Origin of the sequence: Methylobacterium gnaphalii (assembly GCF_007992215.1) — a bacterium.
Classification (GTDB): domain Bacteria; phylum Pseudomonadota; class Alphaproteobacteria; order Rhizobiales; family Beijerinckiaceae; genus Methylobacterium; species Methylobacterium gnaphalii.
Genome location: NZ_BJZV01000001.1, coordinates 280,680 through 394,427, shown reverse-complemented (window position 1 = coordinate 394,427; position 113,748 = coordinate 280,680). Strand labels below are relative to the sequence as shown.

General features: G+C 67.1%; 103 protein-coding genes, 1 tRNA gene and 2 pseudogenes (2 of these 106 running past the window's edge). 44 read left to right on the top strand and 62 right to left on the bottom strand.

Features of this window, described 5'->3' with window-relative positions:
* From mdh to lpdA, 7 genes are all read left to right on the top strand, one after another.
* Positions 1-623: the 3' portion of a malate dehydrogenase gene (gene mdh / locus MGN01_RS01820; RefSeq protein ID WP_147044846.1), read on the top strand. Its footprint begins 340 nt before the window's first position; the window shows 623 of its 963 coding nt (coding positions 341-963); its start codon lies off the left edge, out of view; its stop codon occupies positions 621-623.
* Positions 624-688: 65 nt separating this feature from the next.
* Positions 689-1,885: an ADP-forming succinate--CoA ligase subunit beta gene (gene sucC, locus MGN01_RS01815; RefSeq protein ID WP_147044845.1), complete on the top strand. Its 1,197-nt coding sequence runs from the start codon at positions 689-691 to the stop codon at positions 1,883-1,885.
* 9 nt (positions 1,886-1,894) lie between these two features.
* A complete protein-coding gene (gene sucD, locus MGN01_RS01810) occupies positions 1,895-2,779 on the top strand; it encodes a succinate--CoA ligase subunit alpha (protein WP_147044844.1) in 885 nt (294 codons plus the stop codon).
* Positions 2,780-2,909: 130 nt separating this feature from the next.
* Positions 2,910-5,900 (top strand): 2-oxoglutarate dehydrogenase E1 component, encoded by a 2,991-nt coding sequence (locus MGN01_RS01805; protein WP_147044843.1) that lies wholly within the window; start codon positions 2,910-2,912, stop codon positions 5,898-5,900.
* Between the two features lie 60 nt (positions 5,901-5,960).
* Positions 5,961-7,250, top strand: coding sequence for a 2-oxoglutarate dehydrogenase complex dihydrolipoyllysine-residue succinyltransferase (gene odhB, locus MGN01_RS01800; protein ID WP_147044842.1), 1,290 nt, complete (start codon positions 5,961-5,963; stop codon positions 7,248-7,250).
* A gap of 10 nt (positions 7,251-7,260) precedes the next feature.
* A complete protein-coding gene (locus tag MGN01_RS01795; RefSeq protein WP_147044841.1) occupies positions 7,261-8,016 on the top strand; it encodes an SDR family oxidoreductase in 756 nt (251 codons plus the stop codon).
* Positions 8,017-8,119: 103 nt separating this feature from the next.
* Positions 8,120-9,526, top strand: coding sequence for a dihydrolipoyl dehydrogenase (lpdA, locus tag MGN01_RS01790; protein WP_147044840.1), 1,407 nt, complete (start codon positions 8,120-8,122; stop codon positions 9,524-9,526).
* Between the two features lie 160 nt (positions 9,527-9,686).
* Here the strand turns inward: lpdA and zapE are convergent, their stop codons facing one another.
* A complete protein-coding gene (zapE, locus tag MGN01_RS01785; RefSeq protein ID WP_147044839.1) occupies positions 9,687-10,916 on the bottom strand; it encodes a cell division protein ZapE in 1,230 nt (409 codons plus the stop codon).
* A 144-nt stretch (positions 10,917-11,060) separates the two neighbouring features.
* Complete coding sequence (locus MGN01_RS01780) at positions 11,061-11,525, bottom strand: YcgN family cysteine cluster protein (RefSeq protein ID WP_147044899.1); 465 nt, start codon at positions 11,523-11,525, stop codon at positions 11,061-11,063.
* Positions 11,526-11,798: 273 nt separating this feature from the next.
* Between MGN01_RS01780 and MGN01_RS01775 the strand changes: the two genes are divergently transcribed.
* From MGN01_RS01775 to MGN01_RS01765, 3 genes are read left to right on the top strand one after another with little or no spacing between them, the layout of a single operon-like run.
* Positions 11,799-14,054 (top strand): transglycosylase domain-containing protein, encoded by a 2,256-nt coding sequence (locus tag MGN01_RS01775; RefSeq protein WP_147044838.1) that lies wholly within the window; start codon positions 11,799-11,801, stop codon positions 14,052-14,054.
* Between the two features lie 32 nt (positions 14,055-14,086).
* Positions 14,087-14,779: a DUF1214 domain-containing protein gene (locus MGN01_RS01770; protein ID WP_147044897.1), complete on the top strand. Its 693-nt coding sequence runs from the start codon at positions 14,087-14,089 to the stop codon at positions 14,777-14,779.
* Positions 14,779-15,390: a DUF1254 domain-containing protein gene (locus tag MGN01_RS01765; RefSeq protein WP_147044898.1), complete on the top strand. Its 612-nt coding sequence runs from the start codon at positions 14,779-14,781 to the stop codon at positions 15,388-15,390. Before MGN01_RS01770 ends, MGN01_RS01765 begins: the two co-directional genes overlap by 1 nt.
* A gap of 3 nt (positions 15,391-15,393) precedes the next feature.
* Here MGN01_RS01765 and MGN01_RS01760 read toward each other — a convergent pair whose 3' ends face one another.
* From MGN01_RS01760 to MGN01_RS01745, 4 genes are read right to left on the bottom strand one after another with little or no spacing between them, the layout of a single operon-like run.
* Positions 15,394-15,951 carry a DNA-3-methyladenine glycosylase gene (locus MGN01_RS01760; protein ID WP_147044837.1) on the bottom strand — a complete coding sequence of 186 codons (558 nt, stop codon included), beginning with the start codon at positions 15,949-15,951 and terminating at the stop codon, positions 15,394-15,396.
* Between the two features lie 8 nt (positions 15,952-15,959).
* Positions 15,960-16,643: a ribonuclease HI gene (rnhA, locus tag MGN01_RS01755; protein WP_147044836.1), complete on the bottom strand. Its 684-nt coding sequence runs from the start codon at positions 16,641-16,643 to the stop codon at positions 15,960-15,962.
* 39 nt (positions 16,644-16,682) lie between these two features.
* The gene (locus MGN01_RS01750; protein ID WP_238258498.1) at positions 16,683-17,483 is read right to left on the bottom strand and encodes a hypothetical protein; all 801 of its coding nucleotides are present in this window, start codon (positions 17,481-17,483) and stop codon (positions 16,683-16,685) included.
* Positions 17,480-17,695 (bottom strand): hypothetical protein, encoded by a 216-nt coding sequence (locus tag MGN01_RS01745; RefSeq protein ID WP_147044835.1) that lies wholly within the window; start codon positions 17,693-17,695, stop codon positions 17,480-17,482. The genes MGN01_RS01750 and MGN01_RS01745 overlap by 4 nt, the downstream gene beginning before the upstream one ends.
* 506 nt (positions 17,696-18,201) lie before the next feature.
* Here MGN01_RS01745 and MGN01_RS01740 point away from each other — a divergent pair.
* Both MGN01_RS01740 and gshB read left to right on the top strand, forming a co-directional pair.
* Complete coding sequence (locus MGN01_RS01740) at positions 18,202-18,498, top strand: hypothetical protein (RefSeq protein ID WP_147044834.1); 297 nt, start codon at positions 18,202-18,204, stop codon at positions 18,496-18,498.
* Positions 18,499-18,658: 160 nt separating this feature from the next.
* Entirely contained in the window at positions 18,659-19,606 is a 948-nt protein-coding gene (gshB, locus tag MGN01_RS01735) for a glutathione synthase (protein ID WP_147044833.1), read from the top strand.
* Between the two features lie 195 nt (positions 19,607-19,801).
* On the opposite strand, the gene MGN01_RS01730 is transcribed toward gshB, so the two are convergent.
* The 4 genes from MGN01_RS01730 to MGN01_RS01715 all read right to left on the bottom strand — a co-directional run bounded on the left by MGN01_RS01730 (position 19,802) and on the right by MGN01_RS01715 (position 23,248).
* Positions 19,802-21,424 carry a cation:proton antiporter gene (locus MGN01_RS01730; RefSeq protein WP_147044832.1) on the bottom strand — a complete coding sequence of 541 codons (1,623 nt, stop codon included), beginning with the start codon at positions 21,422-21,424 and terminating at the stop codon, positions 19,802-19,804.
* A gap of 78 nt (positions 21,425-21,502) precedes the next feature.
* Entirely contained in the window at positions 21,503-21,931 is a 429-nt protein-coding gene (locus MGN01_RS01725) for a hypothetical protein (protein ID WP_147044831.1), read from the bottom strand.
* Between the two features lie 133 nt (positions 21,932-22,064).
* A complete protein-coding gene (locus MGN01_RS01720; protein WP_147044830.1) occupies positions 22,065-22,484 on the bottom strand; it encodes a DUF2147 domain-containing protein in 420 nt (139 codons plus the stop codon).
* A gap of 116 nt (positions 22,485-22,600) precedes the next feature.
* On the bottom strand, positions 22,601-23,248 hold the full coding sequence (locus MGN01_RS01715; RefSeq protein ID WP_238258497.1) for a hypothetical protein: 648 nt from the start codon (positions 23,246-23,248) through the stop codon (positions 22,601-22,603).
* A gap of 203 nt (positions 23,249-23,451) precedes the next feature.
* Here MGN01_RS01715 and lexA point away from each other — a divergent pair, with 203 nt between their 5' ends.
* Complete coding sequence (gene lexA, locus MGN01_RS01710; RefSeq protein WP_147044829.1) at positions 23,452-24,180, top strand: transcriptional repressor LexA; 729 nt, start codon at positions 23,452-23,454, stop codon at positions 24,178-24,180.
* Here the strand turns inward: lexA and MGN01_RS01705 are convergent.
* Positions 24,174-26,459 (bottom strand): annotated as a pseudogene (locus MGN01_RS01705) (ComEC/Rec2 family competence protein). The gene lexA and the pseudogene MGN01_RS01705 sit on opposite strands and share 7 nt — an antisense overlap.
* Positions 26,460-26,626: 167 nt before the next feature.
* Here MGN01_RS01705 and gltX point away from each other — a divergent pair.
* The 4 genes from gltX to MGN01_RS01685 all read left to right on the top strand — a co-directional run bounded on the left by gltX (position 26,627) and on the right by MGN01_RS01685 (position 30,648).
* Positions 26,627-28,024 (top strand): glutamate--tRNA ligase, encoded by a 1,398-nt coding sequence (gene gltX, locus MGN01_RS01700; protein ID WP_147044828.1) that lies wholly within the window; start codon positions 26,627-26,629, stop codon positions 28,022-28,024.
* 200 nt (positions 28,025-28,224) lie between these two features.
* Complete coding sequence (locus MGN01_RS01695) at positions 28,225-29,514, top strand: citrate synthase (RefSeq protein WP_147044827.1); 1,290 nt, start codon at positions 28,225-28,227, stop codon at positions 29,512-29,514.
* Positions 29,515-29,693: 179 nt separating this feature from the next.
* Complete coding sequence (locus MGN01_RS01690) at positions 29,694-30,107, top strand: hypothetical protein (protein WP_147044826.1); 414 nt, start codon at positions 29,694-29,696, stop codon at positions 30,105-30,107.
* Positions 30,108-30,243: 136 nt separating this feature from the next.
* The gene (locus MGN01_RS01685; RefSeq protein ID WP_147044825.1) at positions 30,244-30,648 is read left to right on the top strand and encodes a VOC family protein; all 405 of its coding nucleotides are present in this window, start codon (positions 30,244-30,246) and stop codon (positions 30,646-30,648) included.
* A 66-nt stretch (positions 30,649-30,714) separates the two neighbouring features.
* Here the strand turns inward: MGN01_RS01685 and dnaE are convergent, their stop codons facing one another.
* Positions 30,715-34,236 (bottom strand): DNA polymerase III subunit alpha, encoded by a 3,522-nt coding sequence (dnaE, locus tag MGN01_RS01680; protein ID WP_147044824.1) that lies wholly within the window; start codon positions 34,234-34,236, stop codon positions 30,715-30,717.
* A 589-nt stretch (positions 34,237-34,825) separates the two neighbouring features.
* Between dnaE and MGN01_RS01675 the strand changes: the two genes are divergently transcribed.
* Positions 34,826-35,419 carry a PAS domain-containing protein gene (locus MGN01_RS01675; protein ID WP_147044823.1) on the top strand — a complete coding sequence of 198 codons (594 nt, stop codon included), beginning with the start codon at positions 34,826-34,828 and terminating at the stop codon, positions 35,417-35,419.
* Positions 35,420-35,740: 321 nt separating this feature from the next.
* Positions 35,741-35,980 (top strand): hypothetical protein, encoded by a 240-nt coding sequence (locus MGN01_RS01670; RefSeq protein WP_147044822.1) that lies wholly within the window; start codon positions 35,741-35,743, stop codon positions 35,978-35,980.
* 56 nt (positions 35,981-36,036) lie between these two features.
* Here the strand turns inward: MGN01_RS01670 and MGN01_RS01665 are convergent, their stop codons facing one another.
* From MGN01_RS01665 to MGN01_RS01560, 22 genes are all read right to left on the bottom strand, one after another.
* Complete coding sequence (locus MGN01_RS01665; protein WP_147044821.1) at positions 36,037-36,747, bottom strand: ABC transporter ATP-binding protein; 711 nt, start codon at positions 36,745-36,747, stop codon at positions 36,037-36,039.
* 16 nt (positions 36,748-36,763) lie between these two features.
* On the bottom strand, positions 36,764-38,068 hold the full coding sequence (locus MGN01_RS01660; protein ID WP_147044894.1) for a lipoprotein-releasing ABC transporter permease subunit: 1,305 nt from the start codon (positions 38,066-38,068) through the stop codon (positions 36,764-36,766).
* A 274-nt stretch (positions 38,069-38,342) separates the two neighbouring features.
* On the bottom strand, positions 38,343-39,668 hold the full coding sequence (gene proS, locus MGN01_RS01655; protein ID WP_147044820.1) for a proline--tRNA ligase: 1,326 nt from the start codon (positions 39,666-39,668) through the stop codon (positions 38,343-38,345).
* Between the two features lie 651 nt (positions 39,669-40,319).
* Positions 40,320-41,489: a glycosyltransferase 61 family protein gene (locus tag MGN01_RS01650; RefSeq protein WP_147044819.1), complete on the bottom strand. Its 1,170-nt coding sequence runs from the start codon at positions 41,487-41,489 to the stop codon at positions 40,320-40,322.
* A gap of 1 nt (position 41,490) precedes the next feature.
* Positions 41,491-41,790 carry a DUF1467 family protein gene (locus MGN01_RS01645; protein WP_373319174.1) on the bottom strand — a complete coding sequence of 100 codons (300 nt, stop codon included), beginning with the start codon at positions 41,788-41,790 and terminating at the stop codon, positions 41,491-41,493.
* Positions 41,791-41,830: 40 nt separating this feature from the next.
* Positions 41,831-42,235 carry a methylmalonyl-CoA epimerase gene (gene mce, locus MGN01_RS01640; protein ID WP_147044818.1) on the bottom strand — a complete coding sequence of 135 codons (405 nt, stop codon included), beginning with the start codon at positions 42,233-42,235 and terminating at the stop codon, positions 41,831-41,833.
* A gap of 149 nt (positions 42,236-42,384) precedes the next feature.
* Positions 42,385-44,058, bottom strand: coding sequence for a ribonuclease J (locus MGN01_RS01635; protein WP_147044817.1), 1,674 nt, complete (start codon positions 44,056-44,058; stop codon positions 42,385-42,387).
* 18 nt (positions 44,059-44,076) lie between these two features.
* Entirely contained in the window at positions 44,077-44,880 is an 804-nt protein-coding gene (locus MGN01_RS01630; RefSeq protein WP_147044816.1) for a biotin--[acetyl-CoA-carboxylase] ligase, read from the bottom strand.
* A 157-nt stretch (positions 44,881-45,037) separates the two neighbouring features.
* Positions 45,038-46,480 (bottom strand): NADH-quinone oxidoreductase subunit NuoN, encoded by a 1,443-nt coding sequence (gene nuoN, locus MGN01_RS01625; protein WP_147044815.1) that lies wholly within the window; start codon positions 46,478-46,480, stop codon positions 45,038-45,040.
* Positions 46,477-48,012 carry an NADH-quinone oxidoreductase subunit M gene (locus tag MGN01_RS01620; RefSeq protein WP_147044814.1) on the bottom strand — a complete coding sequence of 512 codons (1,536 nt, stop codon included), beginning with the start codon at positions 48,010-48,012 and terminating at the stop codon, positions 46,477-46,479. The genes nuoN and MGN01_RS01620 overlap by 4 nt, the downstream gene beginning before the upstream one ends.
* On the bottom strand, positions 48,012-50,126 hold the full coding sequence (gene nuoL / locus MGN01_RS01615) for an NADH-quinone oxidoreductase subunit L (protein WP_147044813.1): 2,115 nt from the start codon (positions 50,124-50,126) through the stop codon (positions 48,012-48,014). Before nuoL ends, MGN01_RS01620 begins: the two co-directional genes overlap by 1 nt.
* Before the next feature lie 49 nt (positions 50,127-50,175).
* Positions 50,176-50,481, bottom strand: coding sequence for an NADH-quinone oxidoreductase subunit NuoK (gene nuoK, locus MGN01_RS01610; RefSeq protein WP_147044812.1), 306 nt, complete (start codon positions 50,479-50,481; stop codon positions 50,176-50,178).
* A 5-nt stretch (positions 50,482-50,486) separates the two neighbouring features.
* The gene (locus MGN01_RS01605) at positions 50,487-51,107 is read right to left on the bottom strand and encodes an NADH-quinone oxidoreductase subunit J (RefSeq protein ID WP_147044811.1); all 621 of its coding nucleotides are present in this window, start codon (positions 51,105-51,107) and stop codon (positions 50,487-50,489) included.
* A gap of 120 nt (positions 51,108-51,227) precedes the next feature.
* Positions 51,228-51,716, bottom strand: coding sequence for an NADH-quinone oxidoreductase subunit NuoI (gene nuoI, locus MGN01_RS01600; protein ID WP_147044810.1), 489 nt, complete (start codon positions 51,714-51,716; stop codon positions 51,228-51,230).
* A gap of 25 nt (positions 51,717-51,741) precedes the next feature.
* Entirely contained in the window at positions 51,742-52,764 is a 1,023-nt protein-coding gene (nuoH, locus tag MGN01_RS01595; RefSeq protein ID WP_147044809.1) for an NADH-quinone oxidoreductase subunit NuoH, read from the bottom strand.
* Positions 52,765-52,771: 7 nt separating this feature from the next.
* Positions 52,772-54,853, bottom strand: a complete 2,082-nt coding sequence (nuoG, locus tag MGN01_RS01590; RefSeq protein WP_147044808.1) for an NADH-quinone oxidoreductase subunit NuoG — start codon at positions 54,851-54,853, stop codon at positions 52,772-52,774.
* Between the two features lie 34 nt (positions 54,854-54,887).
* Positions 54,888-56,189, bottom strand: coding sequence for an NADH-quinone oxidoreductase subunit NuoF (gene nuoF / locus MGN01_RS01585; protein WP_147044807.1), 1,302 nt, complete (start codon positions 56,187-56,189; stop codon positions 54,888-54,890).
* Positions 56,190-56,193: 4 nt separating this feature from the next.
* On the bottom strand, positions 56,194-57,501 hold the full coding sequence (gene nuoE / locus MGN01_RS01580; protein WP_147044806.1) for an NADH-quinone oxidoreductase subunit NuoE: 1,308 nt from the start codon (positions 57,499-57,501) through the stop codon (positions 56,194-56,196).
* 18 nt (positions 57,502-57,519) lie between these two features.
* Entirely contained in the window at positions 57,520-58,710 is a 1,191-nt protein-coding gene (locus MGN01_RS01575; protein WP_147044805.1) for an NADH-quinone oxidoreductase subunit D, read from the bottom strand.
* A 9-nt stretch (positions 58,711-58,719) separates the two neighbouring features.
* On the bottom strand, positions 58,720-59,382 hold the full coding sequence (locus tag MGN01_RS01570; RefSeq protein WP_147044892.1) for an NADH-quinone oxidoreductase subunit C: 663 nt from the start codon (positions 59,380-59,382) through the stop codon (positions 58,720-58,722).
* A gap of 5 nt (positions 59,383-59,387) precedes the next feature.
* On the bottom strand, positions 59,388-59,975 hold the full coding sequence (locus tag MGN01_RS01565) for a NuoB/complex I 20 kDa subunit family protein (RefSeq protein ID WP_147044804.1): 588 nt from the start codon (positions 59,973-59,975) through the stop codon (positions 59,388-59,390).
* A gap of 37 nt (positions 59,976-60,012) precedes the next feature.
* Positions 60,013-60,378 (bottom strand): NADH-quinone oxidoreductase subunit A, encoded by a 366-nt coding sequence (locus MGN01_RS01560; protein WP_147044803.1) that lies wholly within the window; start codon positions 60,376-60,378, stop codon positions 60,013-60,015.
* A gap of 370 nt (positions 60,379-60,748) precedes the next feature.
* On the opposite strand from MGN01_RS01560, the gene MGN01_RS01555 reads away from it, so the two are divergent.
* Positions 60,749-60,825: transfer RNA gene (locus tag MGN01_RS01555), tRNA-Asp, on the top strand.
* Between the two features lie 229 nt (positions 60,826-61,054).
* A complete protein-coding gene (locus MGN01_RS01550) occupies positions 61,055-61,558 on the top strand; it encodes a CAP domain-containing protein (RefSeq protein WP_147044891.1) in 504 nt (167 codons plus the stop codon).
* A gap of 79 nt (positions 61,559-61,637) precedes the next feature.
* On the opposite strand, the gene MGN01_RS01545 is transcribed toward MGN01_RS01550, so the two are convergent.
* From MGN01_RS01545 to MGN01_RS01510, 7 genes are all read right to left on the bottom strand, one after another.
* Entirely contained in the window at positions 61,638-62,282 is a 645-nt protein-coding gene (locus MGN01_RS01545; RefSeq protein WP_147044802.1) for a DedA family protein, read from the bottom strand.
* A 71-nt stretch (positions 62,283-62,353) separates the two neighbouring features.
* Positions 62,354-62,665 (bottom strand): hypothetical protein, encoded by a 312-nt coding sequence (locus MGN01_RS01540; protein ID WP_147044801.1) that lies wholly within the window; start codon positions 62,663-62,665, stop codon positions 62,354-62,356.
* A gap of 196 nt (positions 62,666-62,861) precedes the next feature.
* Complete coding sequence (locus tag MGN01_RS01535) at positions 62,862-63,662, bottom strand: ATP12 family chaperone protein (protein WP_147044890.1); 801 nt, start codon at positions 63,660-63,662, stop codon at positions 62,862-62,864.
* 40 nt (positions 63,663-63,702) lie between these two features.
* The gene (locus MGN01_RS01530; RefSeq protein WP_147044800.1) at positions 63,703-64,401 is read right to left on the bottom strand and encodes an HAD-IA family hydrolase; all 699 of its coding nucleotides are present in this window, start codon (positions 64,399-64,401) and stop codon (positions 63,703-63,705) included.
* A gap of 639 nt (positions 64,402-65,040) precedes the next feature.
* Positions 65,041-66,420: an RluA family pseudouridine synthase gene (locus MGN01_RS01520; protein ID WP_147044799.1), complete on the bottom strand. Its 1,380-nt coding sequence runs from the start codon at positions 66,418-66,420 to the stop codon at positions 65,041-65,043.
* A gap of 149 nt (positions 66,421-66,569) precedes the next feature.
* The gene (locus MGN01_RS01515) at positions 66,570-67,844 is read right to left on the bottom strand and encodes an Hsp70 family protein (protein WP_147044798.1); all 1,275 of its coding nucleotides are present in this window, start codon (positions 67,842-67,844) and stop codon (positions 66,570-66,572) included.
* Between the two features lie 90 nt (positions 67,845-67,934).
* The gene (locus tag MGN01_RS01510; protein ID WP_147044797.1) at positions 67,935-69,440 is read right to left on the bottom strand and encodes a carboxypeptidase M32; all 1,506 of its coding nucleotides are present in this window, start codon (positions 69,438-69,440) and stop codon (positions 67,935-67,937) included.
* Positions 69,441-69,608: 168 nt separating this feature from the next.
* On the opposite strand from MGN01_RS01510, the gene MGN01_RS01505 reads away from it, so the two are divergent.
* Complete coding sequence (locus tag MGN01_RS01505) at positions 69,609-70,082, top strand: nuclear transport factor 2 family protein (protein ID WP_147044796.1); 474 nt, start codon at positions 69,609-69,611, stop codon at positions 70,080-70,082.
* A gap of 11 nt (positions 70,083-70,093) precedes the next feature.
* Positions 70,094-70,663, top strand: a complete 570-nt coding sequence (locus MGN01_RS01500) for a TetR/AcrR family transcriptional regulator (RefSeq protein ID WP_147044795.1) — start codon at positions 70,094-70,096, stop codon at positions 70,661-70,663.
* Positions 70,664-70,668: 5 nt separating this feature from the next.
* On the opposite strand, the gene MGN01_RS01495 is transcribed toward MGN01_RS01500, so the two are convergent.
* From MGN01_RS01495 to MGN01_RS01470, 6 genes are all read right to left on the bottom strand, one after another.
* On the bottom strand, positions 70,669-71,547 hold the full coding sequence (locus MGN01_RS01495; protein WP_147044794.1) for an aldo/keto reductase family oxidoreductase: 879 nt from the start codon (positions 71,545-71,547) through the stop codon (positions 70,669-70,671).
* Positions 71,548-71,658: 111 nt separating this feature from the next.
* Positions 71,659-72,972 carry a replication-associated recombination protein A gene (locus tag MGN01_RS01490; RefSeq protein WP_147044793.1) on the bottom strand — a complete coding sequence of 438 codons (1,314 nt, stop codon included), beginning with the start codon at positions 72,970-72,972 and terminating at the stop codon, positions 71,659-71,661.
* A 61-nt stretch (positions 72,973-73,033) separates the two neighbouring features.
* Positions 73,034-74,497 carry a DegQ family serine endoprotease gene (locus MGN01_RS01485; protein WP_147044792.1) on the bottom strand — a complete coding sequence of 488 codons (1,464 nt, stop codon included), beginning with the start codon at positions 74,495-74,497 and terminating at the stop codon, positions 73,034-73,036.
* Between the two features lie 82 nt (positions 74,498-74,579).
* Complete coding sequence (locus MGN01_RS01480; protein ID WP_147044791.1) at positions 74,580-75,425, bottom strand: phasin family protein; 846 nt, start codon at positions 75,423-75,425, stop codon at positions 74,580-74,582.
* Positions 75,426-75,559: 134 nt separating this feature from the next.
* A complete protein-coding gene (locus MGN01_RS01475; protein ID WP_147044790.1) occupies positions 75,560-75,913 on the bottom strand; it encodes a phasin in 354 nt (117 codons plus the stop codon).
* Between the two features lie 266 nt (positions 75,914-76,179).
* Positions 76,180-77,445, bottom strand: a complete 1,266-nt coding sequence (locus tag MGN01_RS01470) for a glycosyltransferase (protein ID WP_147044789.1) — start codon at positions 77,443-77,445, stop codon at positions 76,180-76,182.
* Between the two features lie 115 nt (positions 77,446-77,560).
* Here MGN01_RS01470 and MGN01_RS01465 point away from each other — a divergent pair, with 115 nt between their 5' ends.
* Positions 77,561-78,862, top strand: coding sequence for a glycosyltransferase family 4 protein (locus MGN01_RS01465; RefSeq protein ID WP_147044788.1), 1,302 nt, complete (start codon positions 77,561-77,563; stop codon positions 78,860-78,862).
* 54 nt (positions 78,863-78,916) lie between these two features.
* Entirely contained in the window at positions 78,917-79,108 is a 192-nt protein-coding gene (locus tag MGN01_RS01460) for a hypothetical protein (protein WP_147044787.1), read from the top strand.
* Positions 79,109-79,191: 83 nt separating this feature from the next.
* Here the strand turns inward: MGN01_RS01460 and MGN01_RS01455 are convergent, their stop codons facing one another.
* Both MGN01_RS01455 and MGN01_RS01450 read right to left on the bottom strand, forming a co-directional pair.
* A complete protein-coding gene (locus tag MGN01_RS01455) occupies positions 79,192-80,877 on the bottom strand; it encodes an acyl-CoA dehydrogenase family protein (protein WP_147044786.1) in 1,686 nt (561 codons plus the stop codon).
* 228 nt (positions 80,878-81,105) lie between these two features.
* On the bottom strand, positions 81,106-81,987 hold the full coding sequence (locus MGN01_RS01450) for a DMT family transporter (RefSeq protein WP_147044785.1): 882 nt from the start codon (positions 81,985-81,987) through the stop codon (positions 81,106-81,108).
* Between the two features lie 167 nt (positions 81,988-82,154).
* Here MGN01_RS01450 and MGN01_RS01445 point away from each other — a divergent pair, with 167 nt between their 5' ends.
* Positions 82,155-83,069: a YihY/virulence factor BrkB family protein gene (locus MGN01_RS01445; protein WP_238257894.1), complete on the top strand. Its 915-nt coding sequence runs from the start codon at positions 82,155-82,157 to the stop codon at positions 83,067-83,069.
* Between the two features lie 272 nt (positions 83,070-83,341).
* Here the strand turns inward: MGN01_RS01445 and MGN01_RS01440 are convergent, their stop codons facing one another.
* The gene (locus MGN01_RS01440) at positions 83,342-85,120 is read right to left on the bottom strand and encodes a glucan ABC transporter ATP-binding protein/ permease (RefSeq protein WP_147044783.1); all 1,779 of its coding nucleotides are present in this window, start codon (positions 85,118-85,120) and stop codon (positions 83,342-83,344) included.
* Positions 85,121-85,379: 259 nt separating this feature from the next.
* Here MGN01_RS01440 and MGN01_RS01435 point away from each other — a divergent pair, with 259 nt between their 5' ends.
* Entirely contained in the window at positions 85,380-86,153 is a 774-nt protein-coding gene (locus MGN01_RS01435; RefSeq protein ID WP_147044782.1) for a motility protein A, read from the top strand.
* Between the two features lie 115 nt (positions 86,154-86,268).
* Complete coding sequence (locus MGN01_RS01430) at positions 86,269-87,102, top strand: OmpA/MotB family protein (protein ID WP_147044889.1); 834 nt, start codon at positions 86,269-86,271, stop codon at positions 87,100-87,102.
* 12 nt (positions 87,103-87,114) lie between these two features.
* Here the strand turns inward: MGN01_RS01430 and MGN01_RS01425 are convergent, their stop codons facing one another.
* The 5 genes from MGN01_RS01425 to MGN01_RS01405 form a co-directional block, all read right to left on the bottom strand.
* Complete coding sequence (locus tag MGN01_RS01425) at positions 87,115-88,371, bottom strand: NAD(P)/FAD-dependent oxidoreductase (RefSeq protein ID WP_238257896.1); 1,257 nt, start codon at positions 88,369-88,371, stop codon at positions 87,115-87,117.
* Complete coding sequence (locus tag MGN01_RS01420; protein ID WP_147044781.1) at positions 88,368-88,670, bottom strand: c-type cytochrome; 303 nt, start codon at positions 88,668-88,670, stop codon at positions 88,368-88,370. Before MGN01_RS01420 ends, MGN01_RS01425 begins: the two co-directional genes overlap by 4 nt.
* 90 nt (positions 88,671-88,760) lie before the next feature.
* On the bottom strand, positions 88,761-89,234 hold the full coding sequence (locus MGN01_RS01415) for a CAP domain-containing protein (RefSeq protein WP_147044886.1): 474 nt from the start codon (positions 89,232-89,234) through the stop codon (positions 88,761-88,763).
* A 129-nt stretch (positions 89,235-89,363) separates the two neighbouring features.
* Positions 89,364-90,326 (bottom strand): ornithine carbamoyltransferase, encoded by a 963-nt coding sequence (argF, locus tag MGN01_RS01410; RefSeq protein WP_147044780.1) that lies wholly within the window; start codon positions 90,324-90,326, stop codon positions 89,364-89,366.
* A 142-nt stretch (positions 90,327-90,468) separates the two neighbouring features.
* The gene (locus MGN01_RS01405; RefSeq protein ID WP_147044779.1) at positions 90,469-91,707 is read right to left on the bottom strand and encodes an aspartate aminotransferase family protein; all 1,239 of its coding nucleotides are present in this window, start codon (positions 91,705-91,707) and stop codon (positions 90,469-90,471) included.
* Positions 91,708-91,862: 155 nt separating this feature from the next.
* Here MGN01_RS01405 and MGN01_RS01400 point away from each other — a divergent pair, with 155 nt between their 5' ends.
* Both MGN01_RS01400 and MGN01_RS01395 read left to right on the top strand, forming a co-directional pair.
* On the top strand, positions 91,863-92,336 hold the full coding sequence (locus MGN01_RS01400; RefSeq protein WP_147044778.1) for a RidA family protein: 474 nt from the start codon (positions 91,863-91,865) through the stop codon (positions 92,334-92,336).
* Between the two features lie 2 nt (positions 92,337-92,338).
* The gene (locus MGN01_RS01395; protein ID WP_147044777.1) at positions 92,339-93,088 is read left to right on the top strand and encodes a glycerophosphodiester phosphodiesterase family protein; all 750 of its coding nucleotides are present in this window, start codon (positions 92,339-92,341) and stop codon (positions 93,086-93,088) included.
* A 166-nt stretch (positions 93,089-93,254) separates the two neighbouring features.
* Here the strand turns inward: MGN01_RS01395 and MGN01_RS01390 are convergent, their stop codons facing one another.
* Positions 93,255-93,665 carry a CsbD family protein gene (locus MGN01_RS01390; protein WP_147044776.1) on the bottom strand — a complete coding sequence of 137 codons (411 nt, stop codon included), beginning with the start codon at positions 93,663-93,665 and terminating at the stop codon, positions 93,255-93,257.
* Between the two features lie 375 nt (positions 93,666-94,040).
* Between MGN01_RS01390 and MGN01_RS01385 the strand changes: the two genes are divergently transcribed.
* The 6 genes from MGN01_RS01385 to tolB all read left to right on the top strand — a co-directional run bounded on the left by MGN01_RS01385 (position 94,041) and on the right by tolB (position 99,324).
* Positions 94,041-94,481: a phospholipase A2 family protein gene (locus tag MGN01_RS01385; RefSeq protein ID WP_147044775.1), complete on the top strand. Its 441-nt coding sequence runs from the start codon at positions 94,041-94,043 to the stop codon at positions 94,479-94,481.
* A gap of 136 nt (positions 94,482-94,617) precedes the next feature.
* Positions 94,618-95,064: a tol-pal system-associated acyl-CoA thioesterase gene (ybgC, locus tag MGN01_RS01380; protein WP_238257898.1), complete on the top strand. Its 447-nt coding sequence runs from the start codon at positions 94,618-94,620 to the stop codon at positions 95,062-95,064.
* 378 nt (positions 95,065-95,442) lie between these two features.
* A complete protein-coding gene (tolQ, locus tag MGN01_RS01375; RefSeq protein WP_147044773.1) occupies positions 95,443-96,168 on the top strand; it encodes a protein TolQ in 726 nt (241 codons plus the stop codon).
* Between the two features lie 28 nt (positions 96,169-96,196).
* Entirely contained in the window at positions 96,197-96,640 is a 444-nt protein-coding gene (locus tag MGN01_RS01370; protein ID WP_147044772.1) for an ExbD/TolR family protein, read from the top strand.
* A gap of 7 nt (positions 96,641-96,647) precedes the next feature.
* Positions 96,648-97,922 (top strand): cell envelope integrity protein TolA, encoded by a 1,275-nt coding sequence (gene tolA / locus MGN01_RS01365; RefSeq protein WP_147044771.1) that lies wholly within the window; start codon positions 96,648-96,650, stop codon positions 97,920-97,922.
* A gap of 76 nt (positions 97,923-97,998) precedes the next feature.
* Positions 97,999-99,324: a Tol-Pal system beta propeller repeat protein TolB gene (gene tolB / locus MGN01_RS01360; protein ID WP_147044770.1), complete on the top strand. Its 1,326-nt coding sequence runs from the start codon at positions 97,999-98,001 to the stop codon at positions 99,322-99,324.
* Positions 99,325-99,517: 193 nt separating this feature from the next.
* Here the strand turns inward: tolB and MGN01_RS01355 are convergent.
* Positions 99,518-100,755: pseudogene (locus tag MGN01_RS01355) on the bottom strand (MFS transporter).
* 326 nt (positions 100,756-101,081) lie between these two features.
* Here MGN01_RS01355 and MGN01_RS01350 point away from each other — a divergent pair.
* Positions 101,082-101,285 carry a hypothetical protein gene (locus MGN01_RS01350; RefSeq protein ID WP_147044769.1) on the top strand — a complete coding sequence of 68 codons (204 nt, stop codon included), beginning with the start codon at positions 101,082-101,084 and terminating at the stop codon, positions 101,283-101,285.
* 227 nt (positions 101,286-101,512) lie between these two features.
* Here the strand turns inward: MGN01_RS01350 and MGN01_RS01345 are convergent, their stop codons facing one another.
* Entirely contained in the window at positions 101,513-104,956 is a 3,444-nt protein-coding gene (locus tag MGN01_RS01345) for an SbcC/MukB-like Walker B domain-containing protein (RefSeq protein WP_147044768.1), read from the bottom strand.
* Positions 104,957-105,196: 240 nt separating this feature from the next.
* Between MGN01_RS01345 and MGN01_RS01340 the strand changes: the two genes are divergently transcribed.
* Positions 105,197-105,631 carry a hypothetical protein gene (locus tag MGN01_RS01340; RefSeq protein ID WP_147044767.1) on the top strand — a complete coding sequence of 145 codons (435 nt, stop codon included), beginning with the start codon at positions 105,197-105,199 and terminating at the stop codon, positions 105,629-105,631.
* Positions 105,632-105,646: 15 nt separating this feature from the next.
* Here MGN01_RS01340 and MGN01_RS01335 read toward each other — a convergent pair whose 3' ends face one another.
* The gene (locus tag MGN01_RS01335; RefSeq protein WP_147044766.1) at positions 105,647-105,880 is read right to left on the bottom strand and encodes a hypothetical protein; all 234 of its coding nucleotides are present in this window, start codon (positions 105,878-105,880) and stop codon (positions 105,647-105,649) included.
* 176 nt (positions 105,881-106,056) lie between these two features.
* Between MGN01_RS01335 and fae the strand changes: the two genes are divergently transcribed.
* Positions 106,057-106,596, top strand: a complete 540-nt coding sequence (gene fae, locus MGN01_RS01330; protein WP_147044884.1) for a formaldehyde-activating enzyme — start codon at positions 106,057-106,059, stop codon at positions 106,594-106,596.
* On the opposite strand, the gene MGN01_RS01325 is transcribed toward fae, so the two are convergent.
* A complete protein-coding gene (locus MGN01_RS01325; RefSeq protein ID WP_147044765.1) occupies positions 106,590-107,813 on the bottom strand; it encodes an adenylate/guanylate cyclase domain-containing protein in 1,224 nt (407 codons plus the stop codon). The genes fae and MGN01_RS01325 overlap by 7 nt on opposite strands.
* Before the next feature lie 74 nt (positions 107,814-107,887).
* Entirely contained in the window at positions 107,888-109,789 is a 1,902-nt protein-coding gene (locus MGN01_RS01320; RefSeq protein ID WP_147044764.1) for an ABC transporter ATP-binding protein, read from the bottom strand.
* Positions 109,790-109,968: 179 nt separating this feature from the next.
* Between MGN01_RS01320 and MGN01_RS01315 the strand changes: the two genes are divergently transcribed.
* The 3 genes from MGN01_RS01315 to MGN01_RS01305 are packed head-to-tail and all read left to right on the top strand — an operon-like array spanning position 109,969 to position 111,649.
* Complete coding sequence (locus tag MGN01_RS01315) at positions 109,969-110,865, top strand: DnaJ C-terminal domain-containing protein (RefSeq protein WP_147044763.1); 897 nt, start codon at positions 109,969-109,971, stop codon at positions 110,863-110,865.
* A gap of 2 nt (positions 110,866-110,867) precedes the next feature.
* Positions 110,868-111,146, top strand: coding sequence for a chaperone modulator CbpM (locus MGN01_RS01310; RefSeq protein WP_147044762.1), 279 nt, complete (start codon positions 110,868-110,870; stop codon positions 111,144-111,146).
* A gap of 50 nt (positions 111,147-111,196) precedes the next feature.
* Positions 111,197-111,649, top strand: a complete 453-nt coding sequence (locus tag MGN01_RS01305; protein ID WP_147044761.1) for a tRNA (cytidine(34)-2'-O)-methyltransferase — start codon at positions 111,197-111,199, stop codon at positions 111,647-111,649.
* Here the strand turns inward: MGN01_RS01305 and MGN01_RS01300 are convergent.
* Positions 111,637-113,028 (bottom strand): M20/M25/M40 family metallo-hydrolase, encoded by a 1,392-nt coding sequence (locus tag MGN01_RS01300; protein ID WP_147044760.1) that lies wholly within the window; start codon positions 113,026-113,028, stop codon positions 111,637-111,639. The genes MGN01_RS01305 and MGN01_RS01300 overlap by 13 nt on opposite strands.
* Positions 113,029-113,179: 151 nt before the next feature.
* Between MGN01_RS01300 and MGN01_RS01295 the strand changes: the two genes are divergently transcribed.
* Positions 113,180-113,704, top strand: coding sequence for a (2Fe-2S)-binding protein (locus MGN01_RS01295; protein ID WP_147044759.1), 525 nt, complete (start codon positions 113,180-113,182; stop codon positions 113,702-113,704).
* On the top strand, positions 113,701-113,748 hold the beginning of the coding sequence (locus MGN01_RS01290) for an FAD binding domain-containing protein (RefSeq protein WP_147044758.1). 966 nt of this gene lie beyond the right edge of the window; 48 of the gene's 1,014 nt are visible here — the first part of the coding sequence; the start codon lies at positions 113,701-113,703; its stop codon lies beyond the right edge, outside the window. The genes MGN01_RS01295 and MGN01_RS01290 overlap by 4 nt, the downstream gene beginning before the upstream one ends.

The window sequence follows — 113,748 nt, the reverse complement described above, 5'->3', positions numbered from 1 at the left end:
CCTTTGTGATCTGCATCACCAATCCGCTCGATGCGATGGTGTGGGCTCTGCAGAAGTTCTCTGGCCTTCCGACCAACAAGGTCGTGGGCATGGCCGGCGTGCTCGACTCTGCCCGCTTCCGCCACTTCCTCGCCGAGGAGTTCAAGGTATCGGTCGAGGATGTGACGGCCTTCGTGCTCGGTGGTCACGGCGACGACATGGTGCCGCTGACCCGCTACTCGACGGTGGCCGGCGTGCCGCTGACCGATCTGGTCAAGCTCGGCTGGACCACTCAAGAGAAGCTTGACGCCATGGTCGAGCGTACCCGCAAGGGCGGCGGCGAGATCGTCAATCTGCTCAAGACCGGTTCGGCGTTCTACGCGCCTGCCGCCTCTGCCATCGCAATGGCCGAAAGCTACCTGCGCGACAAGAAGCGCGTCCTGCCCTGCGCTGCCTATCTCGACGGCCAGTACGGCGTAAACGGGATGTATGTCGGCGTGCCGGTGGTCATCGGCGAGAATGGCGTCGAGCGCGTCCTCGAAGTGACCTTCGACGAGGCCGAAAAGGCCATGTTCGAGAAGTCGGTTGGCGCCGTGAATACGCTGATCGCCGCCTGCAAGGACATCAACAAGTCCCTGGCTTGAGAACCGGAGCGAGCGTCGGCACCGGCGCTCGTCAGCCCGCCCCGTCGTCCGTCTGAGAGAATGCGATGAACATCCACGAATACCAGGCCAAGGCGGTCCTCAGGGAGTTCGGCCTGCCGGTCTCCCGGGGCGTAGCGATCTTCAAGCCCGAGGAAGCTGAGGCGGCTGCCAAGGAACTCGGCGGCCCGGTTTGGGTGGTGAAGTCGCAGATCCATGCGGGTGGCCGCGGCAAGGGCACCTTCAAGGGCGCGCCAGAAGGCGCCAAGGGCGGCGTGCGCGTCACCAAGTCGATCGACGAGGTGAAGCAGTATGCCGGCGAGATGCTCGGCCAGACGCTGGTGACGATCCAGACCGGCCCGGCCGGCAAGCAGGTGAACCGCCTCTACATCGAGGAAGGCGCGCAGATCGCCGCCGAATTCTACCTGTCAATGCTGGTTGATCGCGAGACCGGACAGGTCGCCTTCGTCGTCTCCACGGAAGGCGGCATGGATATCGAGACAGTGGCCCACGACACTCCTGAGAAGATCGTCACCTTCTCGGTCGATCCGGCCACCGGCATCATGCCCCACCATGGCCGCGCCGTCGCCAAGGCGCTTGGCCTCACCGGCCCGCAGGCGAAGGAAGCCGGCGAACTCACCACCAAGCTCTATACGGCCTTCACGGCCAAGGACATGAGCATGCTGGAGATCAACCCATTGGTGCTGACCGGCGACGGCCATCTCAAATGCCTCGACGCCAAGATCTCCTTTGATTCCAACGCTCTCTACCGTCACCCGGACATCGTCGCGCTGCGCGACGAGACCGAGGAAGACGCCAAGGAGATCGAGGCCTCCAAGTACGACCTCGCCTACATCGCGCTGGACGGAACGATCGGCTGCATGGTCAACGGAGCCGGCCTGGCCATGGCGACCCTCGACATCATCAAGCTCTACGGCGAGGAGCCAGCGAACTTCCTCGATGTCGGCGGAGGCGCCAGCGAGGAAAAGGTCACTGCAGCCTTCAAGATCATCACTGCGGATCCGCAGGTGAAGGGCATTCTCGTCAACATCTTCGGCGGGATCATGAAGTGCGATGTCATCGCACGCGGTGTGATCGCTGCGGTGAAGGCGGTCGGCCTCGAAGTACCGCTGGTGGTGCGCCTCGAGGGTACCAATGTCGAGCAGGGCAAGGAGATCATCCGCACCTCGGGTCTCAACGTGATCCCAGCGGACGATCTTGACGACGCCGCTCAGAAAATCGTCGCCGCCGTGAAGAAGGGCTGAGCCGAAACCATGTCCATTCTGATCGACGCGAACACCCGGGTCATCTGCCAGGGCTTTACCGGCAAGAACGGCACGTTCCATTCGGAGCAAGCCATTGCCTACGGCACCAAGATGGTCGGCGGCACCTCGCCGGGTAAGGGTGGTTCGAGCCATCTCGGCCTGCCGGTCTTCGATACGGTGGCGGAGGCCCGCGAGGCCACCGGCGCCGATGCCTCCGTCGTCTATGTGCCGCCACCCGGCGCCGCCGACGCGATCTGCGAGGCCATCGCTGCCGAGATCCCGCTGATCGTCTGCATCACGGAGGGCATCCCGGTGCTCGACATGGTGCGCGTCAAACGCGCCCTCGAAGGCTCCAAGTCGCGCCTGATCGGCCCCAACTGCCCGGGCGTCGTCACGGCGGGCGAGTCGAAGATCGGCATCATGCCGGCCAACATCTTCAAGCCGGGCTCGGTCGGCATCGTCTCGCGCTCCGGCACGCTGACCTACGAGGCCGTATTCCAGACCACCACCGCAGGCCTCGGCCAGACCACGGCCGTCGGCATCGGCGGCGATCCCGTGAAGGGCACCGAGTTCATCTCGATGCTGGAGCTGTTCCTGGCCGATCCAAAGACCGAGTCGATCGTGATGATCGGCGAAATCGGCGGCTCAGCCGAGGAAGACGCCGCGCAGTTCCTCGCCGACGAGGCGAAGAAGTGTCGCAAGAAGCCCATGGTCGGCTTCATCGCCGGCCGCACGGCGCCTCCGGGCCGCCGCATGGGCCACGCTGGCGCGATCATCTCGGGCGGCAAGGGCGGCGCCGAGGACAAGATCGCGGCGATGGAACGGGCCGGCATCCGGGTCTCGCCCTCACCGGCGCGGCTCGGCTCGACGCTGGTCGAGGTCTTGAAGGGCTGAGCTGGCGACGTGCCTGCGCTGCAGCACATGCGGCGGCGACATGCCCATCTAGGAGATCGGGGCTGATGGCATCCCCGGTCTGAAAGAAAGAGGCGGCCGCGCCGGCGGTCGAGTTTGAGGACACCAAGCGATGGCACGCCAGGACGCGAACGACGCCTTCCTCGAAACCTCCTTCCTTTACGGCGGCAACGCCGCCTACATCGAGGAGCTTCAGGCCGCCTACGCCCGCGATCCCAATTCGGTTGATCCTGAGTGGCAGCGCTTTTTCAGAGAACTCGGCGAGGAGAACGCCCTCGTCGAGAAGAGCGCGGCCGGCGCCTCCTGGGAGAAGCCGCATTGGCCGGTCCCGGCGAACGGCGAGCTCGTTTCGGCGCTGGACGGCGACTGGAGCAGTATCGAGAAGGCCGTCGGCGAGAAGATCCAGGCCAAGGCCGGCAAGCCGGTCGATGGAGCCGGCAAGGGCGCCGACATTGTCGGCAAGACCGGCGTCTCCGTCGAGCAGGCCACGAAGGATTCCGTGCGCGCGATCATGTTGATCCGCGCCTACCGCATGCGCGGCCATCTCCACGCCAAGCTCGACCCGCTCGGCCTGACCAAGCGCGGCGATCACGAGGAGCTGCATCCGCAGCATTACGGCTTCAAGGAAGAGTCGGACTGGGACCGCCCGATCTTCCTCGACAATGTGCTCGGCATGGAGTTCTCGACGATCCGCGAGATCGTCGCGATCCTGGAGCGCACCTACTGCCAGACGCTCGGCGTCGAGTTCATGCATATCTCCGATCCAGAGGAGAAGGCTTGGATCCAGGAGCGAATCGAGGGCAAGGACAAGGAGATTTCCTTCACCCCCGAGGGCCGACGCGCGATCCTGAACAAGCTGATTGAGGCCGAGGGCTTCGAGAAGTTCTTGGACACCAAGTACACCGGCACCAAGCGCTTCGGCCTCGACGGCGGCGAGTCGATGGTCCCGGCACTAGAGCAGATCATCAAGCGCGGCGGCGCGCTCGGCGTCGAGGAGATCGTGCTGGGCATGGCCCATCGCGGCCGTCTCAACGTGCTCACCAACGTGATGGCCAAACCCTTCCGTGCGGTGTTCAATGAGTTCAAGGGCGGCTCGGCCAATCCGGCCGAAGTCGAGGGCTCCGGCGACGTGAAGTACCATCTCGGCGCCTCGTCTGATCGCGCCTTCGACGACAACCATGTCCACCTGTCGCTGACTGCCAACCCCTCGCACCTCGAGATCGTCGATCCCGTGGTGTTGGGGAAGGTGCGCGCCAAACAGGACCAACTCGCCAAGCCGAATGTCGAGCGCCGCAAGGTGCTGCCGCTCCTGATCCACGGCGACGCCGCTTTCGCCGGCCAGGGCGTGGTGGCCGAATGCCTCGGCCTGTCGGGCCTGAAGGGTCACCGCACCGGCGGCTCGATCCACTTCATCATCAACAACCAGATCGGCTTCACCACCGACCCGCGTTTTTCGCGGTCTTCGCCCTACCCATCCGACGTGGCGAAAATGGTCGAGGCACCGATATTTCACTGCAACGGCGACGATCCGGAGGCAGTGACCTTCGCCGCAAAGGTCGCCGCAGAGTATCGCCAGAAATTTGGCAAACCGGTCGTCGTCGACATGCTGTGCTACCGTCGCTTCGGCCACAACGAGGGCGATGAACCGGCCTTCACGCAGCCGAAGATGTACCAGCTCATCCGCAAGCACCCGACGGTCCTGGAGACCTACGGCAAGAAGCTCGTCGCACAAGGCGACCTGACCCAGGAGCAGCTCGACGCCCGCAAGGCCGAGTTCCGTCAGATGCTCGATGACGAACTCGAGGCAGCCGGAAGCTACAAGGCCAACAAGGCGGATTGGCTCGACGGACGCTGGTCCGGCTTCAAGGCGGTGCGCGAGGAGATGGATGATCCCCGCCGCGGCCAGACTGGTGTGCCGGAAGCGACGCTCCGCGAAATCGCGCAGAAGATCACAACGCCGCCTCCCGGCTTCCACCTGCACCGCACGATCCAGCGCTTCTTCGACAACCGCGCCAAGGCGGTCGAAACCGGAATTGGTATCGACTGGGCGACCGCCGAGGCTCTGGCCTTCGGGTCGCTGCTCGTCGAAGGCCATCGGGTCCGACTCTCGGGCCAGGACGTCGAGCGCGGCACCTTCTCGCAGCGCCACGCCGTGGTCATCGATCAGGAGAACGAGCAGCGCTACACGCCGCTGAACTCCGTGAAGGAGGGCCAGGCCCGCATCGAGGTCATCAACTCGATGCTGTCCGAGGAGGCCGTGCTCGGCTTCGAATACGGCTACTCCGCCGCCGAGCCGAACGCCCTTGTTCTGTGGGAGGCGCAGTTCGGCGACTTCGCCAACGGCGCTCAGGTCGTCATCGACCAGTTCATCTCGTCCGGCGAGCGCAAGTGGCTGCGCATGTCCGGCCTCGTGATGCTGCTGCCGCACGGCTACGAGGGCCAGGGCCCGGAGCACTCCTCCGCCCGCCTGGAGCGCTATCTGCAGATGTGCGCCGAGGACAACATGCAGGTCGCCAACTGCACGACGCCCTCGAACTACTTCCACATCCTTCGCCGACAGCTGAAGCGCGATTTCCGCAAGCCGCTCGTGCTGATGACGCCGAAGTCGCTGCTGCGCCATAAGCGAGCCGTCTCGCGCCTCTCAGAAATATCCGAGGATTCGACCTTCCACCGCGTGCTTTGGGACGATGCCGAGCAGGACGAGCAAGGCATCAAACTGGTGAAGGACGACAAGATCCGGCGTGTCGTGCTCTGCTCGGGCAAGGTCTATTACGACCTCTACGAGGAGCGCGAGAAGCGCGGCATCAACGACGTCTACATCATGCGCGTCGAGCAGCTCTATCCGTTCCCACTCAAAGCACTGGCGAACGAGATGAGCCGGTTCCGCAACGCCGAGGTGGTGTGGTGCCAGGAGGAACCCAAGAACATGGGCGCCTGGGCTTTCGTCGACGACTATCTGGAATGGGTGCTCGGCCAAGCCGGCTCCTCAGTGAAGCGCGCACGCTATGTCGGCCGCCCGGCCTCGGCCTCGACCGCGGTCGGCCTAATGTCGAAGCACGTCGCGCAGCTCCAGGCCTTCCTCAACGAAGCCCTCACGGTCTGACCCTTTCCAGGGGCCGGCCCTCCCCGGACCCGCCGACACGAACGCTGGAAGACGAACGACATGGCCACCGACATCCTCGTCCCGACGCTCGGCGAATCCGTGAGCGAAGCCACGATCGGCCGCTGGTTCAAGAAGCCCGGCGACACCGTCGCCGCCGACGAGCCGCTGGTGGAGCTTGAGACCGACAAGGTCACCCTCGAGGTCAATGCTCCAGCGGCCGGTGAACTCGGCGAGATCCTCGTCAAGGACGGAGAGACCGTAGAGCCAGGCGCGCTGCTCGGCTCGATTGTTGAGGCTGGCGAGGGCGGCGGCGCTAAGAAGCCGGCGGCTGCAAAGAGCGCCGAGAAGCCGGAGAAAGCCCAGCAGGCGACGGAAGCGAGCGCTCCGAAGGAAACCTCCGCCTCCTACGGCAGCCACGGTGATGCTCCGCCCACGGCCGGACGCTCTGCCGACGAGAGCGGCCCGGCCGTCGCCAAGTTCGCCCGCGAGACCGGCATCGATCCTTCAACGCTGAACGGCTCCGGCAAGGATGGCCGCGTCACCAAGGGCGACATGCTGGCCGCCAAGGAGGGCCGGCCCGCTCCCGCCGCTCCGGCGCAGGAGGCCCGCACGCCCGCACCGCCGCGCGCGCCTTCGGCTCCGGACGATGCCGCGCGCGAAGAGCGCGTGAAGATGACGAAGCTTCGTCAAACGATCGCGAAGCGCCTCAAGAGCGCACAGGACACGGCCGCGATGCTCACCACGTTCAACGACGTGGACATGAGCGCCGTGATGGCGATGCGCGCGCAGTACAAGGACATTTTCGAGAAGAAGCACGGCACGAAGCTCGGCTTCATGGGCTTCTTCACCAAGGCGGTGATCGGCGCTCTCAAGGACGTGCCGGCGGTCAATGCCGAGATCGACGGCACCGACCTCGTCTATAAGAACTACTATCACATCGGCATCGCCGTCGGGACCGATAAGGGTCTCGTAGTGCCCGTGGTGCGCGACGCCGACGACCTGTCGATCGCCGGGATAGAGAAGAAGATCGCTGGATTCGGCAAGAAGGCCCGCGAGGGGAAGCTCTCCATCGAAGAGATGCAGGGCGGCACCTTCACCATTACGAATGGCGGCATCTACGGTTCGCTGATGTCGACGCCGATCCTCAATGCCCCGCAATCCGGTATCCTTGGCATGCACCGCATCGAGGAACGCCCGGTCGTCCGCGGCGGCAAGATCGAGGCGCGGCCGATGATGTACCTCGCCCTCTCCTACGATCACCGCATCGTCGACGGGAAGGAGGCCGTGACCTTCCTGGTGCGGGTGAAGGAAGCTCTGGAGGATCCGGCGCGTCTCGTGCTGGATCTCTGAGCCGCCTCACGTGGGAGACACCTCCGACAAGGTCGCCGTCGTCACCGGCGGGAGCCGCGGCATCGGCCGCGCGGTTTCGCTGCTCCTGGCAGAGCGGGGCTATCGCGTCTGTCTGAGCTATGTCGCGAACGAAACCGCAGCCGCCGAGGTCCTGGCGGCGATCGAGGCGAGAGGAGGCCGGGGTGTCGCGGTCCAGTGCGACGTGGCGGAAGAGAAGGATGTCGTGGCGCTGTTCGAGGCCGCTAATAGACTCGGCCGGCTTGCCGCACTGGTGAACAACGCGGGCATCGTCGACGTCACATGCCGTGTCGATGCGATGAGCGCCCAGCGGCTGCAGCGCATGATGGCGACGAATGTCATCGGCAGCCTGCTCTGCACCCGCGAGGCAGTACGGCGGATGTCGACCCGGCATGGCGGCCGAGGTGGCGCCATCGTCAATCTATCCTCGATCGCGGCCAAGCTTGGTGGCGCCGGGCAGTATGTCGACTACGCCGCCTCGAAAGGCGCGATCGACAGCTTCACGATCGGGCTTGCCCGCGAGGTCGCGGACGAAGGCATCCGCGTGAACGCCGTCTCGCCCGGTGTCATCGACACCGAGATCCATGCCAGCGGCGGCAATCCCGACCGCGCCCGCGCGTTGGCGCCCGACATCCCGATGAAGCGAGCCGGCAGGCCGGAGGAGATTGCCGCCCCGATCGCCTGGCTGCTGTCAGAGGAGGCGTCCTACATGACGGGGACGATCATCGACGCGGCCGGAGGGCGTTGACCGTCCCGTCCCCGATGCCCCGTCGTCTCGCCTTCGAAGCGCCCCCGCAGATTCCCGCCTTGAGTCCGGCTCCGCGCCGAACCGAACCTAGGATCCGCCCATCATGAGCAGCAGCTACGATCTCGTCGTCATCGGCACCGGCCCTGGCGGCTATGTCTGTGCCATTCGCGCCGCGCAGCTCGGCCTGAAGACCGCCGTCGTCGAGAAGCGCGCCACCCATGGCGGCACCTGCCTCAATGTGGGCTGCATCCCGTCGAAGGCCCTCCTTCACGCCTCCGAGGCCTTCGAGGAGGCCAACCATCATTTCGCGGATCTCGGCATTCAGGTTGGAACGCCGAAGCTCGATCTCGCCAAGATGCAGGCATTCAAGCAGGGCGGCGTCGACGGCAACACCAAGGGCGTCGAGTTCCTGCTGAAGAAGAACAAGATCGATGCCTACCACGGCACAGGCCGCATCGCAGGCGCCGGCCGCGTCGAGGTCGTCTCCAAGGATGGCGGCAATCATCTCCTAGAGGCGAAGAACATCGTCATCGCCACCGGCTCGGATGTGGCGCGGCTCCCCGGCGTCGAGATCGACGAGAAGGTCATCGTCTCTTCGACGGGCGCGCTTGAGCTCCCCAAGGTGCCAAAGAAGCTTCTGGTTATTGGTGCGGGCGTGATCGGCCTCGAACTCGGCTCGGTCTGGCGCCGCCTCGGTGCCGAGGTGATTGTCGTCGAATATCTCGACCGCGTCCTGCCCGGCATGGATGGCGAAGTCGGCAAGCAGTTCCAGAAGATCCTCACAAAGCAGGGCATCGCCTTCAAGCTGTCCTCGAAGGTGACCGGCGTCGAGGTCGGAAAATCCGGCGCGACCGTCACTGTTGAGCCGGCTGCCGGCGGCGAAGCCGAGACCCTCAAGGCCGACGTCGTGCTCGTGGCGATCGGGCGCGTGCCCTACACGCAGGGGCTCGGCCTGGAAACCGTTGGCGTGCAGCTCGACAACCGTGGCCGTGTCCAGACCGACAGCCACTACGCCACCAACGTGACCGGCATTTATGCCATCGGAGACGTGATCGCCGGGCCGATGCTCGCCCACAAGGCCGAGGACGAGGGTGTGGCGCTGGCCGAGATCTTGGCTGGCCAGTCGGGCCATGTGAATTATGGCGTGATCCCGAACGTGGTCTACACCTTCCCAGAGGTCGCCTCGGTCGGTCGCACCGAGGAGGAACTGAAGAAGGACGCGACCGCCTACAACGTCGGCAAGTTCCCCTTCACCGCCAACGGCCGCGCTAAGGCCAACGGCACCACAGACGGCTTCGTGAAGATCCTGGCAGACGCCCAGACGGATAAGGTGCTCGGCGTCCACATCGTCGGCGCCGATGCCGGCAACCTCATCGCCGAGGTTGCGGTGGCCATGGAATTTTCTGCTTCCGCCGAAGACATCGCCCGGACCTGCCACGCCCACCCGACCCTGACCGAGGCCGTGAAGGAAGCTGCGCTCGCCGTCGACAAGCGCGCTATCCATATTTGACGCCGTCATTCAGGCGGCGCGCGGCGGAACGCGGATCCAAAGGCGCGCGAGAGGCGTAAGATCCATGACTAGCCGTGACGGCAAGCGTGAGCATCATAGGTAGAATTCGGGTACTCGCCTGCGGCGAGACCCCGAATGACGACGGACAGGGCGCAAAAAACTACGTCTCTACCAGTCCGCTGCTCGATCCCGATGCCTCGGAATTGCCGCCGCCATGCGGCAATCCGAGGTATTCGCTCGATCGCATCTCGATGAGCCGCGAGGCCGTGCGCTCGAACTCGAAGGCCTCGCGGCCCTCGGTGCCGGTGTAAAGATCCGTTGCATCTGCCGCGGCGGAGGCGATCAGCTTCACGTGCGCATCATACAGCGTGTCGATCAGCGTGATGAAGCGCTTGGCCTCGTTGCGGGTCTCGGGGCTTATCACCGGAATCCCTGAGACGATCACCGTATGGAAGGTGCTGGCGATCGCCATGTAGTCGGAGGCACCAAGCGGCCGCGCGCAGAGATCTGCAAAGCTGAAGCGCGCTACGCCGCCCGCCTCTTCCGGCACGGAAACCTCGCGGCCCTTCACCCGTACTAAGCCGGGCTGCCCTTTAGCCTTGCCGGTAAGTGCCTTGAAGGCCTGGTCGAGGGCCTCCTCCGCCCCACCCTCCCAGATGAGGTGGTAGACCGAGCTGCCGCCAAGCTTTTCGAGGCGGAAATCCGTGCGGGAATCAAGCCGCATCACCGTGACCCGCTCCCGCAGTACAGCGATGAAGGGCAGGAACAGCGCCCGGTTCAGACCGCCCTCGTAGAGCCTGTCCGGCTCGACGTTCGAGGTGGCCACCACCGTCACGCCGCGCTTGAACAGAGCGCCGAATAGACGGCCAAGCAGCATTGCGTCGGCGATGTCGGTCACGGTGAACTCGTCGAAGCAGAGCAAAGTCGCCTCGGCTGCCAGCGCGTCCGCGACGGGCGGAATCGGATCGTCGCCCTTGGCTGTGCCGGCCTTCACTGCCTGCCGGTGAGCGTGGATGCGCTCGTGCACGTCTGCCATGAAGCCGTGAAAGTGGATGCGCCGCTTTGGCGACGGCGCGGCTTCGTGGAACAGGTCCATCAGCATGGTCTTGCCGCGGCCGACCGAGCCCCAGACATAGAGGCCCTTCACTGGCCCCGCATCGTCCTCGTTGCGCCTGAACAGCCAGCCGAGCGCACTGCCCTTGCTCGCGCGCTTGCGGCGATCGAGATCGAGAAGCAGCCTGTCGAGCGCCTTGACCAGATGAAGCTGAGCAGGGTCCTTTTCAATTGCGCCTGAGCGCACCAGTGCTTCGTAGCGGTCGAAGACCGGTCCGGGAGAGACGGCGCCGGTCCGTGCGTGCTCCGAGGGGGACGGCCTTGCAGTCTCACTCACGTCGAAACGATCCTGCCCTGCACAACGCTACGCCCGATCGACGATCCGTGAGAGCGGGCAAACCGAACACACCTGTGCCGTGCTCGTCCGATGTGATCAAGACAAGGAACGCTCGGGCTTCGTGCCAACAACACTGGTTCGTGCTCAAACGGTCTCGCCAGGCCAGGGCACGATGCGGTCGACGAGTTCGTCCTCGGTGAACTCTTCCTCGTTCCCCGAAACACGCCCGCGTACCGAGATGCCGGCCTCGTGAACGCTCGCCCTGCGCCCCGTCACCAGTGGATGCCAGGGCAGCAGATCCCGGCCCTCGCGCACGAGCCGATAGGCGCAAGTTGGCGGCAGCCAGGGGATCTCGCGTACGGCGTCAGGCGTCAGACGTACGCAATCCGGCACCCGCTTGGCGCGGTTGCGGTAGTCGCGGCAGCGACAGGCATGCGCGTCGAGCAGCGTGCAGCCGATATCGGTGTGGTGAATCTCGCCGGTGTCGTCGTCTTCGAGCTTGAGCAGACAGCAGCGCCCACAGCCGTCGCACAGGCTCTCCCACTCGGCCGAGGTCATCTCGTCGAGGGACTTGGTTCGCCAGAAAGGGGGCTGACCGATCTGCGCCATTGTGTGCTCGTGCCGCAGGCAGATCCATGAGGCAAGGGCTGCCGATGCCGCGCAGGCCGCGGTCACCTGGCCGCCCCATTCCAACGTCAAGGTTAACGAGAGCTTTCCGAGCGTCGACGCGGCCAAGCCGCGTTTCCAGGCGTTAGTGAGGCGATCGCGAACCTCGCGCAGGGTCGCGAGGCTTGATACAAGAACGTCTGTCGGGTTCGGCCCAGCGCCCTCAGCGCGCCTGGCCAGCTCATGACCGGGTCATCCGAGGAACCGGACAAAGCCGTGCGCCTGCCCAGCCTCACCGCGATCAAGACCCGGATCAGCCGCGCGGCCCTCGCCTTCGACGCCTGGGTCAATGCTAGCCTGTACGAGTCCGGTCGCTCCTCGGGCGAGTCCTATGAGCGCTTTCGCGAGCGTATGGCGGTCTTCGCCTTTAGAGGCTGGAAGCGCTTCGTGCTGGATCTGACGAGCGAGGCGGCAACCATCGGTGCGGCCGGCGCCCTGTTCGTGCTCTTCCTCGCGCAATCGGCCTTCAATCTGACCAGCGAGCAGGGCTGGCTGAAGGAGCAGGACCTCGCCGTTACCTTCCTCGACCGCTATGGCAACGAGGTCGGGCGGCGCGGCATCAAGCACGACGACTCGCTGAAGCTCAACGACTTCCCGGACCTGATGATCAAGGCGCTGCTGTCCACTGAGGATCGGCGCTTCTACGAGCATTACGGCATCGACCCGATCGGTACCGCGCGTGCGCTCGTCTCCAATTCGAGCGGCAAGGGCAACGTGCAGGGCGGCTCGACGCTGACGCAGCAGCTCGCCAAGAACCTTTTCCTGTCCAACGAGCGCTCACTGGAGCGCAAGATCAACGAGGCGTTCCTTGCCTTCTGGCTCGAGAACCATCTCACCAAGAACGAGATTTTGAAGCTCTACCTCGACCGCGCCTATATGGGCGGCGGCACTTTCGGCGCGGTGGCGGCGGCCGACTATTATTTCGGCAAGCGCCTGCAAGACGTGACGCTGGCCGAGGCAGCGATGCTCGCCGGCCTGTTCAAGGCGCCAACGAAATACTCGCCCAACGTCAATCTGCCGGCCGCTCGCAGCCGCGCCGTCGATGTGCTGCACAACATGGTCGAGGCCGGGTTCGTCACCGAGGGCCAGATCCAGACGGCGTTGCGCAACCCGGCGACGCCGGTCGTGCGCGCCAAGGACGTCACGGCCGATTACTATCTCGACTGGGCCTTCACCGAGGTGAAGCGGCTGGCCGACGCAGGCAAGCTGAAGAACGACCGGGTGCTTACGGTGAAGACCGCCCTGGACATCCGCATCCAGAAGAGCGCGGATCAAGCGGTCGAGAACATCCTGCGCCGCTTCGGCGACAGCTACGATGTCGACGAGGCCGGTGTGGTGATCACCGATCCGGATGGCGGCGTGCGGGCCATGGTCGGCGGCGCCGATTACGGCGAGAGTCAGTTCAACCGAGCCGTCGACGCGCTGCGCCAGCCCGGCTCGTCGTTCAAACCCTACGTCTACGCGGCGGCGCTCTCCTCCGGCCTGTTCAAGCCGGAGACGACGGTGGTCGATTCGCCGGTCTGTGTCGGCAACTGGTGCCCGCAGAACTACGGACGATCCTATTCCGGCCGCCAGCCGATGTGGCTCGCCGTGGCGAAGTCGATCAACACGATCCCGATCAAGATCTCGATCGCCCTCGGCAAGGGCATGGGCATCACCAACGAGTGGAAGGCCGCCAAGGCCGGGCGCGACAAGATCGCCGAGACGGCCAAGGCCATGGGCGTGCTCTCACCGCTGCCGGACACGGTGTCGATGCCGATCGGCGCCGACGACATCACGGTGCTGGACCAAGCCTCGGGCTTCGCCGTCTTCGCCAATGGTGGCCGCTATGCCAGGGCCTTCGCAGCGACCGAGATCAAGAATTCGAGCGGAGAGGTGATCTACCGCCGCAGCGACGAACCCGCTCCGCAGGTATTGTCGAGCAAGGTCACCGCCGACATGAACTATATGCTGAACAAAGTGGTCGAGGAGGGCACCGCCCGGAAAGCTCAAATCGAGGGCTGGAAGGTCGCGGGCAAGACTGGCACCACCAATAATTACCGCGACGCCTGGTTCGTCGGCTATACCGGCGCGCTTGTCGGTGCGGTCTGGTTCGGCAACGACGATCACAGCACGACGAACAAGATGACCGGCGGTTCGCTTCCCGCGATGACATGGCACGAGATCATGGAGCCGGCCCATCAGGGGATTGAGGTTAAGCCTTTGCCAGGCCTCGACGAACGGTCGAAGCCCGCCCAGGTCGCCCAGACGGCACCGGGTCCGGCGCCGATCAATGCGGCGGCGAGCGCGGCGGGCAAGCTGTCGCGGCGCTCCTTCGAGGTGATGTCGGGCATCAACGGGCTGTTCCGCTCGATCGACGGCGGTGAGGCGGCTGCGAAGCCGGATCAGGCCAAGCCGCTCAAGTCCGGAGCCGTCACGCCGGCCCGCTCTCCCATCGATGTGGCCCAGGGCGGCCGCTTCGGAACGCCGTGAGCCGGCCATCCGTGAACGCACGCACCCGCATCATGTTCGGCGCGATCATCCCGCGCACCAGGCGCACGCCGAAAGGGGCGGACGAGTCGCTCGGCGCGCGTGGCGCCCGGATCAGCGGCGCGCTGGGCGGTTTTCTGCGCCGGACGTCGCGGACCGGCTTCGTGCTCTACGCGCTCGCGCTCGGCGCGGCCCTCGGCTTGGCGAGCGCCGATTTCGCGACCAGCGGCGGCTATCCGGTCGGCGGCACCACGATCGGTGCCTGGACGGCCTGGGCGAAGACCGGCTCGGTCGATGCCGATCCCTATTCGCGCGCCGTGAATGCGCGGCGTGGCGAGATCCCCCTCGCGATTGGCGAAGGCCTGCTGCTGACGGCCGCGACGGATGATGACGGCCGCCGCCTCGATGCGTCCTGTACCTACGCCGTCGGCGGCGCCGTTCCCCCGGCGCGGGCCTGGACGCTGACGATCGGCGGGCGCGGCGCGGTCGATCCGGCAGCCAGGCCCGTGCGCGAGGCCTTCACCTCCACCGAGATCCTGCGCGAGGCGGATGACCGCTTCGTCATCACGATCGCCAAGGAGGTCCAGAGCGGAAACTGGCTGCCGATGCCGCGCCCGAGCGGCCCGGTGCGCCTGGCGCTGCGGCTCTACGACACGCCGGTCGCGGCGAGCGTCGGCAGCCTCGACCGCAATACAGTGCCGGCGATCACGCGCCTCGGATGCAAATGATGAGCACCCGCAGCCGCTTCATCCTGGCGACCCTGTGCGCGCTGGTGCTCGCCGGCATCGTCCACATCGTGACGGTCCGGGCGATCCCCTATTTCGCGGAAGGGGATGCCTTCTCCCAGGCCCGCAAGAGCGAGAGCCTCGACCATCCCCTGCGCATCCACAGCCTCGCCGTGGCCGGAACGCCCGCGCCGCCGGAGGAATGGCTCCCGGTGCCCGACCCGGCGGTGGCCGTCGGCGTCTGCGCCTACGATCTCGAGGACGGCCCGATGCGCGTCTCGGCGCGAGTCTCGTCGCTGAACCTGTCGATCGCCGTGCACAATCGGAAGGGCGCGTTCTACGCCGTGACCGATCAGGCAGCGGTGCGCGGCTCCCTCGACCTCGTGATCATGACGCGCGCCCAGTTCGACGAGGCCCTGGCCTCGGCGGACGAGAACCAGGTCAACCGCGACGTGCGCATCATAGCGCCCGATCGAGAGGGCTTCGCGGTGGTGCGGGTGATCGCCGGCCTGCCGAGCCAGAACGCCATGGCCAACGAGGCGGTCGACGCCGTGTCCTGCTCGATCGACGCGCCGGACGAGCCGACCGGCCCGGATGCCAAGCCGGGCGGTTGAGGCTCAAGCCTTCATCCGCGGCAGCGGCCTGCTGACGAAGCGCGAGCCGGCGAGCAGGAAACGCCAGGGCGTCTCAACCCCGCGGCTGATGCCGATGCGCCTGCCCGCCTCGACGACCACGGGTGCTGCCGGCCGACGCCACGTGAAAGGCGCGCGGTCGAGCGGCGACCCGTCCTGCGCCAGGGTGACGCCGAGCGCCTGCGACAGCCGGCCGGGCCCGGCGCAGAGCAGCCGCGGATCGCTCAGGCCCCTGCGCTCCCGCATCACGTCCAGGCCATCGGTCGGCTCGATGGCGCGCAACAGCACGGCGCTGCCCGGCTCGCAGACGAGGTTCAGGCACCAGTGCAGGCCGTAGGAGCGATAGACATAGGCGTGGCCGGGCGGGCCGAACATTCTCGCATTGCGTCGGGTCGGCCCCGTGAAACTGTGCGAGGCTGGGTCGTCCCGGTCATAGGCCTCGGTCTCGACGACGATGCCGCCGACGCCCCCGACCAGGAGTGTGTGGCCGATTAGGTCCGCCGCAACCTCTGCCGCCGGCCGGTGGAAGAAGCCTGGGCTCACGCCGGTGGTCAGAGCAGCTGGCCGGACGGCTGCGCGCTCTCCAGCGCGACCTCCTTGCGGATGCGCGCGACCCGTTCCGGGCCGAGTTCGAGGGCGAACCGCAGCGCCTCCTCGACAAACGCCTCCTGAGGAAGACCGGCCCGCTCGGCGGCTTGCGCAATCCGGGCCGCCAATTCGGCATCAACCATCATCGCTGTGGCAGAGGCCGCCGCCGTCGCGGCCGGCCGCTTTCCGGGCCGCGCCTCCTCTTCCGTCGCGGGCAAGCCGAGCGCCATGCGCCGGCCGAGGGCAGCAAGCCGGTCGGCCCGCTCGTTACCCGCCTCGCCGGAATGGCCGCGCACCCAGGTCCAACGCACGTCGCGGGTGCGGGCGAGCGCATCGAGCCGCTCCATCAGATCGACGTTCTTCACCGGGCCACTCGCGGTCCGCCAGCCGCGCCGCTTCCAGCCCGGAATCCACTCGGTGACGGATTTCACGACATACTGGCTGTCGCAGCGCATCTCGACCGCCGCGCCCTCCGGGAAATATTCGAGCGCGGAAATCGCCGCAGTCAGCTCCATGCGGTTGTTCGTGGTGACGAGTTCGCCGCCATGCAGCTCGACCGGGCCGTCGGGCGCCTGGATGACGACCCCCCAGCCGCCGGGACCGGGATTGGGGTCGCAGCCCCCGTCGGCATAGACGATGGTTCGCATGTCTGGTCTCGAAGATCGGGAATCGGCCGGCGGAGGGCTTCAGTACTTCGCGACCACCGGCGGGGCCAGCCCGACCAGCGGCGCTTCGAGCCGGACGAGGCCACAGCGTGCCTCGGCCTCGGGCGGCAGCAGGCCGGCGAGGATCTGGCGGCGCTCGTCGAGAAAGGCCACGGCGCGCTCGGCGCCGACAGCTTCCCGGCCCGGCATCTCGACGATGAAATGTTCGAGTGCGTAGCGATAGCGGCCGACGCGCAGGCCGGTTTCCAGCCGGACCCAGGCGATCAGGCAGCGGTTCTCGGCGACCCGCATGGCAGCGTTGCGCACGTCATCGTCGTTGAGGCTACGGGTGAAGGGCAGACTGTGCAGCCGCAGCTTGTCGGCCTCAATCACCCGCGCGGCGAAGGCGGCGAAGGGCGGGATCAGCCGGCCATCCGCGGTGGCGTCATCCGAGAGCCGGGCATAGCGCGAGACGGGCGAGCGGAAGGAGCCGGCGAGCAGATCGTCGTGATAGCCCTCGATATCGTACTCCCGCCAGTTCGGCGGCAGCACGCGGGCGCGCGTCAGGTTCGCGAGAACGTCGAGGAAGGCGGCCCGTCCCTGCGCCGGCATCAAGAATCGCCAAGCCCGGTCGCGGAGCTGCTGCTCATCGTCTGTGAGCGGGAACGGCGAGGACGGCTCGTCACGGAGGCGGGCCGCGATGGAGCCGGTGGAATCGATGAGCGTGTTCCAGGCGCCGGGCGCCGGTCGTCCAAAATCACCTTCCTGGGCACAGCCGCCGATCAGGGCGAGGCCGGCGATCGCGAGGAAACGAGGCAGGGTGGTATCGAAGGCCGTGGTCACGAGCGCTTGCGCTGCCGGACCGTCGGCTCCTCCTGCACGTCCGGCATCCGCTCGTAGCGGACACCGGTGAAGAACAGGATGCGGCCCATGGGTTCGGCATCCGACGGGTCGCGCCGGAAGCGGCGCGTAGCCGGCTGCGAGAGGGCGATCACCGTAGCCGACGGGCGAAGCTCCGCCGGACGGCCTGTGTGCAGGGTGCTGCGGGAGTTCATGCGGAAGATCCCGTCCGGTTCCATGCGGCTGTCGTCCCGGCCGGCTGCCCGGATGGGAACAGTCGGTGGGACATCGCCGGACAAGAGCGCCGCCCGGCTTGGTGCGGGCCAAGATCAGCACGGCATCGTTAACGGAGAGTTTCCAAGCGACGTTCGCGATCGTCCCGAAACATCTCTGCAACAGCGGCGTCAGGCGACCGGCGATAGCGCGAGGGGGCGACGGATCTGGTCGGACGCCGTCCTGGAATGGCACGGCGGCGCGGCTTGGCACACGACTTGCCTCTGGAGATGCGCCCAAGGCGGGCGTTTCCTCCCTTCCACTTCGGCCCCGCTCACCCCAGAGCGGGGCCTCTTCGTATCGGCGAGCATCCCGCAGCGTGTGTTGCCTGCAAGCGACCCCGTCGCCCATCGGATGGTTCGGGCGATCCGACGCGCTTGCTTACGCTCGGCGGCGCCCGATATGCCGTCCCGAAACGCCACGAGCGTAAGCGCATAAGGACATCGGTATGAATCTGGATACGGCACGATTCCCGAGGCCGACGAAGGGCCTGTCGACGGTTCTGAAGATTGCGCCGTTCGCCCTCGTCCTCGCCGCAACGAGCCCCGCCCTCGCGCAACGTGACGATCCAGGCCTTCAGCTGAACTGCGCCAACGACTTCTTCCGCCTCTGCGCCGGCGTCGATCCGAACAGCTCGGAGGCCGACAATTGCATGAACCGCAACCGGCCCCGGCTTTCGGCGGAGTGCAAAGCGGCCATCGGCGATTATGATCGCCGCGCTTCTGGCAAGACCGGCAGGAGATAAAGCAGGCTGGGACAAGCGGAGACGGGTTTCGCGCCGCGCCTGCGCACAGATATGGAATCGATGACGCTGGGTTTCGGCCGCTCCGGTCGAGGCACCGCGTGATCGAGAGCCCGACCAACGGCCGGAGGGGGCCACCTCCCACCAACGATCGAGGATACCCATGGCCCTCACCGTCGCGGTCCAGATGGATCCGATTCAGGCGATCCGCATCGCCGGGGACACCACCTTCGCACTGATGCTGGAAGCTCAGGCGCGCGGGCACCGGCTTCTCTACTACACGCCCGACCGGCTCTCGATGCAGGGCCGCCGCGTGGTCGCTCGCGTCGAGCCGGTGACGGTGCAGGACGTCGAGGGCGCGCATGCCGTGCTCGGTCCCATCGAGCGGATCGAGCTGACGGACGCGGACGTGGTGCTGATGCGCCAGGATCCGCCCTTCGACATGGCCTACATCACGGCCACACACATACTCGAGGCGATCGTCGACAAGACCCTGGTGGTCAACAACCCGGCCGAGGTCCGCAACGCGCCCGAGAAGCTGTTCGTCCTCGACTTCCCCGAGCTGATGCCGCCGACGCTGATCTCGCGCGACAAGGCGGAGATCGAGCGGTTCCGCAAGGAGCACGGCACCATCGCGATGAAGCCGCTGCATGGGCATGGCGGCGCCGCCGTGTTCCGTGTGACCGAGGACGATCCGAATTTCGGCTCGATGTTCGATCTCTTCGCCGCGACCTTCCGCGAGCAATGGGTGGTGCAGCGATTCCTCGACAAGGTCAGCGAGGGCGACAAGCGCATCATCCTCGTCGACGGCGAGCCGATGGGCGCGATCAACCGCGTGCCGGCCAAGGGCGATATCCGCTCCAACATGGTGCGCGGCGGCGCGGCCGGCGCATCCGAACTCACCGATCGCGAGCGTGAGATCTGCGCAACGATCGGTCCGGAGCTGAAGCGGCGCGGCCTGATCCTCGTCGGCATCGACGTGATCGACGGGCATCTCACCGAGATCAACGTCACCTCGCCCACCGGCATCCGCGCCATCAAGCGGCTCGGCGGCCCGGATCTCGCGGTATCGGTCTGGGACGCGATCGAGGCGCGGGTCGGCCGCGGCTGACCCGTCTCGGTGGGCGCTCGGGCCCACGCTCGCCGGCCGCTTCAGCCGTACTTCTGCAAGATCGCGCTCGCTCTCGAGCGCGCACGGAACCGAGACGTGGATCCGGGTCTCGCGGTGGGGCCTGCTCCGCGTCCCGCGCCATGCGGGGCGAGGCCCCTCGGAGCAGGCCCGGATGCCTCAAAAGCCTCCTCGAGATCAGGTTTCGGCCCGCGGCGTCGCGCTCAGCTCGGTCCAGTCGAATTCCTGCTCCAGGATGAAGAACGCATCGTCGCCGATCTCCCCCGTCCGGCGCAGCGCGAGGACCCGCTCGCGGGCAGCCTGGATCGCCCGGCGGCGGGCGTCGTCCGCCGGCAGCTTCTCCGGCGCGAGGCCCTCCTCGTGCTCCTCCGCCTCCTCGACGACGAGGCGGAACTCCCGTCGAAGCGCCTTGGCGATGTCGGAATCGTCACCCTCGAGGCTGCTGATCGCAGCGCCATAGGCCTCGGCCCGACCCCAGCCGACCTCATGCCCGACCGGATCGGTGTCCTCCAGCTTCAGCCATGCGAGGAGCGGACGCAGCGTCAGCCCCTGGATCACCAGCGTGCCGAGCACCACGGTAAAGGCGGTGAGCACGATCAGGTCGCGATAGGGGAAACCGCCGTTCGGTCCGCTCTCCGGCAATGCCAGGGCGCCGGCGATGGTGACGAGGCCGCGCATCCCCGCCCAGGACACCGCGAAGCCGGCACCCGGCCCAAGATCGGGCGGCTCGCGTCCGCCGGCCGCGATCCCCTTTCGGAAGGCGTCGCCGAGATCGGACGACTCTCCCTTCGGCACGCGCGCCTTCGCCGCGAAGCCCATACGCCGGATACCGCTCGCCGGCAGGACCCAGGCAATCCGCACCAGAACCACCGTCAGCAGCACGGAGCCCGCGACGAGGGCGTGCGACAGGTGCTGGTCGGCGTGAAGCCTTTCGATGATCGGGCCGATCTGGTTGCCGATCAGCACGAAGGCCATGACGTTGAGGACGAAGATCGCCGTTTCCCAGACCGCGTAGGACAGGACGCGCGGGCGCGGCGCCGTGCGCTCGGGGCTGTAGCGCGCCACCGTGACCGCGAAGGTCACGACCGTGAGAACGGCCGACAGCCCCGCCGCCTCGGCTGCGATCCACACGCCGAAGGCGGCCGCGAATTGCAGGATGATGCTGCTCGCGGGATCGGGCACCCAGCGGATCGACCAGAGGTAGAGGCGGGCGAAGACAGGCCCGGCAATGAGACTGCCGACCACGCCGAGCAGGAAGGCCGGCGCCACCTCCGATAGGGTGAAATGGCCGGTGGCCGCCGCGGTAACGCCGAGCCGGTAGATCAGCAGCGAGGCGGCATCGTTGAGCAGGCTCTCGCCGCGCAGGATGGTGGTGAGCCGGTGCGGCAGCGGCACATGCGCGAGCACCGAGAGCGCCGCCACGGCATCGGGCGGCGCCACGATCGCGCCGAGGACGATGGCCGCCGAGATCGGGATATCCGCCACGAGCAGCTTGACCACGATCGCCACCGCGACCGTGGTCGCCGCGACTGCACCGACGGCGAGACCGGCGATCGGCCGCCAGTTGATGCGCATGTCGCGCAGCGAAGTGCCGTAGCCCGCATCGACCAGGACGGGCGCCAGGAAGAGAGTCAGCGCGAGTTCGGGATCGAGCCGCAGGTTCGGGACGCCCGGCATCACGGCCAGCACCACCCCGCCAAGCGCGAGGAAGGCGGGGTACGGCGCGCCCACGCGTCGCGCGAGGGCCGCCAGCAGCACGGCCCCGACCAAAACCCCGACGACCCATTCGAACACAAACATGCCGGACGGGAGATAGGGCGCGGATGGGTTGGGACGAGAATCCTTCGAACGATGGTCCGGCGGTGAGCGCGCGAACCGCTACTGGGCCGGCTTCGCCGCGGGAGGCGTGGCGGGGGCCTGCTCGTCCGCCGGCACCGGCTGGAGCACGTTCTTGGCGATATTGCCCTGCGGGCCGTACTCGCCGGCAACCGCGATGCAGGACTGCTCGCGATGCAGGGCCATGTCGTTCGACATCATCGTGAACATGCCCTGGATATGGGACCCGAACGCCCCGCGCGGCCCGACATCCTCGGCCTTGGTGTTCATCTTGGCCAGGAGCGCGTCGAATTCGGGCACGCCGATCCGGTATCCGCAGACATTCGAGGCGGCATAGACATAGGCCGCGAGCTGAAGGGCCTGCGGGGCCGGCGCATTCCGGATGGGCTTCGGGGGCGCTGCATCCTCCGCCGCGGCGGGAACCGTGGCACCCGCGAGGAGACTGGCGATCAGGAGGTGTCGGAGCATCATCGTGGGCGTTCCTCGGATCGGGCGGCTTCTTGTGAGCCGCTCACAACGCGTGGGACATAGCCTGCGCGCTCGCCGGCCTCCAAGGGACAAGAGCGCGCAGATCGAGCCTTCTCGGGAGATGCAGCCGCTGCGCCTACTTCACCCGCGTCCAGGTCTGGCTCTTGCACAGCACGCGCAGCACGCAGCCCGCCACCGCGAGGTGGTCCGGCCCCTTCGGCGTCATCGAGCCGGAATAGGTCTTGCCGTCATTGGGATTGTACAGCGACCCCTCGAAGCCGTCGCCGCTCGGCGCCGTGGCCGTCAGGATCTGGACGCCGACGAGCTTGCGGCTCTTCAGCGCCGGATCGGGATTGTTGACGTCGAGGCCCGACCCGGTGGTGCTGGCCAGCGTGCCGCAATAGCCGCCGCCGCAGCGCGCCACCCGCACCCGCGCGCCACTCTCGGTCAGCCACGTCCCGCTCGGATCGCCGCCCCGCTGCGCGAGCCCGGGACCGGCGGCGAGCATGGCCAGGGCCGCAAGAGCAAGGGATCGCAGGGCGCGGCTGGCGGTCATGGTTCCTCCTCGGGCTGCGTTCGATGCGAAGCCTCTCGCAGCATCGGTAGCCCGCGACCCCGCGACCGTGCAAGCCGACCCGGAGGCCGCCGCAGCGAGGGTTTGCAGGCCGACCGTCAGTGCTCGCCGCGTGCCAGAACGGCCCCGGTATAGGTCTCGGCGACCTCGCAGAACGGCAGTCCGGCCGCCGTCGAGAGCACGGCCTCGACGAAGAACAGCTTCCGCTCCGGACCCGGCGGCTCGGCCTCCGTCGGCGTCCACAGCATCTTCAGGGAGAGATTGCGCCGGCTCGGCAGAAGCGGATGGACCACGCGGCCGAACGGCGTCTGCGTGGTTTCCAGAACGGTGTTCATCTCCGGGGTCAGTCGGCCCGGCACGTACCAGTTGTCGGCCTCCGAGAGCACGTGCCCGCCGCAGGTCAGCCGCACCCGACGGTAGCGGACCGGTTCGTCGGGGCCAATTTGCAACCGTTCGCGCTGAGCGGCGGAAAGCGGCTTGTCCCGGCCGGGCACGCGGACGGCCGTCAGGTGCGGATCGGTCGCGAGGCCGCGCTCGGCGCACCAGGCTTCCAGGACAGCGGTGGCGCTGTGGGCGGCAAGCAGACGCGCACTCAGGGTCTCGATCAAGCGCTCGGTCCCGGTTTTCGCATCGGATGGACGGATCGCTGCCGGTTCTTCCGCCACGGCGCCCGGCACCACCGCAGTACTGCCCACGGTTGCCGCCAGAGCCAAGGCCGCGATTCGTTTGCCACGCTCAGGTCTCATCGTACCATCGGCATCCGCATCCATTGTGCTGCGCAATACGGCGTCCGGCCGAAGACGTCCATCGGCACGGACGCGCAGACTGCATGCGGTGCTCACGCGCGAGCTTGAGAGTACCTTGCGGAACACTTGAGGAACGTTTAACGTGTTCGCGGTTTGTTTCGGCGATCGCGCCCTCGGTGATCGCTCTATCCCAGGTGGCTCGCATGTTGACGCGCAAGCAGTTGGAGCTGCTCCAGTTCATCCAGCAGAGGTTGAGCGAGAGCGGCGTCCCTCCGTCCTTCGACGAGATGAAGGATGCGCTCGACCTGCGCTCGAAATCCGGCATCCACCGGCTGATCACGGCCCTTGAGGAGCGCGGCTTCCTGCGGCGGCTGCCGAACCGGGCCAGGGCCATCGAGATCATCCGCATCCCCGAGGCCGTGGCAAGCCGGCCGCAGCCGGCGCCTCAGGCCGAGATCCGCCGCTTCACACCGAGCGTGGTCGAGGGCGGCCGCGCCAAGGCCACGCCGCCGAAGCCGGCGCAGACGCAGATCTTCGACCAGGACGGCCGGTCGGTCATGGTGCCGGTCATGGGCCGGATCGCCGCCGGTACGCCGATCTCGGCCATCCAGAACGAGAGCCATTCGGTGGCGATGTCGCCGGATTTCCTCGCGGGCGGCGAGCATTACGCGCTGGAGGTGCGCGGCGATTCGATGGTCGATGCCGGCATCCTGGACGGCGACCTCGTCGTGATCCGCAAGCAGGATACGGCGCAGACCGGCGACATCATCGTCGCTCTGATCGACGACGAGGAGGCGACCTTGAAGCGCCTGCGCCGCCGCGGTTCATCGATCGCGCTGGAAGCGGCCAACCCCGCTTACGAAACCCGCGTGCTCGGGCCCGACCGGGTCCAGATCCAGGGCCGCCTCGTGAGCCTCGTTCGCCGCTACTGAAGCGGCTCGACGGGCGCATCGTCGGCCGGCGGTTCGGGCTCCTCCCCAGGTTTCTTCGCCCAGGCCGCAAAGCCGGACGGCAGATCAACGGCGGCAGCCGGATTGTCCGGCGGCTTGACCGCCGAAGCGGCCCGCCATGGCGATGGTGGGCCGGGTTTGCGAACCGTGGCGAGCACCGGCCCAGCAGGATCGAGCCGGATCGTCACCGCGCCGTGCTCGGCGAGGAACTTCCGGTCGACGATCAGGGCGGCTGCACAGCCCGGCGGCGCGTCCCGGCGGCTGATCAGGATATCGGCGCGGGCGCAGTCTTCGTGGAAGGCGCGCTTGTCCGTCGCGAGCGCAATGGACCGGCCATCCGCGGCGCGCATCGTGCAGCCGAGCCGATCGCAGTGCCCGCCCTCCCCCGCCGCGACCTGATCGGGACGCCGTCCGTCGCCATCCGCTTTCAGCCACTGCTCCAGCACGAAGTTCGGCGGCTTGCCCAGGATCGCGAGCCGGCCGACGGCACCGCGCACCGCAGCCCCTGCCCCCTCCCGATCGATGAAGACGTCATGGCGCGTTGGCGCCGCGGCCAGCGCCACGCCGCTCAAGGCCGGAAGGAGCGCCAGCCATCGCAGGCGGGATACCGAGAGCGTCGCCACGAGCAGGGCCCCGGCGAGCAGCGCCACGGCCGCCGGGCCGAAGGCCGGCACCACGAGATTCGCTTGGCCGAAGCCGGCGATCCAGGTCGAGATCGCCAGCATGCCGCGCACCGCCTGCCCCATCAGCCACTAGATCGGCTGATCGAGGGCGAAGGGATAGGCGAGAATGCCGAGCACGGCGGATGGCATCACCGCGAGCGAGACGAGCGGCAGCGTCAGGGCATTGCCGACGAGGCCGAAGGGCTGGACGGTCTGGAAATGGAAGGTGGAGAACGGGGCCGTGGCGATCTGCGCGACGAGGGTTGTCGCCAGCGTCCCGGCCACCGCCGTCACCACGAACGAGACGCTGCGGCCGAGCCAGCCGCGCCGCTCCCCGGCGAAGAGCCGTGCACTCAGCAGGGGCGAGCAGGCGATGAGCCCCGCCACGGCCCCGAACGACATCTGGAAGCTCGGCCCGAGCAGCGCCTCCGGCTCGCGGGCCAGCGCGATCATCGCCGCCAGGGCGAGATTGCGCATGCTCAGCGCCGGCCGGTCGACGACGATGGCGCCGAGCATCACCATGGTCATGATCCAGGAGCGCTCGGCGGCAACGTCCCACCCCGAGAAGATGCAATAGGCCGTGACGCCGAGCATCGCCGCGCCGGCCGCAATCTTCTTGACCGGCCAGGTCAGGGCCAGGATCGGCACCAGGGCCAGCAGCGCGCGCACCAGCCAGAACACCACGCCGGCTGCCAGCACCATGTGGAGCCCGGAGATGGAAACGACGTGATAGATCCCCGCGGCGCGCAGGACGTCGTTGGTTTGCGGCGAGATCAGCCCGCGCTTGCCCGTGACCAGGGCGGCAGCCACGGCACCGGCCTGCCCTCCGGTCGCGTCGGTGATGCGGCGGGTGACCGCGTTGCGGGCATCGTCGACAGCAGCGGCGAGACGCAGGTCCCAGGGCAGCGGCTCGGTGGAGGGGATCACGTCGATCCGCCCGGTCAGGGAGCCGACCGCGCCGATCCCGCGAAAGTAAGCGTCGCGGGCGAAATCGTAGCCGCCCGGTCGCGCGGCCTCGGGCGGGGGCAGCAGGCGAGCGCTGGCGCTGATCCGGTCGCCGGGCCGGATCGCCTGCGCCTTGCGATAGGAGACCCGCACCCGCGTCGGTCGCACGCCCTCCTCCAGGGAGCCGAGGGCGATCACCCTGACAATGAGCCGTGCGCCCTGCTCGCGCTCGTCGAGCGCCTCGACCAGGCCGGTGAGAGGCGCGATCGTGGTATGGGCAAGGACCGGGCTCGCCACGCTGGCCACGCGATAGGCAGCGGCCGCGAAACCGAGAAGGACGGCGGCGAGGCCGAGCATCAACGCCAGCGCCACCGGCCGAGCGCGCAGCGCGAGTGTCGCCGCGAGGGCGAGGCCCGCGCCGGCCAGCGGCGCGGCGAGGTTCGGCTGCCCTTGGGTCGCGGTGAGCTCGATGAGGATGCCGGCGCCGAAGGCTACCGCGAGCCACGGAAAAAGCCGGCGCTGGCCGGCCTCCAGGGCGATGGCGCCCGTGAAGCCGTCGCGCAGCGCGTCAAGGTTGAGCGAGGGCAGCGGCAGGCGACCGGCGGCGCGGGCCGGAAGGCCTCGTATCGCCGCTGCCGCGCGCTCCCCAGCCATCGTCCGGCCCCGTCACGGCGCCATGCGCCGGGCCGCGTCACGCTTTCTTAACGCATCGGCTCGCCCGTGCTACAGGCCCGAACCGGATCGGGCTCCGGACCCCGCCAAACGGCGCGGTCGATCCACAGATCCTGCCATCTCACACCCTCTCAGCAGTCAGCCTCTCGATGCCGTCCAACGTCGTTACGCGTTTCGCGCCCTCGCCCACGGGCTACCTGCATATCGGCGGGGCGCGCACGGCCCTGTTCAACTGGCTCTATGCCCGCCGCTTCGGCGGCCGGATGCTGCTGCGCATCGAGGATACCGACCGCGAGCGCTCCACGCAGGGCGCCATCGACGCGATCCTCGACGGCATGCGCTGGCTCGGCCTCGACTGGGACAGCGAGCCGATCTTCCAGTTCGCCCGCGCCGAGCGCCATCGAGAGGCCGCGGAATCGCTGCTCGCCGCCGGCCATGCCTATCGCTGCTTCGCCACGGCCGAAGAGCTCCAGCAGATGCGCGATCAGGCCCGTGCCGAGGGCCGCGCCCCGCGCTACGATGGCCGCTGGCGCGACCGTGACCCGTCCGAGGCGCCGGCCGGCGCCAAGTCGGTGATCCGCCTGCGTGCCCCGAGCGAGGGCGAGACGGTGGTCGAGGACGCCGTGCAGGGCCGCGTCACCTGGCAGAACAAGGATCTCGACGATCTCGTCCTGCTGCGCTCGGACGGCACGCCGACCTACATGCTCGCCGTCGTCGTCGACGACCACGACATGGGCGTCACCCAGATCATCCGCGGCGACGACCATCTCACCAATGCGGCCCGTCAGGCGCAGATCTACAAGGCCTTGGGCTGGGACGTGCCGGCCATGGCGCATATTCCGCTGATCCACGGTGCAGACGGGGCCAAGCTCTCGAAGCGCCACGGCGCGCTCGGTGTCGATGCCTATCGCGACCTCGGCTACCTGCCCGCAGCGCTCCGCAACTATCTCGTGCGCCTCGGCTGGAGCCACGGCGACCAGGAGGTCTTCTCCACCGAGGAGATGGTCGCGGCCTTCGATCTCAAGGCGATCGGCCGCTCGCCGGCACGGTTCGATTTCGCCAAGCTCGAGAACCTCAACGGCCGCTACATCCGCGAGAGCGAGGACGCCGCCCTGGTCGAGGCGATCCAGCGCATCGTGCCGGAGCCGATGGCGCCGGATCTTCGCGAAAAATTGATCGCGGCGATGCCGGGCCTGAAGGAGCGCGCCAAGACGCTCGTCGAACTCATCGACAGCGCCTATTACCTCACCGCTGCTCGGCCGCTGGCGCTGGACGACAAGGCCAAGGGCCTGCTCGGCGAGGACGCGCGAGCGCGCCTGCGCCTGGCGCTCCCGGCCCTGGAAGCCCTGACCGAATGGACGGCGGCGAGCACCGAGGGCGAGATCCGCCGGCTCGCGGAGGCACAGGGCCTGAAGCTCGGCCAGCTCGCGCAGCCCCTGCGCGCGGCGCTCACCGGACGGGCGACCTCGCCGCCGCTCTTCGACGTTATGGCCGTGCTCGGGCGCGAGGAGGCCCTGGCGCGCCTGCGCGACCAAATCGGGCAGTGACAATAGTCTCCGATCGTAAAGGTTTTGCAACGCAACACACTGGCAACGGGACCCGCCCCGTTGCTGGCTGCGCATCGATCCGCTAACCCGTGCACCAGTGAGCAACTGCAGCAAAGCTGCGGTTCCGCTTCTGTCCGGAGGGTTCGCCCCGGCGATCTCCGGACCGGTGCTGCCCGTCGCGAGAAAGGGTCCGCGCGTCCATGAGCGTTTCCGCCAGCTCCATCACCGTCGACGGCAAGAACGTCGAACTTCCCATCAAGACCGGCACGATCGGTCCGAGCGTCGTCGATATCGGCAAGCTCTACGGCCAGACCGGCGCCTTCACCTTCGATCCGGGATTTACCTCGACTGCCTCCTGCGAGTCGGCGATCACCTATATCGACGGTGACGAGGGCGTGCTGCTCTATCGCGGCTACCCGATCGAGCAGCTCGCCGAGCAGGGCGACTTCCTTGAGACCGCCTATCTGATGCTGTTCGGCGAATTGCCGACACCCGCCCAGAAGGCCGATTTCGACTACCGGGTCACGCGCCACACCATGGTGCACGACCAGATGAACCGCTTCTTCCAGGGTTTCCGCCGCGACGCGCACCCGATGGCGATCATGGTCGCCTGTGTCGGCGCGCTCTCGGCCTTCTACCACGACTCGACCGACATCTCGGACGAGAACCAGCGGATGATCGCCAGCTTGCGCATGATCGCCAAGATGCCGACGCTCGCTGCGATGGCCTACAAGTACTCGATCGGCCAGCCGTTCGTATATCCGAAGAACGACCTCGACTATACCTCGAACTTCCTGCGCATGTGCTTCGCGGTGCCGTGCGAGGAATTCCAGGTCAACCCGATCTACGCCCGGGCGCTGGACAAGATCTTCATCCTGCACGCCGACCACGAGCAGAACGCCTCGACCTCGACGGTGCGCTTGGCCGGCTCCTCGGGTGCCAATCCCTTTGCCTGTATCGCCGCCGGCATCGCCTGCCTGTGGGGCCCGGCCCATGGCGGTGCCAACGAGGCGGCACTGAAGATGCTGATGGAGATCGGCACGCCGGACAACGTCGCCAAATACGTCGCCAAGGCCAAGGACAAGAACGATCCGTTCCGCCTGATGGGCTTCGGCCACCGCGTCTACAAGAACTACGATCCGCGCGCGCGCATCATGCAGAAGACCACGCATGAGGTGCTGAAGGAGCTGAACATCAAGGACGACCTCCTCGAGGTCGCCGTGCAGCTCGAGCAGATCGCGCTGAAGGACGAGTACTTCATCGAGAAGAAGCTCTACCCGAACATCGACTTCTACTCGGGCATCACCCTGAAGGCGCTCGGCTTCCCGACCTCGATGTTCACGGTGCTGTTCGCTGTGGCCCGTACCACCGGCTGGATCGCCCAGTGGGCGGAGATGATCCAGGACCCGGCCCAGAAGATCGGTCGCCCCCGCCAGCTCTATGTCGGCCCGGCCGAGCGCGACTACATCCCCATCGGCCAGCGCGGCTGAGGGCTTCGGACTCTCTTTCCAGCCCAACCACCTCAGCCCGAGGGGCCCGCTTCGGCGGGCCTCGAAGGACCCGGATCGAAGCTGTGGACAGGTGCCGCCACCGCATCGGTTGTGGCCGGCCCGCACTCTTCGCCCTGCACGGGCATAGCTACGCTCCGGCCCCGGAGGCGAGCGTCACGATGGGCACGAACCGGTCAGCGTTGCGAGTTGTCCTGGCGGCCGGTCTCGGCGCCGTGGGGCTTCCAGCCGGCGGCTGCATGAAGGCCGATCCAGGAAAGCCCGCTCCCGCCGCCGCCGGAACCACGCGCGAGCGCGTCGCGGCACTCGCCCTGAGGCAGGTCGATTTCGGCGCGATCTCGCTGATCCCGGTCCGCTTCGAGAAGAGCCGCATCGCCGGTCCGTTCGAGGATGGCGGGCGCATCCTCTACTGCGTGACCAGCCACATGACAGGCCGCAGCTTCGGCAAGGGCGAGCGGCCGAAGGCGGTGATCCGCGACGAGGGCGGCGTCCTGACCATCCTCCGCGACGAGAACGAGGTCTGCGAAGGGCACCGGACGGAGCCGTTCACGGAGCTCGATTCCGCGAAGGGCTGAGCACGTCCCCTCACCCGCGCCGCCCCCACTCATCCTGAGGATAGTATGCGGGCTCGCGGCACGAGGCTCCTCTACCCATCCGGCGAGGACAGCCCTACTTCCGCGGTCACGCCGCCATCGAAGACGGGACACGCGCATGACCGACACGCCGAAGCTGATCCATTCCATGATCCGCATCCGTGACGAGGGGCGCTCGCTCGATTTCTACCGCAAGGCCTTCGGGCTCGAGATCGCCGACCGCCTCGATTTCGAGACGTTCACCCTGATCTACCTGTCGAACGCCGCCTCGGGCTTCGAGCTGGAACTGACGGTCAACAAGAGCCAGAGCGAGGCCTACGATCTCGGCAACGGCTACGGCCACATCGCCTTCTCGGTCGCCGACCTCGACGCCACGCATGCCCGGATCGCGGCCGAGGGCCTGGCGCCGAAGGACATCAAGGAACTCGCCCATTCCAGCGGTGGAAAGGCCAGGTTCTTCTTCATCGAGGATCCGGACGGGTACAAGATCGAGGTGCTGCAGCGCGGGTGGCGGTTCCAGTAGGCCCCATCGTCATTCCGGGGCTCGCGAAGCGAGAACCCGGAATGACGGTGAGAGGTGCTGGCCGCCCTAACTCACCTCCACCTGCACAACCCCGGGCACCGCCCGCAGCGCTCCGGCGACCTGCGGACCGGCTTGATATTTGCCCGGCAGTTTCACCTCGACCTCGCGCTCGCCGCCGTCGAGGATCAGGATCAGCGAGACTTCCCCCTCGCCGCGCATGGTCAGGCGCTGCTGTACCGATCCGATCGGACGGTCGTCGCGCAGGAAGATGCGCATGCCCTTCTGGTGCTTGGCCACCGCCGCATCGAGGGGCTCGGCGGTGGTGATGCGGGCGCGAACGTCCTCGCCTTCGAGGTTGGCCTGAAGCGTCAGCACCAACGGCTTTCCGGGCTCCAGGATGTCCCGGTAGTGGACCAGCCCCTCCTGGAAGATGATCGCCTCGAAGTGGCCGGTGCGGTCCGAGAGCGTGACGATGCCCATCTTGTTGCCGCTCTTGGTACGGCGCTCGGCGCGGTCGAGCACGGAGGCTGCGACGCGGCCGAAACCGCCGCCATTGGCGCGCACCGACTGGCAGAACTCGGCCCAGCTCTGGACGCGCAGCTTCTGCAGGAGGTCGCCGTACTCGTCGAGCGGGTGGCCCGAGAGGAAGAAGCCGATGGCGTCGTATTCGCGCTTGAGCGTGTCGGCCGTCGGCCAGAGCTCGTGGCTGGGGATGCGCAGCTCCACGCCGCTCGCCGCGACGCCGCCGAACATATCGTCGATGCCGGTGCTCTCGGCCTCGGCCGCGCCCTGCGCCATCTTCATCATCGGCTCGACGGCGGCCCAGGCATGGGAACGGTCGGGCTCGATGCAGTCGAGCGCGCCGGCAGCGATCAGCGCCTCCAGGGTGCGCTTGTTGACGTGGCGCGGATTCATGCGCCGAGCGAGGCAGGCGAGATCCTTGAAGGGCCGGTCGCCGCGCGCCTCGACCAGGGACTCGACGGCGGCGCGGCCGACGCCCTTGATCGCGGCGAGCGCGTAATAGATCCGGCCCTCGCGCACCTCGAAGGTGACACCCGACTCGTTGATCGAGGGCGGCACCACGGTGATCTTGAGGCGCTGCGCGTCCTGCCGGAACTCGGCGAGCTTGTCGGTGACGTCCATGTCGAGGTTCATCGCGGCGGCGAGGAACTCGACCGGATAGTTCGCCTTGAGGTAGCCGGTCTGGTAGGTCAGCAGCGCGTAGGCCGCCGCGTGGCTCTTGTTGAAGCCGTAATCGGCGAACTTGGCGAGCAGGTCGAAGATCTCGTTGGCCTTGGCCTTGGTGAGGTCGCGCTCGACGCAGCCCTTCACGAAGCGCTCGCGCTGGGCGTCCATCTCCGCGCGGATCTTCTTGCCCATGGCGCGGCGGAGCATGTCGGCCTCGCCGAGCGAGTAGCCGGCGAGCACCTTGGCGATCTCCATCACCTGCTCTTGGTAGACGATGATGCCGAAGGTCTCCTTCAGCACCGGCGCGATCTTCTCGTGCGGGTACCAGGCCGCCTCGTTGCCGGCGTCGCGACCGAGCTTGCGCTCGCAATAGACCGGGATGTTGGCCATCGGGCCCGGGCGGTAGAGCGCGACGAGGGCGATGATGTCCTCGAAGCGGTCGGCCTGCATCTCGACCAGCGCCTTGCGCATGCCGGCGGATTCCACCTGGAACACGCCGACCGTCTCGCCCCGGCCCATCGGCGCGTAGGTGCTCTTGTCGTCGAGGGGGAGCGAGGCGAGGTCGATATGGATGTCGCGCTGCTTCAAGAGATCGGTGCAGCACCTGAGCATCGTCAGGGTCTTGAGACCGAGGAAGTCGAACTTCACGAGGCCGGCCTGCTCAACCCACTTCATGTTGAACTGGGTCACCCGCATGCCCGTCTTCGGGTCTCGGTAGAGCGGGACGAGCTGCTCGAGCGGGCGGTCGCCGATCACCACGCCGGCCGCGTGGGTCGAGGCGTGGCGGTGCAGGCCCTCGAGCTTTTTCGCAATCTCCATGAGGCGGGCCACGATGGGCTCCTCCTCGATGGCCGATTGCAGCTTCGGCTCACCCTCGATGGCCTGGGCCAGCGTGACCGGGTTGGCCGGGTTCTGCGGCACGAGCTTGGTCAGTTTGTCGACCTGGCCGTAGGGCATTTCGAGCACGCGGCCGACATCGCGCAGCACGCCGCGGGCGAGCAGCGTACCGAAGGTGATGATCTGCGCGACCTGCTCCTCGCCGTAACGCTCCTGCACGTAGCGGATGACGCGCTCGCGGCCCTCGACGCAGAAGTCGATGTCGAAGTCCGGCATCGAGACGCGTTCGGGATTGAGGAAGCGCTCGAAGAGCAAACCGAAGCGCAAGGGGTCGAGGTCGGTGATCAGCAGCGACCAGGCCACCACCGAGCCGGCGCCCGAGCCGCGGCCCGGCCCGACGGGAATGTCGTGGTCCTTGGCCCATTTGATGAAGTCGGAGACGATCAGGAAGTAGCCCGGAAACTTCATCCGGGTGATCACGTCGAGCTCGAAGGCGAGGCGCGTGCGATAATCGTCCTCGGTGAAGCCCGGCGCGGTGCCGTGCTGCTTCAAGCGCAGCTCCAGCCCGGCCTCGGCCTGCCGGCGCAGCTCGGTCGGTTCATCGGCCGCCACCGGCTCGGGCACGGTGCTGGCGGCATCCGCGATGGCGTCGGCCATGTTCGGTGTCTCACCGGCCGCGACCCGCGAAAAATTCGGCAGGATCGGCTTCTGCGTGCGCACGCGGACGGCGCAGCGCATCGCGATCTCGACGGTCGCGGTGAGCGCCTCCGGCAGATCGGCGAACAGAGCCTTCATGTCTGCCCGCGACAGGAAGGCATGTTTCGGGGTCAGCCGGCGGCGGCGCTCGTCGGAGACGACGCGACCTTCGGCGATGGCAAGCAGCGCGTCGTGCGCGTCGTAATCGGCGGATTTCGAGAAGAACGGCTCGTTGGCCGCCACCAGTCCGAGGCCGTGCCGATCGGCGAGGCCGATCAGCTCACGCTCGATCATGCGCTCGTCGTCGAGTCCGTGGCGCTGCAGCTCGACGTAGAGGTTCTCCTCGCCGAAGGCCTCCTTGAGCCGGGTGAGCCGGCGCAGGGCGAGCTCGGCCTTGCCGGCCCGCAGGGCGGAGTCGAGCGGTCCGCTGCCGCCGCCGGTCAGCGCGATCAGCCCCGCGCTGGACTCACGCAGGGCTTCGGCCATCACGCGGGGCGGCTCGCCGAGGGGCACGTCGAAATAGGCCCGGCTCGCCAGCCGAAGCAGGTTGCCGTAGCCGGCAGCGTCCTGCGCCAGCAGCACGAGGTTGCCCGTGCCGGCCGTGGAGCCGCGCACCTTCGGGTCGGGCTCCTCGAAACAGACCGTGAGCTGTATCCCCGCGATCGGCTGCAGCCCCGAGCCGGCGGCCTTCTCCGAGAATTCGAGGGCGCCAAACAGGTTGTTCGTGTCGGTGAGCGCCAGGGCCGGCTGCCGGTCCGCGACCGCCGCCTTCACCAGATCGGCGACCTTCAGGGCACCTTCGAGCAGGGAATAGGAGGAATGGACATGGAGGTGGACGAAGCCGACCTCCTTCAACACGCGCGCCATGAGAAGCCTTCGTTGCGGCCGGCCACCATCGGCGAGTCTGCGCCGAGGGTCGATGCGGCCGGAGGGCTTTGGACTCGATATCCACCGCGCGTGCTCCTGCGGCATCTGCGCCTGGGCTGGGCCTTCCCGTCAGCATACGCGCGAACGCATTCCGCTGTGGACGGATCTTCGGCGGAAACCCTTGGTCAGTGGATCGGGGTCAAGGCTACGACCCAGAGACCGATCGCACCCGAGAAAAGGCTGAATGCCGTGAACTCGACCAGGCTGGTGAGAAGCTTGTTCCGGATCATGACTGCGCTTGCTCCCGTTTGATGGAGCGATTTTTGTTCTTGCTTTGTTCTGTGTAAAGCCTGTGGGCGAGGCGATGTCGGGCTGTGGTTAACGATGGCAGCGCCAGCGTTCGCCGAACCGGCCGCTCTGCCGCTCGGTTCGTCATATGATTGCGGCAACCGGCACGTTCTGGCTGCGCACACCGCTCGACATGGTGATATTGGACTACAGTCAGATCATTGGACGCGGCGCAAAGTAGCGTCGTCACGCATGCGTGCTTAGGGTCGGTACCGCGCCCGAGCGACAGAGAGCACCCCTCATGGCATCCGTCCGCAAACCCGAGAGAGCAGCCCAACCGGCTCTGCAATCCGCTCTGAATGCCTGCGGCTTCGTCGGCACCTGGGAGACCGATCTCGAGACCAAAACGGTCTATCCGTCCGGAGCCTTCGCCGGCCTGATCGGCGTCGACGACGAGGCCGCACAAGCGGGCATCTCGCTGGACACTTTCTTCGAGGGCGTGCACCCGGAGGACCGGGAGCGCGTCTGCGATGCCGTGACGGTCGCGCACCGGACGGCCGGCCGCTTCGAGTCCCAATTTCGCATGATCGGCGGCACCGGGACCTATCGTTGGGTAGCGGCGCGCGGACAGGTGGAGAAGGACGAGGAGGGCCGAGGCTTCCGTTGCCTTGGCGTCGCCGTCGATGTCACCGATACGCGGGGCGACGGCAAATGGCAGGGTCCCGATGCGATCCGGGTCATCAACCACCTGCTGGACTCGGTGCTCGCAGCACGCATCGCAATCACCTCGCTTGGTACGCCGATCCTCAAGAACCTGATCGACATGCTCCTCATCGAGTTGCAGCGGGAACTGAAGGTCAGGACGCGCCCGCCGGGTGATCAGCGGCTGCAGTGAGCCGCAACACGTCCGTATTCCGGTCATTTCTCGGCTGAAATCGACCCATCCGGCATCCTTGGCGCGCCGCAGCGAGCATCGGGGAGCGCTGGTCGGGCGCAGACCCGCACAGTCGCGTATCAGCCATTGGAACGTTCGACCTCAAGACTGCGTGAGTAATCCCAAAGCTGGCCTGGATTGAAGGCGCCTCCCCACCTCGCAATCCATGCCAGGGGCAGTCGCGATATTGTTGGCCGGACCTAGCTAGTGCCCGCACCATTTCAGTTGTACAAAACTGAGCTTCCAGCAATCTGAAGCCATCGCGTCGCGCAGGAGTCCCGGATGACCGGTGGGAACGGCAAGCCCTCACTCGATTGGATCTCGCGCCCGGACTGGGCTCGCGGTGAGACTGAGAGCCTGAATACGAATGCGACCGCGGCGAATGACGGCGATCTGTCGTTCTCGACAGAGGCCCGGATGGCGCACGAGCTCGTATCGCTGTTCCTCACCATCACTGATGAAGGCACGCGCGAGCGCTGCCTCGCCTTCGTCCGCGAACAGGCCGACGGCAGCGCGGAGTAAACGCGGCCGGCGACCGAACTCCCCGCCCCGACCAAGCGGCGTTCAGAGAGAGAGCGTCAGTCGATCTGCTCTATCAGCCCGTCCCGGATGGTCACCCGGCGGTCCATGCGCGAGGCGAGATCCATGTTGTGGGTCGCAATCAGCGCCGCGAGGCCCGAGGCCCGCACCAGCGACAGCAGAATCCCAAAGACATGGCCCGCGGTCTGCGGATCGAGGTTGCCGGTCGGCTCGTCGGCCAAGAGGAGGCGCGGTCCATTGGCCACGGCGCGGGCGATGGCGACACGCTGCTGCTCGCCGCCCGACAGCTCGGCCGGGCGGTGCGTCATGCGCTCGCCGAGGCCGAGGAAGCTCAGCAGCTCCGCCGCGCGCGTGCGCGCCTCACCGCGTCCGAGGCCGCGGATGAGCTGGGGCATCACCACGTTCTCCTGCGCCGAGAACTCGGGCAGCAGGTGGTGGAACTGGTAGACGAAACCCATCTCCTCGCGACGGATGCGGGTGCGCTCGGCATCGGACATGGCCGAGGTCGGCCGACCGCCGATGAAGACCTCGCCGCCATCGGGCCGCTCCAGCAGGCCGGCGACGTGCAGCAGCGTCGACTTGCCGGTGCCCGACGGTGCCACCAGCGCGACAAGCTCCCCCGGCCAGATCGCGAGGTCGGCGCCCCGCAGGATCTCGAGCGCGCCTTTGGCCTGCGTGTAGCGCCGCTCGACGCGGGCGAAGAACAGTGCAGGCACCGGCTGTGCGCCGGCCGCCGCTTCGGTGGCCATGGTGGTCGGTCCGTGTTCAGCCATATCGTAGCGCCTGCACCGGATCGGTCCGGGCGGCGCGCCAGGAGGGATAGAGGGTCGCCACGAGGGCGAGCGCGATCGAGGTCAGCACGATCGTCGTGACCTCGCCGGTGTTCATCTCGGCCGGGATCTCGGCGAGGAAGCGCACCGTCGGGTCCCAGGCGCCGGGGAAGAGCGTGCGCTGGATCGGCTTGATGTTCAGCGTGAAGACCACGCCGAGCACCAGCCCGGCGAGGCTGCCGACGATGCCGATGAGCGCGCCGTTCAGCAGAAACACGCGCATGATCGTGCCTGGCGTCGCGCCCATGGTGCGCAGGATGGCGATGTCGCTCGACTTGTCCTTCACCAGCAGGATCAGGCCGGAAATGATGTTCAGCGTCGCCACGATCACGATGAGGTTGAGGATCAGGAACATCACGTTCCGCTCCACCTCGAGCGCGCCGAAGAAGGTGCGGTTGCGCTGGCGCCAGTCGGTGAGCAGCACCGGGCGCTCTGCCGCCATCTCTAGGTCGCTGCGCAGCTCGGCCACGGAATCGGCATTGTCGAGATAGATCTCGATATGGCTGACGTCGCCCTCGCGGTTGAAGAAGGCCTGGGACTCGGTCAGCGGCATGAACACGAAGGTCTGGTCGAACTCGGTCATGCCGATCTCGAACACCGCCTTGACCGTGTAGGTTTTCTGCCGCGGCGCCGTGCCGAACGGCGTGGTCGCCCCCTTCGGCGTCGAGAGGGTGATCTGGTCGCCGGATTGCAGCCCGAGGCTGTCGGCGAGCCGCGCACCGATGGCGACGCCGGTGCCGTCGTCGAAGCCGTGCAGCGTGCCGCTCTTCAGGTTCTTCGAGACGGTAGCGATCTTGTCGAGATCCTCAGCCCGAACGCCGCGCACCAGCACGCCGCTGCCGCCATAGGGCGAGGAGGCGAAGGCCTGCCCCTCGACGAGGGGGATCGCCGAGCGCACGCCGGCCACCTTCTCCAGGCGGTCGGCGAGGTCGGCGTAATCGGTGAGCGCGCGATCGATCGGCGTGACGAAGACATGGCCGTTGAGGCCGACGATCTTCGAGAGCAGCTCGGAGCGGAAGCCGTTCATCACCGAGAGCACGATGATGAGGTTCGCGACGCCGAGCGCAATGCCGATCACCGAGAACAGAGCCACCACGGAGACGCCGCCGCCACGGCGACGCGCGCGCAGGTAGCGCAGAGCGATCATCCACTCGAAGCCGCAGAAGGGCAGCGTCGCGCCCTTCCCGAGCCCGCCGGCGAACCGCTTCACACGCCCGGCGAGCCCCGCCGCTCCCTCCATCGTCAATCCCGCCACGTGATGATCCGCCTCGTCCTGGTCATGAGAGCCGTCATCCGAGGCGGCAAGGATCGACACCGGCTCCGCCGGCCCTTGACCCATGGCAGGGGAAACGCTGCAACATTGTGGCCACCGAGGCCGAACCGTTTCTTTTTGTCACTCTGGGGCAGTCCTGCCACCAATGCCGCTCCTCGCGCTGACATGCTCGCGAAGCGAGCCTCGAAGCACGATCGACCGCCCCGCCATCCTTCAAGCGTGGTCGGGACGGTTTCCCGGATCAGAGTCGCTTCAGCCGGGAGACCAGATCGACCGGCGCGATCAGCTCGCGCTCGCCGGTAGCGCGGCGCTTCAGTTCCACTTTGCCGTCGGCGAGCCCCTTCGGCCCGACGATCACCTGCCAGGGCAGACCGATCAGGTCGGCGGTCGCGAATTTCGCGCCGGGCCGCTCGTCGCGATCGTCGTAGAGCACGGTGAGGCCCGCGGACTGGAGCTCGCTCTCGATCTCGGCGCAGGCCGCGTCGACCGCAGCGTCACCGACCTTGAGGTTGATCAGCGCGACGTCGAAGGGCGCAACGGAATCCGGCCAGATGATACCGGCCTCGTCGTGGCTCGCCTCGATGATCGCAGGCACCAGACGGCTCGGCCCGATGCCGTAGGAGCCCATATGCACGGGCACTTCCTTGCCGTCGGGACCGGTGACCACGGCCTTCATGGGCGCCGAGTACTTCGTGCCGAAATAGAAGATGTGGCCGACCTCGATGCCGCGCGCGGACATGCGCGCCTCCTCCGGCACCTCGGCGAAGACCGCCTCGTCGTGCATCTCGTCCGTGGCCGCGTAGTGCGAGGTCCAGGAATCCACCGTGCCCTGCAGCCCTGGGATATCGTCGAAGTCGATGTTGGCGGCCGGGATCTCGAAATCGAGATAGGCGCGGTCGCAGAACACCTCGCTTTCGCCGGTCTGGGCGAGGATGATGAACTCGTGGCTGAGATCGCCGCCGATCGGGCCCGTATCGGCCCGCATCGGGATGGCGCGCAGGCCCATCGCCGCGAAGGTGCGCAGGTAGGCGACGAACATCTTGTTGTAGGCGTGCCGTGCGCCGGCCTGGTCCAGATCGAAGGAATAGGCATCCTTCATCAGGAACTCGCGCGAGCGCATGGTGCCGAAGCGCGGGCGCACCTCGTCCCGGAACTTCCAGGAGATCTGGTAGAGGTTCTTCGGAAGATCCTTGTACGACCGTGCGCTCGCCCGGAAGATCTCGGTGACGACTTCCTCGGCGGTCGGACCGTAGAGGATGTCTCGGTCGTGCCGATCCTTGATGCGCAGCATCTCCTTGCCATACGCCTCGTAGCGGCCGGACTCGCGCCAGAGATCGGCCGACTGAATGGTCGGCATCAGGATCTCGATGGCGCCCGAGCGGTTCTGCTCTTCGCGGATGATCGCGCAGACCTTGTCCAGCACGCGAAGGCCGAGTGGCAGCCAGGCATAGATACCAGCGGCTTCCTGGCGGATCAGCCCGGCACGCAGCATCAGGCGGTGCGAGACGATCTCGGCTTCCTTGGGCGTCTCGCGGAGCGTCGGCAGGAAGTAGCGGGTGAGACGCATCGAAGGCCTATACTGAGCGGTCGCGGCGCCGGGCGAGCCCCGAAACGCGCGAGCGCACACAACACAAGGCACCCTGAAAAGACAAGCGTTCTTGGGATACGGCCGAGGCAGAACGCCGGACCGGTCGGTGCTGCAGGCATTCGGTTCGACGAGCCCGGCCGCAACCATTGGAGCAGAGTGTCGCGGTTTGAGCAAAAAAACGCAGCATAACGCTCTACCCCCCGTGACAGACGGAAATGTTCTTCCTATAAGCACCGCCGTGATGGTCGCAGCCCTACTTGTGGCAGCGCACGGTCCGAGTCTCGGGAGGAACAAACAGCCGCCACGTCGCAAGAAGAACGTGAGAAAATATAGGCTGGACGACTTTTTATTGCTCAAAAGCAAGGCTCAGTGCCTTGCTTTTTTATTTGGACGCTCTGCCCGCCACTCGGCAGATCGGGCCGCTACGCTCCCGGGCAAGCTCTTGGCGCAGATGGGCGAAGGCGCAGCCGGCAACGCAGGGCTGCCAGGCGACCGAGGCGAAAGCGTCACCTTCCCCCGGCGCCACCGTATTCTCCCGACCGAGGGGTGCGGCCCCTATCGAAAGTGTCGAAATCGCTCTCGCGTCTGCCACTCAACGATGGGGCGAGCGGCGGCGTTGCGGTGAGCCAGTCAGCCCTCGATCGAGAGCCGGCGCATGCCGGCCGCGATGGCAGCCGCCGATCCTGGGTTGAACCCTTGTGCGAGCGTCGCGGCCCGCCAGGCCGCAATGTCAGCGTCGCGCCGTTCGCGGTAAGTGGTCTCGTCCCAGGCGTCGCGCAGGTCCAGTCCGGCCCGTGCCAGCTGAGTGAGGAGGCGATCGGGCCGGAGCACGCTGATCCCGCGTACCAGATCCGGGCGGCCCGAGGGCTGGAGGCCGTGGATCATGCCACGCAGGGCGTGGATGTAGGTCAGCGAGCGGGCGCGTGGCCGCAGTGCCTCCGAGGCGAGCCGCGTCCAGCGCCGACGCGCGATCACGACGATGTCGGCCCGCAGACGCCCGAGCAGTTGCAGCCCGTGCAGCGCCGAGCCCTCGGAGAAGATCAGGGTGCGCGCCTGCCGGTAGATCGTCAGCTGCTCGGTGAGGGAGAGGTCCTCGGGATGGATGATCCTGACGCCACGCGCGGCCAGAAGCTCCTCGATGTAGGATTCTCCCGCGATCTCGCCGGCCAGGAAGATCCGGCTCTGCCGGAGCCGCGAGCGCGAGACGTAGACTTGGTTGCCCTCATCCCCCGGCTCCGCACCTCCGACCACGGCGTCCATGAGATCCAGATGCCGGGCACTCGGCCCGAAGCCGCCGCGTCGCTCGGCCTGCGGGAAGACGTGGAGCCGGCGCACCAGCACCGGCTCACGCACCATCAAGACACGCGCGCGGTCGACCTGCAGATGGTCGAGCATTTGCCAGAAGAAGGGCGGCGGATCGAGGCCGTCGGTGAGCAGCATGGCGAACAGCAGCGGCTGCGTCGGGTCCGCATGGGCCGACTGGGCGATGCGCATCCCGAAATCCGCGACGGCATGCCCGAAATGGAACGAGATCGGCCCGCACCACGTCGCCGTATCGAGCGTTCCGCTCGGCACCGGCATGGTCCGCGGCCGGGCGTCTTTCGGCCAGGGCGTAAGACCGGTCGCGTGCCGCGCGCGGATCTGCAGGGCGTAGTTCGGCCAGATCGGGCCGCCGTGGAACATGGCCCCCCGGTGGAAGGACTCGATCGGCGCGACGACGACGTTCTCGAAGGTTTTTCGCGCGCGCAGCAGGTCGGGAAAGGGGCCCGTACCGGCACGCGCCTCGCTCAGTGCCGACACGCTAGAGCCGCGCGAGCGGGAAGACAACGAGGGCGATAAAGAACGCGAAGGCCGCAGCAACGGTGGTCAGGAGCGCCTTCTCCCGCAGCCGCGGGCGGGCCGGAGCCCCCGGATCCTGCCCCCGCACGACCCGGCTCGGGTCGGTCTCTGCTTGGTTGCCCAGCGGCAGTACCGCGAACAGGAAGGTCCACCACAGCACGAAGAACAGCGCCAGTGCGCCGAACACGGTGAGGTCGAAACCCTTCACCGCCACCGCCGTGATGGCCGCGATCGCAAGGACGAGGACGGCGAGGGTTCTCACCGTCGAGGAGGCGACCGACAGAAACAGCGCCTTCACGGGCTCAGACCTGCTCCAGCTCGACCAGCGTGCCGAGGAAGTCCTTGGGATGCAGGAAGATCACAGGCTTGCCGTGGGCGCCGATCTTGGGCTCGCCCGTGCCGAGCACGCGGGCGCCCTGCGCCGTCATCCTGTCACGGGCAGCGATGATGTCGTCGACCTCGTAACAGACGTGGTGGATGCCACCGGCGGGGTTCTTGTCGACGAAGCCCTGGATCGTCGAGTTCTCGCCGAGCGGGGACATTAGCTCGACCTTCGAGTTCGGCAGCTCGACGAAGACCACGGTAACGCCGTGCTCGGGCTGCGGCAGCGGCTCGGTGACCTTCGCGCCAAGGGTATCGCGATAGATCGCGGTCGCCGCGTCGAGGTCCTTCACAGCGATGGCGACGTGGTTGAGCCGGCCGATCATGTGTCTGCTCCCGTAGAAATTGTCCTTGGCCTGTTCCTACCGTCATTGCGAGCCGAAGGCGAAGCAATCCAGGGCCGCACCTGCAACGGTCGGCGCTTTGGCCTTGGATGGCTCCGCTCACGCTCGCAATGATGGCGAGAGGTCTTCGGTCAGACCTCCACCACCTGTACGTGGCAGGCAGGCTTCTTGCCCCAGACGTCGTTCATCGCCGAACGGATCGCGCGGTCGACGGCGTTCTCGACTGCCTCGGAGTCGCGGCGCTTGCCCGGAGACAAACCCGCAAGCGTGCGCGACACGGTCTCCGCCACGGTGTCGATCAACGCCTCGCCGCCGCGGCCGCGATTGGGCAGGCCCATGATGTCGACGGCCGGGGTGCCGAGCACGGTGCCGCGCGCGTCGATGGCAATGGCCACCGAGACCACGCCGGCCTGGGCGAGCTTGCGCCGCTCGGGGATCGCGCGGTCCTTCGCGTCGATTAGGACGTTGGCGTCTTTGTAGAGGCGGCCGGCGCGGACATGCTCGATCACCTCGGGCTTGCCGGGCGCCAGACGGATCAGGCTGCCGTTGCGGGCCTTCACCACCGTCTCGACGCCCTGAGCGCGGGCAAAACGGGCATGCTCGTCGAGGTGGAGCGCCTCGCCATGCACCGGGATCGCGGCCTTCGGGCGCGTCCATTCGTACATCGACACCATCTCGTCGCGGCGCGGATGGCCCGAGACGTGAACGAGCTCGGTGCGATCGGTGATGACCTCGACGCCCATCTCGATCAGGTCGTTGATGATGGCGCCGACGTCGCGCTCGTTGCCAGGGATGGCGCGCGAGGAGAAGATGACGCGGTCGCCAGCCGTCAGCGACACGGCCGGATGGTCCTCACGGGAGACGCGGGCCATCGCCGCCCGAGCCTCGCCCTGCGAACCGGTGAGCAGGCAGACCACCTTCTCGCGTGGGAGGTGGCTGAACGAGTCGCCAGGGAGAATGTCCGGCACACCGTCGAGGTAGCCGCATTCCTTCGCGACGTCGATCACCCGGTCCATGGCGCGGCCCACCGCCAGCACCTGGCGTCCGCAGGCCTGCGCGGCTTCGGCCACGGCACGGATGCGGGCGACGTTGGAGGCGAAGGTTGTCACTGCCACGCGGTGCGGCGCTTCCTCGATCAACCGCTTCAGGGTCGCCGCGACCTCGGACTCGCTCGGGGAACGGCCCTCACGCACGACATTGGTGGAGTCGCAGACGAGCGCCAGGATGCCCTCGTCTCCGAGCGCGCGGAAGGCCTCGGGCGAGGTGGTGTCGCCGGCAACCGGGGTGTCGTCGAGCTTCCAATCGCCCGTATGCAGCACGAGGCCATGCTCGGTGCGGATGGCGACGGCGTTCGACTCGGGGATGGAGTGCGAGACCGGCACGAATTCGATCTCGAACGGGCCGAGCGTGAGGCGCTGGCCAGGGGTAATCTGCTTCAGCACCACCTTCGGCGCGCCCGGCTCCGAGAGGCGCCGCGTCTCGAGCAGCTGCTTGGCGAAGCGCGTGGCGTAGACTGGCGCCTTCAGCTTCGACCACAACTCGCTCACGGCACCGATATGGTCCTCGTGCGCGTGCGTGATGAAGATGCCGAGCAGATCCTGCTTGCGCTCCTCGATAAAGGTGAGGTCCGGGAACATCAGCTCGATGCCCGGCAGACCTTCCTCACCGGCGAAACCCATGCCCAGATCGACCATGATCCATTTGCGGCTCTTCTCGGGACCGATCCCGTAGAGCGCCGCGTTCATGCCGATCTCGCCCACGCCGCCGAGCGGCACGAAGACGAGCTCGTCCTGCCGTGAAGTCATATTGCTTTCAGTCCAACATCAGGCCGCCGTCGCGGCACCTCCGAAATGCACCTCACCCGCCGTCACGGTATGCGTTTGTCCGTCCGGGGCGAGGATCATGAGCCGCCCCCCCTCGTCGATTCCATCGTGAAGACCGTGGAGCGTCCTGTCGGGCAGACGCACCGTCACGGGCGCCCCGATCCCGGCGGCGCGCTGAAGCCAGCGCTGCCGGACGTTCGAAAATCCGCGCCCCTTGTTCCAGATCCGGGCCGCTTCCACAAACCGGCATGACAGCGCAGCGAGCACGTCCGCCGCATCCGCGTCACAACCCAGCGCAGCAAGGGATGTCGCCGCATACGGCAATCCGTCCGGCGCCGCCAGCACGTTGACGCCGAAACCAATCACCACCGCACGCTTGCCTGCCCCTTCGAGCAGGATGCCGGCAAGTTTCTCGCCATGGGCAAGGACGTCGTTCGGCCATTTCAGGCGGAACACCTCGCCCGTCGCACCACCCTGAGGTGGTGGGCGGGCACAGGACGCCGCAACGTCGTCCAGCGCGCTCACTAGCGCCAGCCCGGCGACGAAACCGAGCGTCGCCACATGTTCCGGCGCCACGCCCGCAACCGGGTAGAGCAGGCTTGCGGCGAGGTTGCCCTCCGGCGAGAACCAGGCCGCCCCGCGACGACCCCTGCCCTCGCTCTGGCGATGAGCCGCGATCCAAAGGAGCCCGGTCTCGCTGCCTTGCGCTTGCGCGAGGGCCTCGGTGTTGGTCGAGCCGAGGGTATCGTGGGCGTGCAGCCGGTGCCCCGCCTCGCGCGCCTCGGGGCTCAGGCGGAAGCCCATGCTCCACCTCCCGTCATTCCGGGGCCGCACAGCGGAACCCGAAATCCTCGACTGGGCGAGCCATCCTGAGGAGATCGCACGCCTCCGGCAAATCCCCCCAGGTGCGGGTTCTTGCCCTCGGCGAGTCCCGGAATGACGAGCGCAGGGCGCGTCAACTCTAGAACAGCGACTTCGCGGCCGCCCCCGCTGCAGCCACCAGCGGCGCCGGCACCAGGAAGAACAGCACCACGACGGCGCTCGACAGGCCGAGCACGATCCGCAGCCCCGGACTCATCGGCTCGTAGGGCGCCTGCGGCTCATCGAAGTACATCACCTTGACGAGGCGCAGATAGTAGAAGGCGCCCACGACGCTGGTGACCACGCCGATCACGGCGAGCGTGACGAGGCCCGCCTTGATGGCGGCGGCGAAGACGTAGAACTTCGCGAAGAAGCCGGCGAGCGGCGGGATGCCAGCGAGCGAGAACATCATCGCAGCGAGGCTGAAGGCCAGCCACGGATGCGTGCGCGAGAGCCCCGACAGGTCGTCGATTGTCTCGAACATCTGGTTCTTGCGGCGCAGGGCCAGCAGCACCGCGAATCCGCCGAGCGTCGTCGCGAGATAGATCAGCATGTAGACGACGACGCCGCGGATGCCCTCCTCGGAGCCGGCCGCGAGGCCGATCAGCGCGTAGCCGACATTGCCGATCGAGGAATAGGCGAGCAGGCGCTTGATGTTCCGCTGGCCGATGGCTGCGAAGGAGCCGAGCGCCATCGAGGCAATCGAGACGAAGATGATGATCTGCTGCCAGATCGCGGTGACGTCCGGGAAGGCACCGATGAAGACGCGCACCGTCATCGCCATGGCGGCCATCTTCGGCGCGGAGGCGAAGAAGGCGGTCACCGGCGTCGGCGCGCCCTCGTAGACGTCCGGCGTCCACATGTGGAACGGTACGGCCGCGAGCTTGAAGCAGACGCCGGCGGCGATGAACACGATGCCGAGCACGATACCGAGGCCGGTCGAGTCGGCGTTCAACGCGGTGACGATGCCCGGGAAGGAGACAGTCCCGGTGAAGCCATAGACCAGCGAGGCGCCGTAGAGGAGCATGCCGGAGGAGAGCGCACCGAGCACGAAGTACTTCAGGCCCGCCTCCGTCGACTTCACGTCGTCGCGGTGGAAGGCGGCGATGACGTAGGCGGCGAGCGATTGCAGCTCGAGGCCGAGATAGAGCGAGATCAGGTCGTTGGCCGAGGCCATGACCATCATGCCGATCGTGCAGAGCAGGATCATCACCGGATACTCGAACCGGTCGATGCGCTCACGCTGGAAGTAGTCCCGCGAGAGCAGGATCGTCGCCGCCGATCCGATGAGGATCAGGGCCTTCATGATCCGCGAGAAGTTGTCGGAGATGAAGGCGCCCGACAGGGTCGTGATCTTGCCGTGGCCGGAGACCACCACGAAGAAGGTTAGGATCAACAGGATCAGCGCGCCGACATTGACGCCCTCGACGGAACGGTCGCCGCGGAAGGCGCCGTACATCAGGAGCGCCATCGCCCCGAGCGCCATCATGATCTCGGGCAGCAGCGGGCCGATCGTCGGCATCACGGAATGCAGATGGGTCATCGCGCTGCGATCTCGGCCTTGCCCGCGGCCGCGCGCTCGGCGGCCTGCGTGTTGGACAGGGATGTCTTCATGCTGGTCATCAGCGCCTCGGTAGAGGGCGCGAAGGCATCGAGGATCGGCGAGGGATGCACGCCGTACCAGATCGTCAGCGCGACCAGCGGCGCGATGATGATCTTCTCACGCAGGTCGAGGTCGAGGATGCCCTGGAGGTTCGGCTTCTCGAGCTTCCCGTAGATCACGCGGGCATAGAGCCAGAGCGCGTAGCCGGCCGAGAGGATGATGCCGAAGACCGAGAAGAAGGCGACCATCGGGTTCGCCCGGAAGGCGCCCATCATCGACAGGAACTCGCCGACGAAGCCCGAGGTGCCCGGCAGGCCGACATTGGCCATGGTGAAGACCATCATCGCTGCTGCGTAGAGCGGCATGCGTTTCACGAGGCCGCCATAGGCCGCGATCTCGCGGGTGTGCATCCGGTCGTAGACCACGCCGACGCAGAGGAAGAGCGCGCCCGACACGATGCCGTGCGAGATCATCAGGAACAGCGCGCCCTGGATGCCCTGCTCGTTCAGCGTGAACAGGCCGAGCGTCACGAAGCCCATATGGGCCACCGACGAGTAGGCGATCAGCTTCTTGATGTCGGTCTGCATCATCGCGGTGAGCGAGGTGAAGATGATCGCGATCACCGAGAGCGCGAACACGAAGTTCGCGAAATAGGCACTCGCATCCGGCAGCATCGGCAGCGAGATCCGGATGAAGCCGTATCCACCCATCTTCAGCAGGATGCCGGCCAGGATGACCGAGCCTGCGGTGGGCGCCTCGACGTGCGCGTCGGGAAGCCAGGTATGGACCGGCCACATCGGCATCTTCACCGCGAAGGAGGCGAAGAAGGCGAGCCACAGCCAGGTCTGCATGTGGACCGGGAAGCGGTGCGTCAGCAGGGTCGGGATGTCGGTGGTGCCGGCCTCCCAGTACATCGCCATGATGGCGAGCAGCATCAGCACCGAGCCGAGCAGCGTGTAGAGGAAGAACTTGAAGCTCGCGTAGATACGCCGCTTGCCACCCCAGATGCCGATGATGAGGAACATCGGGATCAGGCCTGCCTCGAAGAACAGGTAGAACAGCACCAGGTCGAGGGCGCAGAACACGCCGATCATCGTCGTTTCCAGCACCAGGAAGGCGACGAAGTACTCCTTCACGCGGGTCTCGACCGAGAGCCACGAGGCCCCGATGCAGAACGGCATCAGGAAGGTCGTCAGCAGGATCAGCGGCATCGAGAAGCCGTCGACGCCGAGCTTGAACCTGATGGTCTCGGCCAGCCAACCATGCGTCTCGACGAGCTGGAAGCTCGGGCTCGCGATGTCGTAGCGCGACCAGGCAGCCAGCGAGAGCAGGAAGGTGACGACCGTCGTGATCAGCGCCGCCCAGCGGGCGTTGCGCTTCACGGCCTCGGTCTCCTCACCCAGGGTGAGGATAAAGGCCGCGCCGCAGAGCGGGACGATCAGGAGACCGGAGAGGATCCCGAGGCCGAGCATCAATGGGCTCCCCCGGCGGCGCCGGTCAGCATGTACCAGGTGATCAGGCCGGCGACGCCGACCAGCATGACGAAGGCGTAGTGGTAGACGTAGCCGGTCTGCAGACGCACGACGCCGCGGGTGACGTCGACCACGCGGGCCGAGATGCCGTCGGGGCCCATCCCGTCGATGATGCGGCCGTCACCCTCCTTCCAGAGGAAGAGGCCGAACTTCTTGGCCGGGCGGACGAAGATCGCGTCGTAGATCTCGTCGAAGTACCACTTGTTGAGCAGGAATTGGTACAGGCTCGGCTGCTGCCGGGCGAGCTGACCGGGCAGTTCAGGCCGGCGGATATACATCCAGAAGGCCAGCACGAAGCCCAACGTCAGCATGATGAACGGCGAGAGCGAGACCCAGCCGGGCGCCTCGTGGATCTTGTGCATGATGTGGTTCTCGGAATGCGCCAGGGTATGGCCCCAGAACGCCTCCATGTCGTGCCCGATGAACCGCTCCTTGAAGATTAGGCCGGCGAAGAGCGCGCCGAAGGCGAGGATCGCCAGCGGCAGCGTCATCACGATCGGGCTCTCATGCGGCGTGTGCGCGTGATGCTCGTCGTGGTGCTCGAGCGCGCTGTGCGAGGCGGGCTCGATGTCGTGGCCCTTGTCGTCGTGGGCGACGCCCTCGTGGTGGCCCGGTGCGCCGTCGGCGGCATGAGACGAGGCGGCGTGCGCATGCGCGTCGACATGAGCATGGTCGTCATGCCCGTGTGCGCCGTGCTGCGTGGCCCAACGGGCCGGCCCCTCGAAGGTCAGGAAGAACAGGCGCCAGGAATAGAACGAGGTCATCAGCGCGGCGATCACGGTGGCGAGGAACGCCAACACGTGGCCCGGGCGGTCGGACATGTAGGCCGCCTCGATGATCGCGTCCTTCGAGTAGTAGCCGGCCGTATAGGGGAAGCCGATCAGCGCGAGGGTGCCGATCGTCATCATCGCCGTGGTGAAGGGGATGAATTTGCGCAAGGCACCCATGTTCCGCATGTCCTGCTCGTGGTGCATCGCGTGGATGACCGAGCCGGCCCCGAGGAACAGCAGCGCCTTGAAGAAGGCGTGGGTGAAGAGGTGGAACACGCCGGCCGAGTAGGCGCCGACGCCGAGCGCCACGAACATGTAGCCGAGCTGCGAGCAGGTCGAGTAGGCGATGACCCGCTTGATGTCGTTCTGCACGAGGCCGACCGTCGCCGCGAAGAAGGCGGTGATCGCGCCGATCACGGTGACGACCGAGAGGGCGACGGGTGCCAGCTCGAAGAGCGGCGACAGCCTTGCGACCATGAAAACGCCGGCGGTGACCATGGTGGCTGCGTGGATCAACGCCGAAACCGGGGTCGGGCCTTCCATCGCGTCCGGCAGCCAGGTGTGCAGCAGGAACTGCGCCGACTTGCCCATGGCGCCCATGAAGAGCAGCAGGCAGGTGAGCGTCAGGGCGTTCCAGTCGTAGCCGAGGAAGTGGAAGGTCGCGTCCTTCAGCTCCGGTGCCTTCGCAAAGATCGCGTCGAAGGAGACCGAGCCGGTCAGCACGAAGACCAGGAAGATGCCGAGTGAGAAGCCGAAATCGCCGACGCGGTTGACGATGAAGGCCTTCATCGCGGCGGCATTGGCCGAGGGCTTCTCGTACCAGAACCCGATCAGCAGGTAGGAGGCGAGGCCAACGCCTTCCCAGCCGAAGAACATCTGCACGAGGTTGTCGGCCGTCACCAGCATCAGCATGGCGAAGGTGAACAGCGACAGATAGGCGAAGAAGCGCGGCCGGTGAGGATCCTCCTCCATGTAGCCGATGGAGTAGATGTGCACGAGGGTCGAGACGGTAGTGACGACCACCAGCATCACGCAGGTCAGCGTGTCGACCTTGAAGGCCCAGTCGACCGTCAGGTCGCCGGCAGCGAACCACTGCGCCACCTGTACGCGCTCGGCATGGCCGTGCTCGCCGGTCACCAGGAAGAACGCGCCCCAGGCGAGCAGACAGGCGAATGCGAGGCAGCTCGTCGTGACGTACTCGCTCAGTCGCGCGCCGATATAGCGCCCGAACAGGCCGGCGATGAGCGCGCCGATCAGGGGGAAGAAAACAATGGCGTGATACATGGTTCTGTGCGGCCTCGCAGCAGGCGGACGAAGGAGCGACCGGGGCGGGTCAACCCTTCATCATGCTCACGTCCTCGACGGCGATGGAGCCGCGGTTCCGGAAGAAGACGACCAGGATGGCGAGGCCGATGGCGGCCTCGGCCGCGGCCACGGTCAGCACGAAGAGCGCGAAGACCTGGCCGGTGATGTCGTCGAGATGGGTCGAGAACGCCACCAGGTTGATGTTCACGGCGAGCAGGATCAGCTCGACAGACATCAGGATGACGATGACGTTCTTGCGATTGATGAAGATGCCGAGCACGCCGAGCGTGAACAGGATCGCGGCAACCGTGAGGTAGTGGCTGAGGCCGATCATGGTGCTTAGACCTCCACGCCCTGACGCGAGGGCACCTTGCGGTTCTCCACCGCCATGCCCTGCGTGCGCGCATTCTGGACGGCGATGTTTTGGCGCTTGACGCCGGGCCGGTCGCGCAGCGTCAGCACGATGGCGCCGATCATCGCGACGAGCAGCACCAGGCCGGCGATCTGAAAGAAGTAGGCGTAGTCGGTGTAGAGCACGCGGCCGAGCGCCTGGGTGTTGGTCAGCGCCTCGCTCGCGGCGGTCTGGCCGATCGGCGTGCGCACGATGCCCGGATCGATCGCCCAGGAGCCGACGACGAGAATCAGCTCGATCGCGAAGATCGCGCCGATCAGGCCGCCGATCGGCAGGTATTGCTGGAAGCCCTGGCGAAGTGCGGCGAAGTCCACGTCGAGCATCATCACGACGAACAGGAAGAGCACCGCCACCGCGCCGACATAGACGACCACCAGGATCATCGCGAGAAACTCGGCGCCCATCAGCACGAAGAGGCCCGCCGCGTTCACGAAGGCGAGGATCAGGAAGAGCACCGACGTCACGGGGTTGCGTGCGGCGATCACCATGAATCCGCTGGCGATCGCGAAGCCTGCGAACAGGTAGAAGAAGGCGGCGGCTGCGGTCATGCGGTGATCAGGTCAGCCGCTGAAACAGCGGCTCCTTCTGCCTTGAAGCCAACGGCCGGCGGGAGGCGGGCCGTCTATAGAACTCGGGTCTGCGGCGCACAACCGGCGCGCCGCGGGGCATCAGCGGTAAGGCGCGTCCGCCGCGAGGTTGCGCGCGATCTCGCGCTCCCAGCGGTCGCCGTTATCGAGCAGCTTCTGCTTGTCGTAGAGCAGCTCCTCGCGGGTCTCGACGGAGAACTCGAAGTTCGGCCCCTCGACGATGGCATCCACCGGGCAGGCCTCCTGGCACATGCCGCAATAGATGCACTTCACCATGTCGATGTCGTACCGGGTCGTGCGGCGCGTGCCGTCGTTGCGGCGCGGGCCGGCCTCGATGGTGATGGCCTGGGCCGGGCAGATCGCCTCGCAGAGCTTGCAGGCGATGCAGCGCTCTTCGCCGTTGGGGTAGCGGCGCAGGGCGTGCTCGCCCCTGAAACGCGGCCCGCGATGGCCCATTTCGAAGGGGTAGTTGATCGTGGCCTTCGGCTTGAAGAAGTACTTCATGGCGAGGACGAACCCCGACACGAACTCCTTCAGCAGGAGACCTCTGGCGACCTGATCGAGCTTCATGCTCGGATCTCCGATACTTCTGCGGTCATGCCCCCGGCGCGAGGCCGGTGAGCTTGAGGACGAAGGCGACGACGATGACCGAGATCAGCGAGAGCGGAAGGAAGACCTTCCAGCCCAGCCGCATGAGCTGGTCGTAGCGATAGCGGGGCACCATGGCCTTCACCATGGCGATCATGAAGAACAGGAAGCTCGCCTTCAGCGTGAACCAGATCAGGCCCGGCACCCAGGTGAAGGGTGCGAAGGGGATCGGCGAGAGCCAGCCGCCGAGGAACAGTACGGTTCCGAGCGCGCACATGGTCATGATCGCCACGTACTCGCCGAGCATGAACAGCAGGTACGGCGTCGAGGAATACTCGACCATGTAGCCCGCGACGAGTTCCGACTCGGCTTCCGGCAGGTCGAAGGGTGGGCGGTTCGTCTCGGCGAGCGCCGAGATGAAGAACACCACGAACATCGGGAACAGCCAGAGCCAGTACCAGCCGAAAAGGCCAAGCGAGGTGTCCTGCGCCATGACGATGCGCGAGAGGTTCAGCGAACCGGCGCAGAGCAGCACACATATGATCACGAAGCCGAGCGAGACCTCGTAGGAGATCATCTGCGCGGCGGAGCGCAGCGCTCCGAGGAAGGCGTATTTCGAGTTCGACGCCCAGCCGCCCATGATGACGCCGTACACGCCGAGCGAGGAGATCGCGAAGATGTAGGTGATGCCGACATTGATGTCGGCGATGGCCCAGCCGTCAGCGAGCGGAATCACCGCCCAGCTCGCCAGCGCCAGGGTTGCGAACACCATCGGGGCCAGCAGGAAGATCGCCTTGTTGGCGCCGGCCGGGATCACCGGCTCCTTGATCACGAACTTGATCAGGTCGGCGAAGGACTGGAACAGGCCGAAGGGACCGACCACGTTCGGGCCGCGGCGGAGCTGCACCGCCGCCCAGATCTTGCGGTCGGCGAGCAGCGCGAAGGCGATGAAAACGAGCAGCGCCGAGAGCATCACGAGGCTCTTCAGCGCGGTCAGCGCAACGAGGCAGAAGGTTTCCCAGAAGGTCATGGGGTCCTCACTCGGCCGCCTGGAGCGTGCGCCCTTGGGCGACGCTCGAACATTCGGCCATCACGCGCGAGGCGCGGGCGATGGGGTTCGTCATGTAGAAGTCGGCGAAGGCGGGACCGAAGGCCTCCTTGCCAAGACTTCCGCCGAGACCGGCGAGGGTCTCGACCGCCTGCACCACATCGGCCGTCTCGACCCTGTCGATGCCGGCGAGATGCGGATGCGTGGCGTAGAGCGCGCGGCGCAGCGCACCGAGCGAGTCGTAGGGTAGCTTGTGGCCGAGCACGTCGGAGAGCGCGCGCAGGATCGCCCAATCCTCGCGTGCGTCACCCGGTGGGAAGCCGGCGCGGTTGGTCATCTGCACGCGGCCTTCCGTGTTCACGTAGGTCGCGGATTTCTCGGTGTAGGCAGCGCCCGGCAGGATCACGTCGGCGCGCATCGCGCCACGGTCGCCATGCGTGCCCTGGTAGATCACGAAGGCCCCTGCCCCGCCATCGACCTCGTCGGCGCCGAGGTTGAACACCACATCGAGGGCGCCCGGCGCGGTGATGCCGGCAAAGTCGAGACCACCTTCCCCCGGCACGAAGCCGAGATCGAGCGCACCGACGCGAGCGGCCGCCGAATGCAGGACGGCGAAGCCGTTCCACTCGGCCGTGACGGCACCGACGCTCTTGGCGAGCGCAGCGGCAGCGGCAAGCACCGCGGCGCCGTCGGCACGCGCCAGCGCAGCGCTGCCGACAATGACGAGCGGGCGCTCGGCCTTCGACAGGGTCTCGGCGAAGCTGTGCTTGCCGGCGGCGAGGTCGGATAGCGTGTCCGGACCGGCGCCGAGATAGAGGTGCGGATAGGTGAGGTCGACATCCTCGCCGATCAGGCCGACCGCGAGCGGAGCCATGCGCCAGCGCTTCCGGATGCGGACGTTCAGCAGCGAGGCCTCGAGGCGCGGATTGGTACCGACGAGCAGGATGGCGTCGGCCTCTTCGATCCCCGGAATGGTCGGGTTGAAGGTGTAGGCGCCGCGGCCCCAGGCCGGGTCGATCTTCTCGCCGCCCTGGCGGCAATCGATATTGGTCGTGCCGAGCGAGCCCATCAGCTCCTTGAGCGCGAAGATCTCCTCGACGCCTGCGAGATCACCGACAACCGCGCCGATGCGCTTCGGGTCGGCGCCCTTCACCTTGGCGGCGATCGCCGCGAACGCCTCGCCCCAGGAGGCGGGACGCAGGCGGCCATTCTCGCGCACGAAGGGACGATCGAGACGCTGCATGCGCAGGCCGTCGACGATCTGGCGCGTCTTGTCGGAGATCCACTCCTCGTTGATGTCCTCGTTGATCCGCGGGTTGATCTGCATGACCTCGCGGCCGCGCGCATCGACACGGATCGCCGATCCGACGGCATCCATCACGTCGATGGAATCGGTCTTCGACAACTCCCAGGGGCGGACATTGTAGCTCTGCGGCTTCGGCACCAGCGCACCGACGGGGCAGAGATCGGCGACGTTGCCCTGGAGCTCCGAGCCCATCGCGTTCTCGAGATAGCTCGTGATCTCCATGTCCTCGCCGCGGCCGATGGCGCCGAGGTCCGGCACGCCGGCGACTTCCGCCAGGAAGCGAACGCAGCGGGTGCAGTGGATGCAGCGGTTCATCGCCGTGCGCACCAGCGGGCCGATATACTTCTCCTCGACCGCGCGCTTGTTCTCCTTGTAGCGCGTCGAGTCGACGCCATAGGCCATGGCCTGATCCTGCAGGTCGCAATGGCCGCCCTGGTCGCAGATCGGGCAGTCGAGCGGGTGGTTGATGAGGAGGAACTCCATCACCCCCTCGCGGGCCTTCTTGGTGAGGCCCGAGCGCGTCAGCACCTCCGGCGGCTCGCCGTTCGGGCCGGGGCGGCAATCCTTCACCGCATAGGCACAGGAGGCGACGGGCTTCGGCGCGCCCTTCAGCTCGACGAGGCACATCCGGCAATTGCCGGCAATGGACAGGCGCTCGTGGAAGCAGAAGCGCGGGATCTCAGCACCGGCGACCTCGCAGGCCTGCAGGAGCGTGAAATCGGCCGGGACATCGACCTCGGTGCCGTCGACGAGAAGCTTTGTCATCGGGTCATCTCGGAATGGTCGCGCCGCATCGTCCTCACTCCGCCGCCATCGGCACGGCTTCGGAATGCGGGTTGGCGCTGTACTGGTCGATGCGCTTCTCGATCTCGGGGCGGAAATGCCGGATCAGGCCTTGGACCGGCCAAGCCGCAGCATCGCCCAGCGCGCAGATCGTGTGGCCCTCGATCTGCTTCGTGACCTCGAACAGCATGTCGATCTCGCGCTTCTGCGCGCGGCCCTGGGACATGCGCTGCAGGACCCGCCACATCCAGCCGGTGCCCTCGCGGCACGGCGTGCACTGGCCGCAGCTCTCGTGCTTGTAGAAGTACGAGATGCGCGTGATCGCCGAAACGATGTCGGTCGAGCGGTCGAGAACGATCACCGCCGCGGTGCCGAGGCCCGAGCCAAGGTCGCGCAGGGTGTCGAAATCCATCTTGGCGTCGATGATCTGCTCGGCCGGTACCAGCGGAACCGATGATCCGCCCGGAATCGAGCAGAGCAGGTTGTCCCAGCCGCCGCGCATGCCGCCGCAATGTTTATCGATGAGCTCACGGAAGGTGATGCCCATCTCCTCCTCGACGTTGCACGGCTTGTTGACGTGTCCGGAGACGCAGAACAGCTTCGTGCCGGTATTGTTCGTCCCGCCGAGGCCCGCAAACCACGCTCCGCCGCGGCGCAGGATGGTGCCGGCCACAGCGATCGACTCGACATTGTTGACGGTCGTAGGGCAGCCGTAGAGGCCCATATTGGCCGGGAATGGCGGCTTCAGCCGCGGCATGCCCTTCTTGCCCTCGAGGCTCTCGATCAGCGCCGTCTCTTCGCCGCAGATATACGCGCCTGCACCGTGATGGACGTAGATGTCGAACGGGTAGCCGTGGACATTGTCCTTGCCGACGAGCCGGGCCTCATAGGCCTCGTCCACCGCGCGCTGCAGCGCGAATTTTTCCGCAACGTACTCGCCGCGCAGATAGACGTAACAGGCATGCGCGCCCATCGCGAAGGAGGCGAGCAGGCAGCCTTCGATCAGGAGATGCGGATCGTGCCGCATGATCTCCCGGTCCTTGCAGGTGCCCGGCTCCGACTCGTCGGCATTGACGACGAGGTAGTGCGGGCGCCCGTCGGACTTCTTGGGCATGAAGGACCACTTGAGGCCGGTCGGGAAGCCGGCGCCGCCGCGGCCGCGCAGGCCCGAGCCCTTCATCTCGTCGATGATCCAGTCCCGGCCCATTTCGAGCAGGAACTTGGTGCCGTCCCAGGCGCCGCGCTTCTTCGCCGCGTCGAGATCCGGCGAGTGCAGGCCGTAGAGGTTTGTGAAGATGCGATCCTGATCGGAGAGCATGACCTCAGCCCTTCTTCTCGGCGAGCGTGCCCGCCTGGCCGACCCAGTCCTCGCGGTCGATACGGCCCGGGAACGCAAGATAGGCGCCGACCCAGGCGATCTCCGCCGGAGTCCAGGCGGCGATCTGGTCGTAGTGCCACACGCCGAGATCGTTCAGGCGGCGGCTGTTCACCGGGCCGATACCCCTGATCTTGGTCAGGTCGTCGGGACGGTCATCGCGTGCCGCCGCGATGCCAGCCGGACGCGTACCAGCGGCATTGGCCCGCTCTTCCGGGCTCTGCTCCTGATGCACTTCGTCGTCGGCACCTGAGGCAACCGGCTGCTGCGGCGGCTCGGTGCGCAGCGTGGCATCCTCCGCGACAGCCTGCTCGTCCTCGGCGATGCGTGCGGACGTACCGGCCGGCTTCGGAGCGCCGACCTGATCGGCGACCTGGGGCGCAGCCGACGACGTTTCGGGCTCCGCAGCCTTCGCCCTCTCATCGGGCCTGACCGGCTCCTTGCCATCGATGACGCGCTGCACCGGCGTTTCGACGGCCTGGGTCTCGGAGGCGCGACCGGCCTGGGGACGGGCCGGCTTGGTCTCGTCCTTGGCGCGGGCTTCGGTCGAGGCAGACTCTTCCTTCTTGACCGCGGCATCGCCCTTATCGCCGCCGTGACGCATGTGCTCGAAGCGCTTGCGCCAGGCGCCGACGCGTGAGCCGTCGAACAGCGTCGGATCCGTCAGGGTATTGATCGCATCCTTAGGCTCGGAGGAAATCCGGCCGGTCTGCGAGCCAATCTTCACTGGGCGGCCCGCGGCGAGGTCGTCCATGAGCGCGTTGAGGCTCTCGGGCGTGAGGTCCTCGTAGTAGTCCTGGTTGATCTGCACCATCGGTGCGTTGCAGCAGGCGCCGAGGCACTCGACCTCAAGCCAGGAGAAGTTGCCGTCCGCCGAGACATGCCCCGGGGGTCCGAGGCGCTCGTGCAGCGCGTCCTTCAGCTCGCGCGCGCCGCAACTATCGCACGGCACCGTGCCGCAGAGCTGGATCCAGAATCGGCCGACCGGCTCCAGGGCGAACATCGTGTAGAAGGTCGCGACTTCGAGCACGCGGATATGCGGCATGCCGAGCTGGTCGGCGACAGCCTCGATGGCCTTCTGCGGCAGCCAGCCGCCATTCTGCTCCTGTGCCTTCCACAGGAGCGGGATCACGGCCGAGGCCTGACGGCCTTCCGGATACTTCTCGATCTGGCCGCGGGCCCATTCCGCGTTCTCGGGAGAGAACGCGAAGCTTTCGGGCTGCTCGGCGGCGGGGGCTAGCCTGCGGTTCGCCATGACGTCTCGGCTGTCCTCTCAGCGGTCCACTTCGCCGAACACAATGTCGAGCGTGCCGAGCACGCAGGACACGTCGGCGAGGAGGTGGCCGCGGCACATCCAGTCCATCGCCTGCAGATGGGCGAAGCCTGGAGCGCGGATCTTGCAGCGGTAGGGTTTGTTGGTGCCGTCCGAGACCAGATAGACGCCGAACTCGCCCTTTGGCGCCTCGACGGCGGCATAGACCTCACCGGCCGGCACGTGGAAGCCCTCGGTATAGAGCTTGAAGTGGTGGATGAGCGCCTCCATCGAGCGCTTCATCTCGCGGCGCGGCGGCGGCGCGAACTTGCCGTCCGTCGCGGCGATCGGGCCCTGACCGGCGGGCTCACGGAGCTTGGCCACGCACTGTTTCATGATCTTCACAGATTCCCGCATCTCTTCCATGCGGATGACCTGACGATCGTAGGTATCGCCGTTCTTCCCGACGGGGACGTCGAATTCCATCTCTTCGTAGGCCTCATAGGGCTGCGACTTGCGCAGGTCCCACGGGATGCCGGAGCCGCGCACCATCACGCCCGAGAAGCCCCAGGCCAGGGCCTCGTCCTGAGTCACGATGCCGATATCGACGTTGCGCTGCTTGAAGATGCGATTGGCCATGACGAGGTCGTCGAGATCGTCGACCACCTGGAGGAACGGGTCGCAGAAGGCCTCGATGTCGTCGATCAGCGCCGGCGGCAGGTCCTGGTGGACACCGCCCGGGCGGAAGTAGTTGGCGTGGAGACGAGCGCCCGAGGCGCGCTCGTAGAAGATCATCAGCTTCTCGCGCTCCTCGAAGCCCCAGAGCGGAGGCGTGAGCGCGCCGACGTCCATCGCCTGCGTGGTCACGTTGAGAAGGTGTGACAGCAGCCGGCCGATCTCGCAGAACAGCGTACGGATCAGCTGCGCCCGACGCGGCACCTGGATGCCGGCGAGCTTCTCGATCGCCAGGCAGAAGGCGTGCTCCTGGTTCATCGGCGCGACATAGTCGAGCCGGTCGAAATAGGGCGTCGCCTGCAGGTAGGTCTTGTGCTCGATCAGCTTCTCGGTGCCGCGGTGCAGCAGCCCGATATGCGGGTCGACGCGCTCCACGACCTCGCCGTCGAGTTCGAGGACGAGCCGAAGCACGCCGTGAGCCGCAGGGTGCTGCGGCCCGAAATTGATCGCGAAGTTCCGGATGTTATGCTCGGCCATCCTGAGACCTCAGCTCGACTTCTTCTCATCGCCCGGCAGCACGTAATCCGTGCCTTCCCAGGGCGAGAGAAAATCGAAATTCCTAAATTCCTGCTGGAGCTTGACTGGCTCGTAGACCACGCGAGCCTCGTCTTGGTCGTAGCGGACCTCAACAAAGCCGGTGAGCGGGAAGTCCTTGCGGAGCGGATGCCCCTCGAAACCGTAGTCCGTCAGCATCCGGCGCAGGTCCGGGTGGCCGGAGAACAGGATGCCGTAAAGGTCGTAGGTCTCGCGCTCGTACCAGTTCGCAGCCGGGAAGACCGAGATCACGGACGGTACCGGCGTGGTCTCGTCGGTCGCCACCTTCACGCGGATGCGCGCGTTATGGCGCAGCGAGAGCAGGTGATAGACGACGTCGAAGCGCCGGGCGCGCTCGGGATAATCGGCGCCGCAGATGTCGATGAAGCAACGGAAGGCACAGGCCGGCTCGTCGCGCAGATAGGTCAGCGCGTAGACGATATCCGATCCCTGGACCGTCAGCGTCAGCTCGCCATGGGCGATCTTGGTGTTGGTCACGGCTGGCCCGAGAGCCGCGCCGATGCGCTCGGCCATGGCCTTCAGCGCCGCGTCGCCCTGAGCGACCTCGATGTTCGAGCGAAGCTTGATGCCGTTGGTGGTGACAGCCTCTGTCATGCCGCTCACCGCTCGATCGTGCCGAGACGACGGATCTTCTTCTGAAGAAGAAGCACGCCGTAGAGCAGGGCCTCGGCGGTTGGCGGGCAGCCCGGCACGTAGATGTCGACGGGCACGACCCGGTCACAGCCACGCACGACCGAGTAGGAATAGTGATAGTAGCCGCCGCCATTGGCGCACGAGCCCATCGAGATGACGTAGCGCGGCTCCGGCATCTGGTCGTAGACCTTGCGGAGAGCGGGGGCCATCTTGTTGGTGAGCGTGCCGGCAACGATCATGACGTCGGACTGACGCGGCGAGCCGCGCGGCGCGAAGCCGAAGCGCTCGCAATCGTAGCGCGGCATCGACATCTGCATCATCTCGACGGCGCAGCAGGCAAGGCCGAACGTCATCCACATCAGCGAGCCGGTGCGGGCCCAGTTGATGAGCTCGTCCGCGCTCGTGACGAGGAAGCCGCGATCGGCCAGCTCATCGTTGATCGACAGGAACATCGGATCGGTCGCGCCCACCGGGCGTCCGGTATTGGGATCGATGATCCCCTTCGGCGCCGGTGCGACTTCCGGGACGCGGTCGAATGTCGGGGTCAGGGCCATGTGCGCCTCTGAGGGTGATGCGGGTGCGGCAGGCGGCTCAATCCCATTCGAGCGCTCCCTTCCGCCATTCGTAGATGAAGCCGACGGTGAGCACGCCGAGGAACACCATCATCGACCAGAACCCGAACCAGCCGAGCTCACCGAAGGTGATTGCCCAGGGAAACAGGAAGGCGACCTCGAGGTCGAAGATGATGAACAGGATCGCGACGAGGTAGAACCGCACATCGAACTTCATGCGGGCGTCGTCGAAGGCGTTGAAGCCGCACTCGTAGGCCGAAAGCTTCTCAGGATCCGGCGCCGAATAGGCGACCAGGAACGGTGCCACGAGCAGCGCGACGGCAATGAACAGGGAGACGCCGATGAAGACGATAAGCGGCAGGTAGTCCGCCAGCAGGCCCGTCATGCGACACCTCCAATTCCCGGCAAAAACCGATCGCGCTCGCCCTCCGCATGCGCGGCGTTCTGGAATTGATCAATTCCAGTCTGAGCACGGCGGACGCTTAGACGACAGCCCCCAGCGAAACAAGGGCGTTCGGCGCCGCACAATCGAAAGGGTATGCGTGTAACATGGGTCATTTCCCGCACCGGTCAGCAGGACCAAACCGCACACGCGCAACGGAGGTATAGGCAACCGTTTCGGGGGCATTGCGTGGCCGATGAAGCCTCCGGCCGAAATCTCTCTCCAAAGCTGCGACGGAGCGCCTTGACAGCGACGGCCACCCGCCCCTAAACCCCGGCCGTCGCCGAGCGGAACACGCAACGGCGGCCCTTACGCGGGCGTAGCTCAGTCGGTTAGAGTGCCGGCCTGTCACGCCGGAGGTCGCGGGTTCGAGCCCCGTCGCCCGCGCCAGAGATCATCTCTGCTTTCTTCCTGAAACCATGTGACGCGGACCTGCATCGAGCAGGACTGGACTTCGGGGCATCAGCCTTGGCCGGCCGAGAGACCCGCTACGGCAGAGCGTGACTGCGCCGTCACACTCGTCTCGGAAGTCTCGGCGCTCGATACCGGGCGCCCCGCTTTCGCCTCACCCGGCCCGGACAGGCTGTGCGACGATTCCCTCCACATCGCGCTGGCCGTCATGCCGTTTTCGAGAACCATCCGCTCCCTCGCCGCTGCCACGGCCTTCGCCGCCCTCGCGCTCGGTGGCTGCGGCACCGGAACACCCATGCTCGATGGCGTCGGGCCGGTCAGCCCGGTCGTGCTCAACGAGCAGGCGGCAGCTGCAGCGATCTCGCACTATCGCTCGCAGCACGGGCTCGGCCCGGTCGTGCTCGATTCCAGCCTGATCAAGGCCGCCTCCTATGAGGCCGCGGCCAATGCGCGGGCCGGCCAGCTCAGCCACGATCACGGCGGCAGCTTCGAGTCGCGCATGGCGAGCGCCGGCTTCGGCCGCCGCTACGCCGCCGAGAACCTCAGCGCCGGCTCCGAGACCTTCGACCAAGTGCTTGGGCGCTGGAAGGCCTCGCCCGCCCATAACAGCAACATGCTGATGCCGCAGGCCCGGCGCATCGGCATTGCCCGAGTCGACGCGCCCGGCAGCCGCTACAAGCGCTACTGGGCGCTGGTGCTCGCCGGCGACTGAACGCCCGACCCCACAACCTTACGAAAAGGCCCGCCGCATCGCTGCAGCGGGCCTTTTTCTCGTCGCAGGGTCGAGGTGCTCAGGCGGTGAGCGGACCGGGGATCGCAGCCTCGGCCTTTACGAGCAGGCGCTGCTCGTGGCGGCGCATGAACAGCCACAGGGCGAGACCGCCGAACACCACGAAGGCCAGAAGCGCCAGCCCGACCGGGCCGACGATGTGCTCGATCGAACGCCCGCAGAAATAGGCGCCGAAGCCCATGATCGAGGCCCAGGCAACACCGCCGAGCCCATTGAAGATCATGAAGCGACGGGCATCGAGCTTGTTCACCCCGGCGAGCACGGCGGCATAGGCCCGCAGCATCGCGGTGAAGCGGCCGAAGAACACGATCTTCCCGCCGTGCTCACGGAACAGGTACTGGCCAAGCTTGAGCCTGCCATGGTCGAGGGCGATCATGTGACCGTGCTTCAGCAGCAGCGGCATGCCCCAGCGGCGGCCGACCCAGTAGCCGAGGTTGTCGCCTAGGATCGCCGCGGCGGCAGCGGCGAGCACGATCACGAAGATGCTCAGGTTACCCGTACTGCCGGCATAGACGGCGGAGGAGATCAGGATGGTCTCACCCGGCAGCGGCACGCCCGCGCTCTCCAGCATGATCACGACGAAGATTGCGAGATAGCCGTAGGACGCGATGAGCTCGGTCACCGGCAGCTCGTGGAGAAAGGACATACAAGACGACTCTGCGGTTTTCGGTGCGGCCAGTCTCGCGATGAACATGGCCGTACCGGGGCGGGCTGCCCTCACAGTGTGATGGACGTCCTACCTTCGGACGCCTCGTCCGCCGGCTCGGCGGCGGACGATTCTGCGGACGTGGAATCGTCGGCCTGCGGGGCGGGCGCAAGCAGCGGGCACAGCATCGCGATTGCAGCAGCGATCCCATGTAGGATGGGGTTGGAGCGCGGCCCTTCATCCGGCGGCATGAGATGGGTGGTGTCGATCATCGTCGTCGAAGCTCTCGGCAGCGTATGCTTACGCTTACCTGCCGAGGAATAAATCACGCCCCTGTCTTCGGTTGCATGGACGGCGCCCGTAAAGTGCGCCGCAGCACGCATGACAGTCTTCAAACAAATTCACGAAGAAGCTGAACCGCAATGGGCGACGAGACGTTGTCCGAAATCTGCAGGAGGCTTTAATGGTTCCCTCCCATCAAACTGCGGAAACTGTCGGCGATGTCGGCAGCCCGACCTTGCTCGGCCTCGCGATCGTCGGCGCGCTGATCACGGTCGGAGCGTATTGGCTCCTCGTCGGCTAGGCCAAGGCGGCTGTCGCAGCAGCAGCCTCGAATTCTGCCTTACGCGTGACAAGCCGCGCCTCGGCCTCCGCGTCGCTGCCCCAGACGCTAGCCTGAAAGGTCTCGTCGACATGGGCAGCGGCCCAGGCTTGCTCCGCAGTCAAACGCCCATGCAAGACAGCGAGCGCGATCAGCAGCGAGCCGGTCAGCGTCGTCATCGCATGAAGCGCAGCGAGCCGGAACGTGCCGTCCACCCGCCCGATCTCCGCACGGATTGCCGCGACCGTCTCATCCGGCTGCGTCACGTGCATCACGCCCTCGGATAGCACCAGCCGCGCCCCGAGTGCGTCTCGCGCCCAGTCGACAATCGGATCCCAGGCCTCGCTCTGCGCCGCGATGAGACGCGGCGGATCGCTGGCCCGGTAGGCAACCAGATCGGTGCCCGCATAGGCGCCCAGATCCGCGGCAACCTCATCGCGGCGCTCGGCCACGCCGTCGATCGCCGAATTGGCGAGCCGCGTGAGCGGCATCTTGGCGGGGTCGATCACCTCGGCCTGCGCCTGCCACTCGGCCGCTACGCGCTCCGCCAGCGCACGGGTCGGCAGCCGCAGGAGGTTTCGAGCCGGCGTGCGCGCCGGGCGTCCGTCGAGGGTCAGCCCGAAGCCGGCTTCGGTCTCACTGAAGCCGGCCTCCTTGTAGAAGCGCTTCGGCAAGACGGGCTTGCCGTGTCCGCGCGCGATCGCGTGGGGATCGGGCGGTTTGATCTCGCCGGGCTCGCCCAGCCAGTCCCGGGTGGCATCGTTCTTCGGGTCGGTCATGGGTGGGCCATAGGCGATCTCGGCGCCGGACGCCAAGCCGTCAGCCGGCTGCGATCTGATCAGCGACGGAGCACGACGATCCGTCGAGAGGACGCGCGATCAGGTCGGCCAAAGCCCCGGCGCTCTCGACGACGGTAACAGCACCGGCGCCGAACAGCGCGCCGGGCGGATGGTAGCCCCAGGCGACCCCAATCGCCGCGACGCCCGCACTCCGCGCCATCATCATGTCGTAAGTGGTGTCCCCGATCATCACCGTGCGGCTCGGGCCCGTTTGAGCCTCTTCCATGGCCAGGTGCAGCATCGTCGGGTCCGGCTTGGATGGCGCATCGTCTGCCGTCTGGGTGGTAGCGAACCAGCCATGCCAGCCATGCTTGTCGACGAGATGAGCAACGCCGCGGCGTGACTTGCCCGTAGCGATCCCGAGCCTGACCTCCGGGCGGGCGTGCAGCGCCTCGATCAGTTCGCCCATGCCGGGAAACAAGGGCTCCTCGTAGGCGGGATCGATCCGCAGGGCCTGAAATGCCCGGCGATAGCTATGGGACAGGGCATCGATCGGTCCCGCTTCGCCCACAAGCCGCTTGAACGCCTCCGGCAACGACAAGCCGACGACGGACAGTGCCTCCTTGCGCTCGGGAGCCGTCAGGCCGTGTTCGGCAAAGGCGCGGGCCTGTGCCTCGACGATGAGGTGCTGGCTGTCGACGAGCGTCCCGTCGACGTCGAAGACGACGAGCGTTACCACGGCGGGGCCGCGCCCCGGCTCATGGCCGCTTCGCCGGAGACTGAGGTTGCGGCTGCGACGGAGGCTGAACCGGCTTCGCTGGAATCTGGTTCTGCGGCGGATTCGGCCTCGCCACGGGCGGGGGCAGGGTCTGCGGCTGCGCGCCCTGTGTCGTCGGCTGACCAGGGCGGCGGCGCTCGTAGCCGAGCCTGCACCGGATCAGGAACCGGCGGCGCGCACCACCGCGCAGGCTACGGTTGCGCGACTCTCGGTTGCAGCTCGCATAAGAGCGGCGACGCTTCTCCGCCCCACGGAGCCCGGAGGCTCGGCCGGCGCTGCCCGGAGCAGCCGCGGGAGCAGGCTGTGCCGCAGCAGCCGGCGTCGGCTGGGCGGGCGCAGGCTGCGGTTGCGCGCTCGTTCCGCGCGCCAGGACCGGCGCGCCGAGGCCCCCGACGCCGACGAGTCCGGCGAAGGCGAGGCACATCAAGGTCACAACCCTCATGGATACGGCTCTTCCGGTAGGGCGATCTTCGCCGAGGCGCGACGTCCAACGGTCCATGAGAACCGTCGCGCCGCCTCGGTCGGCCATCAGAGAATAAGCCGCCATCTGCCTTTGCCAAGGCACAAGCGCGGCCGCAGCAGCATCGAGGCAACCTATGCTTAGCTTTCTGGAGCCTCGATGATCGGATCGTACTGGCTCGTATCGAAGCCCATCAAGTTCCAGCTCTGGGCCATATGCGGCGGCAGGGGCGCGCTCACGTCGACGGGCACGCCGGTGCGCGGATGCGGGATCACGATCCGACGAGCGAGCAGGTGCAACCGATTCTGCAGGCCGCCAGGCAGCTCCCAATTCTCGACGTCGAAATATTTCGGATCGCCGACGATGGGGTGGCCGATATGGGCGGCATGCGCGCGCAACTGATGCGTGCGCCCCGTGACGGGCTTCAGAGAAAGCCACGAGACCTTCTGTGCCGCCTGATCGACCACGGCGTAGTAGGTGAGCGCGTGACTGGCGCCGTCATCGCCGTGCTTGACCACCTTCATGCGAGCATCCGCATCGGTGGGCTCGTCCTTGGCGAGGTACGTGGAGATCCGGCCCTGGCGTGTGCGCGGCACCCCGGCGGCGAGCGCCCAGTAGATCTTGCGGGCCGAACGCGAGCGGAAGCTCTTGGCCAGCGTCGCGGCCGCGAGCCGCGTCTTGGCGATGATCAGGCAGCCGGCGGTGTCCTTGTCGAGCCGGTGGACGAGGCGCGGCTTCTGGCCGTCTTTGCCGGTCAGCGAGTCGAGCAGCCCGTCGACGTGACGCACCGTGCCCGAGCCGCCCTGCACGGCAAGGCCGAAGGGCTTGTTCAGGATCATCATGTCCACGTCCTCATAGAGGATCAGCGAACGCAGGAACTCGGCATCGTTCGCCTCGCGGGCCGGATTGCGCGGACGCTCGGTGGGCTCCTCGAGCTTGAGCGGCGGAACCCGAACGCTCATGCCGGGCTCGAGCCGATCGTTCGGCTTCACACGCTTGCCATCGACCCGCAGCTCGCCCTTCCGGACGATGCTCTGCACGCGGGTGAAGGGCAGTTGGGGAAACCGCGTGGTCAGGAAGCGGTCGATCCGCATCCCAGCCTCGTCCTCCTCGACCGTCAGCGTCTGCACGCCGGAGGCGAGCGTCGCGGAGGCCGCTGCCCGCTGCTCGCGGCGCGTCGGTCCCTCAACCGGAGGCGCTACCGGCTTGCGTCCCGAATCGGGCCTCTTGCGAGAGGCCGGATCGGAGAACGCACCGGCGCTGGCCTTCGCCGCGCGCGGAATGGACGGGCGCGGCTTTGCAGGTGCTGCAGCCTTGGGAGCGTTCGTGGCCGCGGCCGGTGCGTCCCAGGGCGAGCGCTCGGACGCATCCTCGCCGCGATTGCGCGCGGCGCGGCGGGCCGCATCGAGAGCGGAGGTGCGTGGCCCCGTGCCCTCGCGCTTCGGCCAGGCGTCGGAGCGCGGACCGCGCCGTCCGGCGCCCTTGCCGGCGCCACTGCGTTGTGGAGGTCTTCCCGTCATCGCTCGCTGCTACCACCCTGCCGCTCGGCCGGAAAGCGATGCGATGCGCCCGAGTGACGTGACCGGGATGATGTTGGCGCGGACGTGTCGTGAAAAATCGCTTCGGCGGTGTCGGGATCGCACCGGATAGGGTGGCCGCGGACCGGGACTCAGCCGGCAGCCGCCAGCATCCGGGCCGGCCCGAACTGCCGCGCCGCCTCGATCGCCAGCCCGACGCCCACCGAGCCGAATGTGTCGCCATCCACGATCCGCGCCTCCGGCACGCAGGCGCAGAGCGCAGCGCGGACATGCGGCAGCCCAGTCGAGCCGCCCGTGAGGAAGATTGCGTCGATGGCATCGGCGGCGAGCCCGGCCTGGGTCAGGCAGCGCCCGATCCGCTCGGCAATCCGTTCGGCCAAGGCGCCAGTCTGCAGGGCCAGACTTGCGCGATCGACGGCAACGGCGAGACCGGGCTCGACCCAATCGAGGTCGATGCGTCCGTGGTCTCTGTCGGATGCTGCGATCTTGGCTCCCTCCACCGCCATGGCCAGCGCATGCCCCCGCTCGACCTCGACGACGGTACGCAGGCGGTCGATCAGTTCGGGACGCGCCGCATCCCGCGCCACTTCCTCCAACTCGCGATAGACCTTGCGGTCGTAGAGTCGGTTGATGCTCGACCAGGTGGCGAGGTCGTGGAAATAGCCGTTCGGCACCAGAAGGTCGGCGCGCTTCATCGGGCTGCCGAGGCCCATCAGCGGCATCACCGTACCGAGGCTGAGCCGCCGGTCGAAATCCGTGCCGCCGATGCGCACGCCGTCATTGGCCAGGATGTCCTCAGCGCGCTCGGCGCGGCGGTGGCGCTCGGGCGAGAGTCGCACGATGGAGAAGTCCGAGGTGCCACCGCCGATATCGGCGATCAGGGCGATCTCTTCACGTTCGACGGATTGCTCGTAATCGAGCGCCGCGGCGATCGGCTCGTACTGGAATCGGACGTGCCGGAAGCCGACCTCACCCGCGATGGCGCGCAGGGTGTCCTCCGCCTTGCGGTCGCCGACCTCGTCGCCATCGACGAAATGGACCGGGCGGCCATGCACCACGGTGTCGAGCTCGATGCCACCGGCTGCCTCGGCTCTCTGCTTCACCGCGGCGAGGTAGCGGGCAATGACCTCGCGGAAGCGCAGGCGCTCGCGGCCGATCGGCGTGCTCTCCTCGATCAGGTTCGAGCCGAGCACCGATTTCAGGCTGCGCATCAGCCGGCCCGCCGTGCCCTCGACATAGGCCTCGATCGCGGCGCGGCCGATGAGGGCCTCGTGGCGCGGGCTAAAGAAGATCGCGCTTGGAATCGTCCGGTGCGCGCCTTCCAGCGGCAGCAGCGAGGGCCGCCCAGCCGTGGCGAGGCCCAGCGTCGTGTTGGACGTGCCGAAGTCGAGGCCGCAAGCCGCCATGTGCGAAAACTCTCTGGCCGGTTTCTGGGAAGGGGCGGCTGCGTACAAGCAACCGCTCGGCCGGTCCAGCGTCTGGAGCCCAGGGCGGCGTCAGGACACGGCAGCGTCGGCGGCATAGCGCCGTTCGAGATGCGCCAGAAAGTCCTCGGCGCCGAGGGGCTTGCCGGTGGCGGCAACGAACAGCTCGTCGGTCTGCAGCACGCTCCCCTTGGCGTGGATATTGTCGCGCAACCAGCCCCGCAACGCCGAAAAATCGCCCTGCGCCAGGGCCGGCCGGATGCCGGGGAGCGCCTCGCAGGCCGCCGCGAAGAGCTGCGCCGCGCCCATCGCGCCGAGGGTGTAGGTCGGGAAGTAGCCGAAGCTGCCGCCGGGCCAGTGGATGTCCTGCAGGCAACCGTCCCGATCATCCGTCACGGTGAGACCGAGGAGCCGGCGCACGCCATCGTTGAAGGCGCCGGGCAGATCGGCCACCGCCAGATCGCCCGCGATCATCGCCGTCTCCAGCTCGTAGCGGAGCAGGATGTGGGCTGGGTATGTCACCTCGTCGGCATCGACGCGGATGAAGCCCGGCTCGACCCGGGTGTAGAGGCGATAGACGTTGTCGGCCTCCCAGGCCGGACCCTCGCCGCCGAAGGCCTCGCGCAAGCGCGGCGCCAAGAAGGCGACGAATTCGCGGCTGCGGCAGGCTTGCATCTCGATGAGGAGCGACTGGCTCTCGTGAAGGCTCATGCCGCGCGCCTGGCTCACCGGCTGATGACGCCAGGCGGCCGGGCGGCCCTGCTCGTAGAGCGCATGCCCCGTCTCGTGCATCACGCCCATCAGGGCACGGGTCGCGTCGGCCTCGTCGTAGCGGGTGGTGATGCGAACATCGTCCGTGGCGCCGCCGCAGAACGGGTGCAGGCTCACATCGAGCCGGCCGCGGTCGAAATCGAAACCCGCCGCCCGCATCAGCGTGAGACCGAGATCCTTCTGGTTCTCGACCGGAAAACGGCCAGGTAACGGAACGGCCTTGGGCTGCGCAGCCTGGCGCGCCTGCGCACGGCCGAGGAGGTCGGGAAGAGTGGCGCGCAGCAGCGCGAAGAGCGGATCGATCCGGGCCTGCCGCATGCCCGGGTCATAGCCGTCGAGAAGGGCATCATAGGGCGAGAGGCCGAGCACAGCACCTTTCACCTCGCCGATCCGCCGCTGCAGACGCAGCGTCTCGGCCAAGTGCGGAGCCAGCATGGCGAAGTTGCCCTGCCGGCGCGCCTCCCGCCAGGCCATCTCCGAACGGGTCGAGGCCTTGGAGCTCGCCTCGACGAGATCCGCGGGCACCGCCGAGGCATGGATGTAGGCTCGGCGCATCTCGCGAAGATTGGCGCGCTCCCACTCGCCGAGTCCCGCAACCTCCTCCTCGGCTTCGGCGAGCGCTTCCGCGGTCTGTGGCGAGGTCAGGATCTCGTGGGCCAGTACGTTCAGGGTCGCAAGCTGTTCGCCGCGCATGTCGGACGCACCGTCCGGCATCAGGGTCTGCATATCCCAGCCGAGGATGCCGGATGCGTCTTCGATGGCGCCGAGCCGCGAGAAGGTTGTGGCGAGGGAACGATAGGCCTGCATCGAGCGCGACTGTCCTTATCCGTCTTTTCGACCGATGGGGGCCTATCACGGCACAGCACGGCCTGACGATGCGGCACGAGGCAAGCCAATTGACAGAAAGGCAGCCTGTCTGTACCGATCGGTACATGTTGTACTGATCGGTACAATTGTTGCCGCCTGGAGCCCGTCATGTCCGAGAGCCGCCCTCCCCTGCCGCCGTTCACCTATGAGAGTGCCGTGAAGAAGGTCCGCGCGGCTGAGGATGGCTGGAATGGCTGCAACCCTGAGAAGGTCTCGCTCGCCTATACGGTCGACAGCCGCTGGCGGAATCGCTCGATGATCTTCCAAGGCCGCGAGGCGATCGTGAACTTCCTGACTCGGAAATGGGAGCATGAGCACGAGTATCGCCTGATCAAGGAGATCTGGGCTCATTCCGAAAACCGCATCGCGGTGCGCTTCGCCTACGAGTACCGCAACGCCTCCGGCAGCTGGTTCCGTGCCTATGGCAACGAGAACTGGGAGTTCGACGAGAAGGGCCTGATGAAGGTAAGGCACGCCAGCATCAACGACATCGCGATCCAGGAGAGCGAGCGGCTCTTTCACTGGGATCGCTCCGCACCGCGGCCGGCCGATCATCCCGGGCTGACCGAATTGGGGCTTTAAGCGAGCACGCGATGGCACGAACCGTGAAGGCCCGCGCGGACGTCCTGCCCGCGCTGGCCGAGGTCTTCCGGGAATACGGCTACGAGGGCGCGAGCCTGTCCCTGATCGGGCAGCGCACGGAGCTGGGCAAAGGCAGCCTCTACAACTTCTTCCCCGGCGGGAAGGAGGAGATGGCCAATGCCGTGCTCGACGAGATCGACGAGTGGTTCGAGACACGGATGTTCAAGCCGCTCCGCGAAGAGGCCGATGCCTCGGCGGCCATCCGCGCCATGCTCGCCGACACGCTCGCCTATTTCCGCTCGGGGCGGCGGGTGTGTCTGATCGGAGCGCTCGCGCTCGGCGATGCGCGCGATCGTTTTGCCGAGCGGATCAACGTCTACTTCGCCGGCTGGCGGGATGCTCTAGCCACGGCCCTCGCCAGACAGGGTCTCGACGAGGCGGAGGCACAGCCGCTGGCGGAAGACGCAGTCGCCCTCATCCAGGGCGGCCTCGTGGCCGCCCGCGCGATGGATGATCCTAGCCTGTTCGAGCGGCTCCTCGCACGCCTGGAGATGCGCCTCCTGCCCGCCCCGAAAAACTAGCCGGCTCAGGTGCCCTTCTCGGCCGCGATCAGATCGAGGGCCTGCATCGTCTCCTCGGACAGTTCCAGATCAGCCGCGGCGAGGTTTTCGCGAAGATGGCCAACCGAGGACGTGCCGGGGATCAGCAGGATGTTCGGCGCGCGCGTCAACAGCCACGCCAGCGCGACCTGCATCGGTGTCGCGCCCAGCTTCGCGGCGACGTCTGAAAGCGCCGTCGATTGCAGAGGCGAGAAGCCACCGAGCGGGAAGAACGGCACATAAGCCGTGCCGGTCGCGGCGAGGCTATCGATCAGCGCGTCATCCTCGCGGTGAGCAAGGTTGTACTGGTTCTGGACGCAGACGATGTCCGTGATCTTGCGGCCATCGGCGACTTGCTTCGCGGTCGCATTGCTCAAGCCGATGTGGCGCACGAGGCCCTGCTTCTGCAATCCCGCCAGGACCGAGAGCGGCTCCTCGATCGGGCCTTCGGCCGGACCGTGCACATCGAACATCAGCCGCAGGTTCACGACGTCGAGGATCTCGACGCCGAGGTTGCGCAGGTTGTCGTGGACCGCGCTCGTCAACTCCGCGGCCGAGAAGGCCTTGTTCCAGGATGCATCCGCGCCGCGCTTGGCCCCGATCTTGGTGACGATCACGAGATCGTCCGGATAGGGATGCAGCGCCTCTCGGATGATCTGGTTGGTGACGTGCGGGCCGTAGAAGTCGCTGGTGTCGATGTGGTCGACGCCGCTCGCCACCGCCTCGCGCAATACCGCGATCGCGGCCTGCCGGTCCTTCGGCGGCCCGAAAACGCCCGGCCCCGCGAGTTGCATCGCGCCGTAGCCGAGACGCTTCACCGTGCGATCGCCGAGCTTGAACGTGCCGGCTTTTGCGATGTCGATCATGGATCATCTCCTCTGGAATGAAGACCCATGTAGCTCGCTCATGGTCGATGGATAATCGGACGCTATCGGCACGGCCTGTTCGATAATCCGCACAATACGGCCCCGCTTCGCTTAGTCCTCGCCGCGCCGTTCCCGGCGCAGCCGCTCCCAATAGGCCAGGCGTTCGCGGTAGCGCGTCTCCATCCCGCGGTCGGTCGGCTCGTAGAAATACTGCCGCCCCAGCTTCTCCGGCCAGTAATCCTGGCCGGAGAAGGCATCCGGCTCGTCGTGGTCGTAGCGGTAGCTGTCACCGTAGCCGATCGCCTTCATCAGCTTGGTCGGCGCGTTGAGGATGACCCGCGGCGGCGGCAGCGAGCCGTTCTCCTTCGCGACCCGCGTCGCCGCCTTGTAGGCGTTGTACACCGCGTTCGATTTGGGGGCGCAGGCGAGATAGACCGTGGCCTGGGCCAGGGCGAGTTCGCCCTCCGGCGAGCCGAGGAAGTCGAAGGCGTCCTTGGCCGCGTTGGCGATCACCAGCGCCTGAGGGTCGGCCAGCCCGATATCCTCCACCGCCATGCGCACGAGCCGCCGGGCGATGAACAGGCGGTCCTCGCCGCCATCGAGCATCCGGCAGAGATAGTAGAGCGCCGCATCCGGGTCCGAGCCGCGCACCGTCTTATGCAGCGCGCTGATCAGGTTGTAGTGGCCCTCCTGCGACTTGTCGTAGATCGGCGCCCGACGCTGGACGAGATCCTGCAGGGTCTCGGCATTCAGCACCTCGCCCGGCTTCGCCGAGCGCCAGACCTCCTCCGCCAATGTCAGCGAGGCACGTCCATCGCCGTCGGCCATGCGCACAAGGACGCCACGGGCCTCCTCGTCGAGGGGCAGCGGCTGCTTGGTCAGCTCCTCGGCGCGGGCGAGCAGCTTGGCGATCGCTCCATCGTTCAGCGCCCGGAACAGCAGGACGCGGGCACGTGAGAGCAAAGCCGCATTGAGCTCGAAGGACGGGTTTTCGGTCGTCGCGCCGACAAGGGTGACGGTGCCATCCTCCATCACCGGCAGGAAGGCATCGAGCTGGGCGCGGTTGAAGCGGTGAATCTCGTCGACGAAGAGCAAAGTGCCCCTGCCGGTCGAGCGGCGGCCGCGCGCGGCCTCGAACACCTTCCGCAGGTCGGCGACACCCGAGAAGATCGCCGAGATCTGCTCGAAGTGCAGGTCGACTTCGTGGGCGAGGAGCCGGGCCACCGTGGTCTTGCCGGTGCCCGGCGGCCCCCAGAAGATCAGCGAGCCGAGCGCCTTTGCGGCGAGCAGCCGCGTCAGCGCGCCATCCGGCCCGGTGAGATGTTCCTGGCCAACGACCTCACCGAGGGTCTGTGGGCGCAGGCGATCCGCGAGGGGGCGCGGCGCGGCGGTGTCGAGGCCAGCCGAGGCGAAGAGATCGGACATCCGGGCATCAACACCGTGGGCTATCCGCTCGGCAAGCCCAAGGACGGCAGCAGGCCGTCGCCTATCCCCGGAAGACCGAGGTCAGCACCGAGCCGCCGCGATTGATCGAGATTTCCCAGATGCCCAGGCTGTCCCGGGTCATCCGTTCGAGGTCCTTCGTCGAGTTCACCGTGCTGCCGTTGATGGCGATGATCACGTCGCCTTTCTTGAAGCCGGCGCGGGCCGCGATCGAGTTCTCGTCGACATCGGTCACCGCAACACCTTCACCGGGCAGATCGACCTGCATCTCCTCGGCCACCGCAGGCGAGGTGTTGACAAGGGTTGCGCCGGCGAAGGGCGATCGGCTCCTCACCTTCAGGACGTCGCGCGGCCGGGTCTCCGGCGCCGGGCCGAGCTTTACCTCGACTGTTTGCTTCTTCGCGCCGCGCTGGACGCCGAAGACGGCCTTTCCGGTAATGCCCTTGAGCGCGAAGCGATAGCCGAAGGCCTCCGGGTCATCGACCGGCTGACCGTCGATGGTGAGAACGATGTCGCCGCGTTTGAGGCCGGATTCCTCCGCCGGGCTCTTCGGCTGCATGCTGGCGACGAGGACGCCGGTCGGTCGGTCGAGGCCGACGCTCTCGGCGATGTCGGGGGTCACCGTCTGGAGGCGCGCACCGAGCCAGGGGCGCCGCACCGTCGTTCCACCGGCCTTGGCCGTCTCGACCACGGCCTTGATCATGCTGGCCGGTATCGCGAAGCCGATGCCGTGGCTGCCTCCGGATTGCGAGTAGATGGCGGTGTTGACGCCGACGAGGTGTCCCTTGAGGTCAACCAGCGCGCCGCCGGAATTGCCGGGATTGATGGCAGCGTCGGTCTGGATGAAGAACTGGTAGTCGGACGAGCCGACCTGCGTGCGCGCCAGTGCTGAGATAATGCCCTGCGTCACCGTCTGGCCGACGCCGAAGGGATTGCCGATCGCCATGACGAAGTCGCCGACCTCGAGATGGTCGGAATCGCCGATCGGCATCGGTGCGACATCGCCCGGCGTCTTGATCTTGAGGACGGCGAGGTCGGTGCGCGGGTCGCGCAGCACGATGCTGGCCTCGAACTCGCGGCGATCGGCGAGCGAGACCTTCACCTCGTTCATGTTCTCGATGACGTGGTTGTTGGTGATGACGAGGCCCGACGCGTCGACGATCACGCCGGAGCCGAGGGAGCGCTGGGCCCGCTCGCCCGGTGTCCCGCCGAGGCCACGGCCAGGCGCGTCCTCTCCGAAGAAGCGGCGCATGAACTCGGCCATGGCACTGGAGCGGGGATTCCGCTTCTCGACATGCGAAGCGTAGACGTTGACGACGGACGGCGCGGCCTTCTTCACGACGGGCGCGAAGGAAAGCTGGATCTCGCCCTTCGAAAGCGGGGGCACCTTCTCGATCGCCGCCCGCTCGGCCGTTGTCTGTGCGAGCAGCGGCAGCGGAGCGAGACAGGCCGAGGCGCCCAGGACGGCGGCCAGAAGGCGGGCCGGCATGGAGGGCGGACGAGGCATGGCAGTCTCCCGAAGGCAGTGAGCTTTCGGGCTATCTATCACGCCCAATCGGGCAGGCGAGTGGCCTAGCCCGAGTACGATGTCACGGCAGGCGTGCGCCGCCAAAGCGGCTCGCGGTGCGCACGATCGCGCTGATGCAGCTCAGCGAGGAATCGGCTGCACGCTGGAACTCGCCCACCTGCAGGCGGATCAGTTCGGCCGGCGACTTCACCTTCGACAGCGCCTGCATGTGAGCCAGTGCAGCCTCGCCTTCCTTGCGGACGAAGGCGAACACGGTCTCGTTGATCTCGGTGAACTGAGCCGAGGAGGCGGAGGCGCCGAATCCGACAACCGCCGCAGCGCCGTACTTCGGTGCCGGCTTCGTGGCCTGCGGTGCCGGCGTCTCCGGAGCTGCGGCAGGCTTCGCCACAGGAACGGGAGCCGGGGCCGGCTCGGCCTCGATCTTGGCCACCGGAGCAGGCCTGGCCTCGACAGGCTTTGCCTCAGCGACCTTGGTCTCGACCTTCGCGGCGGGAGCAGGCGTCTCGACGTTGGAATTCGCAGGCTTCGCCTCGGTTGACGGAGCAGGGCTTGCCTTCGGCGCGGCGCTTGTCGCGGCGGCCGGCTTGCTCTCAACGGGCTTCGATGCCTCGACCTTGGAAGCCACAGGCTTGGCTGCGGCCAGTTCGGGCACCGTCACTGTTGCGGGAACAGCCTTCGGCACGGCCGTAGCAGCCTTCAGGGCTGGAGACTTGGCGGCCGGCTTGTCCTGAATCTTGGTAGGCGCGGCTGCGGCAGCTGGCTTCGGAGCTGGAGCGGCGGCAGGTTTTGCGGCGACCGGCGCGGATTTCAGGGGCGGCTTCGCGATAGCGCCGGCCGGCCTGTTTCCAGCCTTGGCATCCTTCGCGGCAGCACCCGATTTCTCCTTGGGGTCAATGCGCGTCGCCATCAAACCGCCTCCTCGTCATTCCTGTCGATCCGAGGCGTTGTGTGTCGAGCGCCTCCTGGTCTCTTGGCCGAACCCGCGGCCGGTCCGGCCGCGAGTTTAGCGAGAGATGCTTTGTCGTGTCAGGCGCGAAGGCCTTAGTGAGCGGTCTTCTGCGCGAGGGCGCCGTATTCCTTCACCTGCGACTGCAGCGTGGCGAACTGGGACTTCACGTACTCGGACTGCAGCTCGAAAGCCTCGCGGAGGTCGCGGGCGCGGAAGAGCTTCTGGGTGAAATCGAAGGTGGCGTTGGCGTTCGACTGGGCATGGTCGATGCCCTTGAGGATCGCGGCATGGACCGTCGACTGAACGTTCACGCCCGTGCTCTGCAGCTGCTCGGAAGTCTTCAGCGCGCCGCTGAAGAAGCTACCGAAGGCGGTACGAGCCTGCTCGACGCTCTTGTCAGCGAACTCGCGCAGCTCGGTCGGGATCTCGAAACCTTGCGTAGCCAAAGCAATCTCTCCTGTGAGCGTTTCCGTGCGGACGAGGCGACTCATCGCCGCGGCCCGGTGGAGATATGTTGCAACGCAACATGAAAGTCAAGGAGGGTTTTCAGGCCGTTCGCCGACCCGCATCATCGATACTATGCAATTGATCTAAAAATGATTTGTTCATCTTAAGTTACCAATCTGCGCGGGCCGTCGTCAAACTCCCTGAGTAAAGGTCTGACCGTCGGCGGGCGGCATCTGCCGTCCGCATTCATGTTGCCGGATCAATTTCAGCCGGTCGTGAAATTGAATGCAGAATCCATGTTCTTACGGCTGAGCTTGGGTTTAGAATCACGTATCTGAGTTTCGTAGATCCGGATCAGCCCGTCCGCGTGTGCCGAAAGGGTCATCGGCGTGGCCCAGTACCGCGCGTAGGCGGCCTGACCCGTGCGATGCACAATGGTATGGTCGGCGACCTGGGCGAAGGCGGCAGCGAGTGCACCGGCGTCAGGCTCGACCACGAAGCCGTTCACTCCGTCGACGACCTTCTCCGACGCGCCCGAGCGTGCCGATGCAACCACCGGGATGCCGGCCGCCAGCGCCTCGTAGACCGTGAGCGGGCCCGTCTCGTACCAGCGGGAGGGCGCGCAGACCGCGCGGGCACGGGCGCGCAGCACCGCCTCCACCTCGGCCGGGCTGCGCCAGCCCAGCAGCTCGACGCCGGGCATGGCGCGCAGGCGCTCTTCGAGCGGACCGGCTCCGACGAACAGGGCCGGGATTCCTGCTCGCCACGCGGCCTCGGCGACGAGATCCGCACCCTTCTCCTCCGTCAGCCGCCCGACATAGGCGATGGCATCGCCACGAGCCGGATCGGCCGGCTGTCCCTGTGGCGTGCGCACCGGGTTATCGAGGCGGTGATGGCGCAGATCGAAACCCGAGAGCAGCTTTCCGGCCCGGGTTACACTCCCATCGCAGACATGGATCACGTCGAGGCGGCCCGAGCCGATCGCGGTGCGCATCGCAGCTGAGCGCGCGACCCGCACCATCTTGTGCAGCCGGCTCTTCGGATCGCAGGCGGCAGCGACGCAGGAGGCGGAGAGCGGCCTGAGAACACAGGGCTCGCCCTTGTCGAAGCGGTAGTAGAGCCCGTTCGGGCAGGCCAGGAAATATTCGTGCAGGGTCAGCGTCACCGGCACGCCCTGCGCCAGCAGGACCGGCAGCACGGCCGGCGAGAGTGCGCGCGTCCACTGATGCAGGTGGATGCAATCGGCCGGCACCGGCATCGCGGCCAGGACGGCAGCGAGCCGGTGTGCCGCCTCACCGTGCCAGACGCCCGTCACCGCACCCTTCCAGGCCGGCAGGGACCAGACGTCGGCGAGGCCGAGGCCGATCCGCGTGATGCGGGGATGATCGAGCAGGGGGTCGACGGGGCCGTCGATTGCCTGAATGAAACTGACGGCGACCCCGGCTTCGGCGAGGCCGCGTGCGGATTCCACCGCGACCTTCTCGGCGCCCCCGCTCGCGACGGCGAATTCGGCGAGGATGACGACGTGCATGACGGAACGCCCCGGTCGCCGGGCGAACTCACCCGAGCCGATTGCACGGTTTACGCCCGATCAACTGCCGAGCGGTAAAGATGACCGACTTTTCCCGGAATGATCGGGTGTCGTCGTGCATGTCGTCCTCGTTCTCGATCACGCCCATATCAACGGGGGGCAAGCCAAGGTCGCGCTGGATTCGGCACTTGGCCTGAGCGCGCGTGGTCATGCGGTTACGGTCTTCGCGGCCGTCGGCCCGGTCGATCCGCGACTGGAGGCGGCGGGAATCCGCGTCGTCTGCCTCGGCCAGGACGACATCGAATCCACGAAGAACAAACTCGCTTTCGCCGTACAAGCGATCTGGAACCGCAAGGCCTCCGAAGCGCTCGCCGATGAATTGCGGCGCTACGATCCCGCCGACACGCTGGTGCATGTCCACGCCTTCGCAAAGTCGCTATCGCCCTCGATCGGAAGACCGATCCAGGCGTCGGGCTTGCCGTGCCTCTACACGATGCACGAGTTCTTCCTGGTCTGCCCGAATGGCGGCTTCTACGATTATCCGGCGAAGGCGATCTGCCACCGCACGCCGATGTCGCTTTCCTGCCTCGGCACCAATTGCGATGCACGCTCCTACCCCCGTAAGCTCCTGCGGGTGGTGCGCCATGTCGGGCTCGACCATGTCGCGCGGCTGCCCGCGCTGTTCCGCCATGTCATCACGATCAGCGAGCTCCAGGAGCGGGTGATCGCGCCGCTGCTCCCCGAGGCCACAGTCTTTCACCGCGTCGACAACCCGATCTCGGTGGCCAAGGCCCCTGCCCGCTCAGGGCCGCCGGGCGACTTCCTGTTCGTCGGCCGCATCTCCACCGAGAAAGGCGCGCCGATCTTCGCCGAGGCCGCACGGCGGGCCGGCGTGAGACCCGTCTTCGTCGGCGATGGGCCGAGCGCAGCGGAACTCAAGGCGCGCTATCCCGAGAGCGTGATGCTTGGCTGGAAAAATGCCGAGCAGGTGAAGGCGCTGATGCGCGAGGCACGCGCGCTGGTATTCCCTAGCATCTGGTACGAGGGGCAGCCGCTCACCGTGTACGAGGCGCTGGCCGTCGGCTGCCCGGTCATCGTCAGCGATGCCTGTGCGGGCCGCGAGGCGGTCGAGGACGGCGAGAACGGGTTCTGGTTCCGCTCCGGCGATCCGGCGGCGCTGGCTGCCCACCTCTCCCGCCTAACCGACGACGCCCTCGCCGACCGCCTCAGCCGGCAGGCGCATGAGCGCTACTGGGCCGACCCGCTCAGCGTCGATGCTCATCTCGACCGGCTCGAGGAGATCTACGAGCGCGTCGTCCGCGAGGCCGTCGGATCTCGCCGCAGCCTCGCTGGAGAACAGCTGCGCCGCTCCCTGCCATCGCTCCATCCGGAAACACCACCCCGCGCGTTGCGTTGAGACAGCGAGCGCACTGAGCCATGCGCAGCGAAACAGCACAGCGAGTGAGACGGCATGTCCGACACGACCACCCAAAAACCGGGCGACCCGAAAGCCGACGAGCACGGGAAGCCCCGGGGCGACGGCAAGGTCAACGACAACGCGCAGCCCGAAAACAAATCGGGTGAGCTGGACGAGCGTCTCGACGAGGCGCTCGAAGAAACCTTCCCGTCGAGCGATCCGGTCTCGGTGAAGATCACCAAGTAGCGGGGCGACCTCGTCAATGAAAAAGCGCCGGGGCTCCCACCCCGGCGCTTCTATCTCGGTCGCCGCTCGTGAGCGGGCGAGTCTTACTGCTCCAGCAGGCGCCGCGCGATCACCTGGGCCTGGATCTCGGCCGCCCCCTCGAAGATGTTGAGGATGCGGGCGTCGCAGAGAAGGCGGCTCGCCGTGTATTCCAGCGCGAAGCCGTTGCCGCCGTGGATCTGCAGGGCGTTGTCCGCCGCCGCCCAGGCGACGCGGGCACCCAACAGCTTGGCCATGCCGGCCTCGAGGTCGCAACGCTTGCCCTCGTCCTTCTCGCGAGCCGAGAAGTAGGTGAGCTGGCGGGCGATGTTGATCTCAACCGCCATCATCGCGATCTTGTCGGCAACGCGAGGAAACTCGACCAGCGGCTTGCCGAACTGGATGCGCTCCTCGGCATAGCGCAGACCGACGTCGAGCGCGGCCTGGGCGACGCCGATGGCACGGGCCGCCGTCTGGATGCGGGCGGATTCGAAGGTCTGCATGAGCTGGGTGAAGCCCTTGCCCTCGACATCGCCGAGCAGGTTCGCGCCCGGGACCTCGAACCCTTCGAAGGACAGCTCGTACTCCTTCATCCCGCGGTAGCCGAGCACCTCGATCTCACCGCCCGTGAGACCCTCGACCGGGAAGGGCTCGGCATCGGTGCCACGCGGCTTCTCGGCGATGAGCATGGACAGGCCCCTGTGGCCCTTCTCCTCGGGCTTGGTCCGCACCAGCACCGTCATGATGTCGGCGCGCACCGGGTGGGTGATCCAGGTCTTGTTGCCGGTGATCTTCCAGACATCGCCCTCCTTCACTGCGCGCGTGCGCAGGGAGGCGAGGTCGGAGCCGGTATTCGGCTCGGTGAACACGGCCGTCGGCAGGATCTCGCCAGAAGCGAGCTTCGGCAGGAAGCGCTGCTTCTGTTCCTCGGTGCCGCCGCCGAGGATCAGCTCGGCCGCGATCTCGGAGCGGGTGCCGAGCGAGCCGACGCCGATATAGGCGCGCGACAGCTCCTCCGAGACCACGCACATTGCGGCCTTCGGCATGCCCATGCCGCCATATTCCTCGGGGATCGTCAGGCCGAAGACGCCGAGCTCGGCCATCTTCTCGATGATCTCCATCGGAATGTAGTCGTTCTTCAGGTGCCACTCATGCGCCTGCTCGACGACCTCGGCCTTGCCGAAGCGGCGAATCTCGGAGCGGATCGCCTCCATGTCCTCGTCGAGGCCGGACTCGCCGATCGTGGCCGAGCCGGAGCCTTCGCGGATCTTGGCGACGAGGGCCTTGCGGTTGGCAGCGGTGTTGCCGTCGGCGATCACCGCCTCGACGGCCTCGCTGCGGTACTGCACCAGCTCGCTCTGGCTGAAGCCGAGCGACGAGGTCGGGCGCACCATCTCGCCCTGGCTCATCGGGATTCCGCCGAACATCTGATCGAGATATTCGCCGGCGCCGATCTTCACGAGCAGGATCTCGGTCTCGCCGAGCTTGCCCTCGTTCTGGAGGCGTTCGGCATAACCGGCGAGCTCACGCACCGCCTCACCGTAGGTCGCGAGCCAGGCCAGGCCGTGCGCGGCATGCTGCTCGGCCTCAAGCCTAGCCGCGTCGATCTTGCCCTCGGGGGTGAGCACGCGCTTGCGGACCCGCTGCGTGGCCTCGGCGACGAGCTTCTGAACGGATGCGGCCGCGTCGCGGGCCAGGCCGACGAGGTCCTGCATGTCATCGGTCGATTGGACGGCGGGAGAAGCAGCCATGTTTCACTCTCTGAGATCAAAAATCCTTGGGGTCATTATAGGCTCGCGCGGCGTTGCAGTAGAGGGTTATTGCTTTGCCACGCTAAGATCCTGCTTGAATGCAAAATACATTGATCTTGAAGGACCTAGAGCCGGGATAAGCGTGATTGCACTGGGCCTGCGATTGTCGGTCTTTGGTATGATGCCTTGCCTGGCAACGACCCGACGGCCGAGTATCCGGAGAGCGCCTCAAGCACGGCTCGCGAGCGCGACGCCGGCGGCCGCAACCGCCATGCCGGCGATCTGGATCGGGCTCAGCGCCTCACCGAAGAGCGCGTAGGCCATCAGTGCCGAGACCGGCGGGACCAGGAAGAGCAGCGAGGCGACGCCGGCCACCGCCCCGCGCCGGATCAACGCCATCAGGAGCAGAATGCCGGCCACCGAGTTGCCGAGCACCGACCAGGCAAACCCGAGGGCTAGCGGCCAGCCGAGATCGGCGTGCCAATCACCCGCCAACGCTGCCAGCGGCGCCATGAGCAGCGAGGCGCCGGCGAACTGGATGGTGGCGTTCGCGAGAAGATTCGTGCCACCGCCCGTGCGCTTCTGCCACAGCGTGCCGAGCGTCATTGCGACCATCGCGCCAAGACAGACCGAGAGCGCCACCGGCGGGATGCCGGAGGCGTCGACCGCACCGACCTTCGGCGCCAGAACCAGCCCGGCGCCGAGGAAGCCCGCGCCGATGCCGGCCCAGCGTCGTCCGGCGATCCGCTCGCCGAGCAGGGGCCCGGCGATGGCGGCAGTGAGCAGCGGTTGCAGGCTTCCGACCAGAGCGGCGATGCCGGCCGGCAATCCGCGATGAACCGACCAGAACACTCCGGCGACGTAGAGGCCCTGCATCAGCACCCCGGCAACCAGGGCATTCCAGATGTCACGGCGCGACGGCCGCGGCACGCCGCTGGCGAGGCTGATCGCCGCGAGCACCAGAGCCGTCACCATGACGCGCGCGGCCACGAAGGCCAGGGGCTCCGCGTGCGGGGCCACGAACCGTGCCGTGACGAATCCCGTGGCCCAGATCACGACGAACAGGCTTGGGATCAGGGTCGTCGGCAGTGCGACAGATGTCCTCGGCATGATCCAAGGCCTCGAACACGTGTGCGGGCAATGATGCAACCGCAGCGATCGGCAGGCAGCCATGCGCGCGTTGTGACGAGGCGGCCTGCGTTGACGAAACCGCCCAGGTTCCGCGTATGTCGGCAAGGGTCTCCATATGGGCACCTGGACACCATGACGCCGCTGCCGTGAAACCCATCCGCAATGCTCTCGGCGTCGCCGGCGTCGCCGCCCAGCGCTTCGTCGCCCATGATGGATGGGCCATCGCCAGCCATATCGCGCTGTCGATGCTGACCTCGCTGTTTCCGTTCCTGATCCTGCTCGCGGCCCTGGCCGGCCTGCTCGGCTCGGCAACTCTTGCGGACAGCGCCGGAACGCTGATCTTCGATGCCCTCCCCAGCGAGGTGGCCAACCCGATCGCTGGCGAGGTCCACCGCTTGCTCTCCGAGCAGCGCAGCGGCGTGGTGACGGTCGGCCTGATCCTGGCGCTGTATTTCTCGTCGTCGGGCGTGGAATCTCTGCGCGTCGGGCTCAACCGCGCCTATGGCCGCCGCGAGATGCGCGCATGGTGGCTGACCCGGCTCGAATCGATCGGCTACGTGATCTGTGCCGCCATCGCGATGCTGGCCTTCGCGCTGCTGGTGGTGCTCGGGCCCCTGCTCTGGCGGCAGGCGGTGTTCGTGGCACCAGGGCTCGAGACGCTCGGCCTCACCGTCACGATCGGCCGCCTTGGGATCACGGCGGTGCTGATCACGCTGGTCCTAATCATCGCCCACAAGTTCGTCGCGGCTGGCAACCGGCCCGTCGTCGCGGTGCTGCCGGGCATCGGCGTGACGATGGTCCTGTGGTTTCTCGCCGGCCTCGGCTTCGGCTTCTACCTCGACCGCTTTTCCAACGCCTATGTCTCCACCTATGGCGGCCTCGCGACCGCGATGGTGTTCCTGGTCTTCCTCTACTGGTTCGCGGCGATGTTCCTGTTCGGGGGCGAGATTAACGGGACGGTTATCGCCGCACGACGCCAGCGCCTCCAGGCCAAGATGCTGGCCAAGCAGAGCAAGGCGCTGGCCGAGCACGATCAGCGCGCGCGAGGCGGGCAAAGCTGAACGCCAGTCCTGATGGGTTGCACAGAGGGACAAGTCTTCGCGCAGGACCAGCCACGACCCCGGCCGTAGATTCATTCACAACCCCGCGACCGTGACGGAACTCAGTTCCGCCACGGGGCTTTACATCTTGCTCTGTGTGACATCCCTCTGCCTCGACAGGCCTGCTTCCCGGACGGATGGCAGGTCTTTTTTTATGTAGATGAGCAGCGGAAACAGGGGCTAATTCGGCTTCGAGAGATCATACGAACACGCATGTTCGTGATCCGCCTCCGTCATGCGGCGATGGCGTCGATGCCGGTATCGGCCTGCGCCGCCATGAACTGAGCCCGCGCCAGATCGGCGAAGCGGCCATTCTGCGCGACGAGTTCTTCGAAGGTGCCGCTCTCGACGATGCGGCCCTCGTGGAAGACCAGGATGCGGTCGGCATCGCGGATCGTCGCGAGGCGGTGGGCGATCACGAAGGTGGTGCGGCCCTTCATGACCTCCTCCAGAGCGCCCTGGAGCTTGCGCTCGGTGGCCGCGTCGAGGGCACTGGTCGCCTCGTCGAGGATCAACACGGGCGGATTCTTCAGAAGCGCGCGAGCGATCGACAGGCGCTGGCGCTCGCCGCCGGACAGCGAGCGGCCGCGCTCGCCGATGATCGTGTCGAGGCCGTCCGACTGGCGGGCCATGAACTCGGTGGCCTGTGCGCGCTCCAGCGCGTCGAGCATCTCGGCGTCGGTAGCATCGGGGCGTCCGACCTGCAGGTTCTCGCGGATCGAGCGGGCGAACAGCATCGGCTCCTGGAACACCACGCCGATGTTGTGGCGCAGGCTGGTCAGGCCGATGTCGCGGATGTCGGTATCGTCGATGCGGATCGCGCCCGAGCTCGGGTCGAAGCTGCGATGCAGCAGGCCGAGCGTCGTCGACTTGCCCGAGCCGGTAGTGCCGACGAGCGCGATGGTCTGACCGGGCTCAGCCTTGAACGACACACCGTCGAGCGCCTTGCGGCGGCCGTCGTAGGAGAAGCCGACATCCTCGAAGCTGACCTTGCCCTCGAAGCGGGCCACCTGCACGGCGTGCGGCCGGTCGCGCACGGTGGGGACCGTGTCGAGGATCTCGAAGAACTCCCGCATCTTCGGGGCCTGCTGGAACAGGCCGTTCACGAAGGTCACGAAATGATCGAGGCGTGCCACCAGCATGGTAGCGAGGCTCATGAACGCCACGACCTCACCGACGCTGGCCGAGCCATTCTGATGCAGGGCGATACCCGTGACGAAGATCGCGGTCATGGTCAGCGTCGCCGAGGCCTTGGTGGCCACGGCGGCGAGCGCCCACCAGGACAGGACCGGGATCTGCGCCTGCAGCAGATTCCGGATCATGTCGTGCATCGCCTCCTTCTCCGCCTTGGCGCGGGTGAAGGACTGGATTACCGCGACATTGCCGATGGCGTCGGAGGCATGGGCGGCCAGGCCCGAATGAAACTGCTCGACCTTGCCCTGAAGCTGCTCGGTGCGACGCATCACGAAGGCGGTCAGCAGCGTGAAGACCACGACCAGCACGACCAGGATGGAGCCGAGCTGCCAGTTGATGAACAGCGTCATCGGCAGCAGCACGCCAAGCGAGACCAGCGCGGCGAAGTGGTCGCGGAAGAAGCCGAGCCACAGCCACGACATGCCATTGGTGCCCTCCAGCATCGCCTTGAGCACGCGGCCGGAATGGTTCGCCGAGTGAAAGGCGATCGGCAGGTCGAGCACGTGCTCGAAATAGCTCGCCATCACGCTCAGACGGTTGCGATGGGCAAGCCGGTCCGAATGCAGCGCGATGGTCACGCCAGCGCCGATCGTGAAGATGCCGAAGGCGACCCAGGCCGCGATCCACGGCACCAGGGTCGTGAACGCGTTGGAGCCGCGCGAGAGATGCGTCAGGCCATCGATGATGCGGCCCATGACCAGCGGCTCGCCGAAAGCGGCCACCGCGAGCAGGACGTTGGCGACGATGAGGCCGATCGCCAGGCGCTTGTCGGCACCGAGCAGACCCATGACCCGCGCATAGAGACGAACCATCGACATGGTGGACGATCTCCCCAACCCGCCTCGAGAGGCCAGTCCGGGCAGGCGCCGCAGACCTTGTCCTCCCGTCCCTCCGCGAGCCGGGCTCTGATGGCCCTTATCGCCTCGTGACGAAGGACTTATCGCAAGTTGAGGCTGAACGCTGCATGACGCGAGCAACGAATGCGGCAGCCGCTTTTACCGATCGTTCAGTGTATTTTTTTAGACTTAGAACGCTGCTCTGCGGACAAGCGCGGGGCCAAGGGTCGGGCGTGGCTTCATGGATCTCGCAACCGGTGTCGGTCTGCTCGGCGGTTTCGGCGTCGTTTTCACGCTGATCATGATCGATGGAGGCGATTTCGGCGCCTATTACGACAAGCACGCCTTCATCGTGATCTTCGGCGGCGCCACCATGGCGACGATGATGCGCTTCCCGTTCTCGACCATCCTGCACGGCGTGCCGATGGGCCTGCGCTTCGCCTTCACCATGCGCTCGGTGAAGCCGCGCGAGCTGATCGAGGAGATCACCAGGATCGCCGAAGTCGTGCGCAAGTCGGGCCCGATCGCGCTGGAATCGATGGAGATTTCCGACCCGTTCCTGGCTCAGGGAGCCCGCTACATCGCCGACGGCTACGACCGCGAATTCATCCGCGACACGATGGAGCGCGACCGCGACAACTTTCTGATGCATCTCGACGAGGGTTCGAAGATCTACCGTGCCTTCGGCGATTGTGCACCGGCCTGGGGCATGATCGGCACCATCCTCGGCATGGTGACGATGTTCGCACATATGTCGGACCCCTCGAAGCTCGGTCCCGCCATGGCGACGGCGCTGCTCGCCACGCTCTATGGCGCGCTGATCGCGAACATGATCGCCCTGCCGCTGGCCGACAAGCTCCACCTCAAGCTCGAGGAGGAGGACGTCTCCCGCTCGCTGATCATCGACGGCATCCTGCTGATCCGTGACCAGAAGAGCGCCACGCTGGTGCGCGAGATGCTCGTCGCCTACCTGCCACACAACCACCGCGACGAATTCTCCGCCGAGGCGGCGTGAATTCAGCAAACCGCCGCACCGCGATGCGGCGCAAGCATGACCGCGACGCCGCTCATGCGGCGGGTCACCTCCGGGCCGATCTGTCGGATCGGAGATGAAGCAAGAGGAGAACCCGGTGGCCAGGAGGAAGCGCGGCGGAGCGCATGGCGGTCACGGCTGGTTTGTGACCTTTGCCGATCTCATGGCGCTCCTGATGAGCTTCTTCGTGATGATCGCCGCCTACTCGACGCAGGACCAGAGGAAGATGCAGCTCGTCGCGGGCTCGATGCGCGACGCCTTCGGCGTGAACCAGGAATCACGCTTCGCCGGCATCATCGAGGTCAATGGCCTGCCCACGGCCGACAAGCTCAAGAACAAGCGCGAGATCCCGCCGGAGCAGGCCTCCGACCACACCACCCCGCCGACGGCCGAGCTCGGCATCGATCAGGGCATCCATGACAACGGCTATCTGGAGGGCTTCGGTCTCGCCGCTGCCTCCCTGCGGCAAGCGATGCAGGATATGCCGGAGATCGCCGAACTGTCGAAGAACATCATGGTCACGCCCTCGCACCGCGGCCTCGACGTCTCGATCGTCGACCAGGATGGCCGCTCGATGTTCGCGGAAGGCTCGACCCGGCCGACCGACCGCACGCGCCGCATCCTGGAGAAGCTCGCGCCGACCCTCGCCAAGATGCCGAACCGCATCAGCATCACCGGCTTCACGGCCAGCGAGAAGCCCGGCCGCCGGCCGCCCGCGCCTCCGTGGGAACTCTCGGCCGGGCGCGCGATCAGTGTGCGCGACATCCTCGCCCAATCCGGCGTGCCCGACGACCGCTTCGCCTCGGTGTCGGGCAAGGCCGACACTGAGCCGATGTTTCCCGACAATCCCTACCTCGCCTCCAACCGCCGCGTGACCGTGACGCTGCTCGCCGAGGCGCCGCCGACGCCGGCCGGAAAGGGTCTGCCCTAGGCCCAGCCCACTTCAGCCGAACAGCTCACGGGTAATCGTACGGTACCAAGCGGCGCCCAGAGCTGCCTCCTTCGCTCTGAAGGCGACCGGCGCTTCGTCCGGACTGAGGCCGCCGGCTCCCAGTACCGAGACCAGGGCATCCCATTCAGGGGCATAGACCCCGGCGACGGAGAAGCCGTAGTCGGGTGCGGCAAGGCTGTAGCAGACGTTGATCAGCCGCGGCTCGTCGGGCTTCCGGCTGCCGCACAGATCGGCGACAGCCTGGGCACAGACCTTGGCCTGCGCGTTGGCCGAGAAGGCGGATTTCGGCATCGCTCCAGCTGCCGAGGCATCACCCAGCACGTGGATACCCGGTACGCGGATCGACTCGAACGTGATCGGATCGATGCGGCACCAGCCATAGGCATCCGCCAGACCGGCCTCGAAGCACAGAGCGGGCGCGCGCTGAGGCGGGATCACGTTCGCGACCGCGGGCGTGAACCGTCCGCCCTCGGCCTCGATCACCATCGCGCCGGCATCGACCTGCTTCAAGCGTCCACCCTTCGCGGCAGGCACCCATTCGAGGTGATCGGGATAGAGCGTCTTCCAGGCCGCCTCGAACAGCGGCTGCTTCGAGAACTTGTCCTTGGCGTCGAGCACGATCACCTTCGAGCGCGGCTTCCGCGTCTTCAGGAAGTGCGCGATCAGGCTGGCGCGCTCGTAGGGGCCGGGCGGGCAGCGATAGGGCATGCCCGGCGCGGAGATCACAACGAGGCCGCCATCCTCCATCGCCGCGAGTTGGCGCATCAGGAGGTCCGTCTGCGCACCGGCCTTCCACGCATGTGGCATCGCCAGGCTCGCAGCCTCGTCGTAGCCGGGGATCGCATCGAAGCGCATCGCGACACCCGGCGACATGACGAGCCGGTCGTAGGCAAGGCTAGCTTCGCCGGCGAGGTGCACGCGGCGGCCATCCGCCTCGATCGCGGTCACCCTATCCTGGACAACGGTGACGCCAGCGCGTCTCACGCCGGCGTAATCGAAGGTCACAGCGGAAAGCGGCATCAAACCGGCGATGACGGCGTTGCTCGACGGGCAGGAGGTATAGGTCGCCGACGGCTCGACCAGCGTGACGCCGAGGCCGAGCCGCACCAGTTCGCGCGCAGCCGTGACACCGCCATAGCCGCCGCCAACCACCACGATGGCAGGCTTGGCCTGCGCGAGCGCCGGTGCGGCGAGCGCCGTCGCGGTCAGTCCACCGAGGATGGTGCGGCGGGTAGCCCGGGCGCTCACGGCTTCGACTGCCGGTCACGCCCAAGGGAGGCGGCGATCGCGCGAGTTTCGGCGGCGGAGAAGCCTTTGGCGATACGGGGCATGATCGTGCCATCGCGCCCGCCCGAGCGATAAGCCTCCAGCGCCGCCTCGATCTCGGCAGCCGTCAGGTTTTCGAGGACGGGGATCTCAGACGCAGCACCGGCATGGCACGACGTGCAGGAGGAGGCGCCAGCCGGCAGCCGCTCGGCGGCCTGCGCCCCCCAACCGAGTGCCACAGCCATCATCGCGATCTGCCACCGGAGGACTGGCTTTCCCATCGAAGAGGATCCCCGACGCTTCATCCTACTAGTCGGTAGACGGCTGAATGCGCAGATGCAAGCCGGGTGGCCGAGCCCATGACGCAGCACTCACTTCGCTACGAGGAGCGCCCAGTAGACCTTGTACTTGGAGCCTGGCGCATAGGCCGTGGCAATGCCCATCCGGGTCGCATCGGGCGAGAGCATCACGGCATTGTGCGGAGCGCTGTCACGCCATCCCGAAAAGGCTTCGGCGAGCGTGTGGTAGCCAGCCGAGAGGTTGGCGCCCGGCGAAGCGTAGCCGAGGCGGCCGATCGCGGCAGCCACGGTACGGCTCTGGCTCGGCCTGTCGGCAACCGCCATCGCGGCGGCCTCAGTCTCGGCCAGCTTCTGCAGTTCCGGATCAACCGTGAGCGGAGCCTCGCCGCGTCCCTTGCGATAGGCAGAGATCATGTCGCGCGCCGCAGCCGTATCGACCGACGCATTCGCCGTAGTGAGCGGAAGGTACAGGCTTGGCAGCGCGGTATTCGCCTGCATGTCGCCGGCACAGCCCGAGAGCAGGCCGGCGGCGAGGCCGAGGCCCATCGCGGTAGCGATACGGCGCAGGAGACGGCGCTCGGTCACGGTCAGGGGTGCTCCACGGCTACGCCCAGGAGATGGGACTGCAGCGTGACCGTCTCAAGTGGCACGGCTCACGCGTCGGTGAATGACCGCTCAGGCCAGCCCCAGCCCCGGCGCCTCGAGGCACCAGGCCAGGATGCCCTTCTGTGCATGCAGGCGGTTCTCGGCCTCGTCGAACACCACCGATTGCGGGCCATCGATCACCTCCACGGTGACCTCCTCGCCGCGATGGGCGGGCAGGCAGTGCATGAAGATCGCGTCCTTGGCAGCGGCCTTCATCAGCTCCGCATCGACCCGGTAGGGTGAGAGCAGGTTGTGACGGTAATGCTCGTCATCGTCGCCCATCGACACCCAGCAATCGGTGACGACAGCATCAGCCCCGTCGACCGCCTCGTAGGCATCGGTCGTGGCGTTGACGCGGGCGCCCTCACGCTTCGCCCAGTCGACGAGCGCGGACGGCATCGCCAGTTCCGGCGGCGCGGCGACGTTGAGGGTGAAGTCAAAGCGGGCCGCGGCATGCACCCAGCTCGCGAGCACGTTGTTGGCATCGCCCGACCAAGCCACGGTGCGGCCCTTGATCGGTCCGCGATGCTCCTCGAAGGTCAGCACGTCGGCCATGATCTGGCACGGATGCGAGACCTTGGTGAGCGCGTTGATGACGGGCACCGAGGCGTTCTCGGCAAGCTCGGCCATCAGGCCGTGATCCAGGATGCGGATCATGATGGCATCGACGTAACGCGAGAGCACACGCGCCGTGTCGGCGACGGTCTCGCCACGGCCGAGCTGCATCTCCTTGCCGGTCAGCATGAGCGTCTCGCCGCCGAGTTCCCGCATGGCAATGTCGAACGAGACGCGGGTACGGGTCGAGGGCCGGTCGAACACCATTGCGAGCTGGCGGCCCGTCAGCGGAAGGTCCGTGGCGCGGCGGCCCTTGCGGCGCGCGCGCTTCATGGCGCTGCTGGCATCGATGATGCGGCGCAGTTCGGCTCCGGAGAAGTCCTTCAGGTCGAGGAAGTGGCGGACGTCCCGTCCCGTCCCATTCGCTGTCGCGGCCATGATCTCGTGCTTTGCTGTTCGTTCGTCTCTCGATCTTGCGGTGGTTCGATTGCATCAATCAAAACAACGCATGGTCGCTTCAAAGAGTGAGTGCAGGGCCTCAGCGAAAACCGTTCCCGCTTTTTCGCAGCCTGCTCTTTGCTCAGGCCGCCCCGCGGACCTGCGCTTCGATGGTGCTGGCCGCCGCATCCAGGCGTTCGACCGCCTGGGCCACGTCGTCCTCCGTGATGATCAGCGGAGGCAGCAATCGCACCACATTGTCGCCGGCCGGGATCACGAGCAGTTTCTGCGCGCGGGCGGCAGCCGTGAAATCGGTATTGAGTACGTTAAGCTTGAGACCGATCATCAGTCCCTGACCACGGATCTCGCTGAAGACGCGGGGGTGCCGGTCGACGAGTTCGGCGAGCCGCTGCTTCAGGTGCAACGCAGTCTGCTGCACGCGATCGAGAAAGCCGTCGGCCAGGATGACGTCGAGCACGGCATTGCCCACGGCCATGGCGAGCGGGTTGCCGCCGAAGGTGGTGCCATGTGTCCCTGCCGTCAGGCCTCTCGCGGCCTCAGCGGTGGCGAGGCAGACGCCGAGTGGGAAGCCGCCGCCGATGCCCTTGGCCACGCTCATGATGTCGGGTGCCACACCGGTCCACTCATGGGCAAAGAACCGCCCTGTGCGCCCGACGCCCGTCTGGACCTCGTCATAGATCAGCAGGAGGCCGTGCTCGTCGCAGATCGCGCGCAGGCGGCGCAGCAGGTCGGCGCCGACGCTGCGCACGCCGCCCTCGCCCTGGATCGGCTCGATCATCAGCGCGGCCGTCTCCGGCCCGATCGCCGCCATCAGCGCCTCGACGTCGCCGACCGGCACCTGATCGAAGCCGTCGACCTTCGGGCCGAAGCCCTCGATGTACTTCGCCTGGCCGCCCGCCGCGATCGTCGCCAGGGTGCGGCCATGGAAGGCGCCCTCGAAGGTGACGATCCGATAGCGCTCGGGATGGCCGCCGGCCGCGTGGTACTTGCGCGCCATCTTAATGGCGGCCTCGTTCGCTTCCGCGCCGGAATTGGCGAAGAAGGCGACATCGGCGAAGGTCGCGTCCACCAGCCGCTGGCCGAGCCTCTCGCCCTCGGGAATCTGGAACAGGTTCGAGGTGTGCCAGACCTTCTGCGCCTGCGCCGTCAGCGCCTCGACGAGATGCGGATGGGCATGTCCGAGCCCGTTCACGGCGATGCCGGCGCCGAAATCCAGGTATCGCTCGCCGTCGCTCGCCACGAGCCAGGCGCCCTCGCCGCGCTCGAAAGCGATCGGCGCGCGGTTATAGGTCGGCACGAGTGCGGAAGAGGGAGCGGATGCCAAGGGGCTCTCCGTGACGAGGCCGCGCAGGGCAGCCATTCTAAAAGAAAGTGCCGCCTCGGGGACGGGCGGCACGCGCGCGATTACTATGACATGCGCACGGCGTGTCAATTGTGACAGGAGCTTGGCTTGCACCAGGACGCCGCCCCGTGCTCGAAGCGCGGGTGACGACAACCCGTTTCGGAGGGCAGCGCATGAGTTCGGTCAAGGAACGTCTGGAGAAGCTCGGGCTCACGCTCCCGAAAGCCGCCGCGCCGGTCGCCAACTACGTCCCGTTCGTGCGCGTCGGCAACCTGGTGATCATCTCCGGCCAGATCTGCTTCGGCCCCGATGGCAAGCTCGCCGATGCCCACAAGGGCAAGCTCGGCGCCGAGGTCTCGGTGGAAGCCGGCATCGCGGCCGCGCGGCTCTGCGCCCTCAACGTGCTGGCCCAGGTCGAGGCCGCCATCGGCGATCTCGACCACGGCGTCGAGCAATGCGTGCGGCTCGGCGGCTTCATCAACGCTGTGCCGAGCTTCGCCGGGCTCGCTCCGATCATGAACGGCGCGTCCGATCTGATGGTCGAGGTGCTCGGCGACCGCGGCCGCCATGCGCGCTCCACCGTCGGCGTCGCCGAGCTGCCGCTCGACGCGGCGGTCGAAGTCGAAGCGATGTTCGAGGTGCGCTGAACGTGGCCGCGCCCGGCTGGCTCATCGCCCGGCCGATCGCCCATCGCGGGCTGCATGACCGCACAGCCGGCATCCCCGAGAACACGATCGCCGCAGCCGAGGCCGCCATTGCCGGCGGCTACGCCATCGAATGCGACGTGCAGCCGAGCCGCGATGGCGAGGCGATGGTGTTTCACGACGAGGCGCTCGGCAGGCTGACGGAGGCGAGCGAGCCGATCGCCTCGCGCGATGCGGCCGATCTCGCGGCGCTCACGGTCGCGGGCAGCGAGCAGCGCATCCCGACGCTGCCCGATTTTCTGCGAGCCATCGCGGGCCGCACGCCCTTGATCATCGAGGTGAAGACGCAGTTCGACGACGATCTGCGGCTCGCCCGCCGCGTCGCCGAGGCTGTCGCAGCCTATGACGGGCCGGTGGCGCTGAAATCCTTCGATCCACACATCGTCGGCGCATTGGCCGACTTCGCTCGAGCGGAAATCCCGCGGGGCATCGTCGCCGAGAGCAGCCAGGAGAACCCGTCCTACGCACGCCTCACGAGTGTGCAGCGCTTCGACCTCGCCAACCTGCTCCACCTGCGGGAGAGCCGGCCCGACTTCCTGTCCTGGCGCGTCGACGATCTGCCCGGCGGCGTCCCCTATCTCTGCCGACAACTCGGGCAGATGCCAGTCATGACCTGGACCGTGCGCACCGACGATCAGCGCCGGAACGCCGCTGCCCATGCCGACCAGATGGTGTTCGAGGGATTTCGCCCGTAGCCGCCCGTGACGCCGTAACGGTGGCCCATGATCGCCGTCTCGCCTCTGACGCGTCCCGGAATGATGGGCGGCAGGGGCGGAATATGAAAACGGCCGGCAGAGCGCCGGCCGTTCGTCGTTGCCGTACAAGCTCCCAGCCGCCGTGCTCGGCGACCGGGCACGCTCCTCAACGGCGGCTGTGCAGGAGCAGGGCAAGGCCGTAGCCGACAGCGCCGGCGATGAGCAGGGCGACCATCGGGTTCTCCTCGACCCGCTCGGTGACCGCGCGATGTCCACCGCGAACATACTCGCCGCCCCGATCATAGGCGTCGCGGGCGTAGTCGGCTCCGCGATCGTAGGCCTCGCGGGCATATTGGCTGCCGCGGTCGAGGGCGTCGTTGGCATAGGCGCCGACATTGTCGGCGACATCGCGCGCCTTGTCCTTGGCTTCGCCAAAGGTCTGTTGCGCCTTGCCCTGCGCGTCGCGGTAACGGCCCTCAAGGGAATCCTGCGACGAGCCGGCAGCATCGCCGACCGCGCTCTGGACCTTGCCGCCAAGTTCCTTGGCGCCGCCGACGACGCGATCCGAATCCACCATGTCCATACTCCTCGATACCGGTCCCATCCGCTTAAGGCGCAGTACGGCGCCGCGGATGGATCGATCACAGAACGTCCGAAACCCGATTGTGTCCCGCGCTGCGGCCGTTTTTCTTGGCAACGCCGAGCGGAGCACGAGAACTCGGCGCCCACCCATGATGACGGCATCGCACGCGCCGTTTCCGGCTTCGCCCTCGCCCGCGCCTTCCTGAACGATCGCTTCCGAGCATCAGCCTGGCCCTCCGACGAGGGGGGAACCGTGCCGGACCGCGACAGTTCTGAACCTTCGAGGCGGGACAGTTTCCGCGTGTCCGGCTGCGTCACGACGTTCGCCGAATGCGTGGGGATGAGAACTTCCTTCGATAAGGAGAACGACGTGGCCTTCATCCCCCTGCGTAGCGCGAGCCGGCGTCTTGCCATGGTGCTCGCACTCTCGTCGGCGTTTGCCGGCACGGCGACCTTGCCGTCCCTTGCTCAGGACCTGCCCAGGTTCGAGGCGCCCGATATCGACATCCCCGAGGCGGACGAACCCTCGGTCGACCTTCCGGACACCAAGGGCGCTCTCGTCTTCCACGGCAATTATTGCGGTCCGGGCAGCCGCGGCGTGGGCCGGCCTCCGGTCGATGCCCTCGACGAGGCCTGCATGCATCACGATGCCTGCTCGCCGCAGGTTGACGCCGGACTGCCCTCCTGTGGCTGCAACGCCCGGCTCGCCCGGGAGGCGAGCCGCGTCGCGCAAAGTCCGCGCATCGACGACGAACAGCGCGTCGCCGCCGAGTTCGTCGCAGCCGGCGCGAGGGTGCTGGCCTGCCGCTGATCACGGTCTGCACGGCGAACGGGCTCGCGCATGACATGCGCGGGCCCCTTCGGCCAGGTTTTGCACCTGCGGCGCCAGGATGTTAGCCCGCCGGCCGCCCGAGCGCGCTGATAACGGGCAGATTTCCGGAGGCCCCGTGACGACAAACTCCATCGGCGGAGCGCTGAGCGACGGCATCCACCGACTGCCCGTACGGGTCTATTACGAGGACACCGACTTTTCCGGCTTCGTCTACCACGCCAGCTACCTGCGCTTCATGGAACGCGGGCGCACCGAGCTGTTGCGCTCCCTTGCCGGCGACCAGTCCGATCTGCATCGGGACGCACGCGGCCTCGTCTTCGTCGTGCGCAAGATGACGCTCGACTTCCTCAAGCCTGCGCGCATGGACGATCTGCTCGACGTTCTGACCTGGTCGAGCGAGCTGAAAGGCGCCTCGATGCACCTGGCGCAGGAGGTACGACGCGGGGACGAGCTGCTGATGAGGGCGGACGTGGTTGTGGCCTGCGTGCGCGATGGCCGGGCCATCCGACTCCCGGATTCGCTCCGGCACTCGCTGACACGCTCAAGCTCCGGACCCGGCTAGCTGCGATGTCCCGATAGATCGTCCGCTCGGAGACGAGCAGCACTTCGACGAGTACGGTTGCCGTCACCGGGCGTAGACGAAACAGGGCGTCGAACAGCGAGGTCAGGACGTCGGTACAGCTCAGTCGATCGGCACCGCAGCTCGTTCAGCCCCACGATCGCCGCGATCGACAACCAATCCTTAACCTTGATGCGTGCCTAAACTAGGTCGCGAAAACCTCGCGACGATCGAACGGCAGCTGCACAAGCTCGGCCCTTACTTTCGACAGATTCGAGAGCGATCTGCTTTGATATCGCTCAAGGATTCGGCGAGAGGGCGGACCCAGCCGGGATGCCGCAGGAATCGCTGCGCCTTAGGGCCATTCGGGATCCGACGACGATGAATCCAGCCGACGCCATGCAGGCGGCTCAAGCCGCTCCCGTCGTGGACATGAGCCTGTTCGGCCTGTTCTGGCAGGCCCATTTCGTCGTGAAGATCGTGATGGTCGGCCTGCTCAGCGCCTCGATCTGGTGCTGGTCGATCATCGTTGACAAGACCCTGCTCTTCCGCCGCACCGAGGCCGAGATGGATGCCTTCGAAGAGGCGTTCTGGTCCGGTCGGTCGCTGGAGGAGCTCTATCGCTCCTACAACGACCGCCAGCCCAACGGTCTCGCCGCCGTCTTCGTCGCAGCGATGCGAGAGTGGAAGCGCAGCTTCGAGGGCTCTGGCCGTCAGGTCCAGTCGCTCAGCCAGCGCATCGAGAAGCAGCTCGACGTCACCATCCATCGTGAGGTCGAGCGCCTCGAATCGCGCCTTCTGTTCCTCGCTTCGATCGGTTCGGCCGGCCCCTATATCGGCCTGTTCGGCACGGTCTGGGGCATCATGACCGCCTTCACCTCGATCGCGGCCTCCAAGAACACCTCGCTCGCCGTCGTGGCGCCGGGCATCGCCGAGGCGCTGTTCGCCACCGCCATCGGCCTGTTCGCGGCGATTCCCGCGGTGCTCGCCTACAACAAGCTCCAGGCCTCGGTGGCGAAGTCGCAGTCGCGTCTCGAAGGCTTCGCCGACGAGTTCTCCGCCATCCTCTCGCGCCAGATCGACGAGCGCCTCTCGCTCGCCGCCTGAGACGGAAGCCGAAGCAGGATCACGCGCAATGGGCATGAGCCACGGAGCGGCACAGGGCGGCAAGCGTCGCCGGCGCGGCAAGCGCGGCGGCGGTCCGATCAACGAGATCAACATGACGCCGTTCATCGACGTCGTGCTCGTGCTGCTGATCATCTTCATGGTGGCCGCGCCGATGATGACGGTCGGCGTGCCGCTCGATCTGCCGCAATCCAAGGCGAGCCCGCTCAATTCCGACGTGAAGCCGATCACGCTGTCGATCCGCCAGACCGGCCAGATCTTCCTCGGCGAGGCCGAACTGAAGGACGACGACATCGTCCCGCACCTCATGCAGGAGGCCAAGGCCGGTACCGAGGATCGCGTCTTCGTGCGCGGCGACAAGCGAGTCGATTACGGCCGCGTCGCGCAGGTGATGGCGATCGTCACCGGCGGCGGCTTCAAGAAGGTGGCGCTCGTCACCGAACCGGACAATTGAGGGAGCGCTGAGCGTGCGCTTTCCGAAGCTCACCTTTGACAAGAGCGAGCCCGGTGTCTGGATTTCCGCAGGCACGCACGGGGCGTTGCTGGCGCTCGCCCTGTTCGCGGTGGCGGCTCCGGCCCTGCCGAATGCCGAAGAGGGCGTGCCGGTCGAAGTGCTGACCGAACAGCAATTCTCCGAATTGACCCGCGGCGAGCGCAACGCCGACAAGCCGCAGGAAAAGCCGAACAAGGCCGATCGCGTCGCCGACAAGGTCGAGGAGCGCGAGCCCGAGAACGCCAAGGTCGACACGCCGGCCCCGCCGACGCGCACGGCCGAGATGAAGCTCGCCTCGGTCGACGAGATTCCCCTGCGCGCCGACACGCCCGACCCCGCCAAGGAAGAAGCCGCGGCCGCTGCGGCGAAAGCCGCCGCAGCCAAGGCAGAAGCCGAGAAGGCCGCCGCAGCAAGAGCCGAGGCGAAGGCCAAGGCCGAAGCGGCTGCAAAGGCAGAGAAGGCCGAAGCCGCCAAGCGCGAGGAGCTTCAGAAGCTCGTCGAGCGCGAGGAGGCCGAGGCCGCCGCGAAGGAAGCCGCCAAGAAGGCCGCCGAGGCCAAGGCGAAAGCCGAAGCCAAGGCCAAGGCAGAAGCGAAGGCCAAGGCCGAAGCCGAGGCCAAGGCAGAGGCGGAAGCCGAGAAAAAGCTCGCGGAAGCCAAGGCGAAGGCCGACGCTGAGGCGAAAGCCAAGGCAGAGGCAACGGCGAAGGCCGAAGCCGCCGCGAAGGCCAAGGCAAAAGCCATGGCCGAGGCGAAGGCCAAGGCGGATGCAGAGGCCAAGGCCAAGAAGCAGGCCGAGCTCGCGAACAAGTACAGCCCCGGCGACATCCGCCAGCTCCTCGCCAATAAGGCGCCGTCGCAATCCACCGGCTCGACGGGCCGCGAGGTCCAGCGCACGGCTTCCCTCGGCACCTCGACGGGCAATGCGCAGAAACTGTCACCGTCGATGCGCGATGCCCTCGTCGGCATGCTGCAGCAGCAGATCGAGCGCTGCTACTCGGCGCCTCCTGGTGCGACGCAGGGCATCATCCTGCCGATGCTCGACATCAAGCTGAACCCGGACGGATCGCTGACCACCGAGCCGCGGATCATGCGCGGCGGCGCGAGCGCGGTCGACCAGTCGATCGCCCAGGCAGCCCTGCGCGCCGTGCGTCGCTGCGCGCCGTATAAGATACCGTCGCAATTCGCGCCGTATTACAACGACTGGAAGGCCATCAACGCGGAGTTCGAGTTCTCGCGAGTGTGAGAACCGAACGTCCCTCCTCCACCTGTGGGGATGGAAGAGCGCGAGCCCGAAGCCTCAGCCTTTTCGGAACCGATTCATGACGACTTTGACGTTCACCCGGCGCTCCCTGGCCGCGGCCTTCACCGCGCTCGGTCTCGTTCTGGCCGCCGCGGCACCCGCCCACGCCCAGCTCCAGCTGCGCATCGGCGGCGGCGCGTTCCAGCCGCTGCCCATCGCCATCGTCGATTTCGCGGGCGATCCGAGCCTCGGCTCGCTGATGTCGAGCGTGGTGACGAACAACCTGCGCCGCTCGGGCTATTTCACGCCGCTGGAGAAGTCGCGCTTCCCGGAAGTCCCGAGCTTCGACGCCGCCCCGAACTTCGACAAGTGGCGCGGGACCGGCGTCCAGGCCCTCGTCACCGGCCGCGTCAGCCGCGATGGCGGCGGCAAGCTCAAGGTCGAGTTCCGGCTCTGGGACGTGACCTCCGGCCAGCAGGTCACCGGTCAGCAATACGGCACCGATCCAGGCAATGCCCGCCGCGCCGGCCACCTGATCTCGGATGTGGTCTACACGAAGATCACCGGTATCGGCGGCTTCTTCGACAGCCGCGTCGCCTTCGTCGACGAGTCGGGTCCGAAAGAGCACCGGCGCAAGCGCCTGATGGTCATGGACCAGGATGGCGCCAATGTGCGCGCGCTGACCAGCGGCGACCTCTCGGTGGTGGCGCCGCGCTACTCGCCGGCCGGGCAGGACATCGCCTTCATGACCCAGGCCTCCGGCCAGCAGCCGCGCGTCCAGATGATCGATCTGGAGAGCGGCACCCGGCAGACGGTCGGCAGCTTCGAATCGATGAGCACCAGCCCGCGCTTCTCGCCTGACGGCCGACGCCTGGTGATGAGCGTCCAGCAGGGTGGCAACGCCGACATCGTCACCGTCGACATCGCCACGAAGGCGCAGCGCCCCATCACCCAGGGCCTCGCCATCGATACCTCGCCGACCTACTCGCCGGACGGCAGCCAGATCGTGTTCGAGTCGGATCGCGGCGGCTCGCAGCAGATCTACGTGATGGGCGCGGACGGCTCGAACCCGCACCGCATCTCGTTCGGCGAGGGCTCGGCCTCACAGCCGGCCTGGTCGCCCAAGGGCGACCTCATCGCCTTCACCCGCCAGCGCAAGGGCGGCTTCGCCATCTGCGTGATGCGCCCTGACGGCTCGGGCGAGCGCGTGCTGACCGAGGGCTTCCACAACGAGGGACCGACCTTCGCGCCGAATGGCCAGTACGTGATGTTCTTCCGCGATCCCGGCGGCCAGGGCGGTGGCAAGCTCTACATGGTCGACATCACCGGCCGCGTGGAGAACCCGGTGCCGACACCATCCTTCGCCTCCGACCCGACCTGGTCACCGCTGTTGGGCGGACGCTGAAATCACTCGCCTGAGACCCTAATTCTGCCGTGCCCGTCCGTGCGGGCAGGGCTCGTCATTTCGACGATCGGGCCCCGATCTCCAACCGCGCTCCGGCCGAGGCAGAAGGCGGCAGCCGTGACCACCGCGAACATGTTCGACGTGATGGCAGGAGATCGGCCTGAGGTGCCGATCTCTCCGCCAGCCGCAACGGTCAATTCTCGGCCATCAGACGATCGCGCGCCCTGAGCGCGGGAAACAGGCGCCCCCAGCAGGCCGCCACCAGCACCGTCGCGACGCCGCCGGCGACCACGGCCGGAACGGCGCCAATCAGCGCGGCCAGGGTGCCGGATTCGAACTCGCCGAGTTCGTTGGAGGCGCCGATGAACACCGTGTTCACCGCCGCCACGCGGCCCCGCATCGCGTCCGGCGTCTCGCCTTGGACGAGGCTCTGGCGGACGAAGACCGAGATCATGTCGGCGGCGCCGATCATGAACAGAGCCGCCATCGACACGAACAGGTTTGAGGAGAGCCCGAACACGATCGTAGCGGCCCCGAACACCGCAACCGCGGCAAGAAGCCGGGGACCGGCCCTGCGGCGAAGCGGCAGCCAGGCCAGCGTGATCGCGGTGGCAACAGCACCCGCGGCCGGCATGCTGCGCAGCACGCCGAGTCCGACCGGGCCAACATGCAGCACCTGCGCAGCGAAGACCGGCAGCAGGGCGGTCGCCCCGCCGAACAGTACCGCGAAGAGATCAAGGCTGATCGCCCCGAGCACCACGGGCTGCGAGCGGATGTAGGAAAGGCCGGCCGAGAGCCCCGCCCAACTGATGCGCGGGCGCTCCGTCACGGGCGCCGGACGATGACTCACGGCCGCGATCAGGCAAGCGGCGAGCGCGAAGGTCGCCGCGCCGGTGCCGAATACGACCGCCGGACCGAGGACGTAGAGCATTCCACCAACGGCGGGTCCGGCGACGGACGAACTCTGCCAAACGGACGAGTTCCAGGCCAGAGCCGAACCGAACTGCGCGCGCGGCACCAGCGTCGGCAACAGCGCCTGCTGCGCCGGGTTGGCGAAGGCCCGACCGATCCCGGTGCCGACGACAAGGCCGTAGACCGGCCATACGGCGTGAGATCCGAGCGCGGCGCTCGCAAAGAGGCCGAGCGCGCGGCGAGGCTGAGGACAGCATAGGCCAGGGCCGCGACAAGCCGCCGGTCCCGCGTATCGGCGACATGCCCCGCGAACAGCGCCGAGACCAGGGCCGGCGCGAAGGCGGCGAGCCCGACGAGGCCCAGGGCCAAGGCACTCTTCGTCAGGTCGTAGACGTACCAGCCGATCGCCACCGCCTGCATCTGATAGCCGAGCCCGGTGAGGAAGCGGGCGCCGATGAGCAGGCGAACGTCGCGGTTGCGCAGGACGGCCCAGCCGTCGCCTGAATCGGGGACGAGCATTGTCAGAAAACGACCCTCAAGATGGCATCAGCTGGATCGTGCGCCGGGAGCGCTGGAAACAGGCGTCCGAGCGCCCGGCCGCTACCGCGAACGCGTGCTCAACCGACTGCGGAGGCTCGGCCATCGCGAGCCGCGCTTGCAACGTGGCGACGGCTGGCGTCAAGAACCAACGGGAGCCCGTCACAGCCAGGACGCCTCCCTTCGGGATCAGTCGAGGCTAACGATCGTGGTAGGCTGCCCATTTCCGGCCCGGGCGCCAGAATGATACGGAAGAACGGCCGCAATGGGCGGCAGGGACGGCAACCGGTGCAGAGGCGCGCGATGCCATGAGAGGCTATGCAGCCAATGCGCAGATCATGGCGGATGTCGCCGCCGTAATCGAGCAGGCGCGCCGCGAGGGTCGCGACGTCGCAACCGCGCTGCGCATCGCGAGGGTCACGCTCGCCTATGTCAGCGGCCCGAACCCCGACCCCGAACAGGCTAAGACGCTCGAGAGCATTGACCAGCACCTGAAAACGATTTCGAGCTGATCGTTATCCGAGTTGGGCAAGCAGCGTCACCGCACCAAAGATCAGCACCGCCGCCACCGCGACAGCCATTACGATCAGTTGCGGACGCGACTCACGGAGGAGGTCGTCGCTCATCCGGCAAGCCTAGATGACGCCGCGGCGTGGTGGAAGCGCGCTCCGGCCGGAATGCTCGATGGCGAAGACCCGCTGCATCAGATCTCGGAAGCCTATCCTGATGGCCGCCAGGATCACTCTGCCGCATTCGAAACTCGAAACGCCTCGATCCCTCGCCTCTCTGGGTTGATCGCCGCCAGAGCACGTTTGGCAGCCTCCAGCGGGTGCTCGGATTCGATGCGCACCGAGGCGAGGTCAGGGCTCTTGTAGACGGTAACGATGGTATCCATCACCTCAGTCAGCGTGGTGCGCTTGTCCTCCGGTGCCGCGATCAGGAGCTGCAAGCCCCAAGCGCGGAACAGGTCGACGAGAGCCTGAGAGTTGCGCACATCGAGCTTCGAGAAGGCCTCGTCGAGGAGACAGAGGCCAAGGCCGGGATGCTCGTGACCGGGGCGGTCGCCGGGGTAATAGGCGGAGGCCAACGAGGCGGCGATGGCAACGTAGAACGGTGCCTGCGCCTCGCCACCCGAGCCGCGGGTTGCGCGGTTCGAGAGCGTGGTGCGATTGCCGGCACCGTCCCGCATGCCGATCTCGTAGACGAAGTAGTTGCGATAATCTGCGAGCCGGGCGGCGCTCTCCTCGCCGGCGATCAGGGCCGAGATCTCCTCCATCGCCGCCGAGAGCGGCCCATCCTCCACCTCCGGCAGCACCGCCTGCGCGGCATCGGGTGAACGGGCGACCTCGGTGGCGAGCGCGTGGACGGCCGCATAGCGCCGATCGACGGAAGCCTCGAAAGCGTAGGTCTGGCCCGTGAATTTTTGGGAGGACAGGCGCTCGTTCAGCGCGTCGAGGCGGTTCCTCACCCGCTCGAAACGGTCGGCGAGACGGGTGAGCAGGTCCTCGGTCGTCAGCCGCCTCATTTCGCGGTTGGCACGCTCAGCCTGCTCGCGATAGCGGCGCAGCTCATGCCCCTCTACCGATTCGAACTCACGCCGGGCCCAGGCATAACCGAAGGAGGCAGCGGCCTCCTCGCGGCCGAGCGGATTGTCGATCCGGCGCTGGACGCAGTACTCGGCGAGATCGCGTTCGGCCGCACGGCCCTCCGTCCGCGCGGTCTCGATCTCGTTGCGCACGGAGGCCCGAGCTGCGCTGGCGAAGGCGGCGAGCTCCTTGGAGTCGAGCACGGCGAGATCGGCCCGCATTTGCCTCAGAATCCCTGGATCGAGGCCCTCCCCCCGCGCCAGTCGGATGCGAAGCGAGTCACCGCCCGCCCAGCGCGCATGGGCCTGGCGGCGCGCAGCGAGGGCGGCTCGCGTCACCTCCTTCGCCGATCCGAGCTTCGCCTTCAGGCCGGCCTCCTCGGCCAGCAACCCGTCACGCTTCGGCTCCAGCACCTGGACCAGCTCGGTGAGATAGGCGGAGCGCTCCTTGGTCAGTTCCTTGATCTCGGCTTCCAGGGTGCCGGTATCGGCCTGACGGAGCTGCTCGTGCTCAGTGGTGAGGCTGCGGCGGCGGCCCTCGATCGCATCGGCCTCGTCACGCAGGGCGGCGACGTCGAGCGTCGTGGCCGAGAGCCGGGCGCGGAGCGATGCGGCGGTGCGCGCAGCCTCGCGCATCACGGTTGCCTCTGTCCGCAGACGGCGCGCGTCCTCGACCGCACTCTCCAGATTACGGCGTCCCTCCGCCGTCGGGCCGCGATGGCCGCGCGTCATCATCAGCTGGACGGGGCGGACCACCGAATAAGCCATGCCCGAGGTCGAGCGCCCGCTCGGGGCCACGGCCCGGCTCATATGCGCGAGCGCCGCGTCGTTCGGAGCGAGGTCATAGCCGCCAAGTCGCGCCGCGAGAAACGCCTCGGCGTGGTCGCTGTCGGTCTCGATCAGCCCGAGCGGACCGTCGTCAAAGCGGCGGGCCGTGCGCCGAGAGGTGTCCGTCGTCTTCACCAAGAGACAGCGGTAGAACCGGGCCTTCTGCTGTTCGAGCAGGCCGAACGCCTTGCTGAGCCGATCCGGCTCCACCACCAGAGCCTCGCGCGCTCCACCGAGCAAGCCTTCAAGTGCCGGCCCCCAAGCCGGATCGACGATCTCGGCCAGCTCGCAGATCGGAACTGCCTCGATACCGATGCGCGCGAGCTCGTCCCGGAAGGCCAGCGTGTGGGGCGAGAGGCGCCCGGCGCTCGCATGGCCCGAGGAAAAGGCGGAGGAGAGGGCCTGCGCCTCACGCTCCGCCGTGCGGGCGCGGACGGCGAGGTCCTCGGCCGCCTCGTCGAGGACGCTCGCTATGTCGGGCAAGTCGGCGAGGCCGGAGATCAGGCGTCCGAGCACGCCGTCGGCCCGCAGCGTGTCCTCCGGCGGGGCGTCGCGGCGGAGCCCCGACCGGGCACAGGCCTCGATCAGCCGGGCCGCCTCCGGTGCGCTGGCGCCGATGGTCGCGGCCACGGTGGCAAGACGACCAGCCTCCTGGACGAGGCCAACGAGCTCGGCCACGCGCGCGCCGAGGTCGCGCCGGTCGCGGGCCACCATGGCAAGGCCGGCATTCGAGGCGGCGAGCCTGCCTTCCGCCGCGCTGCCGACGATCATCGCCTTGCGCTGCGCAATCTCGGCATCGATCTCACGCACGAAACCCTGGCTGGTGGCGACGCTCTCGCGGGCGATGCGCAAGGCCTCGCCTGTCTCAGCGAGCCGCGTGCGGGCACCCGTCCAGTCGACGATACGCCGGCGCAGGTCCGCGCTCGTCGCCCGCAATTCGTCGAGGGCGGCGGCGAGGGTCGCATCGGCCCAGGCCTCATAGCGTCCGACGATGCGGCGCAGATGTGCGAGCCGCGTCTCCAACTCCTCGATGGTCTCGCAGAGCCGGCGCCAATTCTCCACCGATTGCCGGATGCGCTCGACATCGAGGGGCGCGGGCTCCAGCACGAAGCTCTTCACGAAGGCGCTTGGGTCAAAGATCGGCTTGAACGCGACGGCATTCGCGAAGGTGCGCAGGAAGTGGCGCGGCTCGGGCGCCGGCGCGCCCTCACGCATCAGGGCCAGCACCTCGGCGGTGAAGCGCTCGCCGGATGAGCGGAACTGCTCGAAGCGCTCGGCCCGGCGGTTGAGGTCGGCCGCGATCTCGCTCCAGGGCGCGACGAAGCTACCCCGCTCGGTCTCACGCACGTAGTCGGCGATCTCGAAGCGATGCCCGACGGCGACGAAGCGCGAGATCGTCTCCTCGCGCTGCTCGTCGGAGCGCGCCACGAGCGCCAGCCCGACCGAGACGATGCGCCCGCTCGCCTCGTTCTCGAAGGTCAGGGCGATAACGGTCTCGCAGGACTCACGCGTCGGGCGGCCGCCTTCAGCTGGGTCGCTGATCCAGCCAAGGCAGTAATCGCGCACAGTCCGCGAGGAGCGGCCCGAGGCGGAAGCGTTGAGAGCGAGGCGGCTGGCATTGTTGCCAGCGAGCACAGTGCTCACCGCGTCGAAGATCGTCGACTTGCCCGCGCCTGTGGGCCCGACCAGGGCAGCCGCCCCCCGGATCCGGATTTGCTGGCGGCGGATCAGGTACCAGTTGGAGAGAGCGATGTCGGTGAGGAGATACAAAAGGCGTTGGGCCGATGGCGGCTCGGCATCGAGACAGGCCGCGCGGGCTCGCGGACAATGACGATGCGCCGGGAAGGGAGGCTGTTTGCCAGAGCTACAGGATTCGAACGGCTTACGGGAGTCACCTCAAAGACAGCGTCCCCCAAATCGCGCCGTCGCAGCGCCGGAGCAGGCTTGACCAGACAAGCGTAGCTGTTTCAATGCGGGCTCTTTCGACGCCGGGCACAGGAGGCGACGAGTATGATGCGGCGCGCGATCCTGGTTGCCCTGGGCCTCGGCCTGACGGGTTGCACCGGCTTCGAATACATCTCGAAGACCTACGTGTCGCTGCCCGTGCAGGTGGTGACCATCGGCTGCAACGAGCCCTACGAGGTCTACGACAACCGCCAGCGCCGGCGCATGCTCGTAGTCTCGAACTCCCTGCGCGAGGTTGCTGGCTGCGGTATCGGTGAGCGCAACGAGGGCCGAGACCCGAGGGCGTCGCGGGCGGAGCGCTTCCGCACGGCGGCGCGTGCCTTCCTCGACGAGACGGTGCGCGAGGATTGCCAGGTCAAGGGCGAGACGGTGTTCTCCGACCTGCAGACGGAGTTCGCCTATACTTGCGATGCACCGATCGAGCCGCGCGGCGCCTTAACCCCACGGCTGCCCGGCCGCACCAACATCGCGCCGCGCTGATCGCGCGGAGGCCGGCTAGATCTTTTCGGTGCCGGCCGGAAAGGTCCGCTCCGTCGCATCGCCGGCCGCCGCCAGCAGCGCTCGCGCGAAGGCGCGCGCCTCGGTCTTGTCGAGGCGCAGCACCGCCGTCACCGGCGCGCCGCCGAGATCAGGCAGGCCGAGTTCGACCCGTACACCGTCCCCTTCTGCCCGGGCCAGAAGGCTCCAGCCTCGCTCGTTCGCCGAAGATCCACCACCCGGCCCTGCCATACCCCACCTCCCTCATCCGCCTCTGCATGACCGATCGATGCGTGGGAGGCCAGAGCACGCCGCCCGCGAGCGCGACATGCGCGCTGGACGATTGACGGACGATGCCTGGGATGGTGTCTGCGCCCGGCTCGCGCCGGCAACCGGCGCATTTCGAATTCAAGCAGGACGCGACGACGATGGCCGAGATCTGGTTCCGCACGGGCGAGGCGACGGTGCTCGCCGCCGAGGGGCAGTACACCGACGCAATGCCCGAGGTGATGATCGGCTCGACCCGCGGCCCGGTTGGCCAAGCCTTCGCGGGCATGATGGGGCAGGTCCAGGGCCATACCCGCATGTTCGTGGTGCGCGACCTCAACCAGCTCGTGCGCCCGGCCACCATGATGACCACCAAGGTCACAATCCACACAGCCGAGTACGCCGAGCTGCTCGGCGGTGTGGTTCAGGCGGCCACGGGCGACGCCATCATCGACTGCGTGATCGAGGGCATTCTGCCGAAGGACGGGCTCGACGAGCTGTGCATGATCATCATGATCTGGCTGGACGAGCGCTGCGCGGCTGATCCGAACGTCGACCGCAAGGATCTCTACCGCACCAACTACGAGGCGACGAAGCTCGCCATCGGCCGCGCCATGAGGGGCGAGCCGACGATCGACGAGCTGATCGCCAACCGCAAGACGGTGAAGCACTACGCCCTGGAGGACGTGATCGACTACTGATCCGTCGATGCGCCCGGCACGCTGCGACTCGTTCCCGGCAGGGTCCAGAGCCGCTGCGGCCGGGTAAGCCCGCGCAGCGGCACCGTGCCGACCTCCTGCAGAGTATGGGCACAACGCGTGGCGAAGGCATCGGAGATCAGCAGGGGATAGCCGAGGCTCTGGCATTGGCCTTCGATCCGGCTGGCCTCGTTCACGGCACGGCCGATCAGCGTGAAGTCGAGCCGGCGCCCGGTGCCGACATTGCCGTAGACCACCTCGCCGAAGTGAAGGACGAGATCGGCAGAGATTTCCGGCTGGCCCGCCTCCCGGCGCCGCGCGTTGAGGGCGGCGTTGGCGGCCTGCGCGTCCATGGCGGCGGAGAGCGCCTGCCGGCAGATGCTGCAGGGCACTTCGTCCACGTCGGCCACCGTGAAGGCCGCCAGGAAGCCGTCGCCGAGGAACTTCAGGATCTCCCCGCCCCGCTCCGTGACCGGATCGCCTAGCGCATCGAAATGCTCGTTGAGCCAAGTGACCATGTCGAGGGGATCTGAGCGGTCCGACAGGGCCGTGAACCCTCGCAGGTCCGCGAGCAGGATCGCCGCCGACACGGTGCGGCCCTGACCGCGCCGGATGTTTCCCTCGAGCACCTGGCCGGCCGTGACCGGCCCGACATAGGTGCCGAGCACCTCGCGCAGCGTATGCGCGAGGCTGAGCCGGGAGAGCGCAAGTCCGAGCGCCGGCAGGATCGCCTCGATCACCGAGACCGCCCCCTCCTCGAAGCCTCCCGGCTCCCGCGTGGCGAAGGACAGGGCGACGCCACGTAGGGCGAGGCCCGGCGCGAAGGTGACAAGATGCAGGAGATAGTCAGTCCCGCCCATGTCGCGCAGCTCGTGCAGAATCGGGAAGGCTTCCCCGTTGCGTAGGGCCTCGAGCCGGTACCGTGCCGAATGCTCGCCGCTCTCCAGGAGAGCGAAGATTGGACTGCGCAGCCACATCGCCTCGTCCTGCTCGTGCGGGATAAAGGTGAGTGTCATGCCCTCCTGCGCGTACCAAGTCAGACCGACGCTGCGGTGAGCCGGATCGATGGTCGGCCCCGAGACGCTGGCGCGCCACAGCGGCAGGCCGGCCTCGCAGAGGGCCGTGCAGACGCCGTCGAGCAGGGCCTCGCCGTCGTCGCTGACTGTGGCGCGCTCGGTGATCCAGGAACAAAGCCGTGCCGAGAGCCGTTCGGTCTCCATCGCCTCCGGTCGCCCCCTACCCGCCTCCGCAACCGTGGTTTGTTCGCATGAATCGAGCCGGTTACGAAACGGCGTCACTCCGCCGGGGTCGCGCTCAGGCTCCGCTCGCTGCGGCGCGGCGCTCCGCCATCCGCGGCGACGCCATCTCCGAGGAAGCCGCCGGACTGGCGCTGCCAGAGCCGCGCATAGAGGCCCCCACCCTGGATCAACTCCGCATGGCTTCCTTCCTCGACGATGCGTCCGTCGTCGATCACGATCAGCCGGTCCATCGCCGCGATGGTCGAGAGTCGGTGGGCGATAGCGAGCACGGTCTTGCCCCGCATGAGGGTATCGAGGCTTTCCTGGATCGCCGCCTCCACCTCGGAATCGAGGGCTGAAGTCGCCTCATCGAGAATCAGGATCGGAGCGTCCTTCAGGATTACCCGCGCGATGGCGATGCGCTGGCGCTGGCCGCCGGACAGCTTCACGCCGCGCTCGCCGACCTGGGCTTCGTAGCCGCGCCGCCCCTTATGATCGGAAAGACCACGGATGAACGCATCTGCATGGGCGAGCCGGGCTGCCTGCTCGATCTGCTCCGTGGAGGCCTGTGGATCGCCATAGGCGATGTTCTCGCGGATCGAGCGGTGCAAGAGCGAGGTATCCTGGCTCACCATCGCGATGGCACCGCGCAGCGAATCCTGCGTGACCCGCGCGATGTCCTGGCCGTCGATCAGGATGCGACCGCCTTCGACGTCGTGCAGCCGCAGCAGCAGCGAGGTGATGGTGGTTTTGCCGGCGCCGCTTACGCCTACGAGGCCGACGCGCTCGCCGGGCCGGATCGAGAAGGACAGGTTCTCGATGACGCTGGCATCGCCCCGCCCGTAATGGAAATCGACAGCCTCGAAACGGATCTCGCCGGTAGTGACCCGGAGCGTTGCCGCGTTCGGATCGTCGACGAGCGCATGAGGACGCGAGATCGTCTGCATGCTCTCCTGAATCACGCCGACATTCTCGAAAACGCCGCGCACTGTCTGCATGACCCAGCCCGACATGGCGAGCAGCCGCATCACCAGGGCGAGCCCGGCGGCCGCCTCGCCGGTGGTCATGCCGTTGTTCCGCCAGAGCAGGAAGCAGACTGAGGCCGTAGCCGTCAGCAGCACACTGTTCAGAATGCCGAGCAGCGTCGTGGTCGTGGTCGTCAGGCGGAACTGGTGGAGATAGGCACCGGTATTGGCATCGATCGCCTCGCGCACCGCCGCCCGCTCCTCGCGGTCACGCGCGAAGAGCTTCACCGTGAGGATATTGGTGTAGCTGTCGACCACGCGGCCGACGAGGGTCGAACGCGTCTCTGCGCTCTTGTGCGAGCGCTCCCTGGCGCGCGGCACGAACCACGCGGTGAGTGCCGCGTAGGCTGCGACCCAGACGATCACCGGCAGGGCGAGCCAGATCGAAATCGAACTGAACATCGCGACCGCGGTGATCGCGTAGATCGCAACGTAGAGCAGCGTGTCGATGAACACGACGGCGAGCTCGCGCACTGCCGGACCAACCTGGACGATGCGGTTGGCCAGCCGACCGGCGAAGTCCGATTGGAAATACGAGAGCGAGTGGCCGAGCGTGTAGAGATGCGCGCGCCAGCGGATTTGGCTGGAGGTCTGCGGCACAACGAGCTGGTTCGACAGCACCTCGTGCAGCCAGATCGAGAATGGCCGCAGGACGAGCAGGAATAGAGCCGCGAGGGCGATGGCGGCGCCGTGCTCCTGCAAAACCGTCGCCCTGTCGGCGGCGCCCAGCAGGTCGATGAACCAGCGCAGCAGCAGATAGAGCGAGGCTTCGATCGTGCCCGCGACGATCGCGACGATGAACAGCACGAGCAGGGGGCCGCGCACGGGCGTCAGGTAGAACCGGACGAAGCCAAGCACGGTCTTCGGCGGCATCTGCCGGTCGTCGAACGGCGCGAACGGGTCGATGCGGCGCTCGAGCCAATCGAGGAACATGCGGGGAGACAACCATGTGAGCGTGAGGGCCTGACTTAAGTCTTCTTACCGCGGCGCCAAGGCGGAGGCATTGCCACAGGCGGCTCCGGCCAGTCGGCGAAACAGGCGCAGTCATGCGTTCTCTTCCGCGCGCCATCCGCTAAATGGTTCACATCAGGCGGATGCCGACGGAGCCTTGCGTGGCCAATCCCTACGACGTGCTGGGTGTGTCACCTTCCGCCTCGGACGGAGACATTCGCAACGCTTATCGACGGCTCGTCAAAAAGCTGCATCCCGACCTCAACCCCGGCGACAAGGCCGCCGAGGACAAGTTCAAGGAGGTCGCAGGCGCCTATGACCTTCTCGGAGATGCCGACAAACGCAGGCGCTTCGATGCCGGGGAGATTGACGAAACCGGCACCGAGCGCCCGCAACAGCGCTACTACCGAGACTACGCGAGCGGCCCAGGTCATGCCTATGCTGACGATGGCGCCTTTGCCGACTACATGGATGGAGACGACGTCTTCGCGGAGCTGCTGCGGCGGAGCCAGCAGGCAAGAGCCAATCGGCGCGGACAGGATTTGCGCTATCGCCTGGCGATCACGTTCGTCGAATCCATTGCCGGCGCGAATAAGCGCCTGACGCTGCCGGATGGCGGGACACTCGACGTGACGATCCCGCCAGGTCTCATCGATGGCCAAGTCCTCCGGCTGCGCGGCAAGGGCGCGCCCGGTTCCGGGACGGGTAGTGCGGGCGACGCGCTGATCGAGGTCGAAGTCCTGCCCGATCCCCGCTTTGAGCGGGACGGCGACGACATCTCGATCGAGCTGCCGATCTCGCTGACCGAGGCAGTGCGCGGCGGCCGCGTCAGGGCACCGACGCCGACGGGCGAGGTCACCCTGACCGTGCCCAACGGGGCGAATACCGGCACCCGGTTGCGTCTCAAGGGCAAAGGCGCACCACGCCGCGACGGCGGCCACGGCGACGAGTACGTCAAGCTCAAGATCGTGCTGCCGAGGGTACCCGACCCAGACCTCGAAGCCTTCGTGGAGCGCTGGGAAGCCGGTAAATCGTTCAACCCGCGTGAGGATCGATGATCATGAAACGCGAGGAATTCCTGGTCCGATCGGGCCTGCAGGTGGAGACGCTGGAGGTCTGGCTGGAACAGCGTTGGCTCCTGCCGGCAGCCGGCGACGTAGAGTCCGGTTACTCGGAGATCGACATCGCGCGGGCGCATTTCATCCGCGATCTGCAGGGGAATCTCGGCGTCAACGATCCGGGGATCGACGTGATCCTCCACCTCGTCGACCAGTTGCACGGGATGAGACGCGCCTTCGCCGAGCTGAAACAGAGCCAGGCCAAGCCGGGCGACGAGTGACCCCGCCATGACGGCGGAGATCCTGAGCTCCGTCGCCGGATACGCTTAGAATGACGCTTCGCCTCGCCCTCTACCAACCCGACATCCCGCAGAACACCGGCACCATGCTACGCATGACGGCTTGTCTGGGCGTCGCCGTCGAAATTATCGAGCCGGCCGGCTTCGACGTCTCGGACCGGAACCTACGCCGCTCGGGGCTCGACTATCTCGACCACGTCGCGATCACACGGCACCGCTCCTGGGCCGCTTTCGAGGAATGGCGGCGCGAGGCCGGCATCCGGCTCGTGCTCGCCACCACCTCCGGCGCCGTTCCCTACACGGCACACGAATTTCGCGATGGCGACTGCATCCTGATTGGCCGCGAGTCGGCCGGTGTGCCCGAAGCCGTGCACGCGGCGGCCGACACTCGAATCGTCGTGCCGCTCCGGGAGGGAATGCGCTCGCTCAACGTCGCCGTCGCAGCCGCGATGATCATGGGCGAGGCGATCCGTCAGGTCGGTTGAGCGGCGCCGAGTGCCGACAGGATGCGTGCCCAGCTTCGCGTCCCCTTGTGGAAGCTCTTGAGCTCGTACTTCTCGTTCGGCGAGTGGATGCGATCGTCGTCTAAGCCGAAGCCGATCAGCAGGGTGTCGAGACCGAGCAGGCGCTTGAAGTCGCCGACGATAGGGATGGAGCCACCGGCACCGACCGCGATGGCGTCGCGGCCCCATTCTTCGGTCAGCGCGGCCTGCGCCGTGGCGAGCTGCGGCATGTCGTAGGGCAACGCGATGGCGCGCGAGCCCTTGTGGCAGACGATATCGACCCGGCAATCGGCGGGCACACGCTCGCGCACGAAGGCCTCGAAGCTCTTCGCGAGTTTTTCCGGGTCCTGGTCGTCGACCAGCCGGAACGAGACCTTGGCGCTGGCCTGCCCTGCGATCACCGTCTTGGTACCTTCGGCCGTGTAGCCGCCGATGATGCCGTTGACGTCGCAGGCCGGGCGCGACTGGATCAGCTCGATCAGCATGCGCCCGCGCTCGCCGGCCGGCTCCTTGAGGCCAATCGGCCCGAGGAATTTCTCGGCCGTGAAACCGAGCCCCTTCCATTGTTCCAAGACCTCGGGCGGCGGCTCGCGCACGCCCTCGTAAAAGCCCGGGATCGTTACCCGTCCGTCCTCGTCGTGGAGCGCTGCCAGAACTTTCGAGAGGACGTGGATCGGATTGGCGGCGGCGCCACCGAAGAAGCCGGAATGCAGGTCGCGGTCGGCGCAGGTTACCTTCACGTCGAAATACGAGAGTCCGCGCAGCGAAGTGGTGATCTGCGGGGTGTCCCGGTCCCACATCGCAGTGTCGCAGACGAGCGCCACGTCGGCCTTGAGCCGGTCGCGGTTCGCCGCAACCCATTCCGGCAGGCCTTGGGAGCCGCTCTCCTCCGCACCCTCGACCACGATGGTGACGCCGCAGGGCAGCTCGCCGTTCATGGCAAGGTGCGCACGGCAGGCCTCGACAAAGGTCATGACCTGACCTTTGTCGTCGGACGCTCCGCGCGCGACGATCTGCCGTTGATCGCCCTCGCCAATCAGGCGCGGTTCGAAAGGCGGGTGCGTCCAGAGGTTCAGCGGGTCGACCGGTTGCACGTCGTAGTGGCCGTAGAACAGCACGTGCGGCGCGCCCGGCTTGGGCTTGTGCGCGTAGACCACGGGATGGAGTGAGGTTTCCTCCACGCTGGTCTCGAAGCCGAGCGCGGTGAGGTTGCCTTCAAGCCAGTGGGCTGCCTTGCGGCACTCGTCCTTATAGGCGGGGTCAGTCGAGATCGACTCGATGCGCAGGAACGCGAACAGCCGCTCCAGGGCGTTGTCGAGGTCCGTGTCGATGTCGTTCAGGATCGGGTCCAGCGCGGCCATGGCCTGTCCTCAAGCTCTCAGGTGTCGCCGAAGCGTTAGCCGAGGCCCGGGCACAGCGTAACCCCGAAGGGCCCTGCCGAAAGCACCAGTGGAACGGCGTCAGATTGGAACAGTTGTTGAGACGATTCAGCCCGACATCGTGGAAACTGCCATGCTCATCGAAAGCGGCTCGCCCGGAGCCCATGCCAGGATCGGCATCACCCTGACGATCAATGGCGAGAAACGCGAGATCGAGGTCGCGCCCTGGACCACGCTGCTCGACCTCCTGCGCGAACGCCTCGATCTCACGGGCACCAAGAAGGGCTGCGACCACGGCCAGTGCGGCGCCTGTACCGTGCTGGTCAACGGCACCCGCATCAATTCCTGCCTGGCGCTCGCCGTGATGAAGGACGGCGCCGAGATCACCACCGTCGAAGGGCTCGCGGCGCTGGCACATCGCGAGGGCACCAACACGCTGCACCCGATCCAGGAAGCCTTCATCGAGCACGATGCCTTCCAGTGCGGCTACTGTACGCCGGGCCAGCTCTGCTCCTCGGTCGGCCTGATGAATGAGGGTCACGCCAAGTCACGCGACGAGATCCGTGAGGCGATGAGCGGCAATCTCTGCCGATGCGGCGCCTACACCAACATCGTCGACGCGATCGAAGAGGTCATGCAGCAGGGAGCCGTCCGATGAACCGCTTCGACTATGTCCGGGCGGATACGGTGGCGGATGCCATC

Coding starts and splice junctions, on each gene's coding strand:
- MGN01_RS01535 (WP_147044890.1), bottom strand. CDS start 63,662: ATGACCGACCCGAAGAACGATGCCACCCGGGACTGGCTGGGCGAGCCC.
- tolB (WP_147044770.1), top strand. CDS start 97,999: ATGACGACTTTGACGTTCACCCGGCGCTCCCTGGCCGCGGCCTTCACC.
- MGN01_RS01435 (WP_147044782.1), top strand. CDS start 85,380: ATGGATCTCGCAACCGGTGTCGGTCTGCTCGGCGGTTTCGGCGTCGTT.
- MGN01_RS01670 (WP_147044822.1), top strand. CDS start 35,741: ATGACCGGTGGGAACGGCAAGCCCTCACTCGATTGGATCTCGCGCCCG.
- fae (WP_147044884.1), top strand. CDS start 106,057: ATGGCCGAGATCTGGTTCCGCACGGGCGAGGCGACGGTGCTCGCCGCC.
- MGN01_RS01550 (WP_147044891.1), top strand. CDS start 61,055: ATGCCGTTTTCGAGAACCATCCGCTCCCTCGCCGCTGCCACGGCCTTC.
- MGN01_RS01400 (WP_147044778.1), top strand. CDS start 91,863: ATGAGTTCGGTCAAGGAACGTCTGGAGAAGCTCGGGCTCACGCTCCCG.
- MGN01_RS01620 (WP_147044814.1), bottom strand. CDS start 48,012: ATGCTCGGCCTCGGGATCCTCTCCGGTCTCCTGATCGTCCCGCTCTGC.
- MGN01_RS01390 (WP_147044776.1), bottom strand. CDS start 93,665: ATGGTGGATTCGGATCGCGTCGTCGGCGGCGCCAAGGAACTTGGCGGC.
- dnaE (WP_147044824.1), bottom strand. CDS start 34,236: ATGGCGCGCGTGTTGAAGGAGGTCGGCTTCGTCCACCTCCATGTCCAT.
- rnhA (WP_147044836.1), bottom strand. CDS start 16,643: ATGCGAACCATCGTCTATGCCGACGGGGGCTGCGACCCCAATCCCGGT.
- MGN01_RS01420 (WP_147044781.1), bottom strand. CDS start 88,670: ATGGGAAAGCCAGTCCTCCGGTGGCAGATCGCGATGATGGCTGTGGCA.
- nuoL (WP_147044813.1), bottom strand. CDS start 50,126: ATGTATCACGCCATTGTTTTCTTCCCCCTGATCGGCGCGCTCATCGCC.
- MGN01_RS01570 (WP_147044892.1), bottom strand. CDS start 59,382: ATGACAGAGGCTGTCACCACCAACGGCATCAAGCTTCGCTCGAACATC.
- MGN01_RS01415 (WP_147044886.1), bottom strand. CDS start 89,234: ATGGGCCTCGGCCTCGCCGCCGGCCTGCTCTCGGGCTGTGCCGGCGAC.
- MGN01_RS01545 (WP_147044802.1), bottom strand. CDS start 62,282: ATGTCCTTTCTCCACGAGCTGCCGGTGACCGAGCTCATCGCGTCCTAC.
- MGN01_RS01660 (WP_147044894.1), bottom strand. CDS start 38,068: ATGGAGGGAGCGGCGGGGCTCGCCGGGCGTGTGAAGCGGTTCGCCGGC.
- MGN01_RS01455 (WP_147044786.1), bottom strand. CDS start 80,877: ATGGCTGCTTCTCCCGCCGTCCAATCGACCGATGACATGCAGGACCTC.
- MGN01_RS01720 (WP_147044830.1), bottom strand. CDS start 22,484: ATGACCGCCAGCCGCGCCCTGCGATCCCTTGCTCTTGCGGCCCTGGCC.
- MGN01_RS01740 (WP_147044834.1), top strand. CDS start 18,202: ATGAATCTGGATACGGCACGATTCCCGAGGCCGACGAAGGGCCTGTCG.
- MGN01_RS01295 (WP_147044759.1), top strand. CDS start 113,180: ATGCTCATCGAAAGCGGCTCGCCCGGAGCCCATGCCAGGATCGGCATC.
- nuoH (WP_147044809.1), bottom strand. CDS start 52,764: ATGACCTTCTGGGAAACCTTCTGCCTCGTTGCGCTGACCGCGCTGAAG.
- MGN01_RS01675 (WP_147044823.1), top strand. CDS start 34,826: ATGGCATCCGTCCGCAAACCCGAGAGAGCAGCCCAACCGGCTCTGCAA.
- MGN01_RS01325 (WP_147044765.1), bottom strand. CDS start 107,813: ATGGAGACCGAACGGCTCTCGGCACGGCTTTGTTCCTGGATCACCGAG.
- MGN01_RS01450 (WP_147044785.1), bottom strand. CDS start 81,987: ATGCCGAGGACATCTGTCGCACTGCCGACGACCCTGATCCCAAGCCTG.
- nuoG (WP_147044808.1), bottom strand. CDS start 54,853: ATGACAAAGCTTCTCGTCGACGGCACCGAGGTCGATGTCCCGGCCGAT.
- odhB (WP_147044842.1), top strand. CDS start 5,961: ATGGCCACCGACATCCTCGTCCCGACGCTCGGCGAATCCGTGAGCGAA.
- lexA (WP_147044829.1), top strand. CDS start 23,452: ATGTTGACGCGCAAGCAGTTGGAGCTGCTCCAGTTCATCCAGCAGAGG.
- MGN01_RS01335 (WP_147044766.1), bottom strand. CDS start 105,880: ATGGCAGGGCCGGGTGGTGGATCTTCGGCGAACGAGCGAGGCTGGAGC.
- MGN01_RS01485 (WP_147044792.1), bottom strand. CDS start 74,497: ATGCCTCGTCCGCCCTCCATGCCGGCCCGCCTTCTGGCCGCCGTCCTG.
- sucC (WP_147044845.1), top strand. CDS start 689: ATGAACATCCACGAATACCAGGCCAAGGCGGTCCTCAGGGAGTTCGGC.
- MGN01_RS01690 (WP_147044826.1), top strand. CDS start 29,694: ATGGGCACGAACCGGTCAGCGTTGCGAGTTGTCCTGGCGGCCGGTCTC.
- MGN01_RS01510 (WP_147044797.1), bottom strand. CDS start 69,440: ATGCAGGCCTATCGTTCCCTCGCCACAACCTTCTCGCGGCTCGGCGCC.
- MGN01_RS01350 (WP_147044769.1), top strand. CDS start 101,082: ATGAGAGGCTATGCAGCCAATGCGCAGATCATGGCGGATGTCGCCGCC.
- nuoN (WP_147044815.1), bottom strand. CDS start 46,480: ATGACCCATCTGCATTCCGTGATGCCGACGATCGGCCCGCTGCTGCCC.
- MGN01_RS01715 (WP_238258497.1), bottom strand. CDS start 23,248: ATGAGACCTGAGCGTGGCAAACGAATCGCGGCCTTGGCTCTGGCGGCA.
- MGN01_RS01565 (WP_147044804.1), bottom strand. CDS start 59,975: ATGGCCCTGACCCCGACATTCGACCGCGTCCCGGAAGTCGCACCGGCG.
- MGN01_RS01725 (WP_147044831.1), bottom strand. CDS start 21,931: ATGATGCTCCGACACCTCCTGATCGCCAGTCTCCTCGCGGGTGCCACG.
- nuoI (WP_147044810.1), bottom strand. CDS start 51,716: ATGAAGCTCGATCAGGTCGCCAGAGGTCTCCTGCTGAAGGAGTTCGTG.
- nuoE (WP_147044806.1), bottom strand. CDS start 57,501: ATGGCGAACCGCAGGCTAGCCCCCGCCGCCGAGCAGCCCGAAAGCTTC.
- MGN01_RS01340 (WP_147044767.1), top strand. CDS start 105,197: ATGATGCGGCGCGCGATCCTGGTTGCCCTGGGCCTCGGCCTGACGGGT.
- MGN01_RS01765 (WP_147044898.1), top strand. CDS start 14,779: ATGAGCACCCGCAGCCGCTTCATCCTGGCGACCCTGTGCGCGCTGGTG.
- MGN01_RS01300 (WP_147044760.1), bottom strand. CDS start 113,028: ATGGCCGCGCTGGACCCGATCCTGAACGACATCGACACGGACCTCGAC.
- MGN01_RS01505 (WP_147044796.1), top strand. CDS start 69,609: ATGTCCGAGAGCCGCCCTCCCCTGCCGCCGTTCACCTATGAGAGTGCC.
- argF (WP_147044780.1), bottom strand. CDS start 90,326: ATGGCCGCGACAGCGAATGGGACGGGACGGGACGTCCGCCACTTCCTC.
- MGN01_RS01745 (WP_147044835.1), bottom strand. CDS start 17,695: ATGAACTCCCGCAGCACCCTGCACACAGGCCGTCCGGCGGAGCTTCGC.
- MGN01_RS01695 (WP_147044827.1), top strand. CDS start 28,225: ATGAGCGTTTCCGCCAGCTCCATCACCGTCGACGGCAAGAACGTCGAA.
- MGN01_RS01490 (WP_147044793.1), bottom strand. CDS start 72,972: ATGTCCGATCTCTTCGCCTCGGCTGGCCTCGACACCGCCGCGCCGCGC.
- nuoK (WP_147044812.1), bottom strand. CDS start 50,481: ATGATCGGCCTCAGCCACTACCTCACGGTTGCCGCGATCCTGTTCACG.
- MGN01_RS01480 (WP_147044791.1), bottom strand. CDS start 75,425: ATGGCGACGCGCATTGACCCCAAGGAGAAATCGGGTGCTGCCGCGAAG.
- MGN01_RS01500 (WP_147044795.1), top strand. CDS start 70,094: ATGGCACGAACCGTGAAGGCCCGCGCGGACGTCCTGCCCGCGCTGGCC.
- MGN01_RS01805 (WP_147044843.1), top strand. CDS start 2,910: ATGGCACGCCAGGACGCGAACGACGCCTTCCTCGAAACCTCCTTCCTT.
- MGN01_RS01495 (WP_147044794.1), bottom strand. CDS start 71,547: ATGATCGACATCGCAAAAGCCGGCACGTTCAAGCTCGGCGATCGCACG.
- MGN01_RS01780 (WP_147044899.1), bottom strand. CDS start 11,525: ATGGCGCAGATCGGTCAGCCCCCTTTCTGGCGAACCAAGTCCCTCGAC.
- tolQ (WP_147044773.1), top strand. CDS start 95,443: ATGAATCCAGCCGACGCCATGCAGGCGGCTCAAGCCGCTCCCGTCGTG.
- MGN01_RS01305 (WP_147044761.1), top strand. CDS start 111,197: ATGACGCTTCGCCTCGCCCTCTACCAACCCGACATCCCGCAGAACACC.
- MGN01_RS01460 (WP_147044787.1), top strand. CDS start 78,917: ATGTCCGACACGACCACCCAAAAACCGGGCGACCCGAAAGCCGACGAG.
- MGN01_RS01405 (WP_147044779.1), bottom strand. CDS start 91,707: ATGGCTGCCCTGCGCGGCCTCGTCACGGAGAGCCCCTTGGCATCCGCT.
- MGN01_RS01310 (WP_147044762.1), top strand. CDS start 110,868: ATGAAACGCGAGGAATTCCTGGTCCGATCGGGCCTGCAGGTGGAGACG.
- MGN01_RS01370 (WP_147044772.1), top strand. CDS start 96,197: ATGGGCATGAGCCACGGAGCGGCACAGGGCGGCAAGCGTCGCCGGCGC.
- MGN01_RS01630 (WP_147044816.1), bottom strand. CDS start 44,880: ATGGGCTTCCGCCTGAGCCCCGAGGCGCGCGAGGCGGGGCACCGGCTG.
- MGN01_RS01575 (WP_147044805.1), bottom strand. CDS start 58,710: ATGGCCGAGCATAACATCCGGAACTTCGCGATCAATTTCGGGCCGCAG.
- MGN01_RS01540 (WP_147044801.1), bottom strand. CDS start 62,665: ATGCGTGCTGCGGCGCACTTTACGGGCGCCGTCCATGCAACCGAAGAC.
- MGN01_RS01635 (WP_147044817.1), bottom strand. CDS start 44,058: ATGACTTCACGGCAGGACGAGCTCGTCTTCGTGCCGCTCGGCGGCGTG.
- MGN01_RS01560 (WP_147044803.1), bottom strand. CDS start 60,378: ATGACGGGCCTGCTGGCGGACTACCTGCCGCTTATCGTCTTCATCGGC.
- sucD (WP_147044844.1), top strand. CDS start 1,895: ATGTCCATTCTGATCGACGCGAACACCCGGGTCATCTGCCAGGGCTTT.
- nuoF (WP_147044807.1), bottom strand. CDS start 56,189: ATGCTCTCCGATCAGGATCGCATCTTCACAAACCTCTACGGCCTGCAC.
- MGN01_RS01730 (WP_147044832.1), bottom strand. CDS start 21,424: ATGTTTGTGTTCGAATGGGTCGTCGGGGTTTTGGTCGGGGCCGTGCTG.
- gltX (WP_147044828.1), top strand. CDS start 26,627: ATGCCGTCCAACGTCGTTACGCGTTTCGCGCCCTCGCCCACGGGCTAC.
- MGN01_RS01520 (WP_147044799.1), bottom strand. CDS start 66,420: ATGACGGGAAGACCTCCACAACGCAGTGGCGCCGGCAAGGGCGCCGGA.
- gshB (WP_147044833.1), top strand. CDS start 18,659: ATGGCCCTCACCGTCGCGGTCCAGATGGATCCGATTCAGGCGATCCGC.
- MGN01_RS01440 (WP_147044783.1), bottom strand. CDS start 85,120: ATGTCGATGGTTCGTCTCTATGCGCGGGTCATGGGTCTGCTCGGTGCC.
- MGN01_RS01665 (WP_147044821.1), bottom strand. CDS start 36,747: ATGGCCACCGAAGCGGCGGCCGGCGCACAGCCGGTGCCTGCACTGTTC.
- MGN01_RS01770 (WP_147044897.1), top strand. CDS start 14,087: ATGTTCGGCGCGATCATCCCGCGCACCAGGCGCACGCCGAAAGGGGCG.
- MGN01_RS01320 (WP_147044764.1), bottom strand. CDS start 109,789: ATGTTCCTCGATTGGCTCGAGCGCCGCATCGACCCGTTCGCGCCGTTC.
- lpdA (WP_147044840.1), top strand. CDS start 8,120: ATGAGCAGCAGCTACGATCTCGTCGTCATCGGCACCGGCCCTGGCGGC.
- proS (WP_147044820.1), bottom strand. CDS start 39,668: ATGCGTCTCACCCGCTACTTCCTGCCGACGCTCCGCGAGACGCCCAAG.
- MGN01_RS01685 (WP_147044825.1), top strand. CDS start 30,244: ATGACCGACACGCCGAAGCTGATCCATTCCATGATCCGCATCCGTGAC.
- mce (WP_147044818.1), bottom strand. CDS start 42,235: ATGATCGGCCGGCTCAACCACGTCGCCATCGCTGTGAAGGACCTCGAC.
- MGN01_RS01605 (WP_147044811.1), bottom strand. CDS start 51,107: ATGACCGCAGCCGCCGCCTTCTTCTACCTGTTCGCAGGCTTCGCGATC.
- MGN01_RS01515 (WP_147044798.1), bottom strand. CDS start 67,844: ATGGCGGCTTGCGGCCTCGACTTCGGCACGTCCAACACGACGCTGGGC.
- MGN01_RS01470 (WP_147044789.1), bottom strand. CDS start 77,445: ATGCACGTCGTCATCCTCGCCGAATTCGCCGTCGCGAGCGGGGGCGCC.